The sequence below is a fragment of the Virgibacillus sp. W0181 genome, assembly GCF_051846915.1.
Taxonomy (GTDB): Bacteria; Bacillota; Bacilli; order Bacillales; family Amphibacillaceae; genus JBPYCR01.
The window spans coordinates 1-111,187 of the sequence record NZ_JBPYCR010000009.1; the positions used below are offsets into that span (position 1 = coordinate 1).

Here is a 111,187-nt window from a genome sequence, read left to right on the forward strand (position 1 = left end):
CCGGATGATAGTAGTTAGCTAAATTGCCTACTTCTGCCAAGAATGCGGCTATCGTGATATCGCCTATCCCCTTAATGTCCGTCATTTCCTTTACACCTGGAATGGTGCTAGTTAATCCTTCTATCATTTCCCACACATCACTAATTTTTTCCTGAAGGAGGGTGTACTGATCCATCAGTGTGTTGATTTTCATCCTTGCCATGGTTTTACCTTCCCGGATACCGATAGAATGACGGGCAACTTCTTTTAATTGTCGGATCTTTTTCAGTCCAACTCCTCTTTTAACCTTTTTACGGATTTCTGTAAGTATTGTCATTTCATCTGTTCCCATGATTTCATCCGGAAACATGCCCATTTTTAATACTTGTATCGATGATTGCCCTTCCCATTTTGCAAAGACTGTTGTATATTCTGGGAAATATCTGTCAATCCATTGGTGAACGCGTCCTTGAACTGCTTGAAGGTCCTTCATTAATTGGTCATACATATTCATACCTTCGCGGAGTTCCGCATAGATCCCTTCTGGTAGATCGGGGGCAGAGTAGCGCCCATCTTGGATTAAGCGTGAAATGACTCTGGCATCTTTTACATCATTTTTGGTTGGTGAATTATCATCCAACTCTTTTGACTTTTTAACATGTGCTGGGTTTACAACGACTACTTTAAGTCGCTTTTCCATTAGCCAGTAGGCTAATGGCAGCCAGTAATGGCCCGTTGGCTCCATACCGATAATAACATTAGATTTTTTGTGCTGGGCCGTTAATTCATCCATCCAATGAGTGAACGTTTGAAAACCCTCCATTGAGTTTTCAAGGTATAACGGTTTTCCGAATTGAACGCCACGAAAATCCTGCGCACGTGCAACATGAGTTTTCTTAGCGATGTCAACTCCGATAATTAATGTTTTATCTGTTAGTTGTAAGATCTTTTCATTTTGTTTATAATTCATGTTAGTCCTCCTTGGTTTTTTAAGGGTCCATTTTGCTGATCAGCTTCGGACACCTCGTATCATACCAAGGGGGATTTTTTTGTTCAACTCTCATTTTGCTTTATTACAGGAATGCTTTCTGACCTTTTCAAAAAAGAGCATCAAACTCAATTGAGTTTGATGCTCCATTTTATTCAACTTTATACTCCAAACTAAACTACTGCGGTGGAGAGGCTCTGAATGAATTTCCATTTCATGCTTCGTCAAGGCTTTTCACTTGCAAGCCAACTTGATCGAGAGCCAATGCTTTTATTTCAAGTGTTGCATGGTTTTCTTTCATTTGCTTTGCAATGAAATCGCCTTTTCCTTTTGGAACGAAGGAAATCATTGTTGGACCTGATCCGCTAATGACTGTTCCGTAAGCTCCCATTTCTCTGGCGGCTTGTTTGATTTGATTATACTCTGGTATTAATTTTGCACGGTATTGTTCATGGAACATATCTTTTTCCATCATTTGGCCGGCCAGTTCGTAGTCCTTTGACATAAGGGCTGCAATCATTAAGTTACTGATTCCGCTGGCACGTGTTGCATCCTTGATGGAGAAAGATTCAGGAAGCACTTTCCTCGCATCTTCCGTCTTCACTTCATAGTTAGGTATATAAATAACTAAATCCGTATCAATTGCAGGGAGCTTTTTGTATTTAACTTCGTCACCAATCATTACGGTGATTACAAAACCCCCGAACAGACAGGGAGCGACATTGTCTGGGTGTCCTTCGATATCGACCGCATACTGAAGTTTTTCCTCTGTAGATAAATTCAGTTCAAGCATCTGATTTGCAAGCTCAATTCCCGCAATAATTGCTGAAGCACTGCTTCCAAGCCCGCGGGCTAATGGAATTTCACTTTCTGCAATTACTTTACATGGAGGAAGGGTCTTGTCATACCAATCAGCAACTTTTTTCGCAACTTGATAAATATAATGCTCCGTAGCAATCGGGTTCGGAGGTAAAATTGGCGATTGATGCTGAAACTCCCATAAAAACTCCTGCTCAATGACGTGAAGTTTTAAATAATGGCTGACCGCGATCCCTGCTGAATCGAAACCTGGGCCAATATTGGCAGAGCTCGCGGGTACTGATATCATAAAATGGCTCATTGTCGCATAGACCCTTCAATGTAATCTGTGACAGCTTTTTCATCGTTTGGCAAGGAGACAGGATCTATTTCAAGTTCGTCCATTGCTGTTTGCGGGTCTTTAAGCCCGTTCCCTGTTAAGACAGCAACAACCTTACTTCCAGGTTTTATTGTTCCCTTCTTCACTTGCTGTAATAGTCCTGCGATGGAGGCACAAGAACCGGGCTCTGCAAAGACGCCTTCTTTACGTGCCAAGAGCTTGAATGCATGCAGGATTTCTTCGTCCGTAACAGATTTAATCAAACCGTTGGATTCATCCCGAGCGTTTGTTGCCAGTTGCCAGCTTGCAGGGTTTCCGATCCGAATAGCGGTTGCTACTGTTTCAGGTTCTGTAATCACCTTGTTATTGACAATTGCAGCGGCACCTTCCGCTTCAAAACCGTATATTTTTGGTAGACCTGTTTGTTTTTGGTCGTTGTATTCCTTAAATCCTTTCCAGTATGCACTAATATTTCCGGCGTTTCCTACTGGAATAACCAAATAATCCGGTGCTTTTCCACCCAATTGGTCACACACTTCAAAAGCGGCCGTTTTTTGCCCTTCCAGCCGATGTGGATTTACTGAGTTTACAAGCGTTACCGGTGACGTCTTACTAATGTTTTGCACCATTTTCAGTGCATCATCAAAGTTCCCGTCAATTTGTACAATTTCTGCGCCATACATAATTGCTTGGGCGAGCTTTCCAAGGGCAACTTTTCCTTTTGGAATAATAACGATTGCCCGCATGCCTGCTTTTGCTGCATAGGCAGCTGCAGAGGCAGAAGTATTTCCGGTCGATGCACAGATGACGGACTTGCTGCCATCTTCTGCCGCCTTAGCAACGGCCATAACCATCCCACGGTCTTTAAATGATCCGGTAGGGTTGGCTCCTTCCACTTTTCCGTATAATTCAATTCCAAGCTGTTCGGACAGATGTGCGAAATGAATTAGTGGTGTATTTCCTTCATGCAATGTAAGCATTGGTGTATTCTCTGTAACGGGTAAAAGGTCTTTGTAATGTTTAATTAAACCTTGCCAATTCATAATTATTTAGCATCTCCTTCAACGCGGAAAAAGCTTTCTACATTTTCTACAACATAGAGTTCTCTCAATTTTGCTAATGAATCTTTGAACTTAGCTAGTGATGTCTCGTGTGTCACAACGACGATTTCGGCCAATTCATCTTTATTACTTGGTTTTTGTAAGATACGTTCAAAACTAATACCCATTTGATGAAACAGCTCTGAAATGAGTGCGAAAGCGCCGACTTCATCTTTTACATGTAGTCGTAAATAAAACTGGCTGTAACGCTGATCCATCGGGGTTAATTCTTTTTGGAAGCGCGGCTTCACAAATTTTTTCCCGTTTACGCCTAATCGCATATTTTTAATTGCTTCCACGACATCAGACATAACCGCTGTTGCAGTTGGTAAACTTCCTGCACCCGGGCCATAGAACATCGTTTCTCCGACGGCCTCGCCATTGATATAAACAGCATTATACTCGTCTGTCACACTGGCAAGTGGATGTTTATTTGATAGAAATGTCGGTTGTACGCTCACTTCGATATGATGATCGTTTGTACGGTTGGCAAAGCCGATTAGCTTCATCGAATAGTCAAGCTGCTTTCCGTATTGTAAATCGGTTAGTGATAAGTTTGAAATGCCTTCTACTTCCACATCGTCCAGTTCAACATTCGTCAAGAATGACAGACGTGCTAATATAACCATTTTTCGCGCAGCATCGAGACCTTCCACATCAGCGGTTGGGTCTGCTTCAGCGAAGCCTAGTTCCTGTGCTTCTTTTAACGCATCCTCGTAACTTGTGCCGTCCACGTCCATTTTCGTTAAAATATAATTCGTCGTGCCGTTGACAATTCCCATCACCTGCTGGATTCTGTCCGATACAAGGCCATCAGATAATCCGCGCAACAATGGAATTCCACCGCCGACACTTGCTTCATAAAATAAATCACATTCATTTTCGTTAGCAGCAGCTTCAAGCTCAGGTCCATACAATGCGATTAAATCTTTATTCGCTGTAATGACATGTTTTTTTGCTTGAAACGCTTGTAATATATATTTGCGGGCTTCTTCAATTCCACCCATAACTTCTACAACGACATTAATATCAGGATCATTTAACACATCATCACAGTTTGTTGTTAGAATAGAGTGGTCAATATCGTAGCTGCGCGCCTTTTCCAAATTGCGAACAAGTACACTTTTGACACGCACACCACAACCAAGTTGGTGTTTAAGGTCATCTTGGTAATTTTCAATCAGTTGGGCTACTCCCGAACCTACTACTCCCAATCCTAATAAGCCGATAGATACTTCTTTTTCCACAATTAACACCTCTTTTTGTCCTTTGTATAAGTACATTTGCTTCCTATACATAGACATTATAAACCTTTTAGCGGTCGAATAGCAATCATATTTGATGAATTTCTTCAAAAAATGGATGGAAATATGTAGGAGCCGTGTATGTTTAAAACTTATTTGGCAGTTATAAAAAAGAATTCTCGATGATTGTATGGAAATACTATAAAAATCGGCTTAAGTTATATAACGACAATTTTTGATTTGAATTAGGCACAAATAATGATTATTCGTTGGACGTTCAATGAACAATGAAAGGGTGTATATAAAGAAGTAAAACCCATTCCAGTATAGAAGAATGGGTTTTACTAGACCTATTATGAACTTAGCTTGATTTTTTGGGAAATTTACTGCTATTAAGAAATGTTGAATGAGATTTACCGCGCTATGTTCTGTTCCAAAAGCGTTGTTTGGCGATAGCAGTGACAAAATCGTTGCCAAAATCAGGATTGTTTGCGGCAAAAACGACACCAGCCAAATTATTGTTTTCTGCTGTTTCAATATAGGAAGTCGCAGTAGTTGCAACACCTATTGGCTTATAACGTTTGTAAGCTTCATGAATGAACTCCATGATACTATTGTTAAAGTTCGCTTGATTTTCAGCATTTCCTCCCACAACATAGAAGGAATCATATAAGACAGGGTATTTTGTATGGAAAGTTTCTTCGACTTCTATTTTTGTTCCATCATTCCCTACTACAGTGCCTAGTTTTTGGCTAATAATATCTACAAATACCCCATACTGTTGTAGCACATTTAATGTGTTTCTAACTTCTTCGCCATTAAATCCATTGCCAATTAGCATGGCAACTTTTTGCGTATAGGCATAGTGCGGTGTATTAGCCTGACTGATTGCTGGTGAGCTTTCTGTCACAGAAACATTGGTACCTGTTGGACGATCTACGCCAATATTATCTGCTATAATACATGCCATCTCTTTATCAACATTAACCCACATCTCTACATTTTTTTGTCTAATATTTTTACTTTTTACATATCCAAGGTGATAGATAAATGTATCCACTAAGTCTTGTTTTTCTACAGATGATAAACTATTCCAAAAAAGTCTCGCCTGTGAAAAAAAGTCGAAGAAAGATTCACTTGGACGTTCTCTTGTAATGTGTCCTTCTACTTTTTGAGGATAGTGATCATATCCGCCTTCTTCAGGAGGGGTTTCTGCAGGAGTATCCCCGGCTAATGTATTTTTATGGTAGGTTACATAATCGGTATCAATTCGATATTTTGAATAGCTATCTCTCAGATTATAGTTTGTTTCTACGATCGGTTTGTTGACCGGTATTTCATTAATATTACCTGTGCCAAGTCGATGATAATCTGTATCTCTATATGCAAAAGATCTACCCTGTAAAACGGGATCATTTGTAAAGTCAATACCCGGAACATCAGTAGCAGGATCAAATGATGACTGTTCTTCCTCAGCAAAGAAATTATCAACGAGTCGATTCAATGTCAATTTCCCAATAATTTCAACGGGGATTAGTTCCTCTGGCCAGAGCTTTGTATCATCTAAAATATCAAAATCATACTTTAATTCATCCTCTTCAGCGATCAACTGCACACCTAATTCATATTCAGGATACGCACCCTTTTCAATTGCTTCTGTTATATCTCGGCGATGGAAGTCCGGATCTACTCCTCCTATAATATTTGCCTCATCAAGTAACAAAGAATGAACACCCAATTTAGGCTTCCACACAAATCTTACAAACGTCGATTTGCCATGTTCGTTAATAAAACGAAACGTATTGATTGGCCACCCTTCCATCATACGCCAGCTTCTAGGCCGACCTCTCATGGACATCAGCCACATCACCATATGTGCTGATTCTTCATTACTGACTACATAATCCCAAAAACGATCGTGAGCGACAGTGGCTTGTGGTATATCCGTAATTGGATTTGGCTTAACCGCATGTGTCACATCTGCAAATTTCATGGCATCTGCAAGAATAAAGACAGGAAATTGCAATGACAACGAATCGTAATTGCCATCTTCTGTATAAAACTTGACCGCAAAACCACGTATATCTACTGCGGTATCCTTCGATCCTTTACTTCCGATAAAATTGGAAAAACGTGTAAAAACAGGTGTCTTGGAGCCTGGTTCTTGTAAAAATTTAGCCACTGTATATTTTTTCATTGATTTATACAACTCAAAGTCCCCATATACTCCGAAACCTCTTGCATGCACGACTTTTTCAGGAATACGTTCCCGGCTGAAATGGGATTGTTTTCTGTAAAAATGAATGTCATGTAATAATAGTGGACCGCGTTTTCCAGCTCTTAATGTCCACCTATCATTGGAAATTTTGTATCCCGAATCACTCGTCATTTTCTCGCCTGGACCAGTATTTGATTCTTTATACGCATCCAATTGCTCTTGTTTACGATCATCAGTCCCGCTCTTATGGTGTCTTGATGATTTATCTTTATCCACGTAATCACCCTATCCTATAGCAAAATTTTGAGACCCATTTTATATCTATGCGTCCTGCCTAGGATTAGTGCCTAATAAAGAAAATAGTAAATAGTTGTAAGGATATTCACGATATTATAATAAAGGAAAAGGTAAGGACAAACAATTACAGAAACAGCCAAATTAAGCTAATTATTGGAATGGTTGGATGCTTATTCCGAGTCCTTTTGCTTTGCCTTTTGTTTGTATTGGTTTAATAGAACAATTAAATGATCGATTTCCTCTGGTGTTAATTGTTCGAGTCGCAGTACTTGTTTATGAATATAAGAAATCGTAGGGTGTTCTTGCGCTTCATCTTTTATAAAAAATGTTGTGATGGATCCTGTCAGCATTCCGATCATTCCAATACCGACAATCATTAATAACACTGCCACCATTCTACCGCTGATCGTATCGGGCGAAATGTCTCCATACCCGACGGTCGTCGTTGTGACGATGGCCCACCATAATCCATCGGCAAATGTGTCAATGTTCGGTTCTGTAAAAGTAACGACCGTACCGCCGCCAACTACAAGTAATGTAGCTACAATGAGCACACGATCCAAATTATTTGTTTTCAACAGCTGAAAAAATTTTGGCAGCAGATTTTTGGAAACAGCTAAAAGACGAATAACCCGAAACAACCTCACAATACGCGCCGTTTGAAATATAGCATCAAGCGGTATGGCAGCTATTATATCGAATGGATTCTTTCGTATATATAACCATTTGTCTTTCGCAACGAGAAGGCGGACAACAACATCAACAAAAAATAAAAACCAAACGATTTTATCAAGGATAATAAACCGGCTATTATCATAAAACAATAAAAAAACTGATATAAAAGCGAGAACTACAAGAATAATTTCGTAGGTTAAAGCTATTTTCGTTCTGTTTCGAGTGTTCATATGAAAGCTCCCCACTATTGAGAATAAGTAATAGTTTATCACTTATACGAGTGCTTGTCTTGATAGAAAAGACGAGAATTTTCATATGAAAAAACCTTCAAGAATCGCCGGTTGTTCATCGGTCGTTCTTGAAGGTAGACATTATATCCGTCTGGCCGTTTGTTGTATCGGATCCCAAACACCATTATAGGGAGGAGCATATGATAAATCCAAATCAAGCAGTTGGTCAACGGTCATTTTATTGTAAAGCGCGGTAGCAAGTACGTCGATTCGTTTATCAACACCGTTTCCTCCAATGATTTGTCCCCCAAGAATCTCTTTCGTTTGTTGCTGGTAGACAAGCTTAATCGTTAATGGTGTATGTCCCGGGTAATATCCGGCAATATCTTTTCCTTGATATGTTTGCGTATCATAGGAAAGTTGCAGAGCTTTTGCCTCTTTTTCCGACAGGCCCGTTCTTCCAACGGTTAAATCAAAAAATTTAATAATGGATGTTCCGACAATTCCGGAGAATGCTTTTCTTGTCCCTGTCATATTTGTGCCCGCAATTACGCCGTGTTTATTTGCTGTCGTACCAAGCGGGACGTAGTCATTCATTTGTTTTACAATATGGTAATGGGTAGCACAATCACCGGCAGCATAGATGTTTTTTACGTTTGTTTCCATATAAGCGTTTACAAGAACGGCCCCGTTACGGTTGGTTTGAATGCCCGTATCTGATAGAAAGTTTGTATTCGGTGCTACGCCAATTGCAACAAGCGCAAGATCGGCGGAGTACCTTCCTTTATCTGTAATTACTTCCTGAACGGTTTCATGGCCGGAAAATGCCTTTACCGATTCATTCAGCACGATTCGAACCCCTTTTGTTCTTGCCTTTTCATGGATAAGCTCTGCCATATCTTTATCAAATATCTTCGCCAATTGTTCTCCGCGTTGAATAATCGTTACATTTTTACCAATCTCTGCAAAGTTCTCGGCCGCTTCCAACCCAATGTATCCTCCGCCAACAATGACTACTTCATTGATTTCTTGTGTCAGATCTTTCAGAATGGCATTTGTATCCGGGATTGTTTTTAACAAGTGGACCCCGGGCAAGTCGCTTCCTTTCCAATCGGGGAATTTTGGATTTGCGCCAGTGGCAATTAATAAACGGTCATATGGAACAGTAAAAGTTACTTCCTTATCCCGATCATAACCTTCAACAATTTGCTTTTCAGGATCAATTTTTTTAACTTCCGTATTTATTTTTGCATCGACTCCATACTTGGTGCGAAATGTCTCTACGCTTCGAGCAATGACATCGTCCACGGACGGAACGACGCCGCTGATGACATACGGTAGTCCGCACTGACCATAAGAATAGTGTTCTCCTTGCTCGAGTACAGTGATATTTGCTTGATCATCCGAACGTACTATTTGCATTGCGGCACTCATTCCTGCTGCAACGCCACCAATGATAACGTACTCCATGATAATAAACGCTCCTTTTTTGATGGGGTGTTTAAAAAGCCACCATAGAGAAGCAATGCTTATCTTCTGGTGGCTTTTCGAATGCTTGAAGTAGATATGTGTTGTTGATTTTTTATAAGGTCAGAAAGTATAAAATTTTGTGCATAGCTGTCTAGCTTAAGCGCCCAACCCCTCGAGGTCTTAAGCAATAACTCTTCGTGGCAAAAACCGCCACTACGATTTCTTGCTTAAGCTTGTCGGGGCTGACCAGGGCGCTTGCGCTTTTATTATAATCGTACAATGTACAAATAATTATACATTAATTCATCTGTTCAACAAAGTATTGAGAGGCTATTATTCGTTTATGTAGAATTTACATAGGTAATCATTTAGCTCCCAATTAGCTCTTTTTCCCGTTCTTGTTGTTCACGCTCGGGTATTACATCATGGTGTTCAGTTTGTTTACGTTTTAACGGGAGTGGATAATCGACTTCAGAAAGTTCCTCTAATTTGCTTACGTGATTGTTTGGTTCTCTTAATGCCAAATGATCTTTGTTGAATTTCGAAGGTGAATCAATTCCACAGGATGCGCCAAGCATAAATAGACCTTCCCTCATTGTCCGCAAGTAATTTGCTGTTCGAAATCTTTTTTCTTGCACGACAACGCCTGCTTCCAAGTGAGGCAAGTGGGAAGTAATGCCAACCGGGCAAAGATTTGTATGGCATTTTCCGGCATTTATACAGCCAACGGTATTCATCGCAGCTCTTGCGACATAAATCAGGTCAGCTCCAAGAGATAAAGCGACGGCCATTTTATCAGCTGTTGCCAACATTCCTGAAGCGATAATTTTAACTTGATTACGTACACCGTAATTTTTTAATGTTTGATCTAGAATTTGAATACCTGAATAGATTGGCAATCCTAGTCCGTCTGCCATTTCTTGATATGTTGCGCCGGTTCCACCTTCTGCACCATCAATAGAAATAAAATCGGGTGCTTGCTCCGTTTTTTGTATATAGGAGGCTAACGTTTCAAAGGAATGGCTATCTCCTGCAACGACTTTAATCCCAACAGGTTTACCGGTAATATCCTGCCAGTGATTAACCCATTCGAATAAACCGTCCATATCAGAAAATAACGGGAAACGGTTAGGGCTTTCTACATCTTTCCCCATTTCGATACCTCTTATTTTGGCGATTTCCGGCGTAATTTTTTCTTTTGGTAATTTACCGCCCCGTACTTTTGCTCCTTGTGCGAGCTTTAATTCAATCGCTTTTACTTGAGGTTTCATGGCGTTTTCCAAAAATGTTTCTTCACAATAAGTTTCATTTTTTCTTGCGCCAAATAATCCAGAACCGATCTGGAATATTAAATTTGCTGTCTTTTCTTTTAATACCCCTTGCTGAACTAGCTGCTCAACGTGAAACATAACCCCCTTACCGAAACGGCTTTCCAAGTCGAAATGGGAACTGTTAGGATGTTCGATAAGATAATGGACGATTTTTTCGCTTAAATGGTCAAACAGGTGTTGCTCTTGGTCGATTACTTCGTATACACGCGATAGGTGATAGGGTGAAATACCACCTTCACCAGTATTCATAAAGCTTCCGCCACTGATGGCAACACCTTGAGCCATCGCTTTGACCGCGCTTTTCGATAGTGCACCATAACTCATAGCTGAAATTCCGATTAATCCTTTCACGTGGAAAGGCTTCTCTCTTTCTTGTCCGATTATTACTTCATTTTCTTTTGTTAAATACCAGGGTTTCAATGCTGTCTGGTTTCGTTTTTCTTTTCTGTTTGTTACGGATTCGTTCAAGATTTTATATGTATATGATTGAATGCGTGAATCGTTATTAACGTGAAGTTCATCGACGTTTAACGGAAACATTGAGTTGGATAGGTAAAAGCTCGTTTTGGTAAAATCTTTTTTTGAGCCAAATCCAATCACGGTATTTGCATATTTCCCGGCTTTCGCTATTGTTTCTTGTGTATCACGATCGATCGGCTTTCCTTCTTTATCATTCAAAAACCAGTATTGACGAAATTCAGGCCCAATCATTTCGAATATGTACCGGAGCCGCCCCAAGACAGGATGTGTCTTTAATATCGAGTGCTGATTCTGATACTTATCCTTAATAAACAAATAAACTAATAAAATTATAAATCCGTAAAATAGTACTAACGGTAGTAGTTCAAAAATAGACATAAAAATTGACAGTTTAATCACCTCAAAATCAATGATAACATCAATTTCGACAAAAATTACCTTATATGCCAAAAAAGCATAACATTAATGCCTTATAGGCATGAGTTAGATGATCGCTATTTAATTATGAAATGGTATACTTTCGTAATTACAAGAAAAGAGGCGAGTAATTTGTCAGCGATGGAACAATATTTGATGAAGGATTATAGAATGAGATTTATTTGATCCATGTATTTTATATAATAGGTGGAGAGGGGGAGAAGCATAGAAAAGATTTTAACCGGAGTAAAAATGGCCCACAGAGCTAAGCTTGGTAATGCTAGCCATATTCTATTAATCTACCTTATTAGTAGATACAGCTAACGAATTGCATCCAGATAGGCATTAAGAGTATATGTGCTTAATACGTTTGTAACGATCAGAGGAGCTGATGATGTGGTCGCTACAGCCCCTAGTGTGTCACTCAAGCAAGGAATTGCTTGTAGCAAAACTGCTTAATTATTTTCTGGATATGTTCTTCTAAGGAAAGCGACAGAATGCTCAATTAACTTTTTCAAAACGTCTACGTCGATATCTGCCATTTTATTAATATACACACAAGCTTTTCCCGTCGTATGCTTGCCAAATTCCTTTAACAAATCTTCCCGCACTGTATCCCCAGTTGCAAAATATAAGCTGATCTTTGCTTTGCGCGGAGAAAATCCAACAAGCGGTGCATCGCCTTCATGTCCGGAAGCGTATTTATAGTGATAAGATCCGAACCCAATAATGCTAGGCCCCCACATTTTCGCTTTATACCCGGTCGTTTCCGTAAAAATATCAAGCAACTTATAGGCATCTTCTCGTTTTCTTGGACTTTCCACCTGTTCAATAAATTCAATAACGCTGTTATCATTCTCTTTCGTTTTTAGCTCATACATTAAAATTCCTCCTTCATTTTGGCAGAAGCCTATGTTGTTGCAGGTCTGGCGTAATGTCGTCTGCCCTTCAAATACAACTTATTCACGTTCCTATTTATCTGATTTCATCTGGGCAATCGTTTTCCGAAGCAGCTGGCAAAACTTTTGTTCATCTTCCTCAGTAAAAGCTTTCGGACCTTTCGTTCGCTGTCCGCTTTTTCGGGCCTTGGCACTCATGTGGCGGGACATGAGCAGTCGGTCAATGTTTTCATGTGTGTAGATAAAACCTTTATGATGGATAGGGATGCAACCCTTTCCTAAACAGAGTGATGCTAGGCCATAATCTTGGGTGATGACAAGGTCGCCTTTTTTAGCAAGTTGGATAATACGAAAGTCAGCTATATCGGAGCCTTTATCTACATAGATTGTTTCCACATGTGCCGGTTGATCTTTATCGGAAAAATGGGCGAAATTTTTAACAAGGGTTACAGGAAGGTTTTCCTGTTCGGCAACGGTAATAATACTTTCTGTCACAGGACAGGCATCCGCATCAACGAATATTTTCAAGGATATCACCCCTTTTTTATTTTTGTATGATGTTTTTAATTTTAGTTGTCACGTAAATATCGTTCCAATAACCGATACCCATCTTTATGTTTATTTTTTAAATTCATCACGTATATTATATTACAGTAGTAATAGTAATGCACTGACTACCATGTATAGGGATAGGGGATTACCTATAAAATGATTTTGTACGATGGAAAGAAATCGATTTATATAAATTGCGTCATGGCTGGAAACAGAAATTTAAATGAAAACTTTAACGACATTAAGAAATGTGTATTCACGCGCGCTTCTTATTAGTGTATGCGTGATCCACATATCAACTGCCGGCTCCAATTCATCCAGACTCCACTCGTTCTTCCCGGCGTTTTCGACCTACCATATTAACGACAGCGACACTCGATATGGCGACCAAACCACCGAACATCGACAAAATGCTAGGTATTTCCCCAAGCCAGAACCAAGCGATGATAATGGCAAATGCTGGTTCTAGATACATCATGCTCATGACAGAGGCTGTGTTTCCCATGGATAAAGCAATGGCCCATGTTGCATAACAAATTGCTGCCGGAAATACACCAACATAGATAGCTGCGATGTTTGCTTCCAATGTAGCAGCTTGCATGTTTTCAAATAAGCCCGGTATAAATACGAGCATTGGCAACGTGCCTGCCCATGTAAAATACGCCGTTAGCTGAATTGGATGATATTTCACAAACAGCGGTTTTTGAAAAACGAAAAAGAATGAAGCAGAAATAGCTGCTAAAATAACGATATACATTCCTTTGGAAATAGTGAATTCCGCTCCAGATGAACCTATAGTAATGAGGATAATTCCGATAAAACCGATACCTAATCCAATCCAAGCAAACAATTCCATGCGTTCTTTTAAAATAAAAACAGCAATCAACGTTGTGAAAATAGGGGCCGCCCCGATAATCATGCTCGTTGTACCTGCAGAAACGGTTTGTTGTCCAAACGTGACAAAAATATGGTAAAGAGTAATCCCTACAAAACCAAGTGCAAAGATATGGAGTAAGTCTTTTTTATGAGGTAAATGAAACCGTTTTTTAGCCAACATGGCGTAAATTAAAAATACGACGGACGCAACAAGGAAACGAAGCAAAACGAGATGCCCTGAAGAAAAGCCACCAAGAATACTCGCCCGAATCCCGGCAAATCCTGATGACCAAACTATTATCGTTAAAAATGCGATTGTAAAAGTTCTTTTATCCATGCTGCCATCCCCCTTAATCGACTATAATATGACTTGAACGTATCATAGCCGTATACTGTTTGGCAACGTAAAATACTCTTAAACGTGGGAAAAGTCTGTTAAATACTGTTCTAATTCGTAATAAATAGAACAAGTGAAAAACTATATTTAATATGGCAAAATTAGAGTTTATTTTTTTAATAATATTTTATTAAAACAAAAACGAACTACTGTATATAAATGACATGAAGACTAAGCTTGAGTAGAAAAACTAGAAACTAGTTATTATAATACTGGAATGACAAAGGAAATAAGTAAGCCCTATTGTGGTTCTAATAAAGATCAATTGAAGGTGAGTAGATGAAAAGCGAATCCATAAATCATCATTTTCAAACAATTACTAACCAAAGAAATCACTTCTATCACAACAAGGAATTGGATTTTAACAATGCATGGGAAAGGCCCAAAGAGGGTAAATGGTCGATTGGTGAAACAGTATATCATCTCGTTTTATTGGCTAGAATGTTTCGACGTTTTTCGATCGTGTATATTCCGGTGATGAGGCCAGTCGCTCACTTACGGAGAGGCAAACCGTTTAAGAAAGAAATACATAATATATATGAGGAATTTAATCAAAAGAAAAAGAAACCGATGAATGCACCGTATTTTATTAAACCAGGCGCTAATTTGGAAGAGAAGTGGACGTTTTTGGAAGTGAGAAACCTGTTAGAATTGGAAACAAATAAGCTTTATCGCCTCGTCAATAACATTGAAGAAAGAGTTGCTGGACAAATATATTACCCCGATCCGATAGCCTACTATCCTAATCTCATTCAGGCCATTCATTTGCTCGGCATTCATGAGCAGCATCATTTTGATTTAATGAAAAAGTATTACAGCTCGTGAACTAGGACTTTTAAATAGATAATAGATATGCGTTATTATGTACGTGTAAGAAGAGATTACCGGCAATTACATTAAAAAACACCGCCCCAAAAATTGGGGTGGTGTATAGATGAATCATGTATTTTTATTTTCTTTTTTGGCTTCTCTCACTCGCTCACGTCTGAATCCTCCAGCAATGTCCGCTTGTTTAAAATCATTTGCATAGTGGACTTCCTGCGCATCTGCTAATTCTTTGTTGTTCGATGGTTGATATTGTGATCTAGCCATTACTTTATCATCCTTTTTCGAAAGTTTTTCTTTCTACTCTATACATAACCGTTATTAGACATGCTTTAAACATCCAAATTTTGGATATTTGTAAAAACCGGTCAACCTCAGTTAAACACATTTTATAAATTTCGACATTCTGACCACTTGCCGAATTACATAAATGTGGATATTCTGACGATCGAAAAAGTGTAAATTAGGAAGAAGCTCAGCTCCGACTTTTGATAATTTATCAGCACCACCCGTTATTTAGAAAAATCCTTTTTATTAGACTTGTTTCCTTTTCCTATTGCAATAATCGCTGCCCCTAATGCAAGAACGACAAAAAAAGCACCAATCGTTGCGTTGTTTTCCACGGATACTCGCTCAATGGCAATTCCGCCAATCATGGAACCAAAGGCAATTCCAAAATGAAGAGCTGAATTATTTAAACTCTGCTGGATAGCCGCGGTTTCCGGAGAGGATGAAATGAGATAGCTCTGCACAGCTGGTGTAATCGCCCAGCTCAACGTTCCCCAGATGATCATCACAATCAAAAAGATTGGAAGCGCGAATGTGGAATAAGGAATGATAAACATCGTTAAAGCAAAAGCTGCAATGACGATTAGCATGACGCGTATTGAACCAAATCGATCCGTGATTATTCCACCGAGCCCTCCGCCGGCTACTGCTGCGATACCGAAAATCAAATAAATGATACTGATCCATGAATCCCCGATGCCGACGATTTGTTTAAGAAAAGGTGTGAAATAAGCATATAAGATGATATGTCCTGCCAAAAATAAAAATGTTGTCAGTTGGGTAAAAAGTATTTTTCTGCTTCTCAATGTAGCTAGTTGTGCTTTTAATGGGATTGCTTTTTTTGAATCAATTGGTTTCATAAAGAAAAATACGAATAATATCATCAGTATAGTAAGTAGGCAAATAAGCGCGAATGGTGCGCGCCAGCCAAATGCATTGCCAAGCATTAATCCAATGGGGACACCTAATACAAGGGAACCACTGACCCCCATAACAACAATCCCAATAGCTCGTCCAACATATTTTTGCGGTACAATGCTTGAGGCGAGCGTAATGCTTAATACGACAAGCAGTGATCCGCTGGCGGTAGCGATAATTCGCGCGAGCAATAGGATCGCATATGATGTGCTGAAAAGAACGATCATATTTCCAATAAAAAACACGGTTAAAGCATATAATGTCAGTCGTTTTCGATCGACAGATGAAGTTACGACGAGCAATATCGGTGCAGAAATGGCAAAAACTAGTGAAAAAATTGAAATGAGCTGTCCTGCTTGACCAAGTGTTACTTGCAGATCGTTCGCAATTAAATCCAATATTCCTCCAATAATTAATTCGACCATTCCAACAACGAACGCAATGATAGTTAATAAATAAACACGTTTGTCCATAAGTTTTATCCTTTCAAGAAGTTCCTTATCCTATGCTACGTGATTGCTTAAAAAAAAGAAAGATATCGAATTATTGCTGCAGCTTTAGGCGTGGACATGACTCGTGTTACAAAATAATTTTCGACATATGCCAAATAGTGGTATCATTTAATATAAGATGAACACGAGCGATTGGAGAGGATATTTTGAACAGACGTCGAGGTATTAAACGGCATGAATCGTTAAAACCGTTATCACGACATCATATGGTCGGTCTTCATGTAGCTTTAAAGCTTAAACGAGCAGGAACGGAAGAAAGTCGGTTGACGATTGAAGAGATAATCAACGATGCCAAAGAATTTTGGATTCCTGATGGACAAACCCATTTTCGAGAAGAAGAAGAAATTTTGCTGCCGGCTTATGCGCAATATGCAAATATAAACCAGCCGGAAATTACCGAAATGCTTTTGGAGCATGTGCAAATACGAATGCATATGGACGTATTGCTTAGTGAAAAAGGAATGAATTCGGAAGAGATGCAGCATTTCGGTGTGCTGTTGGAAGGACATATTCGAAAAGAAGAACGAATTATTTTTCCGATGATTGAAAAATCTCTGCCTGAAGCGGTGTTGGTTAAGCTAGCTCCTTATTTACATTAAGTTCGTCCCATAATCAAATGTTTCTTAATGGGGTCTTAATGGGTATAGGGAAATAATAAGCATTTTACGCAGAGTGATGTGCAAATTTTCCGAATTGGGAGGAAAAAGTGATGCAAAGAACAGCGCGTAAAGAAACATCGATATCACAGAAACTGTATTTCTTATTGGAAAAGATCGGTACTAGTACACAAGTCATGGAAGGTACGCACTTATTTCATGAAGGCACACCTGCTGAATACATATATGTAGTTAAATCAGGGCTGATCCAAATTGGGAAAATGTCAAAAGAAGGCAAAGAATTAACGTTGCGCCTTTGTCAGACAGGGGCGCTCATAGGGGAGCTGACTCTGTTCAGTGAAAACGCTACCTACTTTCTAAATGCTAAAGCGTTAAAAACAAGTGTTGTTTATACTGTGAGTAAAACAGAGTTAGAACAGGAACTAATGGACGATAGCGAAATGGCAATTGAATATATGAAATGGTCCAGCGATCGTATGCGCGTGTTTCAATATAAAATACGTGATTTACTTTTGCATGGAAAGAAGGGGGCGTTGTATTCGACGCTCATTCGGTTAGCTAACAGTTATGGTACGGAACATTCGGATGGAATAAAGATCAATGTTGCACTGACAGACACGGAACTGGCGGCATTTGCCGCAGCTACGCGTGAAAGTGCAAACCGTATGATGATCGATTTGAGGAAGCGTAACGTCGTTTCAACGCTTAATTCCGGTAAAATCCTTATTAAAAATCTCCAATACCTCAGGGATCAAATCGGCTGTGAAGATTGCCCCCTCGTTATTTGTCATATTAATTGATGGAGCGCACCCGTGTGAAAATTGCGCTCCATTGATTTATTTGTCTGCTTTCAGGCAATTTTTTGCCTGTTTACATTCATTACCAGGCATGCCAAACTGAATACTGCCAGCAAGATAAAGCCAAGAAAGAAATGACCAGTCATATCTTTGACAATACCAAGCAAAATGGGTGGAAAAAAGCCTCCGAATCCACCTGCTGCCCCTACGATTCCTGTAACAGCCCCTGTATTTGAAGGAGATACGAGTGGCACAAGTTTGAAAATGATTCCATTGCCGAGACCTGAGAAGAAAGCAATCGCCAGACAAAATATAGTGAATAAAATTATGCTGCTATTGAAAAATGCCAGCAATACTGCACTAATCGTAATGCCGGAAAATACAAACGTGACAAGTGTTTTTGGATTCCATTTATCAGCGATGAATCCGCCAATTGGGCGGACGGCTGTAGCCAAAATAATAAAACCGGCTGCACGGCTCCCTGCATCAACAGATGTCAGAGCAAACAATTCCTGTAATAAGGTCGGTAAATAAATGCCGAAAGCCACAAATACTCCGAACGTTAAAAAATAGAACAAAGACAAGAGCCATGTTTGTTTTATTTTCAACGCTTCCAATGCGTCATTGAACGTTTTTGTGCCTGCTTGTTCACGGTCTTTCGTACTGAAATAAAAAATGATAGCCATGATCCCAATGGCGATTGCCAATATTCGAAATGCCCAAGAAATGCTGTAGGTGGCAACGATGAAAGGGATAATGAAGCCGGCAATGGCTGTTCCAATATTGCCGACCCCTGCTATCCCTAACACCACGCCTTGCTTTTCCTTAGCGTACCAGCCTGAAATATACGTGATCGCAATCGAAAAAGTGGAACCGGCGACCCCAATAAAGAAAACAAAAAATAGAAGAGTGACATATGAATTGGCATAACTAGCCCCAATTAAAGGAAAAATCAAGAATAGCATCGTCAATGTGTATACAAGACGTCCGCTATATTTATCCGATAATATGCCCATCGGTATCCGCATGAGAGAACCGAGAATGACGGGTGTCGATACTAGAATGCTCGTTTCTGTAGCATTTAAATTAAATTGTTCCTTTATTTCTTGAGCCATGGGTGAAAGAATTCCCCAAACGGTAAAAGCAACCATCATGGCGACAGTGGAAAAAACGAGTGCAGCTGTTTGCCCCTGTTTTTGAGCCATTCTTCCAACCTCCTTGTGCTTAGATTTAGTCAAAGCGGAGTAATATACTTCTAAGTTCCAAGTGTTTCATCTTTCTTTTTGCGATACCTGTTTCTAGATCGATATTGCTGTGGCGCACGTACCGGATATTTGACAGGCAGACTGTAAAAATGCACGAGATGGGTAAATGGTATCGATGCAAACAGTCCGAAAGCAAAGATGACATGCAGCTTAAACAAAAGTGGAACAGTGGTCATTAAGTCATATTTCGGCTGAAATATAAATAAGCTTCGGAACCATGGTCCGATCGTAGCCCGGTATTCATATGAAACGACGGTTAAATTGTAAACGATTGACATATAGGTTCCCGTACCGGCTACGACCAATAATGCAATGACCGAGAAAAAGTCAGCAAACGATGCATGGACTCGCACAGGATCAACAGTCATTTTGCGAATGAGGAGAATAACCAATCCTACAACAACCATTAAACCTGCAAAGCCACCGCCAGCAATAGCCCCTATATGATACATATGATCGGAAACGCCAAGCCAATGGTAAAATTCCATAGGAACGACCATTCCCATAAGGTGACCGATTAAAGCTAAAAGGATGCCCCAATGAAACAGTGGAGAACCGATGCGCAACCACCTTTTTTCGAAAAATTCCGTTGAAGGTGCTGCCCAGCTTATCTGTCCATACGCAAACCGATATAGCAGACCGATGATCATAATCAAACCTGTAATGTATGGGAAGATGACCCACCAAAAAATATCGGCCATTGTTATCACTCCTTGTCTTTTTAGGAAGTAGCAGCTCTTCCATGGATATATTATTTCTTCTGTTGAAATATGGCACATTACGTATATATATAGATTCTTCTGCGATGTATCAGCTTATCTGCGGATATATTGGCAAGCCTATGGATACACCGTTCATATCGGGATTATATAGGAACTTTTGTAAGATACTGCGCTTTTCCGAAATTTATCGGCGCCTCCCTGGCGAATATCAGCGCATTTCCAAGCTTTATCAGCGCCCCACCAAAAGTTACCGAACTTCTCAAAAATATACCACCAACGCCTTTTCGGGAAAACTGGCGTGGATTACTGATACATAATCGGGAAGGGGAGGTCTTCTAAATCGGCTTCTTCTCGATTGTTTTCCAAGTCGGCAACTTCTTGCTTTGTCGGTTTTGGAAACACGTGTGTGGTGAGTACACGGAGAAGACCGGTATATGGATTATTATCATCAATATTATTGAGCATGCGATGGATGGCGATTGCCAGCCTTTTGTACAGCCGAATATGCTCTGCAGATTCGGGTGCTACTGCCAAAAGTTCAAATAGCATTGGTATATAATCAGCTAATTCGCCTTCTTCGCGCTCGTATCCAGCTTGATTGATTGTTTTTTGAAGCTTGATTAGCGCAGCCCCGCGCTTGGGGCTGTCGCCAAATTCATGGGCCGTTAAGTAAAGGCCTAGCTTTGACTTTAAATCAAACGTTGATACATATAGTTCCTTCAAGTCCTTGGATGAAAAACTGAACAATGGTGCACAGGCCGCTTTAAGGTCATGTTTTGCGAGATCCGATTCCATTTCTTCTTCGATGCAAACCTCAATGTCGTGTACGAGCTCATCTAGCGCATCTGGCGGATAACTGAGCAAGCGGGAAGCGATAATTAAAATAGCTTGTTCTTGTTGTGCAGATGGAACTTCATTACTTATTATCGGTTCTTCGTTACTCATTAGCGCCAGCCCCTTTCATAAGCGAATGTGGCCGCTGCACCTTCACGTGGAGCAATGTTTTCTAAACTACATGCGCCTTGCTGGTAATACAAATCATCTTGTTCTTCCATTTCTCTGCGCCCCGTAGGAATAACGAACCGCTCGTTATATTTGGCCACTCCGAGCAGTCGCGCCATATCTTCAATTTCCTCAGGATTTGTGCCTGCCTCTTTAACGAGCTCACTTTGTTTGAATTCGTCAATGCCTCCGACCGTTTTGCCTCTCATATGGACACGCATGGCGGTTAATTTCAGTAAGACATGGCGGATGACTTCCGTATCACCGGCTGTTAGCAGACTTGCTAGGTATTCCATTGGAATCCGCATTTGATCGACTGCCGGGATGTATCCATCTGTGTCTAACTCGTCCTCATTCGTAATGTGGTTCATAATCGGACTGAGAGGTGGTACGTACCAGACCATCGGCATCGTACGATATTCCGGATGTAACGGAAGCGCGATTTTCCATTTGATCGCCATTTTATAAACAGGCGACTCCTGTGCCGCTTCGATCCAAGCATCTGTAATTCCGGCCTCTCGTGCTTTTTCCTGAATTTCAGGGTCGAACGGGTCAAGGAAACAACCGAGCTGTGCTTCGTACAAGTCCTGTGGATCCTCGACAGAAGCCGCCTCTTTCACTTTATCCGCATCATATAAAACTACGCCAATATAACGAATGCGGCCGACACAAGTTTCCGAGCAAATAGTTGGTAGACCGGCTTCTGTTCTTGGATAACAGAAATTACATTTTTCGGCTTTGTGCGTGTTCCAATTGTAATATACTTTATGGTATGGGCAGCCGCTCATACAGAAGCGCCAGCCACGGCATGCTTCCTGATCCACTAGTACAATGCCGTCTTCATCCCGTTTATACAAGGCGCCGGATGGGCAAGAAGCGACACATGATGGATTTAAGCAATGTTCGCAAATGCGCGGCAAATACATCATGAATGTTTTTTCATATTCCATGGAAATATGCTCTTGCAGTTCTTGCACGTTCGGATCTAGTGGAACGATTTCACTTCCACCCGCTAGGTCGTCATCCCAATTGGATCCCCATTCAGGTTTATCGATAAATTTCCCAGTGATTTGAGATTTTGGTCGTGCGACGGGAAGATTTTCTGATTTTGGACTATGAATTAAATTGTCGTAATCGTATGTCCAAGGTTCATAGTAATCATCCATGCTAGCCATGTCAGGATTGTAAAAAATGTTGGCCAGTTTCGAGATCGGACCTCCCGCTTTTAGTTTGAGTTTTCCATTTTTAAGCTCCCAACCGCCTTTATAGCGATCTGTATCTTCCCATTGTTTAGGATAGCCTGGGCCTGGTCTTGTTTCTACGTTGTTAAACCACATATATTCCGTACCAGGGCGATTTGTCCACGTATTTTTACATGTCACAGAACAGGTGTGACAACCAATACATTTATCCAGATGCATTACCATAGCGACTTGTGCCTTAATTCTCAAGCCAATCGACCTCCTTCAATTTTCTGATGACCGCAACGGTATCTCGTTGTTGACCAGTTGGGCCGTAATAATTAAAGCCGTAGCTCAGTTGCGAGTATCCCCCAATCATATGTGTCGGTTTCACGGTAATTCTTGTTACACTATTGTGGGTTCCACCTCGCTTTTTATTAATGACGGTTCCAGGAACGCCAAGTGTCCGGTCTTGGGCGTGGTACATGTACGCCAACCCTTTTGGAATACGGTAGGTGAGCACAACACGTGCCGAAATAACCCCATTCCGGTTATACACTTCAATCCAGTCGTTATCTTTCAGTCCAATGGACGCGCCGTCTTTTTCATTCATCCAAACGGTCTGCCACCCTCTAAATAATTGTGACATTGCAGTCGTGTCGGTAAACATCGTATGAATGCCCCACTTCTGGTGCGGGGTTAAATATCGGACTGTGATTGCATCCCCATTTGATTTGACACCTTTTTCGCCTGGCAAAAACGGGTCGTAATACAATGGCGGTAAATATAGTGGCAGTCCTTCACCGTAATCAAGCATCATTTCATGATCAAGATAAAAGCTTTGTCTGCCTGTCAAAGTTCTCCAAGGTAAATTGTATTCCGTATTTACTGTAAACGGAGAATAGCGGCGATTGTCTTTTTCCAGCCCACTCCAGACAGGTGTTGATATGGCATGTCTTGGTTGTGCGGTTAAATCATCCAACGTAAAGGAATCTTCTTCACGGCCTTGGGCAATATCGCTCAAGTCCTGTCCAGTATTTTTAGATAGTGATTTCCACCCTTCAACAGCCCGTTTCCCGTTCGTTGCACCGGACATAAGCAGAATTGCTTCAATTGCTTTTTTATCCGAATATAAGTCGGGGTTGCCTTTTCCAATACCTTCGCGTTTCGATATGCCAAGTCTTGATTCGAGCTCTTTGTAAACCGGTTCTCCATCAATTTGAACCCCTTTGGCTCCGTAACCTTTTTTAATTTCGGGTCCGATTGTAATCATTTTGTCATAGACGGTTGGAAAATCTCGTTTGACGATTTGAAAGTTCGGCATTGTTTTACCAGGAATCGCCTCGACTTCTCCTTTTCGCCAATCTTTAATTTCACCCATCGGTTGGGAAATTTCCCCTTTAGAGTCGTGACCGAGTGGGGTCATCATTAAGTCTTCAGACTCCGGTAGGTGTTTTTCAGCTAATTCGGAAAAAACTTTGGAAATTTCTCTGAACGTATTCCAATCACTTTTTGCTTGCCATGGTGGCGAAATAGCCGCATTGAACGGGTGCACGAACGGATGCAAATCCGTACTGCTAATATCGAATTTTTCATACCATGTAGCGGCAGGAAGAACGATGTCGGAAAAAAGTCCGGAACTTGTCATTCTGAAATCAATACTGACGAGTAAGTCGGTTTTTCCTTTCGGCGCTTCCTCCGTAACATTAACGTCTTCGGGCTGCCAGGAATTCTCTGTTTCTGATAAAATCTGATCTTCCCCGCCAATAAGGTGACGAGCAAAATATTCATGCCCTTTTCCACTGTCCCCAAGAAGATTTGAGCGCCAGTTAAAAAATACTCTTGGAAAGTTTTTCGGGTCATCGGGATTTTCGATTGCCCAGTCAATTTTTTCCTCTTTAATCTGGGATACTACATCATCGATGACTTCTTGATCCGTTTTGGCACCGCGTTTCCGAGCATTTTCCACAAGATCAAGTGAGTTTTGTGAAAACTGCGGAAATGATGGGAGCCAGCCAAGTCTTGCAGACAGCGCATTGACATCAGCAGGGTGCATTTTATTGTACGTACTGTTCCAGTTTGTCTGTTTATTAGCATCTGTTTCCGCTTCATAACGAAATTGATCGGTAGCAAAATAAAAATAAGATGTACCGTTTTGAAGACGTGGAGGTTTAATCCAGTCTCCAGCAAAAGCGACCTGTTGCCACCCTTCAAGTGGGCGAACTTTTTCCTGTCCGACATAATGAGCCCAGCCGCCGCCATTGACACCTTGTGAACCTGTAAGCAGAACAAGATTTAAAATGGAACGGTAAATTTGATCACTATGGAACCAATGGTTTGTACCGCCGCCCATTGCAATCATTGACTTACCGTTTGTGCGCGCAGCATTGTCGGCGAATTCTTTGGCGACTTTAATGACGTGATTTTTGTGTACGCCTGTAATACTTTCCTGCCAAGCAGGTGTATATGCTTTCGGGTCATCGTAATCAGACGGATAATCTCCTGGAAGGCCGCGAACAACCCCGGTGTGAGCCATCATCAGGTCATAAACGGTCGTAACTTTAAGCGTACGTCCATCTTTAGACTGAATATGTTTTACTGGCACGCCGCGTTCAAGGGTTCCGCCGTCTTCTTCTGAAAAGTATGGAAAGGTTACCATCGCGGTTTCATCAGATCCATGAATAAAGCTTAACTCCGGATCCATTTCCGTCCCATCCGGCTTTGTCAGCTCTAAATTCCAATTATTGTTTTCGTCCCACCGATGGCCTTGCGATCCATTTGGTATTTCCGGCTGTCCTGTTACCGCATCGATAATAACCGTCTTCCATTCCCCGAGCGCTTCATCATCATGCAAGTCGGTCGAACGTAAAAATCGTCCGGAACGGCAATCCGTCTCATTTTCATCGAGAATAACGAGAAAAGGAAGGTCCGTAAACCGTTTCACATAGTCAATGAAATAAGGGATTTCCTGATTAACGTAAAATTCTTGTAAAATAACATGGGTCATTGCCATCGCAAGGGCGCCGTCCGTTCCCGCCTTAGCAGGAAGCCAGATGTCGGCAAATTTCTCATATTCAGCGTAATCGGGGCTTACACCAACAACTTTTGTTCCGTTATATCTTGCTTCAACCATAAAATGAGCATCAGGTGTCCGTGTTTGCGGTAAGTTTGTTCCCCAGATGATGAAGTATTTAGCATTGTACCAGTCTGCACTTTCTGGAACATCGGTTTGCTCACCCCATACTTGTGGTGAGGCAGGAGGGAGGTCGGCATACCAATCGTAGAAACTGAGAATCGTTCCTCCAATTAAAGATAAGAAACGTGTACCGGCAGCATAACTTACCATGGACATTGCCGGAATCGGGCTGAACCCTACAACGCGATCCGGTCCGTATTTTTTAATTGTATGAATAGTGGCGGCAGCGATAATTTCACACACCTCTCGCCAACTGGCACGCACAAAACCGCCTTTCCCTCTGGCATTCACATATTGCTCCCGCTTTTCGGGGTTCGTCGCAATACTTTCCCATGCTTCCACAGGGTCCAATCCTTTTTCGCGCTCTGCTTTCCAAAGCTCATACAAATCACTGCGAATGTACGGGTATTTCACACGTATCGGGCTGTACGTATACCATGAAAAACTCGCGCCACGTGGACACCCACGCGGTTCATACTCAGGGAAGTCATCGCCGGTGGATGGATAATCGGTCTGTTGGGTTTCCGATGTAATGATTCCATCTTTCACATATATTTTCCAGCTGCATGAGCCAGTGCAATTGACTCCGTGTGTAGAACGCACAACTTTATCATGCTGCCATCTGCGACGATAGATATCTTCAGAATCCCTTGGGCGTGTGCTTTCTTCTGCCCAACCATCGTTGATTCGTTGGCCTTCTCGTAAATGTTTGAGTGATTCAAACAATTTATTCGTTTTTCGCACGCTTAATCATCCTCTCTATTCATTGATCCAACAGGGTTAAAACGTTCACCAACAATACGAAAACTGCCATCGCCGGCTTCCATTTCTTCTAAAAAGACGCCATAGGAAGGGGCGTTTGCTGCAACTAAAATAAGTCGGTCAAGTGTATCAATTTCATCCAGTTTGTAAATCTCTTCAATTACTTTGGGTGAAACGTCTCCAAATCGCATGCGCAAAATTGAAATTAAATCCTCTCTGTCTTGAACGAATTGGGCATCTTCTTCCATTGAAAACATGGTAAAGACCTCCTTTTGTTAAGTTATTTAAAAAGGTTAGAAAGTATAAATTTTGTGCATATCTGTCTAGCTTCGATGTACAAATTTTTTCGGTGGGACGAAAACGGAGCTACAGTCCCAGGATGTGGCGTTCTAAGCCTGCCAGCCCAGCCCCTCGAGGTCTTAAGCAATGCCTGAGGCTGACCAGGGCGCTTGCGCTTTTCTTATGTATATTAAGGTTTCATCATTTTAAAGTAATCGGCAACCATGACCTCTTTACATTCATCAGCTGCTTCTTGAATAAACGCATTAAGTTCTTCGCTGCGATTGTTTATTATTTCAAATGAAAAAAACGCTTCTTTCGATTGGGCATAATTTTCGCCGTATCGGAGCGTGATGGTCAGTCCCGAAGCTTCTTTTACTGCTAATGCTTCAATATCGTAAGAGTGGATGTTGTGACTGTCATTCAGTTTGTTAACGATGTATCGAAAAAGCTTTGGATCGATCACCCGTAAGCCTTTCGCCGTTTTTTGTTCTGTTTTATCAACCACTGAAATCCCTCCTTTATTTAAAGGTATGAATGCTTTCTTGTGTAGTTATCTTAACCTCGACGTAAAAAACTTTTCGGTAGGACGAGCATTTACACGCAAACGCGGTACATAGCGTTCTAAGCTTGTCAGCCCTAAAACGAACGTTAAACGAGCGATTGTGCTTTTATTAAAAGGTCAGAAAGTATGAAACTTTGGGTATAACTGCCTAGCTTAATCGCCCAGAAACTAGGCGACTTCCCGCAGCGCCTTACGATAAAGAAGACTTGCCTAAAGGCTTTAGACAGAGGCTTAGTCGCCCTTATGCCCTTGGGTGAAAGTTATCATCGATTCGCAAGGCAGAGGAAGACCAACTAAAAACGGGCTTTGCGCCCAACTCACGTATCCCCTTTTGCAGGGGCTGATTCCTTTATCTCGGGATGATTTGGAATGTTCGATTAAAACCGCCACTTTGCGTGGCAACATCGAACCACCAGCTTTGAGCTGGCGCAGTCGCTACGTTTCTAAGCGGGGGCGTTTGCGCTTTTATTATCAATGGTGTGGCAGGATACGTTCTTCTTCCCGGTTGTGAATAATGTCGACCAGAACCAATGACTGGAACCGTTGTAAAACAGCATCACTGAAACCGCCTTCATCAAGCATGTCCTTAATTTCATCGATAAGGATACGCAAAATATCATGATCCCGTGTGAGAGCAGTTATTTTATCCTTAAGCTCCGGTGATTCTTCAACTAAATCTTTATATAAACCGTTTTCTTCAGCAGTTGCATGTTGCAAGGTACGCGACTCCCAATGTTCGACAACGACATAGGCAGTCTCCAGTGCTTTTTCAAGTTCATTGTTCTTCAGAAGTGCCTCCAGAATGTCGTTTAGTTCAATTGCTTCATTGAGAGCAGCTTCATGGATGGCTGAATGACTGTCGATATGTTTCAATCCTGGACCTGACATGTGAAAGCCCCTTTCTATGCCATGTTTTATACTATTGTAAAAATTAATCATTTAAATAGCTATGACAAACATCACAATAATGGTGATTTATTATTCTCATTTGCGACAAAATATGCTTTTGTTCCTTTTTAAATTCAGTAATTTATTTCCACATACAGTACATCCTTCCAATAATTAAAGTTGTTTATTCTATGAATATAGTATTTGTTTTATTGAGAAATAAAAAACAATTTAGAAATTAGTAAAAGTAGGACGCTTCTGTGAGAACTTAATAAATGAAAAAACTAATTTTGTCCCCAGATAATAAGTTTTAAATCGCTACTGAAGCGTTCATTTAAGAAAAATATTTGTTTCTCTGATATACTGAAAGTAACCATAATGCAGGAGGAATCGTCAGTTGAGTAACGAAGCCAAGCTTGAAAAAGAAGCAATGCATATGTTGAAGTTAACAAGCCGGACTTTTTATATTCCAATTAGTTTATTAAAACCTTCATTAAGAAAAACAGTAGGCTCTGCTTATCTATGCATGCGAGCGGTTGATGAAATAGAAGATCATGAAACAATTGATCGGAGTGTAAAGGAAGCTCTGTTGCACTCAACAAGTGAATTGTTGCAAAAAGATACGTTCGATCATGCTGCATATGCAAAGTTGCTGTTGCCATATGAATCGTTATTGCCGGAAGTAACGCTGAGATTAGGGGATTGGCTTGAATTTTGTCCCTCCAGTATTGTTGGGAAAATAAAAGAATCAACGGCAGAGATGGCTTCAGGTATGGCGGATTGGGCTGCGAAAGGGTGGCAAATACAAACAAAGGAAGACTTGAACAATTATACGTATTATGTTGCAGGTTTAGTTGGAGTTATGCTGTCTGATATATGGCAATGGTACGATGGGACGCAAACAGATCGTGACTTAGCTATTGGGTACGGACGGGGGCTTCAGGCGGTCAATATTTTACGAAATCAATATGAAGATATGGAAGAGCGTGGTGTAAATTTTGTTCCGGAAGGTTGGACCCGGGACGATATGTTTCAGTTTGCCCAGGAAAATCTTGATCTAGCGGATGAATACATGAAAGACATTAAAACGAAAAACATTTTGCTGTTTTGCAGGATCCCACTAGCTTTAGCAAAACGAACATTAAAAGCAATGAAAAGTGGCAAAAAGAAAATGTCGCGGACGGAAGTTGAACAAGTAGTGGCTGATATTAAAGAGGAATAAAGCTGTAAATATTTCGAGAAAGCTTGTAATCGATACATTCACGTAAAGTAAATACAGTTAAAAAAAGAGTACTTTCCTTGTGGTAGGAAAGTACTTTTTGTTACTCCTAAACAATAAAGTACGCCAATATAGACAAACAGACAGATGTTATCGTCATGGCCAATAATGGCTTTAACGCTCGTGTACGTAGGGCGTGCAAACTAACATTTAATCCTAGCCCAACCATGGCGGCCGTTAATAACCATGCAGTAGCGGTCGACACACCATTCATTACACTGTCGGAAACTGGAATGGAATGGCCGAACACGTAACTGCCGAGCACACTTAATAAAATAAATCCGAGCAAAAACCAAGGGAAATCGATTTTTGCTTCTCCTTCATTAGATACTGATGCTTTTCTTTTCATCAAATAAATAAAAATAAAACATAGTGGTACGAGTAAAAAGACCCGCCCCAATTTTGCCAACAATGCAATGGCTAATGCTTCCTGTCCCGCAGGTTCAGCGGCAATGGCTACGTGGGCCAATTCATGCAGGCTAATTCCGGACCAGATCCCGTAATCGACCGGTATCATTGGTAAGATAGGCCGAAGAACAGTGTATATAATTGCGAAAACCGTACCCATAAGGGCAATAATCCCCACCCCAATCGCTGTATCCTCTTCTTTCGCCTTTACAATCGGTGCTACGGCAGCAATCGCTGCAGCTCCACAAACCCCTGTTCCAACTCCGAGCAAAAGAGAGATCATTGAATCGGCCTTTAGTACTTTTGCAATCCAGATAGTTGCTAAAATAGCAAAAATAATAACAACTGCATCTCGCAAAAGCAGGCTTAATCCATCATTTAACACAACATCAATATTCAATTTCAATCCATATAAAATAATGGCTAGTCGAAGCAGTTTTTTCGAGGAAAATGTAATTCCCGATTTGATTGCATCCGGATATCCGAACAATTGACGGTATACGATGGCAATAATGATCGCACTTGCTAATTGACCGATATGATTAAACCCAGGTACTTTTGCTAATAAAAAACCCAAAAATGCAATAAAAAATGTGAACAGTACGCCTGCCATCCATTTCAAAATAATTTGATCGTTGTGGTTATTTTGTACGTTACCTTGGGAAGCCACTCTGCTCCACCTCCTAAATAAATCATAGAACGAATATATCTATAAGAAAAATAATTTATTGTTATTATATCTATAAGCAAATTGATATAATGGAAAGGAAAGAAGGGATCAGCTATGATGGATAATCATTTACACGTATTTATAACGGTAGCCGAGAAGCAGAATTTTTCCCGTGCAGCAGAGTCACTTCATATGACACAACCGGCGGTGAGCCAATATATTCGAGCGTTTGAAAATCATATCGGTACACGCTTGCTGGAACGGACGAATAAATTTGTCCGCCTAAATAAAGCAGGTGAGATCGTCTATCATCACGGGAAAGAAATTGTAGGACTTTATACAAAAATGCAAACTCTAGTAGATGATTTAACAAACCATGCGCATGGAGCATTGTCGATTGGTGCGAGCTATACGTTCGGTGAATATGTCCTTCCCAAATTGCTTGCTCATATGCAAATGCAATATGCGGATATTATCCCTGAGGTTACGATCGGTAATACGACAACGATTGCCCATTTAGTATCTAACCATCAGCTTGATATTGGTATTGTAGAAGGGAAAGTCACTGAGAGCGGATTTATTGAGGAACCTTTTGCAGAGGATGAAATGGTTGTTGTTGCTCCAGCAAATCATTCATTGGCAAGGAAAGTACGAGTGGAAGGAAAAGAATTGGAAACTGAGCCGTGGATTGTTAGGGAAGCCGGATCCGGGACGCGGGAAGTGACAGATAAGATATTTCGAGTATTGAACATATCCCCAGGAAGAGTCTTGCATTTCAGCAGCACACAGCTGATCAAGGAAGCGGTTGAAGCAGGAATGGGACTAAGTGTCATGTCCAAATGGGCAATTCAAAGAGAACTAAAAACAGAAGCACTGAGAATAGTTCCTATAGAAAAGCTTCCGCTTAAAAGGCAGTTTTCCTTTATAAGAAAGTCGCCTTTTCAAACGAAAGCTCTAAAAGTATTTATGGATTTGTTGAGGGATAATCGTTTTAAACATTAACGGAATACCGTGGGTTACAATACATAATGCACAGTTGATTATAAACTGTGACGTAACTGCAAATAGTGACGGTCATTTATACTACATACCAAATTACAACAACTGCAATATTAATCACTATCTGAGGCAGTGATTTGAGAAATGTTAATCAGTTAGGATATTCATTCTGTTAACGGCACAAGCGCAAAATTTCTTTAATACCGATGACAATTAAAGCTAAGGAAAATAGAATAATCACAAGCCCGCCAATACTTGTAAATAGAGCTGCCATACCCGAACTTATTACTGATGAAGTTGGTAGGTTGGCTAAAGCGAAACCTGCGAGAATTGCAGCTAGAAAAATTATTGCCGTCTGGAACATAATCTTCCCCTCCTTCACTACATTATATGAAGTGAGGGGAAGAGTGATTGGATACGAGCATAAGCAGTTGAAAAAATAGGGAAATACCTTTTAATTAGGAACTAACTAAAAACATTGAAACGATTCGATTTTATCTAGATCAATTCCAAAGTATACCCACCGGTTGCCGGTCCAGCGATAACCGGAAATGGAATTTCTACCTACATAAACCGGATAAAACCAAAAAGCATCTCTTCGTAACCAGACATACGTATAACGATATAAACATCCGCGAATGGCACCAGGGTCAATAGCGAACGTTTGAAAGTCTTGTTGCTGCTGTACAGGTGTGAATCCGGGTGGCGGACCAGCTGGCGGTCCACTCATTTGACCAGTATTGGGATAGTTTGGTCCTTGATTCGGAAACGGATTGTCCTGAAAAGGCGGTGCTCCTGGAAAAGGCGCTCCCGGGCCGTCCGGGGGTTGATTATACGGCGGACGTGGGCCGAATAGTTGGTTCCCCATGTAATCCCACATTTGTCCCCCCAAATATCCAGGTAAATTGAACTGGCGAACTTCATTATCATTAGAACTGTCATAAGAGTAAGGGTACTCGTTATAATGCAAGTTTTCACCTCCTAAATAGCTTCTATATACTATATGGGTTTATGTATCATTTCGTACATAGGAAATAGCGATAGCGCAGTTTGGATTTGAAGATATGAACAAGCGGATATATGAAATACTAAATGTAAATGCATGTTGACTCTAACGTTACGTTAGCATTTTTGCGACTGAGGAAATTGAAGGTAAAAAAGTAGCTGATCTAGCTGGAATTAGCGTGCGAACTTGAACTATATGTTGGGATAGGTATTGGAAGCCAAAAAAGGATTGACTCGTGAATAAGCAAAAAAGTTTTTCGTTATCGTTTGGTCTGAAACCTGGCTATTGTAGAGTGTGAAAAAACTAAAACCGCAAACAATCCCTTTCTACACAGGGACTGTTTGCGGTTTACTTATAATTCATCTACAACTGCCTGTATATCTTGTGCCTTTGTAATTGCAGATATGGTACAGACACCATCTGCACCAGCAGTTATAACGGACGCTGCATTTTCCGCAGTAATGCCTCCAATCCCAACTATTGGCAGAAGCGGGAACATGGTTCGCAAAGTTTGAATCCACTTTGTACCAACGGCATCTTTGGCATCTGTCTTTGTTTTCGTTGCGAAGACCGGTCCTGCCCCAATATAATCAACCAGATGAATAGGGCTTTTGTGTACTTCACTCACATTCGCAACGGAAAGACCAATGATTTTATCGGGAAATCGCTTCCTGATCTTTGCGACATGACTATCGTCTTGCCCAACATGGATACCGTCAGCTTGAAGGAGGTTGGCCAGATCAGGGTCATCGTTAACAATAAATAAAACATCGTGATTGCGGCATTGATCGCGCAATTTTCTTCCAAGCTCAAGGCACTCGTTTCCATGCAACGCTTCAGCTCCTTTTTCTCGGAATTGAAATGCAGTTATTCCTCCTTGAATCGCTTCATTCAATACAGTCTCCGGATCAGTTATACAATTCTGACTCCCCATAATAAAATACTTTCGTAGTTGTCTTTTTAGCGTATTCATTGATTATCCAACAACGCTTTCACGTTCATTGATAAAGCATCAAGGAATACTGGTAAAAAAGTTCCCGCTCCATTAACTGCTTGCTGAGATGCAGCATATTCAGCAGCTAAACCATAAAAATGTAGGGCAGATACTACTTGGTCTTCCAGCTTGTCATCAGTCGTTAAACAAGCGGATAGAATAGAGCCGAGCAAACAACCTGCTCCGGTTATTTTTGTCAGCATTGGATGACCGGATTGATTCGTCAGTAATTTTTTTCCGGTATGGATCAAGTCTGTCTCTCCAGTTACAACGGCAACTGTTTCATACGTTTTTGCGACTTGCTCCACAATTTGTTGTACATTCCCTGTTCCAACAGAGTCGACCCCTTTTGTTTCCCATGGGATGTTAACGAGGTGGGCCATTTCTCCAGCATTCCCTTTAATAACGGTAGGGCGTACATGAGACAATATTTCTTTCAACGCATCTGTACGAAATGGAGTGGCCGCTGCGCCAACAGGGTCAAGTACAATAGGAACACCCTTTTGATTAGCGGATTTTCCTGCCTTAATCATACTTTGCAGTTCATCCGCTGTTAATGTTCCGATATTAATTAACACCCCATCAGCGATGGCGGCCATTGAAGCTGCTTCTTCTTTCGCTTTTGCCATGACAGGTGAACCCCCAAAGGCAAGCAACCCATTTGCAGTAAAATTCATTACAACTTGATTTGTTAAATGGTGAATTAATGGGTTGTTTTTACGGACGTTTTTAATAACGTGCTCTTTCATTGGTTTACCTCCATTCCTCGAGTGGCCCAATGGTTTGTCGGGCCGCTACCATGCCCAATGGCAAAAGATTGCTCGATAGCTGCAGTGACATAGCGTTTCGCTTTCTGCACAGCTTCATGCAATGTGAATCCATGACTCAAATATGCTGTAATTGCAGCGGATAGGGTACAGCCAGTCCCATGGGTATTGTTTGTATCAATTCGATTGGCAACATAACGTTTGATTTGTTTCCCATCAAATAAAATATCGACCGCATCTCCATCTAAATGACCGCCTTTTACGAGTGCGGCCCCGGCCCCGAAGTGTTTTACAATGGTAATCGCTGCTGCCTGCATTTCATCCTCTGTTTGAATCGAATGTTCTGTTATGGCTTCCGCTTCCGGAATGTTTGGTGTGACGATCGTTGTTAAAGGTAAAAGCTGATCTCGCAAATACAGACGGGCATCCATGGCAATTAACGGATCGCCGCTTGTTGTCACCATGACCGGATCCATAACATATGGTGCAGCTACTTGAGTTATTTTCCGTTTTACTATTTTCATCATATCAATATTTGCTATCATTCCGGTTTTAAAAGCATGAACCGGTATATCTTTCCAAACGGAGTTCAGCTGTTGTTCGATCATGGAAAGCGGGAGATGATGGACATCCTGAACACCAGTTGTATTTTGCGCTACGACAGAAGTGATGACGGACATGCCATAGCTTTTTAATTCTTGAAAGGTTTTTAAATCAGCTTGAATTCCAGCACCTCCGGTTGGATCGGTGCCTGCAATGGTCAGTGCGCATGGAACGTGCCCCATTATACACCCACCTTATTTTCCAATGGCCATACTTCACACGTATAAGCCATTTCCCAGAAACTCAGCTCAAGAAGACAGCTTTTCCGAAATGCATCTTTAATTCTAGCGATTTCATCTGTGTTTGCTTTCTCAGCAATTCCATCTAGTTGTTTGCGCATTTCCAGTTCGACAATACCCGGATCTGCATAAAAAGAAATCCACTCGTAAAATGGGTGATCCTCTTGGGGGTTGTATGTCCTTATCAACTCTTTTCCAATGGCGAAATAGGTCCACGGACATGGAAGCAGAGCGGCAACTAATTCTCCGAGACTACCATTATAAGCGTGATACATCATATGTTTTACATAATGATCGGCGGTTGGTGGTAATGGGTACCTTTGCAACTCATCATAGCCAATTCCAATTACATCACAAAAATTGTTATGGGGATGTGCTTCACTATTTAATACAAAATCTATTTGTTTATTAAAAAAAGCAATTTCCTCACGGGACGAGGCTTTCGAAATGGCCACCCCATACAAATGCATAAACGCAGTCAAATATTCGTAATCTGCTTTGACATAATGAATGAGAGCTTCCTTTGGAACATCTCCTTTCCCAATGCCCTGAACAAATGGGTGTTTAAAAATTGCCTCAAATACATCATTATTCTCTTCTCGTAATTGTTTGGTAAACGTCATAAAAATAGCCTCCTTGTAGTGTTTAATGGAAGCTGCAAGGGGGGGAGGAAAGTAGAATGAAAGAGGGAGTGTAAGTATTATTCCTTCAGCTACTTTCCTTCGCTGGTATTAACCAGATCAGGTTCAAAGGGACAAAGGATCATCTCCTTATCTCAGCGTTAGCACCCCTAGCAGTTTCGTCTTATTTTGCTACATACATTTGCTGGTGTAAACCTTCTGTTTGCTTTATCCGGGCAACAATAAACAAGCCAATAAGCGATCCGGATATACTACTAACGAGAAATGGCGGTAAAAAGAACAAAGCGCCGAAAGAAGTTCCAATAAGCAGCTTTGCGAACGGTACGGAAAAGAGGGCCCCAATAATCCCGGTTCCAACTATTTCGCCAAAAGCAGCCCAACTTTTTCTGCCCATATTCTTATACAAATAACCTGCGAAAAAGGCACCGATCATACCACCGGGAAAAGCTAATAACGACCCAAGTCCGAGCATATTTCGGAGGAGTCCGATCATAAAAGCAATCAGAACAGCTGGACCTGGTCCCAGCATGACAGCAGCAATTACATTAACCGCATGCTGAACAGGATATGCTTTTGCAACGCCCGCGGGAAACCAGAGCATTTGTGAACCTAAAGTGCCAATTGCGATAAAAACAGCCATTGTTGTAAGTAATCGTGTACGATTCAAACGGTAATTTCACCTCTTCTCGGTAATTTCAAACAAATTCCAGTTCGTTGAAAATGAAAAAATTCGAGTAATTGGATCTGTACTCTCAAGGTGCTCTTTCAAGGTTAAGGAAAAGATGATTGGTTATAGAAGAGGGCTCACTTGAGATCAGTTTGTGACAACTAGACATCTTTTTACATTTACGCAATCTATTGATATCACTTCTGAGCTTCAAGTCATCAGCAGCTATTATTAATAATGGTCAAAAACATAAAAAGCCGGATCCGTAAATAAGGACCCAGCTTGGAAGGAACGATCGTCGTATTGCATCGTAATTACTACTTCCCTCCGCTGGTATTAACCAGATCAGGTCCTTAGAGTCGAAAAGACACACTTTTCTCTCAGCCCATTAATAGGGCACCCCTAGTAGATTTCTATGGAATAATTTTGTTTGTATACTCACCATACCAAATACGCTGTCTTTTGTCATGCTTAATTTAGGAAAAAGAGTCTGGTAGATTTTTTTAGGAGATAATTTCACCATTAATATAGTATCTATGACCGTTTTAAGATAACAACTCATGGAGGGAATTGTCGTATCTATATTCATTTTTTAAAAGATAAGAATGTATATAATTTTGTGCATAGCTGTCTAGCTTCGACGTACAGGAAGTTCTAGTGCAAATCTTTTCGGTGGGGCGAGCATTTATGCGCAGTCCCAGGCGGAGCCACAGGACGTGGCGTTCTAAGCCTGCTAGCCCAGAAACTAGGCGACTTCCTGCAGCGCCTTGCGATAAAGAAGACTTGCCGATTGGCTTAGACAGAGGCTTAGTCGCCCTTATGCCCTTGGGTGAAAGTCATCATCGATTCGCAATGCTCATCGTGATTCCTTTATCTTAGTTGCTTCAGTCCAGTCGCTATGTTTCTAGGCAGGGCGCTTGCGCTTTTCTTTATATCAGCATAGGCTTCATTTTTTTATGTTAATACATTGCAATGCGATGTGCATCGTATTACAATAGTAGGAAATATGCGTTGGGGGTGTACCCGTGGACAAGGAAATGATGAAGGGAAGTATTGATCTTTTATTGCTCTCATTAATCGAACAACGTGATTTGTATGGTTATGAAATGACAAAAATTTTGAAAAAGATAAGTGATGATACGTATGAAATGAGTGAAGGGACTTTATACGCTTCATTAAAACGAATGGAACGGAAGCAATGGATTCAATCGTATTGGAAAGAACTCGATAAGGGCAGACGAAAATATTATTATATAACGGATGATGGAAAGCAAGAGCTCGTTAATAAACAAAAAAACTGGGAATGGATGAATACAATTGTCCGCAAAAGCTCTGAGGGTCTCGTATGAGTGTGAAATTAGATGCTTTCGTCCAAGCGATCAGCGCACAAATCGATGGAACCAAAACGGAGAAAGCAGAAATACACGAGGAAATCCGTGATCACCTGGAGCTTTCCGTTGAACATTGGGTGCAGGAAGGGTACAACAGAAAAGAGGCAGAGCAGTTAGCAATTGACCAATTTGGCGCGTCAAAAAAGATCGGCACAGAAATTCAAGAAGCGATGTTCCCTTATCGGAAATTATTATTGCTTGTGCTTGCAATCTCGTCGGTATGCTATTCCGTGCTTTTCTATGTCACTCAGCTGTTTGTGGAAGGTGACGCGCTCATTGTCTGGCTGGTCATTTCGATGGCATCGAGCTCCATACTTTTTTTATTCGCTTATCAGGCATTCCCTGCAATGGATCGTAAAAGGTGGTTGAACAGCACGCTTATCATTCATGTGTTCGTCTATCTTCTTGGTTTTTCAGGGGTACAGTCTAATCAATTTATTTCCGTAATATTTTCTTTTGTAGCTTTATTTATAGTTCTGCTCGGTATTGTACTCGTATACCGGACGACGATTGTTGATTTTTCGTATCAACAAAATGATAAAAAACAAGTCAAATATTTGCATGTTTATAATATAACAATAGGGATAGCTTTAACTGGGATTACGTTATTTTTTTTATGGGCATTTTTAGCCTTTTCCGAAGGTTGGTTGATCGGGTATATGTTTATTTTTATTCCACTTGTTTGTTGGATTGCAGCGTACATTGTTCAGATCCAATTAGGGAAAAGAAATAAAGTGAAAAGTGCCTATATTGTAGCAGCACTACCATTATTACTTGTCGTTAGTATTGTTATTATCTTTTATATTCCGCGATTTTCGTTTTAAGGAGCCTGTATATATGAATAAAAAAGGACTCATTTTCATTTTATCTTCGGTAGGATTTATAACTGTTATATTAGCTGTCGTAGGCCTTGTTTTTAATAAATCCGAATATGAGAAGCAGCAAGGACTTACTGAAATATATGATGTTTCATCGGATAATACGATTGCCTATGTAGTTTTTGACGAAGGGAAGCCAGGAATTTATATACATGGAAAGGAAAACCCGGTTGTCGAACTGGATAATAAAAAAATGATTGGAGATCTTACTTTTTCTCCGGATGGCAGTACACTCGCTTATGTTGTAAGTGACAAGATCATAGAAGAGGAACAAAAATTGCAAAGTGTTGTTTATTTATTAGATATGGACACATTTGAGACAGAAGAATTGTTTAATGATCCTTCATTACTGACGGAAATCACCTTTGATCCGAAGAACAAAGATAGCTTGTTTTATTTGCGGGCTGCAACATTTGAAAATTACTCACCAATTGCTCGCGCAAATCCCCACAGTGTCGATGTTTTCAGTTATGATCTGAACAAAGAAAAACGTACAAGGTATACTACGAAAGACAGCTACTCCATGAATTCTTTAACTGTTTCAAGTTTCGAAAATGCCGTTTACGTCCAATTGCAAGACGACACGAACACAAAATCAGCGGAGGATATTTTTGCAGCAAAGCAGCGCATTTATAAGATCCCGCTTGATCAACCAGAAAACATGGTGACTCAAAGTAATAAAAATAGAAAAGTAGACATTTTTGATTTTGCTATTGTGCCAAACAAACCGGAAATGATTTTTCAATCAATCAGTAATGCACAAGAAGGAGGTACTTACGAATACGAATTATATAATTACAATTGGGAAACAGAAGAAGAGAAACAGTTGACGAATTTAGGTGAGTATACGAGTCGTCCAGTTATCAGCCCAAAAGGGGAGGTCGTTTATTTCATCGTTGATAAACAGTTCGCTAAAAGCGAGTCTGACTATCGGTTGTACCGGATGGATAGAAACGGCGAGAATATTAAAGAAATAGAACTTGATTATTAATAGCTTTAAATAGATGGCAATTTCAATGATGAATAAACAATGATTCAGATTCAGGATGTTTTGTAAATAAAGTGGTCACAGGCGGATTTGGAGAGTATGTAAAGTTCACATCAAATTGTAAACAGCAATTTTAGATGTGCTTTTTTCTGAAATCATGTAAAATACAGACGAAACATCATGATTCTTTAGGAGGCTTTTACCATTGGGAGAAATTAAACAATTAGATCGATCTGATTACGAGGAAATTTTTGCGCTACAACAATTTGCTTTCCAATATGAATTATCCGAAGAAGCATTGGAAAAAAAGCAAGCGGAAACGGACAGACATACTATTTGGGGCTGGATCGTCGATGGTAAGCTTGCGGGAAAACTACATCTGATTCCACTTACTGCTTACATAAATGGCGTTGAGTATGCAATGGGTGGTGTTGCTTCCGTAGCAACTTGGCCTGAATACCGCAGGCAGGGGATAGCGAAGCATCTTTTGAGTAAAGCACTGCAACATATGAAGGAAAATGGACAAGTCGTTTCCTATTTACATCCTTTTTCCGTTGCATTTTATCGTAGGTACGGCTGGGAAATAGCGTTTGCCCAAAAACAATATACAATCCCAATTGCAAGCTTAAAAAGAAAATGGGAAGGATCCGGATATATTCGAAGTATGGACTCGAAATCAAATATAGATGTATTGCATTCGATTTACTCAACATATGCAAAGGAATTTAACGGCATGGTTGTACGTGATGAAAAGTGGTGGGAACAACGAGTGCTTAAAAACGATTCCGATCATACGGCAGTTGCATATAATTTGGAAGGGGTCCCGCAAGGATACATTATTTTTCAAGTGAAGAATGACGTTTTTACGGTTAAAGAAATGGCATACACGTGCTTGAACGGGTGGAAATTGATGTATGAGTTTATAGCAAATCATGACTCGATGGCCGCTGAAGTGAATATTACCGTACCTGAAGATGATAAGCTACCGTTGCTTGTTGATGAACCTACGTTTACACAAGAGGTAACCCCGTACTTTATGGTACGAATTGTAGATGTATTACCCTTTTTAAAACAATATCAATTTAATAATCTTCAACAACAGCTGGACACCGTTGTAAACCTTCATGTTGAAGACCGTTTTTTACCGGAGAATAGCGGAACATATCAACTACAATGGGAACAGAATGAAACGAGAGTGGACTATGCTCGCGGTCAAACGGATGGGCCGGGGATCAATTGCAACATTGAAGTCTTGTCGGCGATGTTAATGAACTACAAGCGGCCGACGGAATTTTTCGAAGCGGGATTGCTTGATGGCGATTTCGGGCAGGCCGAGCTTCTGGAAAAGCTCATTCCGGATAGACAAACATATTTTACAGACTTTTTTTAAAAAACGATAAAGTGCAATATTACGATGAATGGAATAAGTTTTCACTATGCGCTTAACGGTTAAAGTAAAGAGTGTCATACGATTTGTTATCTACTAAAAGGAGATTTAGCCCACTAGTTATCGTTAATCTGTTCTCAATGCTTCTTACTTAAACTATAACGATCGCTTAGAAAACTTATAAAATATGAAACTGAATCCAAATGGGTTCAGTTTTTTAATGTGCGTATTTTTAGGTTTAATTCTTTGTAATAAAGTTAAAAGAAAAGGTAAGTATCGAAAAATGGACAGAGGAGTTTTAGAAATATGGGTCATCCAGGGAAACAATCAAATAAACTAATTGATTATCGTATTTTTATACCAGCTATATTAATCATCATTGCAATCAGTATTCCGTTTACGGTTAAGGAAGGACAATCTCTGCAATTTTTAAACGGCATTTTTAATTGGATTGTGGAACATTTTAAATGGGGCTATATTTGGTATACGATCATTTTGGTCGGATTTGGCCTCTATTTTTCATTTTCCAAATATGGAAATGTTGTTTTGGGCGATCCGAGTGACAAGCCGCGTTTTAATTTGTTTGAATACGCATCAATTTTAATATCGATGGGGCTTGGATCCACTGTGATGCGAACAGGTATGCTCCAATGGGCATCTGTTGCAGAGTCGCCGCCAAATGGAGTTGAACCTTATTCGGTACAGGCACTTATGTGGGGAAATTCTTATAGTATGTTTATGTGGAGCCTACAAGTGTTTGCGATCTTTGTCATGGCTGCCCCTGCAATCGGCTATATTATTCATGTGCGCAAAAAGCCGCTCATGCGGATATCCGAAGCATGTAGAATCATTTTTGGAGACCGCTTTACAGACGGCCTTGGTGGTAAAGTTTTAGATGTTACTTTTCTCGTCAGTATTTTAGCAGGAGCTGGTGTTACATTAGGCCTTGGTGCACCAATTGTAACGTATAATATTGCAGAACTGATAGGTGTTGATGTTTCCTTTGGACTCACACTCATTGTGACTCTTATTTGGGTGGCATTATTCTCCATCAGTGCTTATCTAGGTATAGAAAAAGGAATTAAAAGGTTGAGCACGCTCAATATGTATTTGGCAGCTGCGTTCGCTATCTTCATTATGATTCTCGGTCCGGGTATCTTTATTTTGGACTACTTTACGAATACAGTTGGATTTTTGCTGTCTCATTATACAGATTTAGCATTTTATACTAACTCGCTAGATCTGAAGGGTAGTACTCATATTGAACGTCATCTAGTTTTTTGGTTTGCTTACAGTGCAACATGGGCGATGTTGCACAGCGTATTTGCAGCAAAAGTTTCCAAAGGGCGGACAATAAAAGAAATGATCCTGACCTATTTACTTGCCCCGACTCTTATTTCATGGGTGGCAACAGGTGTTTTGGGAGGATTGGGAGTTCATCGATATTTAACTGGTCAATTAAATATGAACGAAATCGTGGACGGCGATAAAATGTCCGCCATTCCTACAATCCTTCAGTCGTTACCACTACAGACTGTGGTTATTATTGTTTTCGTCATCATTGCGATGATTTTCTTGACGACAACGTTAGATTCCACCACCTATACAATCGCGTCATATACAGGTACAGAGAATATGAGTAAACGAGAGCCGTCTCGACTGCTTCGAATTATTGTAGCTGGTGTAATTACAGTGCTTGCACTCCTGCTCTTGCGAATTGGAGGGCTTGAACCGTTAGAAGTGCTTTCCGGAATAATGGGACTGCCAATTATTGTTATTCAATTTTTAACCATCTATGCAGCCAAAAAAATGATGGATGAAGATAAAGCATGGATCCATAATGTGCGAGGTGCACAAACTGCAGGTCATGAACAAAGCAAAAAGTCCTGAAAGCACAAGATTTACGATACCGCTGTCTGAATTAGAATTGATAGATATAACTAAGCATTCTATAAGGTTAGTATGAATTTGGAATACAATTTATTGACTAAAAAGGGTTGCACAACAAAATGAATAGTACAATATTAGTTTTTAAAGTGCTATGTTTTTTGTGCAATCTTTTTTATTGTTAGGAATCTAAACGGTTACAATTTTTTAACCTGAAAATTAAAGCATATCAATAAATCCTCGAATCATTTATAGTATTAAAGATAAGTATGAAAATACTTGTATTTAATGAGAGATCAGATTGATTTTACCATCTAAAATAGATCTTTTATCCTAAAAAAAACGTTGCATATTTAATTTAATAGTGCTATATTAATTTTAAAGGGATACGCTTTCATGTCATCCTTTTAATTATTTTTCTAAACGTTTACATTTAAAAGGTGACTGACTATGAAAACAAATCGAGTTAAACCAACTATAGAAGATGTTGCAAAACGTGCCGGCGTATCTGTAGCGACCGTCTCTAGAGTAATTAACACGCAAGGAGGCGTACGCAAGGAGACGGAGAAGAAGATTGTACAGGCTATCAAAGAGCTTAACTATGTCCGCAGTGCAGTCGCACGCAGCATGGTGCGTAAAGAAACAAAAACAATTGCCGTAATTATACCAGATATTTGTAACCCTTTCTTTTCCGAAGTAGTTGCTGGGATTGAGAGGAAAGCGATTGCAAAGGATTACTTTACTACACTTAGTAATTCAAATGATTCAAGAATAGTTGAACGTAAAATTGTTCAACACATACTGGAAAGAGGCGTAGATGGGGTTATTGTTACAACTGCCGATGAAAGCGGAGAACAACTCAAACCTTTGATTGACGCGAATATCCCTATAGTCGCAGTAGATCGGGTCATAAAAAAATTTGACGTTGATACTGTGATTATTGGAAACCGGGAAGGTGCTTATGAAGCAGTCCAGCATTTAATTACAGAGGGCCATGAAAAGATTGCGATTATACGAGGGCCACAAGATACTACACCTGGTCTTGAAAGATATAAAGGGTATATGCAAGCGTTGGAAGAACACGGGTTGGAAACGAAAGAAGAGTGGATTGGCGATGGGGACTTTAAAGAATATAGCGGATTTGAATTGACGAAAAGGTTCGCTCAATTGAAAAACCCTCCAACAGCCATTTTCTCCAGCAACAACTTAATGAGCATAGGCTCCCTTAAAGCGATGAAAGAATTAAATTGGATGTTGGGAGAAGAAGTTGCTTTTATCGGTTTTGATGATATAGAAATTGCAACATTTACGAGTCCACAAATTACGACCGTTTCACGACCGATGAGGCATTTGGGCGAAGTTTCGTTTCAATTGCTTTACGACCGGATGAAGGCGGGAAATGAATCATCCATGCAAAAAAGGCAATTTATTTTAACCCCCCATCTGAACATAAGAGAATCATGCAGGCGTATTCGCTAGAGAATAAAAAAGCATATAGGGTCTTAAGGAACCTTATGCTTTAAAAGTTAGTCTGAAAACGAACATAAAATCCGATTCAATTAGATGTTTTTAGCCATATTAAGAATGAATATATAGAAGGAATAAATCATTTAAATATTATCTAAACGTTTACATCAAAAGGAGGAACAACGATGAAAAAGAGAGGTATAATGCACCCAGGGTTAAACAAACTAATAGCAGAAACTGGACATACAGATGAGGTTGTCGTAACGGATGCCGGACTGCCATTGCCAGAAGAAGTGAACACACGAATAGATTTCGCGTTAAAAGAAGGGATGGTTCCTTTTCTAGAATTACTTGATACAGTGATTGATGAGCTTTCCGTAGAAAAAATCATTTTGGCAGAAGAAATTAAAACAGCCAGTCCGAAAATGCAACAAGAAATACTAAAACGGTTCGAAAACGTTGAAGTGGAATATATGCCGCATACAGACTTTAAAGCACGAACAAAATCCACGAGAGGATTTATTCGATCTGGTGAATTTACTCCTTATGCAAATGTCATTTTAGTCGGTGGCGTCGTCTACTAAGGAGCGCTGAATGGATGGAAAGGAGGAATGCGTAATGACAAGCCTGTTGGCATTAGATAATATACAAAAGTCATTCTCGGGAATAAAAGTACTTAAAGGAATAAATCTGTCCATAGATAAAGGCGAAATTGTTGCTTTACTTGGGGAGAATGGAGCAGGAAAATCAACGCTGATGAAAATTATTGCCGGGGTATATAGTCCGACGGCGGGTGACATTTATTTAAACGGTGAAAAAGTAACGATCCTTAATCCGAAGCATTCCCAAGAGCTGAAAATTAGTATTATACACCAAGAATTTAATTTGATTACCGACTTATCGATTGCAGAGAACATTTTTCTAGGGAGAGAGAAGAAAAAGATCAGTGGTGTTATCGATTGGAAAATGATGCGAGAAGAAACGAAAAAAGTGCTTGAAAAAGTTGGGATTACGCATTTATCACCGGATACACCAATCTCGGAATGTTCAGTTGCTGAACAGCAGTTGATTGAAATTGCTAAAGCACTTTCCTTCGATTCGGAAGTTTTGATCATGGACGAGCCGACTGCAACGCTGAATGATAAAGAAACACAAACGTTGTTAAACCTCATGGATACACTTCGTAAAAGTGGTCTGGGGATAATCTTCATCACCCACCGACTTGATGAAGTTGTTCAAGTTGCGGACCGTATTGTTGTTTTGCGGGATGGGGAGTACATTGGATCTAAAAACATTGAAGATGCATCGAAGGATACGATGGTTTCGATGATGGTCGGACGTGATATTGCTGACATGTTCCCAGAAAGAAACGAACCAAGTGATGAAGTAATTATGAATGTAAAAAACCTAACCGTCAAAAACAGCTTACATGATATTTCCTTTACGGTTCGGAAAGGAGAAGTATTGGGCGTTGCAGGGTTGTTAGGTTCAGGAAAGACTGAACTGTCCAAAGCCTTGTTCGGACTAATGAAAATCCAAAGTGGGTCCGTCAACTTCTTTGGTCAAAAGATAACAACGCCAAAACAAGCTATTGATGCAGGTATTTCACTAGTAACAGATGATCGTAAAGGGGAAGGACTTATTTTAGATCTGTCCGTTTATGAAAATTTGCTTCTTCCTTTCTATAGAAGAATTGCCAAAGCAGGTGTTTTAAATAAAGCCAAAATGGATGAAGCTGTAAAAAAATGGGTGAAAGCACTTCAAGTAAAAGTGCACCATCCATCCGTTGAAGTCGGTACATTAAGCGGCGGGAATCAACAAAAGGTTGTTCTTGGAAAATGGCTGCAAATGAATCCGAAATTGCTTGTATTAAACGAGCCTACCCGTGGGATTGATATAGGAGCTAAGACGGAAATTTATAAAATAATTAAAGATCTAACAGATGAGGGTATTTCGATCGTTTTAATATCATCTGAAATGCCCGAATTATTAGGTATGGCGCACCGAACAATTGTTTTGCATGAAGGCAAACTTACCGGTGAGTTAACAGCAGAAGAAGCAACACAGGAGAAAATTTTCAATTATGCTACAGGAGGTGAAACGGTTGGAAACTAATCAAGGTGCAGAACAAAAAAAGAAATGGATTCATATTGTCCTACTTCTTGATAAATACCGTGTTTTATTAATATTTGCATTATTACTTATCGTAGCTAGTTTCTTATCGGACGCTTTTTTAACGACAAGTAACTTATTTAATGTGTTTAGACAAGTTTCGATCATCGCCATTATGTCTGTCGGGATGACGTTAGTTATTTTAACAGCCGGGATTGACTTGTCAGTAGGCTCAGTGATGGCCTTCTCGGGGGCCGTGCTTGCAGGTGTGATAACAGCTGGTGCTTCTCTCCCGATTGCAATTATCGCATGTTTAGCAGTTGGTATCCTATTAGGTGCGTTTAATGGCTTTATTATAGCGAAAGGTAAAGTGCCGGCATTCATTGCCACGTTGGCCGTGATGGTTATTGCACGTGGAATGACGTTGGTTTTCACACAAGGGAACCCAATCGTTGTCAGTAATTCGAGTTTTCGCTTCATAGGGTCGGGAGACGTTTTTGGAATACCGTTTCCGATTGTCTTAATGTTGGTCATATTCATTTTTATGTACTGGGTGTTGAAGCATACAACATTTGGGCGTTACCTCTTTGCAATTGGTGGAAATGAAGAAGCATCACGTCTTGCCGGTATTTCCGTAGATCGTGTGAAAATTGCGGTCTATTCACTAGCAGGTTTATTCGCTTCTATTTCCGCATTAATATATACTTCCCGACTCATGTCCGCACAGCCTAATGCCGGTGCCGGGATGGAGTTGGATGCAATTGCGGCAGTAATCATTGGTGGTACGCGACTTTCAGGTGGAAAGGGCGGTGTTACAGGGACATTAATTGGTGCGTTGATTATGGGTGTGCTTGACAATATTCTGAACTTAACAAACGTATCACCGTTCTATCAGGATATTGCCAAAGGCTTAGTTATATTGGCAGCAGTTTTAATTGATAGTAAGTTAGCAAATCTTAAAAAATAACATTAATGGAGGTTGAATTGAATGAAAAAGTTTCTTAGTATGATTGGTCTTGTTTTACTTATTGCATTAGCAGCTTGTGGTGGAGGTAATGATAACGCCGAGAACAACTCAGGTGATAACGGCGATTCAGGTGAAGAATCGTCCGGCGATATGAAAATTGGTATAGCAGTAAACACATTAAATAACCCGTTCTTTGTTGATTTGAAAGAAGGGGCAGAAGCAACAGCGGAAGAAAATGGGATTGAACTTGTTGTAACAGACTCACAAGGTGATCCAGGAAAGCAAATGTCTGACGTAGAAAATTTGTTGCAGCAAAATATTGATTTACTAATTCTAAATCCGGTTGACAGTGATGCAGCAGGACAAGCAGCGCTTCTTGCCAATGATCAAGATGTTCCGGTTGTTACCGTTGACCGTCAAGCAACAGATGGAGAAATAGTAACACACGTTGGTTTTGACGCATTGAAATCCGGTGGAATTGCTGCGTCTTACTTGGAAGAACAACTCGGTGGAGAAGGTAAAGTAGTTGAAATTCAAGGGATCCTTGGTACAAACGTAGGGCGTGACCGTAGTCAAGGGTTCAATGATCATATGGACGGCGTCGATGGTATTGAAATTATTGCCAGTCAGTCTGCTAATTTCGACCGTGGTGAAGCATTATCTGTAATGGAAGATATTTTACAAGCAAACGATGAAATTGATGCTGTATACGCAGCAAATGATGAAATGGTCATGGGAGCTCTTTCTGCCATTGAATCAGCAGGACGCTTAGATGAAATTACAATTATCGGTACAGATGCAATTGACCCAGCACAGGAGGCAATTCGTGAAGGCCGCTTGGACGCTACAATTGCGGAACCACCTTTTTTCCTTGGGCGTGAAGCAGTAAACGCAGCAATTAAAACACTTGAAGGTGAAGAAGTGGAAGATATGATTACATTGGAAAATACACTCGTAACGGAAGATAATGTAGACGAAGTTAAAACGAGATAAGTAGGTGAATGTTGTGGCAAACATTATCGTAGTTGGGAGCTATGTGGTTGATTTAATGAGCCGCACTCCCCATATACCGACTGCCGGTGAAACCGTGTTAGGCGGCCCGTTCCGTATGGGCCCTGGCGGTAAAGGCGGAAATCAAGCCGTAGCCGCAGCAAGATTAGGTTCAGAGGTAACGATGGTAACAAAAGTCGGGGAAGATATTTTCGGAGATGAAGCTATTAAGAATTTCGAACAAGAAGGTATATCCTCAAAGTATATTACACGTCACCCCGACGAAGTAACAGGAACTGCCTTGATTGCGGTTGACGATCATAGTGAAAATATGATCGTCGTTGCACCTGGGGCTTGCGGAAAAATTACAAAAGCGGATGTTGAAAAAGCAAAAGCTGATTTTGAAACAGCTGATATTGTACTGCTCCAATTGGAAACATCCATGGAAGCAGTGGAAGCAACCGTGAATCTCGCACATTCCTTAGGGAAGCAGGTCGTATTAAACCCGGCTCCATACCAGGAAGTGACGAATGATCTATTATCAAAGGTAACATATGTCACTCCGAATGAAACGGAAGCAAGCCTTTTAACAGGGATTGAAGTAAATGATGAGGCGTCTGCACGAAAGGCATCTAAAATTCTGGTGGAAAAAGGTGTGAACAAAGTTATCATCACGCTTGGTAAGCAAGGGTGCTTTGTTTACGACGGGTCTGATGATGGGCGCTTTGTCCAAGCGTATCAAGTGAAAGCGGTGGACACAACGGGTGCTGGCGATGCATTTAATGGAGCTTTTGCAACATTTATTGCTGATGGTTTTTCATTAGATGAAGCAGTTGGCCGTGCAAACGCAGTTGGTGCACTATCGGTGACAAAAGTAGGTACAGCACCGGCAATGCCTTATAAAAATGAATTGGAAACATTTATATCGACACGTGAATAATTCGTAGTCACTGTTGCCCCTTTGGAGTATAAAAGTATACATTGCTTTGGATACTACAGAGGGGCTTCTTTAATAACGTAAATAAAGTATAAAAATTTGCCCATAGCTGTCTAGCTTCGACGTACAAATATTTCTGTGTGACGAGTATTCACGCGCAGTCCCAGGCGGCGCCACAAATCTTTTCGGTGGGACGAAAGCGAAGCTACAGTCCCAACTTCGAACCACCAGCTTTGAGCTGGCACAGTCGCTACGATTCTAGGCAGGGCGCTTGCGCTTTTATTTATTATTTTATAAAGGAAAACATTGATTAAAAGTAGTTAAAGAGGTAGAATATATACAAACGTTCAAATGCATTTGAACAAACGTTCACCGTACATGTGAAATGCGGTGTGTAAACAGTAAGACTGTGTAGGAGTTAGGTGGAGAAAAGATGGATCGTGTTATTAAAGCTGCAAAAATGTATTATCAATTGGAATATAGTCAGAAAGAAATTGCTGCAGAGCTTGGCATATCCCGACCATCTGTTTCAAGGCTTTTACAGGAAGCAAAAGATAAGGGCATTGTGCAAATTCGAATCATTGATACGATAGAAGATGAACAAAAACATGCTGAACAGCTTAAGGAATACTTTAACCTAAAAGAATGCATTATCGTAAACGTCCCCACAAATGAAGAAGAAATGATTAAAAAATATTTGGGATCAAAAACTGCTGAATATCTTTATCAAACAGTTCAAGACGGTGATGTGATAGGCTTGTCTTGGGGGACAACATTGTTTGAAGTAGCGAAAAACATGAGCAAAAAGCATGTGAAAGATGTAGAGGTCGTTCAATTAAATGGAGGCGTTTCTCATTCGGAGTCAAATACATATGCTGCGCAAATTTTAAATTATTTCGGAGAAGCTTTTCAAACATCACCGTATTTTCTTCCATTACCTGCAATTGTAGAAAGAGAAGAAATGAAGGACATCATTGTCGCTGATCGGCATATTTCCAGTGTGCTTGAGTTGGCTGAAAAAGCAAATATCGCTTTATTTACCGTCGGCGATAAACACGAAGATTCCACCTTAATTAAAGCGGGTTATTTTAATGAGCATGATTTAGACGTTTTAGAACAAAAACAAGCGGTTGGAGATATTTGCTCACGTTTTTTTAATCACAACGGGGAATTGTGCAGTGAAGAGCTGAACGCACGTACGATTGGCATTAGTCTTGATTTGTTAAGCGCAAAGGAAACATCAGTTTTAATCGCCGGCGGTTCTAAAAAACTGCAAAGTATTATTGGTGCATTGCAAGGGCAGTTTGCAAATGTTTTTATAACAGATCAATACACAGCAGAAGCGCTAGTGAAAAAACAGCTAGGATAAGAAGGGGAGGGTGAGATGGAACAACAACAATTGGCAAACATCGTAAAAGAAACAGTAATGGAAGTATTAATGCAACAAAATGGTCAAGTCAAACCAAATGAAGTTCCCATTGGCGTTTCCAATCGGCATGTACACCTTTCAGAAGCGGCTGTTGAACGGCTATTCGGGAAAGGGTACAAATTAACCGAATTCAAGGCACTGTCACAACCGGGACAATTTGCCTGTGAAGAAACGGTTACGGTAATTGGGCCAAAAGGAAAACTGAAAAACGTGCGAATACTTGGGCCTGCCAGAGGTGAAAGCCAAGTGGAGATATCCAGAAGTGACGGATTTGTTCTAGGAGTTAAAGCCCCCATTCGCAATTCAGGTGATATTGACGGAACGCCGGGATTCACACTGCAAGGACCAAAAGGGCAGCTGAAAGTAGATAAAGGGCTTATTTGCGCAGCTAGACATATTCATATGCATTCCGATGAAGCCGCAAGATTTGGATTGAAAGATAAGGACTATGTCGATGTTTATGTACCTGGAAAACGCAGCATGACTTTTCACGAAACATTAATTCGAGTATCGCCGAAATTTAAATTGGAAATGCATATTGATTTTGACGAAGCTAACGCAGCGTATATAAAAAATGGCCAAGCCGGTTTTATCGTGCGTTCAGGAGCTGATTAAAATGAAAGATTATGTAGCTTCGGTCGTCAGGCAAACGATCCATGAATATTTACAAAGCGACCACGGTTCTTTTGGAAAACATATTTTAGTATTGCTTCCCGAGAGTCCAGCTTCACTTAATAAGAATCAAGTGCACGAGCTGTCTATGAAGTATAATGTTACACTTGGAATAAGCGAAACTGACCGACAAACCGAGGTTCACAACATTCCCGTCATTGACATCTCACGCATTGGTCAAAATGAGCTGAAATTGTTAATGGAAGAAATTGATATTTTATATGTGCCAAATATAAGCCACGGGTTTTTAGCAAAGCTTTCGCTGTTGATTGATGATACAAAAACCATATGGGTTACGCTGCAAATGATATTGGAAGGAAAGCCCGTACTGCTTGGAGATGATCTCGTACGAAAGAGAAAAGGGAACATTTTTTTACCTAAACCATCTATTGAAAAGAAGGTTCAGCAGTACATGAAGCAATTAAGTAGTGATGGTGTTCACTTTTGTTCAACAACTCAAGTGGAAAAGAAATTGAGGGCTATGTTAACAAAAGAAGGGACCCAACGCCCGCTAGTTCTTGCTAAACATATGGAAGAATTGGCTAAAATGGGGGAGAAAGAAGCAATCCTCCCAGAAAGAAGTGTCGTCACTCCAATGGCGAAGGATGCAGCAAGGGAACTGGGAATTGCAATAAAAAAGGAAAAGAAGAAATGAGAGATGCTGAATGATTGTTGCCGAAGTTGTAGGAAGTGTTGTTGCAACATCCAAAGTAGAACAACTTACTGGAAAGAAAATGCTCGTCGTCCAGCCGCTCGATATGGAAACATTAAAGTCGGATGGAAAGCCACTCGTTAGTATTGACACCGTTGGCTCTGGTGTAGGTGAAATTGTTATGGTCGTTGGAGGAAGTTCAGCACGGCAGACAGACATAACAAAAGATACTCCTGTTGATTCAGCCATTGTGGGTGTCATTGACTATATCGAAATCGCAGGAACAACGACATTTCAAGCAAATAAAGGAAAGTAGGTGAAAATAATTGAATATAAGTGAAAAAGATATTCAAGCTTTGGTTGAAAAAGTCATTCAAAAAATCGATTCTCAAGTAACGGAGGTTGGCGAGCAAGCACAAACCGTTTCGTTAGGTAAAGGTGTCTTTGCAACCGTCAATGAAGCAGTGCAAGCTGCCAAAGTCGCAAACGAGAAAATGAAAGAGACTTCGCTTGAAACGCGCAAGCAAATGATTCAAGCCATGCGCGATACAAGTATGGAACATGCCGAAGAACTTGCAAAGATCGCTGTTGAAGAAACGGGTTTAGGCCGCGTGCAGGACAAAATCGCCAAAAACGTATTGGCTGCGGAAAAAACTCCAGGGACAGAAGATTTAAATAGTCAAACGTATACAGGTGATAAAGGATTAACACTTGTTGAGTATGCCCCATTGGGAATTTTCGGAGCAATTACGCCAACGACAAACCCGGGGGCGACAATCATTAACAATAGTATTTCACTCGTCGCTGCAGGTAATGTAGTCGTGTATAATCCACACCCAAGTGCAAAGCGTGTTTCTCTCAGAGCGATGCAGCTATTGAATGAAGCAATCGTAAATGCTGGAGGACCGGAAAACGTCCTTACAGCTGTGGCTGAGCCGACGATTGACACGAGCCAGGAAGTCATGAACCATGCCGATATTAATGCGCTGGTCGTTACTGGCGGGGGTGCGGTTGTCCAAGCGGCAATGAGCACCGGAAAGAAAGTAATCGCCGCAGGTCCAGGAAATCCGCCTGCTGTAGTGGATGAAACAGCAGATATTCCAAAAGCAGCCAAAGATATTGTTGTTGGAGCAAGTTTTGACAATAATATTTTATGTACAGCCGAAAAAGAAGTATTTGTCGTTGAGGAAGTAGCGAATAAATTAAAGGCAGAGATGGTAAAAAATCATGCTGTTGAGCTCAAGTCCTTTCAACTGGATAAGTTGCTGAAAGTCGTGCTCGTCGAAAAAAATGGTCGCTTCTATCCGAATAAGGATTATATTGGAAAGGATGCTTCCGTTTTATTAGAAGCTGCAGGACTTCCAGCAGACCCTTCTATTAAATTAATCATAACGGAGACAAGCTTCGACCATCCACTTGTCCAAAAAGAAATGTTGATGCCGATACTCCCGATTGTCAAAGTTCCTTGTGTGGACAAAGCGATCGATCTAGCCTATCAAGCTGAAAAGGGTAATCGCCATACCGCGATGATGCATTCGCAAAATATCGCCAACGTAACGAAAATGGCACAAAAAATTGAAGCTACTATATTTGTTACCAACGGCCCTTCTGTTGCCGGACTTGGTGTTGACAGTGAAGGATTTACAACGTTAACAATTGCGGGTCCAACAGGGGAAGGGTTAACGTCAGCAAAAACATTTACAAGACAACGTCGTTGTGTGCTCGTTGACGGACTACGAATTATTTAAGGAGTGACAAGAGTGAGCGAAAACCAAAAGGAAGAGAAAGTTCAAAAAGCAGCTCCTAAAGCAAAGAAATCAACAACAAAAGTAGCAAGCGAAATTAAAGGAGGAAGTAAAATGACAAAAGAAGCATTGGGTATGATTGAAACAAAAGGTTTAGTAGGTGCAATCGAAGCATCCGACGCCATGGTGAAAGCAGCAAATGTGGAATTAGTTGGGAAGGAATTGGTAGGTGGAGGCATTGTTACGGTAATGGTACGTGGTGATGTAGGCGCTGTAAAAGCAGCAACAGAAGCCGGTGCTGAAGCTTGTCAGCGTGTAGGTGAACTGATTTCTGTTCATGTCATCCCACGTCCAAACAGTGAAGTAGAATCCATTTTGCCGGTTTCCAAGTAGAATAAGGTACACATATGGAAAAACAAGTGGAAAGCATTGTTCGACAAGTCGTCGAGGATGTTTTAAGAAAAAAAGGATTTGCGAAAAACGAAAGACGACAGCTCGTTATTGCAAACTGGAAAATGAACATGACGCTTGAAAAGGCGGAAGTGTTTCTTGAACAACTCTGTGATAATGGTGAAAATAGAACGAATGATGTTGTCATTTGCCCACCCTATACATTACTTTATCCGATGAACAAATTACTGCAAAAGAGAAGCAAAACAATTGGGCTGGGTGCACAAAACCTTCATACTGCACACGAAGGAGCACATACTGGAGAAATATCCGCAGCAATGCTGAAAGAACTGGATTGCCAGTATGTGATTGTCGGTCATTCGGAAAGACGTGCTGCCGGTGAAACGGATGGAATGGTTCATGAAAAGATAAAACGGGCGTTGGAGATAGGATTAAATCCAGTCATATGTGTCGGTGAAACAATCGAACAAAGGGAACAGGGCTTTACCAATGAAGTGGTGAATCATCAACTCCTGCAAGCTTTGGAAGGGATAAACGACTTCTCAAAACTTATTATCGCTTATGAACCGGTATGGGCTATCGGAACCGGTCGATCGGCGTCACCTGACGAAGCTCAAACCGTTCATGAAGCCATTCGTCTAACATTAAGTGAAATTTGTGGCACGGATTCGGAGGCAATGCCCATTTTATATGGAGGTTCAGTAAAACCCGACAATGCAGGCATCTTATCAAACATGAAGGATATTGATGGCTTTCTTGTTGGTGGCGCAAGTTTAGTAGCTAATGATTTTCAGAAGATCGTTGGAACGCTTCGTAAGGGGATGGATAGTTGATGAAAAAAATTGCCATTGGAAGTGATCATGGTGGATTTGAACTAAAGGAAAAAATCAAAAAAGAGTTAACCGAAAAAGGGTATGAAATTGTTGATTATGGCTGTAATGAAGGAGAATCGGCTGACTATCCAGATATTGCCTTCCTCGTTGCAGAAAGTGTCGCAACTAATGACGATTACGTCGGAATTATTATAGACGGTGTCGGCATTGGAAGTGCGATGACTGCAAATAAAGTACCGGGAGTACGCTGTGCAGTTTGTTGGGATCTCTCCTCTGTTATTAACAGTAGAGATCATAATAATGCAAATGTCCTTTCAATCGGAGGTCAAACATTAGGCCCGGGACTCGCCGTGCAAATGGTTAACAAATGGTTGGAGACTGATTTTTCCGGAGGTCGCCATGATCGCAGAGTAACAAAGATGATGGAAATTGAAAGTCGTTTTATTGGACGAGGAAAGTAGGTCTTTGTTATGTATATCGGCAAAGTCGTAGGCAACGTCGTTTGTACACAGAAAGATGAAGGATTAAACGGGTTAAAATTAATGGTCGTCCAGCCGTTAAAAGATGACCTTACTCCAAAAGGAAAATTGCAAATTGCTATTGATACGCTGGGACAGGCAGGAAAAGATGATATTGTTTATTTAGCGAAAAGCGGCGAGTCGAGCTTACCGCTTAAAAAGCAAAAAGAACTCGTTCCATCAGACGCAGGGATTATGGGAATAATTGATTACTATCATATACAAGACCAAGGAGGAAACAAAGATGAATAACGCATTGGGAATGATTGAAACAAAAGGATTAGTAGGGGCAGTAGAAGCAGCAGACGCCATGATGAAAGCAGCAAATGTGGAACTAGTTGGGAAAGTTCAAGTCGGTGGTGGCCTTGTAACAGTAATGGTCCGTGGAGATGTTGGTGCTGTGAAAGCTGCGACAGAAGCAGGTGCTGAGGCAGCCGGACGTGTCGGTGAATTCTTATCTGTGCATGTGATCCCACGCCCACATCAAGAAGTCGAGAAAATGTTGCCTAAGCTATAATGAAGCTGGCTAAAGTAATCGGGAATGTCGTTTCTACCGTCAAGACCGAAAGCCATCACCGGTTAAAACTAATGATAGTCGAGCCTGTTGATCAGAACGGCCGAACGATTGCCGATTCATTTATTGCGGTCGACCGCGCACAGGCTGGGGCTGGGGATTATGTCCTGATTATGGAAGAAGGCGGGTCAGCCCGGAAAATATTGAACGATCCTGAAGGTGCGGTAGACGCCATTATCGTAGGTATTGTAGATAAAATTGAAGAAAGACCTGAATAAGGAAATTATACATCGGAGGTGAGTTCAGGTGAGTGTGGAAATGGAAAAATTAGTTGAACAAATTACAGCACAAGTAATGAATAAAATTTCAAGTAATAATGAAGCACAACCAAATGAAACGAAACCTGCTGTAAGTAAACCTGCAGCTTATCAAAATAAAATCATCACCGGAGCACAAATAGCCCGGATGATTGACCATACATTATTAAAACCTGAAGCTACGAAGGAACAAATTATAACATTGTGTGAGGAAGCGGTAGAATATCAATTTGCAACGGTTTGTATTAATCCTGGCTGGGTACCAACAGCGGCAAAAGAACTGGAAGGCACAAATGTAGGAATCACAACAGTTATTGGCTTTCCATTAGGTGCAACAAGTACATTTACCAAAATTTCTGAGACACGTGATGCAATAGCGTCCGGAGCAACGGAAGTTGATATGGTTATTAACATTGGGGCACTGAAATCAGGTGACCATGATACTGTGAAAAAAGACATTGAAGGTGTCGTTCTCGCCGCAGGTGGTCAGGCAGTCGTAAAAGTAATTATTGAAACCGGCTTTTTGACAGAAGAGGAAAAGAAAAAGGCTTGCATGCTTTCTAAAATGGCCGGAGCTGATTTTGTGAAAACGTCAACCGGATTCGGGCCAGGCTGTGCCACACCGGAAGACATCGCATTGATGAGAGAAACCGTTGGGCCAGACTTGGGCGTCAAAGCTTCTGCATGTGTCAGAGACCTTGATACAGCTAGAAGTATGATTGCAGCAGGAGCTACTCGAATTGGTGCAAGCTCTGGTAAAGAGATTGTTAAAGGCGGTAAAGGCAGCGGATATTAACGTATAGGCTGTCTCGAAGTGTCAAAAAAACCTCTATATTATTACAATCGAATAAAGTTACAAAAAGGTGGCATGGAAATATAAAATTTATTTTTGTGCCACCTTATTATATTTATTTTCGATAGTTAGATCAAAGGCTTTTCTTTTCTATGCGAGATGGATTAATTACGTTTGACCTTATCATCGTGCATATTTAAAAAGTATTTTCCTTTAAATCTTTAGCAACTGTTAGTGGAGCCTCTGTCGTCTCAATGACTTCCTGAACGGTAAATCCTTTGGCGACTTCTTCTAAGACAAGCCCGTTTTCTGTTACTCGGATAACTGCTCTTTCGGTAATGATTTTATTTACTACACCCATACCAGTCAGAGGAAGCGTGCATTTTCTTAGGATTTTCGCATCTTCATTTTTCGTTACGTGATCCATTATAACAATGACCTTCTTGGCGCCATTAACGAGATCCATTGCACCGCCCATGCCTTTAATCATTTTACCTGGAATCATCCAATTGGCAAGATCGCCAGTTTCTGACACTTCCATGCCTCCAAGGATGGCCACATCGATATGACCTCCGCGGATCATAGCGAATGATTCGGCATTATCGAAAAATGCTGCTCCCGGAATGGTAGTAACGGTTTCTTTTCCGGCATTTATCAAATCCGGATCAATTTCCGCTTCCGTGGGATATGGTCCAGTACCAAGCAAGCCATTTTCCGATTGAAGAATAACTTGCTTATTGTCGGATATATAATTTGCAACGAGTGTTGGCATGCCAATTCCTAAATTGACATACGAGCCATCCAGTATTTCTTTCTCGGCCCGACGTGCAATTTTTTCGCGATTAGCTACTTTCTTTACAGTCATTTTAACACCTCTTTCTAAAAGTAGTATGAAACTATTCGTTTTACCGAGTTAGTCTGATGTGAACAGAATCAAGCAGTTACAGTTCGTCTTTCAATTCGTTTTTCCTGATCTCCTTGAACGATTCTTTGTACATAAATACTCGGTGTATGGATGGTATTAGGATCCAGTTCTCCGGTTTCATGAATTTCTTCTGCCTCAGCAATCGTTATTTTCCCTGCAGCAGCAATAATTGGGTTAAAGTTTTGCGCTGTTTTGTTATAAATTAAATTGCCCATTTTATCCGCCTTCCACGCCCGTACAATGCTGAAGTCGGCGATTAGTGCTTCTTCCAATACGTATTCTTTGCCGTTGAAGTTACGAGTTTCTTTCCCCTCTGCAATCGGGGTTCCTACGCCGGCTGGGGTATAAAAGGCGGGAATCCCTGCACCACCTGCCCGGATTTTTTCGGCGAGCGTTCCTTGCGGAGTCAGTTCAACCTCGATAATGCCATCTATTACCTGTCGTTCAAAAGCTTTGTTTTCGCCTACATATGAGCCGATCATCTTTTTGACTTGTTTGTTTTTAAGCAATAAGCCAAGCCCCCAATCGTCAATGCCACAATTGTTGGAAATGATCGTTAAATCTTTTACATTTTTCTCAACAAGGGCGAGTATCGCATTTTCGGGAATTCCACATAGACCAAATCCTCCAACCATCAGGGTGGAACCGTCTTCGATATCTGCAACAGCTTCTTTGAACGTAGAATATACTTGTTTAATGATAAAAACCTCCTTTATACCAACTTGCTCTAGTCTGTTATAATTTTATAGATATATTATAGCGTGAATATATATTACCTTCTTTTTGTTGTAAAGATATGAAAAAACGATGATTCTCTTACTTAAATACGAGAATCATCGTTTGTTGAATAGAATCAAGAATGTTCGTCCGTTAGAACTGTTTTTGCGATCGCTTCATCCAATGCTTCGAATTCATCGAGATTAATTGTTTCATATAGCTCTTTTCGTGTTTGCATGTCCTCTATACCATTTTCTTGCGTGCCTTCCGTTTTGATTAATTGGAAAATCCGTTCATATGCTTTTGCGGCAACACGTAAGGAAGTAACGGGATAGATAACCATGGAGTAACCCATTTCTTCAAATTCGCCCGCTTTTATAAATGGCGTTTTTCCGAATTCGGTCATGTTTGCTAACAGAGGAACATCAACCTTTTCACTAAATAAGCGAAACTCCTCCTCTGTATGAAGTGCTTCGGGGAATATACCGTCTGCACCTGCTTCGATGTACAATTCGATTCGTTCAAAGGCGGCATCAATCCCTTCTACAGCCCTTGCATCGGTACGTGCGATAACGACAAGCGATGGGGCTGCTTTTTTGATCGCCTTTATTTTATGAGCCATTTCTTCTTTTGGAACGAGCTGTTTTCCATTTAAGTGCCCGCACTTTTTAGGTAGTTGTTGATCTTCAATTTGCACCGCCGCTACATTTGCTTCCACCATTTCCCGTGCGGTTCGGGCTACGTTCAGCACACCGCCAAATCCGGTGTCGATATCGACGAGAACAGGTAAATCAGTTGCTCGTACAAGATCTTTAGCTCGGTCGGCAATTTCTGTTGACGTAACAATGCCAAGGTCAGGTATTCCTTTGCTCGCTGTATATGCTCCACCGGATAAATAAAGCGCAGAAAATCCGGCGTTTTTTGCTGCAAGAGCCGCCATAGCATCATGAGCTCCGGGCATTTGTAATATTTGTTTTTCATTTATTAACTGTTTAAACCGATCTGCCAAAACTTCCTGAGAGGATGGTTGGTCAACGATCCAGGCCATGGATGAACCTCCTTCTAATCTTAGTTGTTATTTATGGGTATTCGGAAATAAGTGTGCGATATTAGCATTACTCATTTTTATTTTTCATGTTCCATATGATAATCCGAATACCCTTAATTTTTGCAAGCGTGAAAACTATAAAGGTTTTGTATTACTTTTGAACAAATAAATCGAGAAATTCGTTTACATTCATTGCATCTAAATTTTCTTGATCAGAAAAAGCAGCTTCAATCGTTTTTCGCTGTTTCATAGTATAGTGAACAGCTAAATTGTTAGCGAATTTTTCATCAATTTGTGGATATGCCTCATCTCTTCTGAAACGGTGACCGAGTGGATATTCACATTCAATCATTTCGGTTGCTGTACCATCCGTAAACTGAACTTGTACAGCATTGGCAATAGAACGTTTATCTGGATCTAAATAATCTTTTGTATATTGTTCATTTTCCGTAACGACCATCTTCTCCCTCAATTCATCAATTAACGGGTCAGCAGCAAATTCATGCTCATAATGCTCTGCGACGATATTTCCTTCCATTAAAGCGATGGCTGTAATGTACTGGAGACAATGGTCACGGTCAGCCGGATTATTTAATGGTCCTTTTTTATCAATAATTCGAATTGCTGATTCATGTGTTGAAATAACGATTTTATCGATTTCCTTCAATCGACCCTTTACTTGTGGATGCAATTGAATGGCCGCCTCCGCCGCTGTTTGTGCGTGGAATTCAGCTGGATAAGAAACTTTAAACAGAACATTTTCCATCACGTATGATGCCATCGGTCTGGCGAGCTTAACGGTTTGTTTATTAAACAAGACATCCTGAAAACCCCATTCTGGAGCGGTAAGAGCACTTGGATAACCCATTTCGCCTTTGACTGCGAGTAATCCCAGAAAGACTGCACGGCTCGTTGCATCTCCTGCTGCCCACGACTTCCTCGATCCGGTATTTGGTGCATGACGATATGTGCGTAAACTTGCATTGTCGATCCAGGCGTTAGAAAGAGCATTAATGATCTCTTCACGTCCACCACCGAGCATTTTTGTCGCTACTGCAGTGGAAGCAATTTTTACAAGTAACACATGGTCAAGGCCGACACGATTAAAGCTATTCTCTAACGCAAGGATGCCTTGTATTTCATGTGCTTTAATCATCATTTCCAGTACATCATGAACGGTTAGGGGATTCTTTCCTTGTGCTAAACGATGCTGGCTGACGTAATCGGCTACAGCTAAAATACTTCCTAAGTTATCAGAAGGATGTCCCCATTCTGCCGCGAGCCATGTATCATTATAATCAAGCCAGCGAATAATTGCCCCGATATCGAAAGCTGCTTTGACAGGATCGAGCACATGTGTCGTCCCAGGAACTCGCGCCCCGTTCGGAACGGATGTACCGGGAACGATAGGACCGAGAACTTTCGTGCATTCCGGATAACGAAGTGCTAAAATACCGCATCCTAAGGAATCTTTTAATACGTAGCGAGCGGTCGTATAAGCTTCCTCACTCGTAATTTCCTTGTTTAATACATAGTCGGCGATTTCCTCCAACAATTGATCGGCTGTATTTGTTTCTACCTGCAATATACTCTTCCTTTCCCCATATTGTTGTTTGTTATGTCGAATCATGCTACAATTTTTAGTTGGCGGGCGGAATTCAACTCCCCAGTTGATCTACTTATACTGCTCGCCGATATAATTGACACGTGGTCTGAAAAGTCGATTATTTGCATGCTGTTCCGTTATATGTGCACACAACCCTACAGTCCTAGCACTGAAGAAGATTGGTGTATACAATTCAATTGGAATGCCAAGCTTCCAATAAACCGGAGCTGCATAGTAATCTAAATTCGGATATAAGTTCTTTTCCTCCTTCATAATGTCTTCGCCTGCTTGACACATTTCAAGAAGTGTATAATCTCCTTCTTCTTCACACAACTCCTTTAATGATTCTTTCATAATCAATGCGCGAGGATCCATTTTTCGCATGTAGACACGATGGCCAAAACCCATAATTTTTTCTTTATGATGGAGCTTTTTCATAATGAGTTCTTCAAAGTCTTGTACGGATTCGGCTTCAAGCAACATATACATGACCGCTTCGTTTGCGCCACCATGCAAGTTACCTTTCAAGGATGCGACGGCTCCGGTTAAAGCACCGTACATATCAGAATTCGTCGACGCGATAACTCTTGCGGCAAAAGTGGAATTTGGCATCTCGTGTTCACTATATAGCAATAGGGAACGATCAAATATTTCACTTTCTTTTTCTGTTGGAACTTTCCCGGTTATCATGTATAAAAAATTAGCACTGTAAGATAAATCCTGACGTGGCGGTACTGGATCTTTTCCATTCAGGATGCGGTAGCTGTTAACGGTGATCGCAGGTATTTTGGCCAAAAATTCGTAGCCACGACTGTTGTTCGTTTCTTGAGACCGATCATCGAGTTTTTTGTCAAAGCCTGCAAGTCCGGAAATGCTCGTTCGTTGTCCGTCCATAGGATGTGTATCTTTCGGCAACATTTTTAACAGATCGTAAATGGTATTTGGGACGTCATAGTTTGTTTTTAATCGTTCTTCCAATTGCTTTTTTTCTTCTTGATCGGGTAAAGAACCTTCGAATAAAAGATGAACAATATCCAAGTAATCATTTGACTTTGATAATTCAATTAAGTCGTGACCTCGAATGACGATCTTCTCCAATTCCGTATCAAGTAATGAGATTGCCGTCTCAGACGCAATGACGCCATCCAGTCCAGGGGCAAATTTTGTTTCCGCTTTCATAGTATTCCTCCTCTAATGTAAGAACTTAGTTTTCTAAATCAATTTAATGCGTGTGGTAGGAAAGAAACATTTAATTATTTGTAATAATTCGAAGTAACACCTCCTGATCTTCATCTTTGCTTTTTCGGGAAATGTCTCTTTTACAATAAATGGTATGTATAATGATAGCATATCATTTGAATTTAAATATTTCAATAATTGCTAATGTTTGTGTTCCAGGAAAGTTGGATGAGACTAGATTTAAAATCATTAGCCATTAAAAATTGAAGATAACGTGAATAAACATCGTTTATAAAGTTTTAAGTCCTATCTTTGAAATTCAAATTTCAGTTAACTGGAATCAAAATACTTAATTAATAGTATTTACTTTTACAAAAAGAATGTTAAACTAATATGAAAACTGAATACTTGAAATTATTCCTTCGGGGTCGGGTGCAATTCCCAACCGACGGTGATGAAGCGTCTAGCTTCTTAGTCCGTGACCCGTGCGGCTCATTATGCCAAGCGGTGGACCTGGTGAAAGTCCGGGACCGACAGTTATAGTCTGGATGGGAGAAGGAATTTTGGATAGTCAAGCATCTAATAGTGGGCATTTATTAATGATACGGATAGTAGTATTTATTTTTAAACGTTCTGTTGTCCGGAGTGAAATGCGTAATAATACGTTTATTTCAAACATAAATGTCCATTGACTAGAAGTCTATTTATTTTGCTTGCTTATCTTAAAATTCGATCCTAACGCCTCTGAAGTGTATTCAGGGGCTTTTTATTATGCAAAAACAGAAAGGAGAGCTATGTTAAACGATCATTATTACATGAATTTTGCTTTGTCACTTGCGAACATGGCTTATGGGCAAACAAGTCCGAATCCTCCAGTTGGTGCAATTGTCGTTAGAAAAGGGGAGGTTTTAGGTTTTGGCGCTCATTTAAAGGCCGGAAATGCCCATGCGGAAGTGTATGCATTACAAATGGCTGGATCAAAAGCAATGGGAGCTACTTTATATGTAACATTGGAACCGTGCAGTCATTACGGTGAAACGGCTCCGTGTGTGGATCTGATTATCGAAATGGGTGTGCAAAGGGTTGTTGTTGCAATGGTCGACCCGAATGAAAGGGTAAAAGGTAAGGGGATAGTTGCCCTAGAAAAGGCAGGGATAGAAGTAGATGTTGGTGTTTCACACAAAGAAGCGCAGAAAATGAACGAAGCATTTTCTCATTTTGTAGAGACAAAAACACCTTTTGTCACTGTTAAAACAGCCACTAGCTTAGACGGTAAGACAGCAACAGTCACTGGGGAGAGCAAATGGATAACCGGGAAAGAGGCACGTCTAGATGTGCACCACCATCGGCACTTGCATGATGCCATCCTTGTGGGTGTTAATACAGTAATAGTTGATAATCCAAGTCTTACCACTCGTTTGCCAAACGGAGGAAAAAATGCGGTACGGGTCATTTTGGATACGCATTTGCGCACGCCAGTTCATGCAAAAGTTATTACAGATAAGGAGTCCGATACGTGGATTTTTACAGGTTGTCATGTGTCGGAAAAACAAAAGAAGATGTATGCAAAACACGAGCGTATACAAATCATCACATTGGAAACTGAAACGGTATCTATTAAAGAAGTACTGAAAATATTAGGGCAGAATGGGATCATGTCTTTATTTGTAGAAGGCGGTGCGGAAATTCATGGTTCATTTTTAAAAGAAAAGCGAATAAATCAGTTGATTGCTTATATTGCCCCAAAGCTGCTTGGCGGTAAAAAAGCAGCCCCTTCCATTGCTGGTGAAGGTTTTCAATCTATAGCGGATAGCTGGAATTTGAGTATCGACAATGTGGAAAGAGTTGGAGAGGATATTAAAATTACAGCTGTGCCTGAAAGGACGGATAGCGATGTTTACGGGGATTATTGAGGAAAAAGGAAACATAAAAACGATACAGAAAACATCTGAACAATCGATAACAATGACTATTGGGGCCGTGAAGGTTTTGGAAGATGTAACAATTGGGGACAGCATCGCTGTAAATGGGATTTGTTTAACGGTGACAACCTTTTCTTCCAATGACTTTCAAGTGGATGTAATGCCGGAAACAATTAAGTCGACATCTTTAAACGACCTGATAACAGGATCGGAAGTAAATTTAGAGCGCGCAATGAGGGCGGATAGTAGATTTGGCGGGCATTTTGTTTCTGGTCATATCGACGGTGTTGGTGAAGTGATGAGGAAGGAAAAGACGGCAAATGCTGTTTACTATGATATTAAAGTATCGACTGAATCTCTCGATCTTATTCTGGAAAAAGGCTCGATTGCAGTCGATGGCATTAGCTTTACCATATTTAATGTACGTTCGAATATAGTTACGATTTCGCTTATTCCTCATACCGTTGCAGAAACGACGCTCGGGCAAAAATCGGTAGGTGATATCGTGAATATTGAATACGATATGCTAGGGAAATATGTGCAGCACATGCTTCGTGCCCGACTATCCAATCAAACAAATGGAATTAACGAAGAACTTTTGAAAAACACCGGCTTCATTAATGAATGATGTGGAGTCGGAAAATGACGGAGGTGTTTGTATATGTTTCATACGATCGAGGAGGCAATGACCGATTTAAAAGCAGGTAAACCAATAATTGCAGTCGATGATGAGGATCGGGAAAATGAAGGAGATCTCGTCACATTATCAGAAAAAGTGACACCGGAAATAATCAATTTTATGATAACCCATGGAAAAGGGCTCGTATGTATGCCGATCACTAACGACCTAGCAGCGGAAATGAAGCTTCCAATGATGGAGCAGGAAAATACGGATCCATTCGACACTGCTTTTACTGTGAGTGTTGATTATAAAAATACAACAACTGGAATAAGTGCGAAGGAGCGCGCAGATACAATCAAGATGTTGATAGACACCAACGCAAAACCTGAACACTTTAGAAGGCCCGGCCATGTTTTCCCACTCATCGCAAAGAATGGTGGTGTATTGACTCGTTCCGGGCATACAGAAGCGGCAGTAGACTTGGCAAAACTTTGCGGTGCATTTCCTTCGGGAGTCATTTGTGAAATTATAAATGGGGATGGGACGATGGCACGCGTCCCCGATTTATTAAAGATGGCTATTGAATTTGATCTTAAAATAATTACGATTAAAGATTTGATGATGTATCGGAAAAAGCATGAACAGCACGTGAAACGGGAGGTTATGACTACTTTACCTACCGAATATGGTGCATTCAATATGGTAGGTTATACGAACGATATAGATGAAAAGGAACATATAGCACTTGTAAAAGGAAATATTAATTCCGAAAGCACGATCCTCACGCGAATTCATTCGGAATGTCTGACAGGCGATGTTTTTAGCTCATATCGTTGTGATTGTGGACCACAACTACATCAATCACTTGCCGAAATAGAAAAAGCAGGCCGTGGTGTTTTAATTTATATGCGTCAGGAAGGTCGGGGGATTGGGTTAATCAATAAATTACGTGCATACGAGTTACAGGATGAAGGCTTGGATACGGTAGAGGCAAATGAACAATTAGGGTTTTTATCGGATATGAGGGATTATTGGCTTAGTGCACAAATTTTAAAGGATTTAGGCATCCACCAAGTTAATTTAATGACGAATAATCCGGCTAAAATTACAGCATTAGAGTCATTTGGAATAAGGGTTAATAAACGCCTTCCGATCGAGGTGGAATTGCGAAATGAAAATAGAATGTATATGCATGCCAAATGTGAAAAAATGGGGCACCTGCTGAATTTTCATCAATAAGGAGAGGGATTATCATGGATAAAGTGATTCAGGGAAGTGTCATCGGGACAGACCTTAATATAGGGGTTGTTGTAAGCAGATTCAATGATTTCATTACAAGTAACTTATTGACAGGGGCAGTCGATGCATTAAAACGCCATGGCGTTAAAGAGGAGCAGGTGGATGTCGTATGGGTGCCAGGGGCATTTGAAATTCCATTGACAGCACAACGGTTGGCGAAAAAGGACTATGATGCAGTTATTGCCCTTGGTGCTGTTATTCGAGGGTCAACACCTCATTTTGATTATGTTTGTGGGGAAGTTTCTAAAGGGGTTTCCAGTGTATCGCTTCAATACGAAAAACCGATCATTTTTGGTGTATTGACAACCGATACGATAGAGCAAGCACTGGAACGTGCAGGTACAAAGACAGGAAATAAAGGGGCGGAATCAGCAGTTGCCGCCATTGAAATGGCTAATTTATTAAAGGAAATATGATTTGGATGTAAAAAGGTATAAATTCACATTTTAATTAAAACCACATTTAGGCTTATTGTTTGAGCAGGACGTCGTTGATATGGTAGATGAAAGCCAAAAAAAGCTTAGGAAAAAGTAATTAAGCGGAGTAAAGAGAGATAAACAAAAGAAGTGCAGAAGTTAAAGTGCCCGACTGGTGCAGGTTTTCCGTCTCCAAGTCGGGCGCATGTAGTTCTATATATCTTTCTCCAATTGTGCTTTTCTTTTTTCAAATCCGGGTTTTCCTAATAATGCAAACATATTTTCTTTATATGCTTCGACACCAGGCTGATCGAATGGGTTTACCCCTAATAAATAACCACTTAATGCACAGGCTTTTTCAAAGAAGTAGACAGCATAACCGAATGAATAAGCATCCAATTCCGGCAATTCAATGACTAGATTTGGAACGCCACCTTGTTTGTGAGCAAGCAGTGTACCTTGCAATGCTTTTTGGTTTATTTCATGAATTGTATTTCCTGATAAGTAATTTAGACCATCTTCATTCGTCTCTGATTTTTCCACCTTTATTTCCTTTTTCGGTTCACTTACAGATAAGATCGTTTGAAAAAGATCGCGACGCCCATCTTGAATATATTGTCCAAGTGAATGAAGGTCTGTAGTATTGTTTACAGAGGCAGGAAAGACCCCTTTTCCATCTTTTCCTTCACTTTCTCCAAATAGTTGTTTCCACCACTCAGCAAAATAGTGTAATTGTGGTTCATAGTTAACGAGTATTTCGATTGTTTTTCCCTTGTTATATAAAATATTTCGAATTGCTGCATACTGATAAGCCGGGTTATCTTCAAGCGTAGGATTTGATAATTCTTTTCTGGCTGCTTGAGCTCCTTGCATCATTTGATCAATGGAAATTCCACTGGAGGCAATCGGTAATAAACCAACCGCACTTAATACCGAATAGCGCCCACCAATATCATCAGGAATAACAAATGTTTCATAAATCTCCTGATCTGCAATTGATTTCAATGCTCCTTTTTCCTTGTCAGTTGTGACATAGATACGCTTGCTGGCTTCTACCTTTCCGTATTTTTTTTCAATCATTTCTTTAAAGATACGAAAGGCGATTGCAGGCTCTGTCGTTGTCCCGCTTTTGGAAATAACATTAATTGAAACATCTTTATTTTTGAGAATATCCATTAATTCGCTTATATATGTCGAGCTCAAATGATGACCAACAAATATGACTTCTGGTGCTTGTCGCTTTTTTTTGGAAAGATGATGGCTAAATGTATGTGTCAGCATTTCAATCGCTGCTCGAGCTCCCAAATAAGAGCCTCCTACGCCAATTACGAGCAATACATCTGAGTCATCTTGTATTTTTTTTGCGCACTCCTTTATGCGTGCAAATTCAGCTTGGTCATAGGCTACGGGCAGGTCGATCCAGCCTAAAAATTGATTCCCCAAACCTGTTTTGTTATGTAAGTGGTCATGTGCTGATTGAACAGCATCATTCCATTGCCGCAGTTCAGTTATGTCAAAGAAATCTGTTGCATAATCGTAATTCAGTGTAATGTGTGTGATCTTGAACTCCCCCTGTAAAATTGTATTGAAAAACAGTTTTATTACGGTGAAACATCCGTGTGATTTCTATCTCGACATACAGGTTAGTAATTGAAATCATTGCTTTAGTATTCATTCTAAATAAAGAAACAGAAAACGTCTACAGCAACACACTATACTGCAGACGTTTAGGTAATGATATACAGCGGATTTCATGTAGCGAAGGGGAGATGTAGAGTGTCAATGTTTGTTGAAAAAGCGCACGAATGTTTGAGAGGTTTTAATGCAAGTTGCGAAGCGTTCGATAAATTAATTCGCTTTCATCATATTGCTTGTCATTTGTTGTAAAATCCGGCGCATGAGTAATAATTCCTCGGGTAATATTCCTTCGAGCAGCTTCGTCTGTTGAGTCTCCCAAATCTTTGACACTGGTTCTTGTAGCTCCTTGCCTTTTTGTGTTAAAAATACATTTATGCTTCTGGCGTCATTTTCCGCTTGTTTGCGATAGACAATATTATTTTGTTCTAGTTTTCTTAACATATTGCTTAACGTGGATGCTTCACACCCAATTTGCTTTCTCAGTTCAGTTTGGGTAATCCCGTCTTCTTCCCATAAAACACATAATGCAGATTCTTGTCCTACGTGAAGATTAATATCACGAAATTTTTCGGCATACTTTCTTCGTGTTTGCTTATTTAATGTTTGCAATAATTCTCTTATTTCATTTTCAATCATGCTATACTTCTCCTGTTAATTGTTAGTAACATAATTATATCAATTGATGATGAGGTGGTCAAAACAGCCTGCCTTTTGTTTGATTATACTAGTCATATTTATCAAGTAATAGGATTGGTTGACATTATTATTTATGTGCGTTTTAATTAGTGTACTAAATATTATTTAATAGGAAAGACACGTGATTGATTTATACATATTTACCTAAAGAACACGGGAGGTTTTATAAATGAAGTTGTCGATACTCGATTTAGCAACGATTTATAATGATGAAACACCATCACAATCATTGCAAAACTCGACAGAACTAGTGAAGTTGGCAGACCGTTTAGGCTATACGAGGTATTGGTTTGCAGAACATCATAATGCAACGTTTCAAATGAGTACGTCCCCCGATTTGCTAAGCGCACATGCAGCAGCTCTAACGAAGAATATTCGTATTGGTTCTGGTGGAATTATGATACCGAACCATAGTCCTTTGAAAGTAGTTGAGAACTTTTCTATCCTTGAGGCATTACACCCGGGTCGGATTGATTTAGGAATGGGGAGGGCATCAGGTACAGACGGAATTACCAATGCAGCCTTAAGGAATAACCATGAACCGTTAACTGGAGAAGCGATGATGAATCAATTGATGGAGATCTTTGCATTTTTTAATCGCGAATTTCCAGAAGGTCATCCATATCAAAATATAAATGCATCGCCTGACCCATCGTTAAGACCAGAGATATTCATGCTTGGATCCAGTGATGGAGGTATGCAAATTGCTTCCCAATTAGGGGTAGGTTTTGCCTTTGCGGGTCAAATTAATCCTGATTGGGCGGTATCAATGTTAAAAAAATACCGTGAAAACTTTAATGCCTCACAATATTTGGCACAACCGTATAGTATGCTATCAATCATTGTCATTTGCGCTGATACAGATGAAGAGGCAGGAGACATAGCAGGACCTGCAGAGTTGCAGTGGGCACGGTGGATGACAGGGCAATATAAATATGGACCACCAACATTAGAGGAAGCTCGCGCACACAAGTATACAAAAGAAGAAACGTTAGCGCGTGAGCAAAACAAAAATAAGTTTATTATCGGTAGTGCCGAAAGTGTAAAAAAACAATTAGAACAAATAGCAAAGGAAGCAGAAGTAGATGAAATAATGGTCGCTAATATGATTACAGATAAAGAAGCACGTCATAAATCATATTCGTTGTTGGCAGAAGCATTTAATTTATCTGCAAGTGCAGAATCTATTTAAGAGAGTCATGCAAAATAATCTCGAGGATTTAAGAGAGGAATTTATTTATGAACATGATGAAAGCAATTGTAAAAAAAAGTGAAGCGGATGCGACGTTTTCTCAAGAAGAAGTACGCGTACCGAAAATTCAAGCGAACGAATTACTCGTTCGTATCTGTGCAATAGGTGTCGGTATTCATGATGGCTACTTCTTGCCTAAAGACATGCAATTCCCTTATCCGATTGGCATTGAAGCTGCAGGGATCATTGAGGAAGTGGGGACTCAAGCCGTCGGATTCTCCACTGGCCAACGGATCGCTTTCGTAAGCATGATGCAACCAAAAGGTGGAGTATGGGCTGAATATGCGGTTGTTTCTAAGGACGCCTTAATTTTAAATATTCCTGATGATATGAATTTCACTACGGCAGCAGCGATTCCGGTCGCCGGTAATACGGTTTTAAAAGCGTTTCATTACTTGCCTCTAGAACAAGGTGATTCTTTATTCATTGCTGGTGCATCTGGCGCTATAGGAACATTCGCAATTCAATTGGCGAAAAAGCGAGGAATTCAAGTTGCCAGTTCTGCGTCATTAAAAAACCATGACTATATGCGTTCACTTGGCGCCGACTTTACTGTCGATTATCAGGACCCTCAGTGGCAAAATCAAGTGCAGGAATGGAGGCCAGGTGGTGTAGATGCTGCTCTAGCTATACAACCAAACACTGGAATGACTAGCATAGAAGCGGTTAAAGACGGTGGTGTTGTCGTGCCAGTTTCAGATTATCAACTGAGTAGTGAGCGTAATATCTCTATACATCCCCTTGTTCACCAGGTTGACATTAAGCAAGAACTAACAACGCTAATGGAACAAATTAAAAAGAATGAAATACAACTAACCATCGAAAAAATCTATCCATTTGCTAATGCTCTAGATGCTCTACAAAAAACAACGACACGTCGCGCACGGGGAAAAGTAGTCATTGACCTAGAGGTACAGTAAAAGAATTGTAAGAATGACTTTAAAGTCGTTTATCTCGAACGCTTGAAAAAAGGAATTATGAAACTTGCTAGGTGCTTAACTATCAGGGTAGAACATAGAAGATTGTGGAATACCTGATATATCAGAAACCGGCTCATAATCAAGTTGCATCAGACAAGTAAGTGCCAGGTGCAGAGGTTATTCTGAATACTTCTGTACCTGGCACTTCATTAAAATTACTTTCGGAAAGTCTCAATGAAATTAAGCGTGTTTAAACCAAACAATTTTAATGCGCTTTTGGCTCCCTTCACGCCATGACCAGCTTGAAAGTGTTTGAAAACTGCCCCAAGAAGAACGATGTTTACTAAAACCGCACCAATTCTAACGAATATTTTTCCGAATACAGACATTAACAAAAATACGGAACCAATTAATTCTAAAAGTCCAGCAAATCTCATTGTGTTCCTTGACAAATTAAACCCTTCTTCAAACTGTTTAGCTGCTTTGTCGTCATTTTTCACTTTTGGCAAGCTGCTTTTTATTAATTTATTTGCTACATATCCATTAGAAACATGTTTTAACATTATACTCAACCACTCTTTCTATATTTATTATTCTATCTTTTGCAAGATGTATTAAAATATAACACTAATTAATAAGATAATACCTTTCAATTAAACGCATAAATGTAGACTGTGTCAGTTAACTAACTATGACCAGCATTTAAGTGCGCTTGAATGTTGTTTTACGTGGTCAAGCTGAGAGTTAATTGCGTTATTCAAAAGCTTTTCAACCACACCTTAAATCTGACAACTTCAACAAAACAAAAACGCCCATACATATTGATGTATAAGCGTTTATAATAATGGAGCATACCGGGCTTGAACCGGTGACCTCTTGCGTGCCACGCAAGCACTCTCCCAACTGAGCTAATGCCCCGCAAAAATGAACACAACTATTATTATAGTGCTTTTTTAATTTTTTTCAACTATAAAAGAATGATTTTGTGTGAAAAGGTGATATAATTTCGGTTAGCTGTTCGAAAAAATATGGTTAAGTTGTATTAGGTTTTTAATTACGCGAGCCTCCGAGAATGGAATGTACGCACAAATGCACAGCCTCGTGAAGTTAAAGCGCCGTTTAAAACCAAAAGGCCGTGGCAAAGATTTTTAAATAGGTCAGAAAGTATAGAATTTTGTGCATAGCTGTCTAGTGTAAGCGTCCAGCCCCTCAAGGTCTTAAGCAATAACTCTTCGCGGCAATAAACGCCACTACGATTTCTTGCTTAAGCTATGCCTGAGGCTGACCAGGGCGCTTACGCTTTTTTTGAAAAGTGTTGGACTTAACAGCATAGTAGAAAGAATAGGTGATAGAATGCGGTTGGGGAAGAGAAAGAAGTCATTGTTGATCACTTCCGGTTTATTTTTATTTTTATTTATCATTGTTGCGTTATTAGCCTCGGGCATGCAAGGGTTTTTAATAGATGAAAATATCGCCTATTGGATGGAGCAATATACAGCACCACTTTTTACGGAGGCAATGCATTTTATTTCATTGATCGGTTCAAGTGAAATGATCTTGCTCATTACTGTAGTGTTAGGCCTGATTTTTCTATGGAAACGACACTGGCGCCATTTTTTCTTCTTTTTTACGCTGTCGGTTGGGGCGGTTATTTTAAACTTTTTATTAAAAATGATGATCCAGAGGGAACGTCCGGGAGAAGAAGCAAGTTATATAGAAGTGTTTAATATTTCATTTGACATGCAGTCCTACAGTTTTCCAAGTGGGCATGCAATGCGTGCTACGATATTGTTTTTGTTTTTAATATACTTAGCAGTTCGTTATATTAATAGCTTAGCATTAAAAGTCGTTGCTTGCGTCATACTCACTGGACTGTTGGTAGCTGTTGCTGTAAGTCGTATTTATCTTGATGCTCATTTTGCTACAGATGTGATTGGTGCAATTATCATATCCCTGTCATGGTTTTTTATATGTCTATATTTCTTTTATATCCCAAAAACAAATAAATACCGGTTTTATTTACGATAAATAAAAATCCTTCATTACCTGTCAGGTTATGAAGGATTTAATGTTTATTGGCAAGCTTCTTTTCCTCTTAATAGGCTGAAGCCGGGGATATGGAGGCTAAGAAAGATGTTTATCGAAGGTCTGTTCCAGGAAAAAGTTATTTTCTTCTCGATAAATCTTCATTTAAACTCGCCTCCAGCTTCTTGAAATATATTGTGTAGGAAAACCAAAAAATCACATAGATTACAATGAAAATGATAATGCTGATTAAAATGGGTTGAACCTTTAATGGAATCCACCCAATAAATAGGGCAATGGAAAAATAACAGGCAATGGACAAGCTGAAATGAATGATTGTCTTCTTTAACGGGCTCCAATTGTCATGTTCAAATATAAAAGAAGCAACCCCAAAGAAAATACCGAGAATGAAACTGGCGAGCATGGATTTCCAAATAACGGGTATATTCGTATTTAAGTTGTTGATCATGGCAATCGTTAAAAAGATAAATGTAAATATACCGCCATAAGCAATGCCGAGCATACTTCTTTTTATAACTTCAATAGTCGTAAACATTAGTCCATCCCTCCCGTTGCCAACTTTTCTTTTATAGGAGCCACATATTTTCTTGTAATATACTCTTTATTTTCACTTTGAAAGAAAACGCACAGATTTCCATTGAACGATAGCTCGAATCGTTGAATTTGATTAATGTTTCCGATGACTGATTTTGAAAAACGCATAAAGTCATGTCCTGCCAAAGCCTCTTCTACTTCGTATAACTTCATTTTAATTTCTAGCCGCTTATTACCCATCACGGCAAAGACTTTTCTGTTTTCTGCATAAATATAGTCTATTTTCGATGGATCAAGCAATACCGTTTGCTCATCGGAAATACCAAAGAGCCGCTGCGGTTTTCGTTTTTTAATCATGGAGACGATATCTTCCAGTTCTTTTGTCCATTCCTTAGCTTGAATGGTGATGGACGTATCCTCGTGTCTGTCATCAATATCAATGTTTACTTTCACTCTAATCCCCCCACTGTGGGTAGCGCTAATTTTTCGCTAGTTTTAAAAAATGTGGATAGCGAACAAATGCTGTAATAAATCCTATTATACCGAATGCAAACAGGATGGAAATAGCTAAGGCAAAATCGGAATACTGGATTGTACCTGTCATTGTGTTGGTAAAAGCCTGATGTGCCCAGTATTGTGGCAAAAATTTACTTATTGTTTTTATGATTTCCGGCATCATGTCAATAGGCATCCATAGTCCTCCGATTACGGCACCGCCGAGCGCAATCACTTGTGTAACAGCAATTCCCATATTATCGGTCTTGGCGATAAGTGCGAGCGCCATTCCAAGCCCGGTCACCGTAAACGTTAAAAAGATGGCTAGTATGACTAATAATAACGGTTCACGGAGCGGAACATCATAAACGAGTTTACCAAACAGCAGTAAAACAGTGATCTGGATTAAAACAATGATCATGTAAGGAATCCATTTTCCGAGTAAATATTGAAACGGTGAAAGTGGCGTGCTTGCAAGTCTTGCAGTCATCCCGTTATCACGGTCTTTTATAAATGTAGAAACCATGGTGATCATAATAAAGAACACGAACATGACCGCATATCCTGGGATAATGGAAACAATCATTTGTTCCTGAATTGTTTTTTCTACTCCTGAAGTTAACACGGATATAAATAAAACGGTAAAAATAATTGGTAAAATAAAAGTCCAAAAATAAATGCCGCGATCTTGCATCGTTTTTAATAGCTCAAGTTTTAAAATGGCCAACATTTTCTTTCACTCCTTTGTATATTTCAGATGAGTCATGAGAGGCGGTTTTATGCAATTGACTACTCACGCAGCGTACGACTTGTTAGTGAGAAAAATACATCTTCCATTCGCGGTTGAACAAGTTCAATTTTTTTCAATGGGGAAGCTTGCTTTCTACAGTTCACCAGAATTTTTTCCATCGCCAGTAATGGATTTCTTGTCATAATTAAAAAGCCATCTTGTTTTCGGTGTATATTCCCGACTGATTCAAGCAATTTTTCATCAATGCGTTGCCCTTCAACGTAAACGGACGGAGTAGCGTACTTGATGAGCAGTTCATCGACAGGTCCACTTTCAACGATCTTACCATGGTCAATAAATGCGACTTCATCACATACTTTTTCAATTTCTTCCATATAATGACTTGCGTATATTACCGTACGTCCTTCCTGCTTTAGCTTCTCAATCATATCGAAAATATATTGTCTCGATTGTGGGTCGATTCCTACAGTTGGTTCATCCATAATGATAACTTCCGGCTCATTCATAAGTGCACAGCCGATATTTAAACGGCGTTTCATTCCACCCGAAAAAGTGGAAACTTTATTATTTCCTCGTTCTGCTAATCCAATATAAGCAAGAACCGTTTCTGCGCGTTGTTTTAAATGGAATTTTCTTAGCCCATATAAACGCCCGAAGAAATATAGATTTTGTAAGGCAGTTAAACTTTGTTCCAAGCAAATTTCTTGAGGAACATAGCCGATTTTTTGTTTTATTTGCTGTAGTTTCTTTTGATGAAATTTCATTGTTCCACCATCACTTTGGATAATGGAAGTGATGATTTTTAATAGAGTTGATTTTCCTGCGCCATTCGGACCTGCCAGCCCAAAGCAGATACCTGCAGGAATGGATAGGGACACTCCATCTAATGCGGTCTCTTTTCCGTATTTTTTCGAGACATTGTCTATATGCAACATACAATGCAACCTCCTTCATCGAATAACTTCATTATGGATGAAGAAGAGTTTTTTTAATTCGTAATGTACATAACATGATTGATATTTGGAATAAGATGATGGAAATGGGGGATATGTTTAAAAAGGAAAAAAGCAGCAAGGGCAATAATGCCTTGCCGCCAGAATTACATATCATGCGAAGCGTCTTTTTTCTGACGAGAATGGTTTTTGTTTTTCACTTTATGAGATCCACTGAGTGGTTCTCCGTACGGTTGTTTTGGACTTTGTGGCAAGTCCGGATCTTTTTTTTGCTTCGGTCCTTTCGGTTTTCCTCCCATTGTTACTCACCCCCTAACAAGAGTGTTATCTTAATCATGAATCATATGTGGCAAATTGTTTAAAGGTTCGTTCGTTTTCAATCAGCCCACAGGCACCACATTGGATGCGGTATTTTGGTCCATTATAGGCCATGTGGAAGGGATTCATGTTATCTGATGTAAATTCATCCGTAATCGCACCAGTTTGGGGGTCAAGCTTAACCGGGCGATTGACTTGTTCAATCATATTGAATCTTGTCCGGTTTGTTTTGCAGTTCGGACAACGATAGGCATTGGACATGAAGAACACCTCCTTCATGTAGTATTCCACCATTTTTAGGTGATTATGAAAAAGAGTGTCAGCATTGCACACATAAATAAAAAACGATACTATAAAATAAATGCCTGTAAACGTTTTTAATTGGAGGGATATGGATGACAAGTAAAATTAAAGTAGGAATTGTAGGTTATGGCAATTTGGGGAGAGGAGCTGAAGCTTCGATCAGTCAGCAACCGGACATGGAGCTTGTTGCTGTGTTTTCAAGACGTGGAGCAGTTGACACACTTGATCCGAATGTAGCGTCTTTACATATTGATGAAGCGAAAAATTTTCAAGATAAAATTGATGTGATGATCTTGTGCGGTGGATCAGCAACTGATTTGCCGGAACAAACACCTGAGTTTGCCGCTATGTTTAATACGGTAGACAGTTATGATACACATGCAAAGATACCAGAATTTTTCGCCTCCGTTGATCCAGTGGCAAAGAAGAGTGGTAAAACGAGTGTTATTTCGGTCGGTTGGGATCCGGGGCTGTTTTCTGTAAATCGGGTCATGGCAGAAGCTGTGTTACCAAAAGGGGAAACGTATACCTTTTGGGGGAAAGGATTGAGTCAGGGACATTCCGACGCAGTTCGCCGAGTGGAAGGTGTGAAGGCAGGTGTGCAATATACACTTCCTTCAGATGAAGTAATCGAAAAAGTACGCAACGGTGAAAACCCGAAAGCATCTAAAAGTGAAAGGCATAAGCGAGAATGTTTCATCGTTGCGGAAGACGGGGCAAGCAAAGAGCAGATTGAAAAAACGATTAAAACGATGCCGAATTATTTTGACGAATATGAGACGACTGTAAACTTTATTACAGAGGAAGAGCTTAAAAAAGACCATGCTGCCATGCCGCATGGCGGATTTATCATCCATAGCGGGCAAACAGGTGAAGGTACTAATCAAATTTATGAGTTCAGCTTAAATCTGAATAGTAACCCGGCATTTACTTCTAGTGTCCTAGTTGCTTATGCTCGAGCTGCTCATCGGTTGAATAAGGAAGGCCAGACAGGTGCAAAGACTTGCTACGATATAGGTCCTGGCTATTTGCATCCAAAATCTGCAGCGGAGTTAATGAAAGATTATTTATAATAGATAGTGCAAATCTATACTTCATGGGAAAGAACCGGCGATTACCGGTTCTTTTTATCGTTAGTTTGCTTTTGTAGCATTGGTTAGAAGCAAAGGATCGCGCGTCGCTCAGTAAGCACCGCGCATCAAACAATGAGCATCGCGCGTCAAGTGGTAAGCACCGCGCATCAAACAATGAGTATCGCGCGTCAAGTGGTGAGTACCGCGCATCAAACAATGAGTATCGCGCGTCAAGCATTGAGCACCACGCATCAAACAGAAAACCATTCGCTAGACAATTAATAACAAGCCTCACAATTTAAATTAATCTAGCGAGTGTGCCATTTACAGAAATGAATAACTCGCCCATGATAAGGCATGTTATTTTTCTGACAAAACCAATCCGTCCACACCATCGCCACCTCCATCACCTATTGCTCATACACAATTTCCCCAGTTCGGCTCGTATCATATCCAAGAGAAGCAAGTTTCGCTTGGAAAGCTTTTGATTGCAACATATTTAATATGTCAGGAACGAATGTGTTGTTTTTTGTTTTCTCCATTACTAAGTCATAACTTTCCGTAATTAACGGAATGAAATCAATTGGCACTGTTTTTGCTACTTGTTCAATACCTACTCCCACATCCGCATCTCCGCTTGCTATCATGCCAGCGATAGCCATATGGCTAGTTCGTTCATTTCCATAACCGTTAATTTGAGTCCGTTCTATTTGGTTGATGCGCAGTTGTTCATCAAGCAGTACACGAGCACCCGCACCGGCTTCACGATTAATGACCTTGATAGAGGCTCGGATTAAATCATTCCAATTTTGTATGTTTTTTGGATTGCCTTTTGCAACATATAAACCGGCTTGTCTCGCAATTAGATTGACAATAATAAATGATTTGCTTACAAGCAATTTCCGGACATATGCGACATTATATTCGCCAGTATCCCCGTCAAGCAGATGGGTACTTACAACATCGGCGTTTCCTTTATATAATTCGATAAGGCTATCAAGGCTGCCTGCATGAGAGCGTAAGAAACGGTAATTCTCCAATTTCTCATCCATTTCCCTTGCTAATATATCGAGGCTGTTGTCTTGGCCACTAATAATAATCGTTCGAGTTTCGGACGCACTCACTGCCCCTAATCGGGAACCTGCACGAGATTTTTTTCCTTTCGATTTATACTCTTCCAATTCATTGGCGTCAACGCGAATTTGCCGACCAACCCGATAGGAAGGGAGTTCTCCTTTTTTAATTAAGTCATATACGGTAAGTTTAGACACTTTTAAAATAGTTGCCACTTCTTCCGTCGTTAGGGGTTCGTTTTGTGACATGTTGTAAGCCTCCAGCGATACTCATTTAATTCCATGTTAACATTTACAAAAATATTTTCTCTAGCTATAATTAGTTATATTTAATTATAACTAAACATAACTAAATATAGCAAAGCTGGTGTTGGATATGAATAAGAAGATAGTAATTGTGTTGGTTGTTACCGTGTTAGTTACAGTTGCTTGTAACCAAGTGGATCAATCAAAAGATTCAAACAACGCTTCAGGAGCTGAACCTATTGCAATCACTGTATCTGCTGCTGCTAGTTTGGCGGATGTGATGAAGGAAGTAAAAGAAACGTATGAAAACGATCATGCAGTGGATATTACCTTAAACTTTGCTGGATCAGGAAAACTAGCACAACAAATTGAGCAAGGTGCGCCAGCAGATGTGTTTATAACGGCTAATGAACGTTGGATGGATACGCTTGCTGAAAAGAGTTTGATTAATACGGATTCACGACGAGAAATTACAGGGAATCAATTAGTTTTGATCGGAAGGAAAGAAGCTTCGCTGCCAATCCAAACCGTGCCAGATATCGATACGGATAAGATTGATCAGATTGCGGTAGGCAATCCGAAGAGCGTTCCGGCTGGACAATATGCACAAGAAGCATTGAAAAATATGGACTTGTGGGAAAAGCTGAAAGATAAATATGTTCTGGCTAAAGATGTGCGTCAAGTGTTGACCTACACAGAAACAGGAAATACAGACATAGGATTCGTCTATAAAAGCGATGCACTCATTTCAGATAACGTAACGATTTTAGCTGAGGTCGATGCAACGTTACATAAAAAGATTATTTATTCTGGTGCAGTAGTTTCTGATAGCGAAAGTAAGGAAGAGGCGGAAGCGTTTCTTGCATTTTTGCTTTCTGAATCGGCTCAAGGCACTCTACATAAGTATGGTTTTGACAAATAATGCGGCGGCAGGTGATCGATGGTGGATGAAGTTAGTCTCTCTCCGCTGTTTCTATCTTTAAAAACAGCTGGTATTGCAACGATATGCACATTCATAGCAGGGGTGTTATTCGCCCGGTTCATTTCTAGAAATACCTTCCCCGGTAAAAGTGTTGTCGAAGCGGTCATTATGCTACCGCTCGTTCTTCCGCCCACTGTTGTAGGCTTTGGCCTGCTCTATTTATTTGGGAAGCAAGGGATTATTGGAAAGTTATTGTTGCAGTACTTTGATTTTCAAGTTGTTTTCACATGGTACGGAGCTATTATCGCTGCAATTGTCGTGTCCTTTCCGTTAATGTATCAAAGTGCTTCAGCAGCGTTTCAGCAGTATGATCGAAATACGGAAAATGCTGCTTTAACAATGGGTGCTTCCAGATGGAAGGTGTTCTGGACGATATCCTTTCCTCTTGCTTGGCCTGGTTTGCTTGCGGGGTTAGTGCTGGCTTTTGCCAGAGCACTCGGTGAGTTTGGAGCAACATTAATGATCGCTGGTTACATCCCTAACGTGACTGATACGATTCCGTTGGCTATTTATTTTGCGGTTGAATCTGGTGATATGGTGACGGCGAAATTTTGGGTGGTTAGTATTGTAGTGCTTGGGTTTACTGCAATTTTATGGCTAAATTGGTGGAGCGCGAAAAATATGATGAAACATGCCAATAAATAAAAGAACTGCGGGAGATGGATTTTGATGCTCACTGTAAACATATCCAAAAAAATGCCCCATTTTACATTAGACGTTCGATTTCACGCGGGGGATGAAATTATTGCGTTGGTTGGGCCGTCAGGATCGGGAAAGACGACGATTTTAAACAGTATTGCCGGCTTGACCGCATTGGATCAAGGGAACATTCAACTAAACGATAGCGTGTTTGTAAAAAATGCAAAATCGCTCGTTCCGGTACAGAAACGGAATATCGGTTATCTGTTTCAGGATTACGCGCTATTTCCACATAAAACCGTGTGGGGGAATGTTTCGTACGGCATGCGCAATCAAAAATTAGGTGAACGAATAGTCCATGAATTGCGTATTGAAAATTTAATAAAAAAGTATCCCCATGAAATATCTGGTGGTGAAAAACAACGAGTAGCGCTTGCTAGGGCGCTTGCAACCGAACCAAGATTACTTTTATTGGACGAACCCTTTTCTGCCCTTGATGACATTACACGAATGAAAGCTCATGAAGAATTATTGTATTTACGTAAACGTTGGGGAATACCGATACTTCTCGTTACTCATAATATTGAAGAAGCGAACAAACTTGCAGATCGTATCATTTATGTACAGGATGGAAAATTGGTGACATCGGCTGAATTGAAAGAAAATACACAAACACCATCTAGATTATAGTTACTGAAAGTGAGAAAGAAAACAATTATTGTGCATAAATACTCTGGATTATCGAAAACTGATAATAGAAGAAGGGCTTTCTTGACGCAGCTGTTTATATGGGGTAACAAGATAGCTCAAAAAGTAAATTCCATACTATTGTGAAGGAGAATGTACAATGAGTGCACATAAACAACCTTGTAAAGCGTGTGACGGAGCCGGTATGCTTGCAGATGATGAAGGATGGCAGTACGAATGCAGTGTTTGCCATGGAAAGGGGATCCGTTCTAATACAACACCAACAAGAATAATGTCTGTTGATCAAAATAATCGCTTGCTCGATTAAAATAGAAAACGCGAAAACGATATATTTCCGGATGGGTAATATATCGTATTTTTTCGTCCAACCAACTATGTGGTAATTAATGTAATAAATGTGTCGTTTTTGTGAAAATGCGCTGTTATTCACACTGTAATGTTGTAAGCGCAACCATATAGAAGGTGTTTTTTAAATTATGAAATTGTTTTAAAGTTGTGCTGCTGACATATTGACTCTTCTGTTAAATCGTTGTATGATTGTCGTCAATATTAATTATTAAATAATTGAGTTAAATATATATAGAAAGGAGTGCTGACGCTGAGCAATCAGTTAATTTTTCTAAATGGTCAATTCGTAAATAAAAACGATGCTGTCATCTCTGTTTTTGACCACGGCTTTTTGTATGGAGACGGCGTTTTTGAAGGTATTCGCGTCTATAGTGGCAATATTTTTAAGCTTGATGAACATATAGATCGATTATATGAATCAGCCCATTCAATTATGTTGGATATTCCATACACTAAGGAGGAGCTTAAACAAATTATTGTTAAAACTGTTTGCAAAAATGAGTTATCCAGCGCCTATATTCGCGTAGTCATCTCTAGAGGTGCTGGCGATTTAGGATTGGATCCCAGAAATTGCCCGATGCCAACCGTACTTGTTATAGCGGAAGCACTCGCGATTTACTCTAGCGAATTGTATGAAAATGGGCTCAAGGTGGCATCAGTGGCAAATCGCAGAAGTCGTCCAGATGTTTTAAATCCACAGATTAAGTCTTTGAATTATTTAAATAATATATTAGTGAAGCTTGCTTCTGTTCAAGCGGATGCAGATGAAGCATTGATTTTAAATGATCAAGGTTATGTCACAGAAGGTTCTGCCGACAATATCTTCATTGTAAAGAATGGAAAAATCTCAACGCCCCCTGTATACTTAGGAGCATTAGAAGGTATCACGCGAAACGTTATTATTGAAGTTTCTGAGGAGCTCGGGTACGAACTCGAAGAAAAACCGTTTACGCTTCACGATGTCTATGTAGCTGATGAAGTGTTTTTAACCGGTACAGCTGCTGAAGTAATACCTGTAGTGGTAGTAGATAATAGGAAAATTGGTGACGGAAAACCAGGTGACACGACAAAGCACCTGTTAGAAGCATTCCGTAAGTTGGTTTTGACGGACGGTGTTCAATGTTATCCGGAAAACAAGAAATCAATTGAAGTAAGTTAAAAACATTTCATAATAGCTGTTGATTATTTATAAAGAATGTAATAAAATTGGTTATACTGTATACTATAGATGTAAGATACTTTTAACGCAGAATTGTTGGAAAATAAAAATTAAAATGCCATATATATTTATAAACTAAATATGATAGAACTCTATGACGGGACAAAAGGAATAATTAGTCGTGTAATTACAGAGATCTAGGGTTGCTGGAAGCCTAGAATTACATTTTATTCCGACATCATCTCTGAGTGCTAAGTTGAACGGAAAACATCCTAATATGCTTAGCCGGGTGCAGTTATGTGCACCTGTTATCAAAGCGGGCTGTAAGTAAAGCCTCATAAGGTAGTATTCGCAAGGATGCTATGAACAACCTGGGTGGTACCGTGAAAAGATAACTCTTTTCTCCCCAAAAATTCTGCAAATATGCGGGTTTAGGGAAGAAAAGGGTTTTTTTGTATTTTTCTCACAGGAGAAGAGTTCGCTGGAGTTTATGATAATTGTTTTTGATAAATCCAAAACAGTACTATATATCCTTTAAGGAGGAGTGGATCAGAAATGAGAATGAAACTAGAAGTTGAAAAGGAGCCTATGCCAAAGACTATGAAACAGCCGATGACAGGTGCGGACCTTTTAGTGCAATTACTTGTTGAAGCCAATGTTGATACAATATTTGGTTATCCGGGTGGGGCAGTCTTACCGATTTATGATGCACTCTACCGCAACGATGAAGCTTCGTTCAAGCATATATTGTCCCGTCACGAACAAGGGTCAATATTTGCCGCAGAAGGGTATGCAAGGGTAACAGGTAAACCGGGAGTTGTATTGGCTACATCTGGACCCGGGGCAACCAATTTAATTACCGGTATTACAGATGCCATGATCGATTCTTTGCCACTTGTTATTTTTACAGGCCAAGTTGCAAACAAAGTGATCGGTACGGATGCCTTTCAGGAATCGGATGTGCTAGGAATCACAACACCGATTACAAAATATAATTATCAAGTGAAAAATCTTGAAGATTTGCCGAGAATTGTGAGTGAAGCATTTCATATTGCATCAACCGGAAGACCAGGGCCAGTTGTCATTGATATTCCAAAAAACATTTCCGAAGAGGTTTCCGGGAAATCGTTTAAAAAAGATTTTTATCTACCTGGGTATCAACCAACAACCAAGCCGAATCCATTACAAATCATTAAGCTTTCTGAAGCATTGAGTAAGGCGAAAAAACCGCTTGTGCTTGCAGGCGCCGGCGTAGTATTTTCAAAAGCCTCTGAAGAGTTGCAGCAATTTGTAGAAAAGTATGAATTGCCAATCACAAATACGTTGCTCGGCTTGGGAAGCTTCCCGGGGTCTAGCCCGCTTTCGTTGGGAATGGGCGGGATGCATGGTACGTATGCTGCAAATATGGCTCTATATGAATGTGATTTGCTTATAAATATCGGTGCGAGATTTGATGACCGACTAACAGGTGATTTGCAGCACTTTGCGCCGAATGCAAAAGTAGCTCATATAGATATCGATCCGGCAGAAATCGGCAAAAACGTTGCAACAGCCATACCTGTTGTTTCCGATGCGAAGGAAGCGTTGAAGGCTTTATTAAACACAAGTGTTGATATGCCGGATCACCAAGAATGGAAAGCTCATTTGCAAAAAAATCAAGAAAACTATCCGCTATGGCATGAGAGACCTGAAGAGTTGATTGCTCCGCAGTGGGTATTGCAAGAGATTCATAAAATTACGAACGGGGAAGCCATCGTTACAACGGATGTGGGTCAGCATCAAATGTGGACAGCACAATATTATAAATTTGATAAGCCGAATCGCTGGGTAACCTCCGGTGGTCTTGGATCAATGGGTTTTGGTTTTCCATCAGCGATAGGAGCCCAGTTTGGTGCACCGGATGATCTCGTAATATCCATATCCGGGGACGGCGGGTTTCAAATGAATTTGCAAGAATTGATGATTGTTAAAGAGTGGAACTTGCCAATTAAAATAATTATTCTTAATAACCAAGCACTTGGTATGGTTAGACAATGGCAGGAAAGCTTTTACGAGGAAAGATATTCCGAATCCTTGCTTGATATGAATCCTGATTTTGTTAAACTGGCTGAAAGCTATGGTATTCGTGGTGTGAAAGTTGACAAAGAAGAGGATGTTCCTTCTGTTTTGAACGATATTTTCTCGTATGAAGGGCCAGTTGTTGTCGATTGTCGCATTGTTAAGAAAGAGAAAGTTTATCCTATGATTGCTCCTGGTAAAGGAATTCACGAGATGATAGGAGTGACGAAATGAAGCGAATCATAACTGCTACTGTTCAAGATCGCAGCGGCGTTCTCAATCGAATTACGGGAATGCTGCAGCGAAGACAATTTAATATTGAAAGTATTTCAGTTGGTAAAACGGAAGCAACAGGAATTTCCAAAATGACGCTCGTTGTTGAAGTAAGTGATCACCAGAAGACAGAACAATTAACGAAGCAGTTGAACAAACAAATTGATGTTCTTAAAGTTTCTGATATTACCGATAAGGCAATGGTCGCACGGGAATTAGCTTTAATCAAAGTAGCCAGCAATCCGCAATTAAGTGCTGAAATCCAAGGAATCATTTCACCATTCCGTGCAACCGTCATCGATATTAGCAAAGACAGCTTGGCTATCCAAGTAACTGGGAAGCCGGATAAAGTAGATGCACTGATTACGCTTCTACGGCCATATGGTATTAAAGAAATTGCAAGAACCGGAGTTACAGCCTTTTTAAGAGGACATCAACCGCAGATAACAGAGATAAATTCCTACTCTGTTTAAAATAAAATAATATATAAACCAATCATGGAAGAAGAAAGGGAGTATACAAATGTCAAAAGTATTATACGAGAAAGATATTAACAAAGAGGTATTACAAGGAAAGAAAATAGCAATTATCGGTTACGGTTCCCAAGGGCATGCACATGCGCTTAACCTTCGTGAAAGCGGGCATGATGTTGTTGTTGGACTACGCCCTGGTAAATCACAGCAGAAAGCGGAAGAAGACGGGTTTGAAGTAGTATCTGTTGCAGAGGCTACTAGCCAGGCAGATGTAGTAATGATCCTATTACCGGATGAGTTACAAACACAAGTTTACAATGAAAGCATTAAAGATAACTTAAAAGAGGGCAGTGCAATTGCGTTTGCTCATGGATTTAATATTCACTTTTCACAAGTTGTACCCCCGGCAAATGTCGATGTTTTCCTTGTCGCGCCAAAAGGTCCTGGTCACTTGGTGCGCAGAACATATGAAGATGGCGCAGGTGTTCCAGCTCTATACGGAATTTTCCAGGACTTCACCGGAAATGCTAAAGACCTTTCTTTAGCGTATGCAGAAGGAATTGGTGCAGCAAGAGCAGGAGTTTTAGCAACATCATTCCAGGAAGAAACAGAAACAGATCTATTTGGAGAACAGGCCGTTCTATGCGGTGGGCTTACAAGCCTTGTGAAAATGGGCTTTGAAACATTGACGGAAGCAGGATATCAGCCGGAAGTTGCCTATTTTGAGTGCTTGCATGAAATTAAATTGATCGTTGATTTAATGTACGAAGGCGGACTGGAAAACATGCGTTATTCTATCTCGGATACAGCACAGTGGGGTGACTTTGTATCAGGCCCGCGCGTAATTAACGAAGAAACAAGAGAGCGCATGAGAGAAGTACTAAAAGATGTTCAATCCGGTGCGTTTGCAAAAGACTGGATCTTGGAAAATCAGGCAAACAGACCACGTTATAATGCAATTAACGCAAAAGAAAATGAGCATCAAATTACAAAAGTAGGTAAAGAACTACGCGAATTAATGCCTTTTGTGAAAAATCCATTGAAATAAAACAAAAGGGAGTGAATATAAAATGACGAAAATTAATATCTTTGATACGACATTAAGAGATGGAGAGCAATCACCGGGCGTTAATTTAAATCGCCTGGAAAAGCTGGAAATAGCAAAACAACTAGAAAGCTTTGGAGTAGATAGAATGGAGGCGGGCTTCCCCGCTTCTTCCAAAGGTGATTTTGAAGCGGTAAAAATGATTGCTGATACAATCAAAGATACGTCTGTAACAGGCTTGGCTCGAACAGTAAAATCGGATATTGATGCTGCATGGGAGGCACTGAAAGGTGCTGAGGAGCCATGTGTGCATATCTTCCTTGCTACTTCACCTATTCACATGACTTATAAGCTTAAAAAGTCACCTGAAGAAGTAATTAAGATTGCAGTAGACATGGTAACATATGCGAGTGAAAAGTTTTCACAGGTGCAATGGTCTGCTGAAGATGCTTCACGATCCGATTTGGACTTTTTGGCGCAAATTACAGAAAAAGTGATTGACGCAGGCGCGACGGTTATTAACTTGCCGGACACTGTCGGGTATGCGACACCGGAAGAATATGGATATATGTTTAAGTTTATGAAAGAAAATGTTCCGAATATTGATAAGGCGATCCTTTCATGTCATTGCCATAACGATTTGGGGCTAGCAACAGCAAACTCCATAGCTGCGGTGGCAAATGGGGCAACACAAGTGGAAGGAACAATTAACGGTATTGGAGAGCGTGCAGGAAATGTTGCTTTAGAAGAACTTGCTGTCGCACTTAATATCCGTTCCGATCAATATGCTTACACAACCGGTCTGAAGTTAGATGAAATTAAACGGACGAGTGACCTTGTTTCTAAATTAACGGGAATGCATATTCAAGCGAATAAAGCAATCGTCGGAAGAAATGCTTTTGCACATGAATCAGGAATCCATCAGGATGGGGTGTTGAAGCATGCATCTACGTATGAAATCATCACTCCTGAAATGATTGGACTTAAATCGAATACACTCTTTTTAGGGAAGCATTCCGGACGTCATGCTTTTGCTGACAAAGTAAAGGAACTCGGCTTTACCTTATCAGATGAGAAGATAAAAGAAGCTTTCGGTATGTTTAAATTATTAACCGATAGAAAAAAGGAAGTAACGGATGATGATCTGTTCACCATTTTAACGGAGATTCAGACAGATCATTCTGCGGTAGAAAAATATAAGTTGGAAACATTCCAGGTTCAATACGGAAACTCTAACATACCTACTGCCACTGTTTCTTTGAAAACTCCTGAGAATAAGATTGTCCAAAAGGCCTGTACAGGTAGCGGAAGCGTCGAAGCTTTATATGAAACACTTGATGCAATTATTACTGAAGATCTTGAACTGGTAGACTATCAAATTAGTTCAATTGGACGTGGAAAAGATGCATTGGCTGAAGCACACATCCAATTAATTGTAAATGAAGAGCATATGAATGGTAGAGGTTCTGCTCAGGATGTCATTGAAGCATCTGCAAATGCCTTTTTAAACGCTGTGAATCGCTATATAATTCAAAAGCAGGCGACGGAAAGACAAAAAGCAAAATAACTTGATAAAAGCGATATCCACTTAGTTTTCAATGGATAAAAGAATGAATGCTTTGGCCTTTGCTATCTATTATGTGGCTGGGCCAAAGTTTTTCCATTCTATTTGAAGTGCGTGTTCAAAAAGTGCCGAATTAGAAGCAAGAAGGTCGAGGCGGCGTAGTTTCAAGCATAAGGAATCTTCCTTGAATCCGCATCCCACGTAGGGAAAGTGTTCTTCTTTTCCAAGGAGTGGAATGTATGCATTTAGATACATGAGCACAAGTAATGCTACCTTGAATTCACTTCGCACGAAGGAAAAGTACTTTTTTCCAAGGAGCGGAGAAACAAGCCAATGAAGAGATTCGCCGCTAGTAATTTGGTGACTTTTGAACAATCTCTTGAACGGAATAGTTATAGATTAATTGATATAGGTGGGGAAAATATGAGTAAGCAAATCATGCTGCTTCCGGGAGATGGAATTGGTCAAGAAATCATCGGTTCAGCAAAAATGGTTCTAAATACAATTGCAGAAAAGTACAATATTACATTTACTTTTAACCAGCACTCCATTGGTGGCGCTGCATATGAGGAACATGGTACACCACTAGCTGACGAAACGGTTGAAGCTTGTTTGCAATCTGATGCTATCTTACTTGGTGCGGTTGGCGGTAAGAAATGGGATTCGCTTCCTCCGCACCTTCGTCCAGAACAAGGGCTTTTGAAGATAAGAAAAGCACTCGGTCTATTCGCGAATATCCGTCCAATTAAAGGTTTTGCACCATTACTACACGCTTCGCCATTAAAGGAAGAGGTTATTCACGGCAGTGATATTCTGATTATTCGCGAATTGACAGGTGGTCTATATTTTGGCAAGCCAAGCGAACGTCGGGAAGATGGTAATGCCGCGGTTGATACACTATATTACCACCGGGCAGAAATTGAACGTATTGTAGAAAAGGCATTTGAAAGTGCTATGATCAGAAGTAAGCATATAACTTCGATAGATAAAGCAAATGTACTAGAGTCTAGTCGGATGTGGCGTGAAATTGTTGACGAAAAAAGTAAAGCATATCCAGAAGTAACTGTTGAGCATATGCTGGTGGATGCCGCAGCAATGAAATTGGTTACCAATCCAACAAGTTTTGATGTCATGGTCACAGAAAATTTATTTGGCGACATACTAAGTGACGAAGCATCTGTATTAACAGGATCCATCGGAATGCTGCCTTCTGCAAGTTTATCTGAAGGTATTGGCCTGTTTGAGCCTGTTCATGGATCTGCACCGGATATAGCCGGTAAGGGGATTGCTAATCCGCTCGGTATGATTTTATCCGCTGCATTGATGTTGCGCTACTCCTTTGATTTAGATGAAGAAGCAACAGAAATTGAAACAGCTGTAAGCAAAACATTGGAAGCTGGTTATCATACAGCTGATCTTGATATAAAAAATGGTACAAAAGTTGGGACGGCAGAAATGACGGAACTTGTCGTACAACAGATCAAACAGTAAAAACTTTTGAATAATGGGGGTGTCAAAAATGGGAAAACCAGAAACAGTCATTGAGAAGGTTTGGAATAAACACGTGGTGCATCAAGAAGAGGGCAAGCCGGATCTCATTTATATTGATTTGCATTTGATCCATGAAGTGACTTCTCCGCAGGCATTTGAAGGTCTGCGTTTAAAAAATCGCAAAGTCCGAAGACCTGATCTGACATTTGCTACAATGGACCACAACGTACCTACGAAAGACAGAGAAACTGTGGCAGATGAAGTCGCTAAAATTCAAATGGAGACGCTGCGAGAAAACTGCGAAGAAAATAACATTCCATTGGCGGATATGTTTCATCCCGATCAGGGGATTGTTCATATTATCGGACCGCAGCTTGGCTTAACTCAACCTGGTAAAACAATTGTTTGTGGAGATAGTCACACATCAACACACGGTGCTTTTGGCGCGATCGCTTTCGGTATTGGAACAAGTGAAGTAGAACACGTCTTTGCGACACAGTCACTATGGCAAGATAAACCAAAAACGTTAAATATAAAAGTAGAAGGTGACTTGGCACTAGGTGCAACTGCAAAAGACTTGATTCTTGCAGTTATTGCAAAATATGGTGTAAGAATGGGTACAGGGTATATTATTGAATATACAGGTGATGCTATTCGAAAAATGTCTATGGAAGAACGAATGACAATTTGTAATATGTCCATTGAGGCAGGTGCTCGGGCAGGATTAATTAGTCCAGATGAGACGACGGTCGAATATTTAAGGCACCGGAGACATGTTCCAAAAGGAGAAGAATTTGATCAATTAGCTGCTGAATGGCTTGCATTGGCAACCGATGAGGGCGCTGTATACGATAAAGAATTGACTATTGATGCAACGACAATTGAGCCACAAGTTACTTGGGGGACAAATCCAGGAATGGGTGCTCCGGTCAGTGGTTCAACGCCAAAGCTTTCGGAAGTAGAAAATAGAGAAGATATTGCACGAGCGCTCGAATATATGGGATTAGAAGAAAATCAGCCAATTAGCTCGATCGAAATTGATCACGTATTTATAGGATCGTGTACTAACGCTCGTCTAAGTGATTTGCGGAAGGCAGCGGCTATAGTAAAAGGTGAAAAAGTAAAAGATACCGTTCGTGCTATCATCGTACCTGGATCTTTTCTTGTAAAAACGCATGCGGAAAAAGAAGGACTTGATACAATTTTTAAAGAGGCAGGTTTTGAATGGCGCGATGCCGGGTGCAGTATGTGCCTAGGAATGAATGATGATATTGTCCCGCCGGGCGGTCGTTGTGCCTCCACATCAAATAGGAATTTTGAAGGCAGACAGGGCAACGGTGCACGAACACACCTGGTAAGCCCAGAAATGGCTGCTATAGCAGCGATTAAAGGACATTTCGTTGACGTCAGACAATATGCCGGAGCTTTAAATTAGGAGGAGATCTGTCATGGAAGCTATTCAAAAACATACGGGTCTTGTATACCCGCTGAATCGGTCAAACGTTGATACAGATCAAATTATACCTAAACAATTTTTAAAGCGAATTGAGCGTACAGGGTTTGGGCAGTTTGTATTTTATCATTGGCGTTTTGACGATAATGGAAATAAACGATCCGATTTCTCAATGAATGATAAAAAGTATGAAAATGCATCTGTTTTGTTAGCAGGTGAAAACTTTGGCTGTGGATCGTCACGAGAGCATGCTCCGTGGGCATTGTTGGATTATGGGTTCCGTGTAATTATTGCGCCGACATTCGCTGATATTTTTTATAATAATTCCTTGAAAAATGGAATTATTCTAATCACAATGGAAGAAAATCAAATAAAGCAGTGGATGAAGCAGGCGGAAACGGGTGAACTTCACCTAACTGTTGATTTAGAAAAGCAAACAATTACGGATGGAAATAACACTGAATTCAACTTTGACATTCCCGAGTATCATAAAAATAAATTGATTAATGGCTGGGATGATATTGCATTGACTTTACAATATCAAGAACAGATTGCCGCTTATGAAGCAGCTACACAAAATTAATGACAGAGTGGAACCTGAGGAGCGTGGGATAATTGGGGATTTATTAACAGGTGAAAAAGTATATCAGGCGTTGGAACGATTAACGCCGATTGTTCACCGGACACCATTAATAACATCAGAGACGACGAATCGAATTGTCGGTAAAAAAGTGTATTTTAAAATGGAAAATCAGCAGAAAACAGGTGCCTTTAAATTTAGAGGGGCAACGTTTAAACTGATGCAATTAACAGATGACCAATTAAAACGTGGTGTGATTACCGCATCGGCCGGTAACCATGCTCAAGGTGTTGCTTATGCCTCTACCAAGCTTGATGCACAGGCGACGATTTTTATGCCTGAAACGACACCATATGCAAAAGTAGAAGCAACCAAAAACTATGGGGCGGAAGTTGTGCTTGTAGGCGACTCTTTTCAGGAGGCATTTGAAGCTTCTATGGAAAAACAAGCGCAAACGGGTGCTACTTATGTACATCCATTTGATGATTATGATGTGATGGCCGGGCAAGGAACAGTTGCAATGGAAATGCTGCGGCAAGAAGATCGGATTGATACGTTTATTGTACCTATTGGCGGCGGTGGACTGATCAGCGGGATTGCTGCTGCAGCCAAGCATGTAAATCGCAATATCCGAGTGATTGGGGTGCAAGCGAGTGGTGCCCCGGCTATGTATAATTTGTATCATAATATAAAGGGAGATTTACCCCTGCACGTGGATACAATTGCGGAAGGAATCGCCGTAAAAAAACCGGGAACATTAACTACACCATTCATTAAAAAATATGTAGATGACATTGTTACGGTAACTGATGAGGAAATTGCTACAGCAATATTGTATATGCTTGAGCGGAATAAAACATTGATGGAAGGGGCCGGTGCTGCGGCACTCGCAGCGTTATTCTCCAATTCCGATAAAATTAAGTCGAGACATTGCGGTATTGTTGTTAGTGGGGGAAACATTGATATTAGCTCCATTCCAAAGATTCAACGACTTGCGACAAATAACAAATCATAGTTACCGAATCAAAAGTAAAACGAAAGCTAAATCTATAGTAGTGTGTGTTCAAAAAGTGCCGAACGAGAAGCAAGAGGGTCGAGTCGGTTTAAAAAACCAAGTAACAAACGAATTCGCCGCTAATCATTTGGTAACTTTTTGAGCATCCCCTTACAGATAGCTTTCGTTTTTTTGTGTTTTCAACTTACCTCTTTGCACTTTCATCTGCTCTTTTTCGGCGCTCTTGTGCTATTTTATCGGATTGGTCTGCTAATTCCTCGGAGAATTCAATATCTATGCCATCAGAAGCTTGGTTTTCCGGTGTTTGTGTAAGAAATCGTTTTCCTCGTGATTTCTTATGTTCATCCCTTCCCATTTGACTATCACCCCAATCTAAACAGGATTACCTGTTTAGTATGCAGCAACGATATTGAAATAATGAATGGTACTTTTAGGAAAGGTGAATGCTTGTGTTGCTCTAAATAAGAAAAGCGCAACACCCTGGGACTGCGTTTAAATGCTCGTCCCACTGAAAAGAATTGTACGTCGAAGCTAGACAGCTATGCACAAAATTTATACTTTCTCCTTATAAAAAAGGCAAAAGGGAAGTTAACCTCCGCTTTTGCCTTTTTTGACTAATTAATGTTTTCTTCGGGTGATTCTTTAGGATTATCGTCATCCAATTCCTCTTCGGAAGGGGAGATTGAAGAGTCATCTTCCATTGGCTGCTCGTTGATGTTGTCATCTTCCCATATGTTCGGTTCTCTAGTTATACCGTGCTCTCTCAAATAGCTGCTGCCATCACCATAAAAGTATTCCGATCGGTCAACAGGTTCCCAATCCTCGTTTGGTGTATAAAAGCGCAGTAAGTCTCCTTGAAGTACTTTATCAGAAAGTTCAAGTTCATGCTGAATAGTTTCTTCCATTTCTTGCATTTCTTCTGTAGGTTCAAGCTCTTCTCCTGTGTCCGTATCATAGTAAGCATCTCTTATCATACTGAACTCAGGGGTAATAAAGTCACCATTTCGGAATGCAACAAAATCTTTATGCCCTTCAGAGAAAAGATCTGTTCCAAATTGAATGTAGTCCTGTGCTTTAATGCCTAATAAATGGAGTAAGGTAGGCATGACATCAATTTGACCGGCATATTCATCCACTGTTCCTTTTCCTTGTACTCCAGGAACTTTAATCATAAAAGGAACACGCTGTAATTGTGCATTTTTAAACGGTGTTATCTCTTCACCGGTGATCTCGGCCATTGCTCGATTATGGTTGTCAGATATACCGTAATGATCCCCATAAATCATAATAACGGAATCCTCATATAGTCCCGACTCTTTTAAATCCGCAAAAAACTGTTCAAGTGATTCATCCAAATAACGTGCTGTTTGAAAATAACGGTCAACTGATCCGTCCCCTGTTTCAGCTGGCTCAATAGTTGTATCTTCCTCGTCCATTAAATACGGATGGTGGTGTGTCAACGTTAATAAGTGTGCATAAAACGGTTGATCAATCGATTCAAGCAACGGCATGGATTCATCGAAGAATGGTTTATCTTTCAATCCATAGTTAATTACTTGTCCTTCACTCATATCATAATACGTATCATCAAAAAAATGATCGATGGCAAAGTTTTTGTAAATTTCATCCCGGTTCCAAAACGACTTACCGTCACCATGAAAAACGGCGTTTGTATAATCTTGCTGCTGTTTTAGAATTGCCGGCAACGATTGATACGTATTACCTGCCTTTGTAACGAATGCTGCACCTTGTGGCAGACCATACAAGGAATTATCGAGAATAAATTCGGCATCGGCAGTCTTTCCTTGCTCTGTTTGATGGAAGAAGTTTTCGTAATACGTAAAGTCTTTTGATTGATCATTTACCAATGAATTTAAAAATGGGGTAACTTCTTCTCCATGTAATTCATAATCAATCAAAAATGACTGGAATGACTCCAGATGAATTTTAATAATATTTTTTCCTTCCGCAACTCCGAAAAGTTCTTCATTAGGTTCTGCATATTTGTTTTTAGTGTAGTTTTCCACTTCTGTTACGTCACTGCTATCTGCCAACACACGTTGCGTGGAAGATTTTAAGTTTTGAATTGCATCATAGATTGTAAAATTGTAAGCACCTAAATATTTCACAATATAGTTGCGGTCAAAGGTTCTTTTCAATAGCTGTGGACGATCTACTTCAGCTAAACCTAGATTAATAGAAAAAACGACTGCACCAGCAATTATAATTAAAGCGGGTTTCTTAAAACTCATTCGCTCCATAGACCAGCTACCTTTACTCCACATATAAAGAGTAATTAGTACAACGATATCGAAAATATAAACGATGTCCGTCCATGTTGCCAAACTTGCTATACTGCCACCCAAACTTCCAAAATTACCTGTCTGAGTAAGAACAGGAAGCGTAATAAAATCACTATTGAAACGGTAAAACACGACGTTGGCATATAGTAGAAGACTCATTAATACGTCTATAACGATAATATAGATACCAACTCTTTTTCCTCTGGCAAATAACGCAATACCAAGGAAAATTAAAGCGGAACTAACCGGATTTATTAATAATAGGAAATGTTGCATCGTATTTTGAATATCTAAATTAAATTCTGTTAAATACGTAAAATAGGATTTAAGCCATATTAGAATGGTTGCAATAGCAAAAAAGCCCATTTTTGAAGAAATAAAATTCTTCATTATTTTCACCTCAGTTTATTCTATAGTCAGATTTATACTGACCGACTACTAATAATAACAAATGAATGGTTTAAAAGCAATATTGTTCACAATGTTTTCGGAATTTGTGGACACTCATTCATTACCCATAACCTCAATATATTAAACGTTCTTATGTTTTATGAGAAAATATCTTTACAGATTAATTAAAATGAAAAAGTTTGAGTAACTTATGAAAGACAAGATATTTAGCAGAGGTGAGTGTGAAGGTAAATAAGAAAAGCGCAAGCGCCCTGCCTAGAAACGTAGCGGCTGGACTGAAGCAACTAAGATAAAGGAATCACGATGAGCATCGCGAATCGATGATGACTTATGGCAAGGCGCTGCAGGAAGTCGCCTAGTTTCTGGGCGCTTAACCTAGACAGCTATGCACAAATTATATACATTCTTATCCTTGAATATAGGTCACCATTTTAATGGTGACCTTTGAATGTACTGTTCTACTTAATGAGGCATGGTGCCCTGAATCGGTGCAAAGCTGTTTGTATAATTTTGCATGTCCTGCTGCATTAATTGCGGTACCTGGTAATATTGGTTCTTGTTTTGATAAAGAAACACTTCATATCCCATTTCAATAAGGTTAGGGATGCTATCCTGAAATACGCGGCGCAATACCGGATTTGTCGCTTCCAATGCTGTCATCGTAAATCCGGAGGCCAATGCCTTCATCTGTCCCAGCATAAAGCTGGAAATACACTCGTCGTTCAGCTCACTTACCGATTGACTCGGTTTTTTGGGAGCGGATGGTTGCATGCCAAAAATCACATCATTACTTTGTTCCATCTTATACGTTTGTGTATCGACTGCGGGGTCTTGACCCGTCTTTAGCGTATTGACAGCTGTATTGTACAATTGCGTCAAAAATGTACGATGGCGTTGCAGCATACTCATTAGTTGTTGGTCTTGAATATGTTCTTCATACAATAAATAATGTTCAAGTGTACCTACAACGGAGCCCATTGCTTCATGTACATCGAAGAGTTCATGACCGCCAAAATTCATTTGTGGCTGCATTTGGTTGGAATTTTGCATTCCTTGCTGTTGTTGATTTTGATTTTGCATAAAAAAACCTCCTTTTGATTAGTCCGTGTTATTTTGAACTGAATAAATATAAATATACATCTAATTCATGGGATGTACTCGCATTGATAATCCCGGTACGTTTCCTAACGTAGTGTGTTAAAATAACAATAGATAATGACGGTAAGGTAAAAACATCAAATGTTTAAGAACGAAATATGATTTATTACCATGTTTCTATAACATGCGTAGTTATTTCTACATTACTAAGACAATAAAAGGGGGATCATGAATGAAAAAAATACCGGTTTTCGCTATTTTTTGTTTCGTTATATTATGGATAACAGCTTGCAGCTCGAATGACTCCGGTTCAAGCGACGAAGCCAGCCAAAATTCTGCCAACAGTTCTTCTGAAATAGGCGTGGAAATGAAGGAGGAAATGGATCATTCGTCTGAGGAACAAGCAACTGAAGATGCTGCAAAAAATACGGCGGAGCAATCGGAAGTAGAATCTGAAGTAACGCAAACGGATCGAATGATCATTCATCAAGCGCAGTTACACGTTGAGGTAAAAAGTGTTGAACAAGCGCGCGGCAATATAGAAAAAAAGGTTAATGCGTATGGTGGTTATATTGTAGAAGCAAATGTGTATCGAGGCCAAGATGATGAAGTAAGCGGACATATGACTGTACGAATTCCGGAGAAACATTTTCAAGCATTTTTAAATGATGCTGAAGAAGAAGCGGCCGAAGTTTTGGAACGAAGTGTAACCGGACAAGATGTTACGGAGCAGTATGTTGATCTGGAATCTAGGCTTAAATCGAAACGGGCCGTGGAGGAAAGACTGCTTGAGTTAATGGAAGGTGCTGAAAAAACAGAAGATTTACTAAAGATTTCTTCAGAATTAGCAGATGTTCAAGAAGAAATTGAAGTTATTGTCGGGAAGATGAATTACCTTGAAAATCAAACAGATTACTCTACCGTGAACATTGAGCTGTACGAAAATCAAGTTAAGATTCCAAATGTTGATGGTGAGAAGCTGGATACATGGGAAAAGACTAAGAAACAGCTAGCAACAAGTAGTAACTTTATACTGGCAGCAGGGTCCGGCCTCATAATATTTATAGTTGGTAATTTGCCGGTCATCCTTATTGTATTGCTCATTGGAGCGGGGGTTATTGTATTTGTGAAACGAAAGAAAAAAGGGGATAAGTAAAAGTAAAATACAAGGAGCTCTTATTCTGGCTCCTTGTTAAGTTTAAATAGGAAGAAGGTATTTTCCAAACGCATCATATAAGATTAACGTGATGTTACGTCATCTTCCGTTTTCATAAAGGTTAAAAGAACAAAGAAAACGAAACTGAGCAGCAAGATTGTGCCACCGACGATGAAAAAGATTGTTGGTAAAGCACCTTCCATGCCAAAAGGTCGTAAATAATAAAACCACATGCCAACTGTTAATCCGATTGCGCCAATAATAGCTGACCAGACATGTAGCTTGACGATTACTGTTTTGGCAGGTGTAAATACTTTATAATAGACCGCCCAGGCAAAAAGGGTTAACCACCCAACCACTAGAATATGTGCGTGAACTGTTTTAAATTGTAAGCTCCCCGCGCCCGCCATATGGGACCCTAGAAATGCCCCCAATAAAGCAAAAAGTGCGGAAAAGCGCAATAATATTTTACTGTAATAATTCATGAATATCTCTCCCATTCTGTTCTATGTTTAAAAGTAGTTCTTGAATTTATTATAGTTGATGAATATGAACATATGATGAATAAATGATTACAATGCTATTTATGAACAGTATAACTCTTTTCCGAAATTGTTTCAGCCTTTCCCGGCGACACGGAAAAGAAATGCGGATTGTAGCGAAACATATCCTGTAAAAATATATGAAACAGTCAATATGCTCTTAATGAGAGGTGGTCTGATCCCATGGATGAATTACGTAAATCAGGTCATTGGATTGCGGGTCTGCAATGGCTCTTTTTTATTTTCGCCAATATAGTTATCATTCCAATTACTGTTGGTGAAGCCTATCAGCTTTCACAGGAAACGATTGTAACGATGTTGCAACTAGCTTTTATGGTAACAGGGTTGGCTTGTCTGGCACAAGCATTTCTAGGTCATAAACGCCCTGTTGTTGAAGGACAATCCGGCTTATGGTGGGGCATTATTTTAACGCTCGTTGTTACAACATCAGCTCAAGGGATGCCTTTGGAAGAACTGGGCGGTAGCTTGGCGGTTGGTATTTTGATTTCCGCTTTTTTGACTGTACTTATTGGAGTAACAGGATTGGGACCAAAGCTTGCAAAACTTTTTAACCCGAGTGTAATGGGCGTTTTTATGTTTTTATTCGGCTGCACATTAATACAAATATTTTTAAAAGGGATGCTCGGGATACCTTTTGGTCATGTTGAGGAACCAACAAGCATCGATGTTTCCGTGTCCTTATTATCTATTCTGATTGCACTACTCGTTATAGGTTTTTCTATAAAATTTCCGGCCAAGGTGAGAAGTTACGCGTTGCTTATAGGAATTGTCATCGGTTGGGCAGCGTATACCCTTATTTTCGGGTCAACCCCGTCAGTTGGACAATCGTCCTTTGACCTGACATTTTTTCCCCTCGGGACACCGACATGGAATAGTGGAGTTATTGTGACGGTTGTACTTGCCGGGCTACTTAATACGGCAAATACATTTGGAGCATTAAAAGGGACGGACCCGCTCATGGGAGAAGTAACAACAAAAAAGCAATATACTGTATCTTTTACGATAACGGGCATATTTACTGGATTAGCAGGCTTGTTTGGGCTTGTCCCATATGCACCGTATGTATCTTCAATCGGATTTTTAAGGCAGACAAATATTTATGACAGACTCCCTTTTATTTTAGGTAGCTCGATGTTTTTTCTTATGGGGGCCATCGCGCCTATAGGACAGTTTTTTTCAACATTGCCCTTAAGTATTGGCAGTGCTGTATTGTTTGTCGCGTACTTACAGTTGTTCAAATCTTCTTGGGATTTCTTTACACAAGTGACGTTCAATACAACAAATGTATATCGAGTAGCGATCCCGTTATTTACCGGAATTATGATCATGACGTTTCCGGCAGTATATTTTGAATCATTGCCGCGTATTATCCAACCTTTTAGTAGCAGCGGATTGCTTGTAGGCATCATTTTGTCACTATTTTTGGAAAATCTGCTGAATTGGGATCGCATTGGATACAGTATAAAAACGAGACGGTGAGTTTCAAGCGCTCACAATGTGGCTATATCTACTAAACTCGTACTATTTTTTTAGTAGATAAAAAAGTATAAAAACTATCCTACTGCATAAGAGCGTCTAAGGCTTTCGCCATCAAGTCTTGGAGATAAGTCAAGATTTCTAAAAAAACAGTTGACATCCTTGGTGTATGAACCATATAATACATACAGGTAGTGTGTTGCGTGGGTAATACACTGCCTTAAATATACTTTAAGTGTACTATCCTTTTAATACAGAAGGTGTTATGAAGATAAGAGGACGGGAGTTGAAATAATCCATGCAGCTGAAGTTTAACAATCGCGATCCGGTTTACGTACAGGTTGTCAGGTATTTTAAAGAACAAATGGCAAGCGGGATGCTTGCGTCTGGACAAGAAATACCGTCACGTAGAGAACTTGCCAATAAGCTGAAAATTAATCCTAATACAGCGCAACGGGCGTATAAAGAAATGGAGGAAGCAGGTTTGATTTTTACGGAGGGGAACTTGCCAAGTAAAATTACGAAAGATGAACATAAGATTAATTCTATCCGCAATGAACTGTTAATGGATGCGGTTGATACATTTGTTCAGTCAGTACGTCCGATTAATGTGTCTGTTAATGAATTGGTTCAGCTGGTTACCGATAAATACAGAAAAGAAATAGGGGAGTAGGAGGGAGATTTGCCATGATTGAAGTAAATGGAATAACAAAAAAATACGGACGAAAAAAAGTGCTGACCGGTGCGTCATTTACAGCTAGTAAAGGGGAAATTACATGTTTGATTGGTGTGAATGGGGTTGGAAAAACGACCATCTTAAATGCGATTATGGGTTTAACTCCGGTTCAAAGTGGTGAGATCTTGATTGACGGTAAAAAGCTGACCAAGCATACATATAATAAAATCACCTTTATTCCCGATGCTATTACGATGTTGCCGCAAATGCGGATTTCGGATGCGATGGCGTTTATGGATGACTTTTATACGACGTGGAATGAAGAGCGAGCAATGGAATTATTAAGATTTTTCCGTTTGCAGCAACATGAACGAATTTCAGAATTATCAAAGGGAAATACAGCAAAAGTGAATCTGCTCCTAGGACTAGCGTTGGATGTTGATTATGTACTTATGGATGAACCATTTTCCGGAATAGATATTTTCAGCAGAGAACAAATAGCCAATGTATTTACTAGTCATTTAATTGAAGAACGGGGCGTTATTATTACAACGCATGAAATAAGCGATATTGAACATTTAATCGACAAAGCTGTTTTATTGGATAATGGGATGATTTTAAGAGAATTTAATGCGGAAGAAGTCCGGGAAAAAGAAGGAAAATCGGTCATTGATGTCATGAGGGAGGTATATCAAAGGTGAATTATTTAAAACTTTTAAATTTCGAGGTCAATCGAATTGCTAACATATTTGCCGGACTTTTGCTGTTAACGGTCGTTTTCCAGTTTGTCGGTCAAATTTGGATAACAAATAGTTATTTAAGTGAAGCGAAGGATCTAATTCAGTATAGTGGAATGTCACAGGCCACATTTATTGAGCAATACGGCCGAATTGATATGTTTCAAATCGTCCAGTCGCTTTGGTTTGTTGCACCAATTGCCATTGCCGCGGGAGCATTGATGTTTTATATATTTTTAATCTGGTATCGGGACTGGTTCGGTAAAAACACGTTCGTTTATCGTTTGCTTATGTTGCCAACTTCCAGAGTAAATGTATTATTAGCAAAACTATCGACTATTATGATTGCAGTGCTCGGGCTTGTTTCTTTTCAATACATTTTATTAATCATCCAAAGCACAGTCTTGAAATGGATGGTACCAAGAGATTTTCGGGTAGATTTAACAGTTCCAGAAATCGTGGGTAATTTAGAATACCTTTCGATTATTATGCCGGAATCATTCACTCAGTTTCTTTTACATTATGGTGCTGGATTAACTTTTCTTATGATTTGTTTTACCATCGTTTTACTAGAACGAAGCTTTCGGGTGAAAGGAGCCATCATGGGTGTCGGATATGGAATTGTTTCGCTCGGTCTATTTCTTCTTCCTTATCTCATTTTACTTTTCGTTGTGGAGAAAGATATTTTATATCCAGCAGAGCATCTATTCATTCAAATTGGTATTGGTGCTATTGTTTTGGCGGTTTCTACGTGGCTTAGTTCGTATTTAATTAAAAATAAGGTTACGGTGTAAAGGAGGCGATGAAAATGACTAAATATTGGAAGCTGATTACGATTTCGACAGTGATTATATTTTCGATTGCTGCATTATATATCCAATCTGCACTGGCTTCTAAAGAATTTCCACAGTTTGTTATAAAAACAGACGAAGGCGATGAATCGATAATTGACGATTTAGTCCTATCGGGTGATTATATGGGATATTCTCAAGGCGAGCCATTGCGCATCGATACAAATGGAACAAACTATTTACGGGATCAATCTTTCTTTAATCAACTAGGCAAGCGGTATGGCCAGATGGAAACAGAGTTATTACAAAATAAGTATAAATCCTTTATGAGAGGGAAAGAGTCGTGGGAAGGAGTATTATCCAATGAAGCTACATATCTCGCCTATGCGAATATTCCTTACGGCTATTACAGATCCGGCAGCCAACAGTTTGAGATCGCTGTTTTAAATAAGGAGACGGATAAAACTATCTCCTTTGAACATGCGATCCCAAACGTAGGTGATTATTATTACTTTTCCGTAATGCACGTACAATTGGTTGATAATAAGTTACTCGTCATTACGGAAAATGGACCTCCGGAAGGTAATTCCAGTGAACTTCATCTGTATACGTTTAATTTAGATGAACAAGTGTTGATAAGTGATGATGTCATCACAACGTATCAACATCCGGTTGATAATATGGGTTATACTGATATGGTTGCATTACCGAATGATTCTATGGAAAATAATACCTTTGCTATTGCGCATCAAAAGTATAAGGAGTCTGATGTTCCAACAAAATATGGTGCACATGAAATAGTTGAACAGGAAGTAATCATTTATGATCCAATAGCAAAATCAAAGCAAGCGATAGAAAAAATTGAAACGGACATAGATATGGGAGAATTAATCGCTTATAGTGGAAAACAATTATACTTTCAACAAGTCGATGGAAAAGGATCTCTTCGTATTGCGGAGTATGATATGGAAGAAAGTAAACTGAAAAATAACTTTATGTCTCTTCCAGGGATAACCACTACGGAATATATGATGGGTGAGTTCAACATCAAAGTCCATGATGGACATTTATATGCAATCACACCATTTAAAGATAATGAAAATAAATCCTTTGTTATGGTCGGATCGATGGATACGGGTGAAATTGTCTATAAAGGGGAAATTGTTACAAAAGGTATCAATTCCTTAGGGGAGGAAAGGTTTCTGTCTATTCACGACTTTAGCTGGAAATAAATCAAAAAGGAAATGGCTGATCACGCTTTATGCTGATCAGCCATATTTCTGTAAATTTTATCTATACGCTCATCCAGTTTTTGCATATGAACAATTCGCGCTTCCCGAATATATTCTTTGCCACCTACAAATAGAAGCAAGACAGGAACCGTGAAAATAGAAAAACGACCAGCTACAGCTTCTACTTCAGACGCATCAATATGAGCGGCTTGAATTTTTGGGTAATTTTCTAATAATTGCTCTACTTGAGGTAGCAAGCTATGACATACACTGCAATTTGGTCTGGAAATATAGAGAAAAGCAAGCGTTTGTTTTTGGATGAATTCATCCGCCATTTCTAGTGAAGTAAGCTTTTTAAAAATCGACAATTAAACATGCCTCCTTACGGTTCATTTTATCATGTCTATGAACAGGGATGCATGTTTAATGTTTAACAGATTAAACAGCTAAACCTGCATAAATAATATGCAGGTTTAGCCATGTCAAATGGAAAATTCACTTCCCGGAAGCTGAAGAATATTTGGTTATGCCGACATAGGAGTACATGAGTCAAGACAAGCAATGCCGCTGAAACTATTTAAATCTACCGTAATACATACACCAGTTGCACGAATGGCGCGGCGGCTATTGCCAGGGAAGAAATCACACGCTTCATCACCTCTATCTATAGCTGCACCACCCTCTGTAACTGCTCTCATTAATTCAAGCTGGACACAGCATCCGTCATCTCCTTCTACAAACTTTTTAGCCTTAAAAATCGGTGTTTCGAAACAATCAAAATACGTACCGGAAGCTCCTCCACCTAAAGGTAGCTTACGAACTCCACTTGCAATAAACGTGCTACAGTCACCTTTACAATAAAGCATGAACGGAATCGTATCATTTCCATTGTTATTTCCATTTACTGTTGGTGATAGAAGCTCACGAATCGACTCTTCACACCCAGTAGAACAGCAACCATTTCCATTGTTATTAGATACCTCATCTTGTGCTGCGACAATTTCTCTTACAATCCCGCAAACACATTGACTATTTTCACAACTCATATAAAAACATCTCCTTTTTTTGTTATCTTCATGATGCACTATTACTGTATGTAAACAGACAGATAAAGAATGTTTACTAGTCTAGTTCTATTAAAAATGATCAAATCGTCTTGATTGAGTAAAAAATGTATGCTTACCCTAGTGGATGCGCCAACCCGAATTAACTTTGGCGACATAGATTAATATATATCTATACAAAACAACGGTATAGATTCCTTCCACAACCCATTCAAAGATAGAAAGCCAGCTGCACGAGAGCTAGGCTTTCTATCTTTGTTTTTGTATTAAAAGACAATAATTTGAGAGTAGCATTATTTGCGATTCACTATTACATAAGTACTAGACAACTTTCACCATTTCCCGGGAAATAATGACAAACTATTATACTTTCATAACTGCTTCGGTTTTAATCGTTTAAAGCCCTCTTGTGTCGAATTCTTGAACTAGAGATAGAACAAATCAAAAGGTATTGTAAAAGGAGAAAAGCAGGATTGCGTATACAGCCGGTAACTTGTCTGTCATGCATAAAAAAAATAAACGAAATTAGGGGATGCAAAAGGAATAGAAGATGCAAGGGTATTATTTAATCCCAGTAAAGTTAAAGTGAATTTTAAAGAGAAGATATACAAGGAATCATTAAGTAACTCGATTATCCGGTTTTATCCAATAAAGTAAGCTGACTGCGGGGAGCTGTAACAAACAATTGTAGTTGATGTTCAAAGAATTGGTTTGTAATTAACGAATGAAGTGGAATATTTTCATGTAAAAAAGGTCCATGATCTATATGCACCAATAAGAGATAAAAAATAGTTTCTGGAGAACGTAATTGATTGGGTAGAAATAAAATTATACTTGATCAAACGATTGATCAATATGCAATTATAGAAGAAAAGAACAGAAACATAGAAGCATTCATAAGGATTAATAAACAGCTTTCAGATAATATTGGAGTAGTTGATGAAGTCCGAAAATAAGCTGTAGATGCTATTATCTCTGAGTAACAGTGTATGGAGTTTAACACTTGTAATTCTTGAAGTGAACTGAGATTTATATTAAGTAAGAAGAGCAACTAACAAGAGGTAAGTTGCTCTTCCATATTGCCTAACAACTGCAGATAGTTTAGCTCAACTAAAAAGTGCCGTATGAGCCTCTGTAAATCAACCTTCAGTGTGTGACGGGCTATTAGCTGAAACAGAAACGGTCATAACGGTATGGCTGGATCCACCTTCCACTGTTGCGCGAAATACGGATTCAAGTCCGGTAAATATGTCATTTGTCTCTCCACGTAGCCGAGTGGAATAATGGGCGTGCGATACATCGACAAATTGCTTCATTGCTTCGATCTGGTCATAAATAATGTCCATATAATTTCCACCGCCGAGTGGATATAGTGAAAATTTAGCTGCTGCAAATTGTTTAATGTCTTGAACCGAAGCGGCATTCAAAGGGTGATCGTCCTCTGCCATATACACATCACCTGCCGAATCACCGGGACATCCAAATGAATACGTTGCTTGAAAAGAAACGTGTTCCCCTGTTGTGGCTGCTTCGAGAAAAATGGCTTTCGTCACATCGAATACATGAATCATTTTTCCCCGCACCGTTGTCGTTACATCGTCTGTTTCCATCCATACTTTGGATGTGTCCGCTTTTTTTAATGCGTCTAAAATGATCGCTACAAAGTTATTACTCATTGGTGATACAGTAAAACTTGCACCGGCAATTTTATGCGTCCCACATGCTTCATTTGCCATAAAAATTCCTCCTTATTGACAGCTTATTAAAGGGAGAACTCCCTTTTTGAAAAATGTTTCTATAACAAAAAAACTGAACCCTTTTCGAGTGCAGTCTTTAATAAAGATTGATTGTTATGACTGCACTTTCCCACGCTGGTATTATCCAGTTCGGGTAGTAAGGGTCAGAAACGAAGTTCCTCTCAGCCATCCTCTGACAGCTCCCCTAGTGCTAAAAAATTATAATGTTTGTATAGGTTCATTCTATCTGAACGTTTGTATCATGTAAAGGATTCCCCTTGTTCTTGTGTTAGTTCAACAAAAAATAATCAGCCCATCAACAAATGTACGGTTGATGAGCTGATTGGTCAGGCTTCTATATCGATTGTTGTGAGACGTGTTCGGATATATCCTTTTTGTTTTTTTCTTTACCGTTCATCAGTCGCATGGAATTTAATACGACGAGCAATGTTGCTCCGACATCTGCGATTATTGCAAGCCAAAGGGTAAGCCACCCCGGAATGACGAGTAGGAGCGCAATGATTTTAACGCCAAGTGCAAAGCCGATGTTTTGTTTAATGATATGCAACGCTTTACGGCTTAATGAAATGGTATAAGGAAGTTTTTCCAAATCATCTGCCATCAAGGCAATATCAGCTGTTTCGAGCGCCGTATCTGTACCTGCACCGCCCATGGCAATCCCTACACTTGAAGTGGCAAGTGCTGGCGCATCATTCACACCGTCACCAACCATGGCAACATTTCCGTGACTAGCCTGCAACTCTTTAATTGTATCTAGCTTATCCTCTGGCAGGAGGTCCGCTCTCGTTTCCGATATTCCTAATTCTTTGCCAATCGCCACAGCTGTTGTTTTGTTATCACCGGTTAGCATCACGGTTTTCTTGATACCAAGCTGCAGGAGTTGCTTCATAATGGAAAAGCTGCTATTTCTGATTTTATCAGCTACAGCTATCAATCCATAAATGTCGCTATTCGTTCCAAGTACCATCACTGTTTTTCCTGCTGCTTGTAGTTCGTCAATTTGCTGTTTAATTTCTACCGGTAGCTTACTGATTTCTTCAAATAATGCCGGATTTCCAATGAAAAATTCTTCACCACTGATAACGGCTTTTGCACCTTTGCCTGTAATTGATTGAAAATTCTCCGCTTCCATTTCTTTAGCTTTCTCCCGTTTTGCTTTCTGAATAATCGCAGAAGCAAGCGGGTGTTGGGAGTACGCTTCTATTGATCTAGAAATGCTTAATATCTCGCTTTCCGTAAAGGATCCCACCGGAACAATGTCTGTTACTTCTGGTTTTCCTTCTGTTAATGTTCCTGTCTTATCAAAAGCAATGACATTTAAGCGTCCGGTTTCTTCTAAGTGAATACCGCCTTTGATTAAAATACCATTGCGAGCCGCGTTTCCGATAGCGGTGACGATAGCAACAGGTGTGGATATAACAAGAGCACAAGGGCAGCCAACAACAAGGACAGCCAATCCGAGATATACCCACTCTGACCAACTTGCACTTGCGATAAGTGGAGGCAAGATGGCAACCAATAGAGCAATTATCATAATGGCCGGTGTATAGTATTTCGCAAATTTATCGACAAACTGTTGCGAAGGCGCGCGCTCTGCTTGCGCTTCCTCAACTAAATGAATGATTTTCGCGATTGTAGTATCTTCCACACGCTTTGTGACACGGACTTCCAAATAACCTTCTTGATTAATGGTCCCAGCAAACACTTCGTCCCCAAAAGTTTTATGAACTGGAATGGATTCACCGGTAATTGCTGCCTGATTAAGCGATGATTCACCTTTAACCACTTCACCATCCATGGCCGCTTTTTCTCCGGGTTTGATTACCATAATGTCATTGATTCGTACATCCTCCACATTAACTTCTTCGTTTACATTTCCGTGTTTAATTGTTGCTTTATTCGGTGCAATGTTTATTAAAGAGCTGATCGATTGTCTCGCTTTATTGATGGAGTAACTTTCCAACGCCTCACTTAATGCGAATAGGAATACAACAATAGCACCTTCGCCCCACTCGCCGATAATAGCTGCTCCAATAACAGCAATCGTCATTAATGTTTTCATATCGAATTCCAGTTTTGCGAGGTTTTTGAATCCGACTTTAAATAAGTCATATCCGCCAATTAAAATAGCCAATGCAAATGTGCCGATTGTAAAAGGAGCCTTTGCGCCAAGCTGAAAATAAAAAAGGTAACCAACGATAATGAAGAGTAGAGAAATCATCGTTAAAATATTTTCGCGTTTTTTCCAAAAAGGTTCCTTTTTCTCCGGTTGCTGCTGACGATCCGGCAACACTTTAATCCCATCGAAAGCCCCTGCTTTTTCTAATTGTTCGATGGTTGCTTCTCCGTTTATCTTAAGCTTAGAAGCGCCAAAGTTAACTTGGACATCTTCTACTGTGTTAATAGATCGAATGTTTTTTTCGAATTTAGCTGCACAATTCATGCACGATAGGCCTTGCAGTCGGTATATATGAGCGTTACTTGCCATGCTGATCCTCCTTTGCGTGCACCATTGCAATATAAACAAGTTGACGAACGTGATCATCGTCGAGTGAATAGAAGACCAATTTTCCTTCTTTCCGGTACTTGGCCAGCTTCATCGTACGTAATAATCGCAAATGGTGAGAAGCAGTGGCAGTAGTGGAACCGATAATGTTTGCCACATCACATACACATAGTTCTTTTGCAAGTGTTAAAGCATATGCAATTTTTAAACGAGTAGGGTCGGATAATGCTTTAAATATAGAATCAACCCCTGAAACCTCTTCTATTTTCGGTTGAATCCGATTTACTTTTTCTTCATCGTAACAAAATGTATCACATGTATTTTCGGATGTTAGGACATTCATATTTTTAACCAAGGCAGTCACCTCATTATAATGTTCGTTTGAATGTTGATTAAGTACATTGTATAATATGGAAAATTTCTTTGTCAATCAAATGATCAAATATATGTTTGAATGTGTGAATGTCCTGGTAAATTTGTTGAATGTATTATTAATTGTTTGTTTAATGTAGAATATTTATAATGAATAAGAACGAATCGTGGATAAAAAAAGGACAAGGAGATTTTAGATGAAAAGAATACTGGTGATCGTCTTTATAATCATTCTCATTATCATTGCAGCAGGTTCATTAATACAAAAAGAAACGAATCCGAGTGCGGACACACGCATCATTTTGGAACATACGTATAAAACGTATATTGCGCCGCCTTGTTTTGAACAGTCGGAAGCGACCAATAATATTGCTGACTCTGACCTGGATGAAGCGAGATCCTTGGATTATAAAGCGGATAGTACATGTACAGAAGAAGCGCTGAACGGGCATAAAGAAGCTTTGTTCGTCAGTTTACTGAAGGATATTGGTTTGCTTAATAAAAAATGGGACACGTGGTAAAAAGGTAACGGATTCAGTTTTAGGTGAGAAAATATCAATTAGTACGCAATTTAGGGATGCAAATCACATACGATTTTGCATCTCTTTTATTGCAGTTATTTCTTATCGAAAATACCATATAAATTAACATTACAAATTGAAGAAGTACATAAATTTTTGTCGCTTTTTAATTCATATACCAATCTCATCGTAAAAAAGCCTATGACTCATACCGTTATTTGGGTGTTATTTTTTAAATGATTAAAGTTTATTATTTATTATGAATTCCATTCAAAGATGCTGAAATGTTTATGTTAAAATAAGCGTAATAATTATTGTTAAGCAAACGGGCCAATTTATTGTTGAATAGTATGGCCTACAAGGTTGAGCAACAACCACTAAAATAAACTGGAGGTTTGAAAAAATATGGAACAAGTAGGGACCCTTTACTTTTTCTGTAGGAAAATGGGTGCAGGAAAATCAACTAAATCAAAAAAAATTGCAATAGATAAAAATGCAGTACTATTATCTGAGGATGAATGGCTTTCTTCTCTTTATCCCAATCAAATCGAATCATTTGAGGACTTTCTGAAATTTTCGGCGCAGATCAAACCCTTGGTGAGAAAGCATGTCCAAAATATATTAAGTGTCGGTACAGATGTAGTGATGGATTTTCCTGCTAACACTCAAAAGCAGCGTAAGTGGTTTTTGGATATGGTGTCCGATGTTAATGCAAGTCATCAATTGATTTTCCTTAATCTAACTAACGAGCAATGCTTGCGTCAAATTGCACAAAGGCGTAACGAACAACCCGAAAGAGCAGATTTTGATACGGAAGCGGTGTTTACCCATGTTACTAATTTTTTTGAAGCACCAGTAGCCTCCGAGGGATTAAATATTTTAGAGTTTAGTGGAAGAGAGTAACAAGGAGTTCAACACAACATTGTCATACATTTCAACAAAAGAGCGCGTTTATTGAATAAAAACATTTGCGTAAATGCTTAAAGGAGGTTTAATAATGACAACCAATTGGTATGGGGTTTTTCCTTTTTTTATAGGCTTTTTAATTCTTGGTTTCTTTGTATTTGACAATTCAATTTCACCCTTTATTTTTGGAATTTCTGGAGCGACAATAGGTTGGATATTATACACAAATAAAATTCCAGAAAAGTGTCAGAAATATGATTAAATTTGCTTCAGAATCGGGCGCTATTCTTGAACAAGGTTATGTGCCCTGTGCTGCAGAGTCGCACCATTTAACGGAATAAATGAGGTGTCTATGTAATGGTTTTGATAATACCCTTGCTTACAGTATTATTTATGATTTTACTATTTTGTTTTTTATTATACTTAATGTATGACATTATACGGAAACCAAAAAAACCTTATTCGTGGGTTCTATTGACTTCAATTCTTGCCATATTTACTTTTATGATATGGGTATCTCTTGAATACT

112 protein-coding genes, 1 tRNA gene and 4 riboswitches are annotated in these 111,187 nt (G+C 39.9%); of the genes, 59 read left to right on the plus strand and 54 right to left on the minus strand.

The genetic code is table 11. From position 1 onward, the window contains the following. From ACLIBG_RS05540 to ACLIBG_RS05590, 11 genes are all read right to left on the minus strand, one after another. The coding region (locus ACLIBG_RS05540; RefSeq protein WP_439311761.1) for an IS110 family transposase at positions 1-949 on the minus strand (949 nt) is incomplete at its 3' end. Positions 950-1,181: 232 nt separating this feature from the next. After that, on the minus strand, positions 1,182-2,087 hold the full coding sequence (thrB, locus tag ACLIBG_RS05545) for a homoserine kinase (RefSeq protein ID WP_439311762.1): 906 nt from the start codon (positions 2,085-2,087) through the stop codon (positions 1,182-1,184). Further along, positions 2,084-3,148 carry a threonine synthase gene (thrC, locus tag ACLIBG_RS05550; RefSeq protein WP_439311763.1) on the minus strand — a complete coding sequence of 355 codons (1,065 nt, stop codon included), beginning with the start codon at positions 3,146-3,148 and terminating at the stop codon, positions 2,084-2,086. The genes thrB and thrC overlap by 4 nt, the downstream gene beginning before the upstream one ends. Before the next feature lie 2 nt (positions 3,149-3,150). Then, on the minus strand, positions 3,151-4,452 hold the full coding sequence (locus tag ACLIBG_RS05555) for a homoserine dehydrogenase (protein ID WP_439311764.1): 1,302 nt from the start codon (positions 4,450-4,452) through the stop codon (positions 3,151-3,153). 418 nt (positions 4,453-4,870) lie between these two features. Beyond that, positions 4,871-6,943, minus strand: coding sequence for a catalase (locus ACLIBG_RS05560; RefSeq protein WP_439311765.1), 2,073 nt, complete (start codon positions 6,941-6,943; stop codon positions 4,871-4,873). Positions 6,944-7,134: 191 nt separating this feature from the next. After that, positions 7,135-7,869: a potassium channel family protein gene (locus tag ACLIBG_RS05565; protein WP_439311766.1), complete on the minus strand. Its 735-nt coding sequence runs from the start codon at positions 7,867-7,869 to the stop codon at positions 7,135-7,137. A gap of 141 nt (positions 7,870-8,010) precedes the next feature. Further along, positions 8,011-9,339, minus strand: coding sequence for a CoA-disulfide reductase (locus ACLIBG_RS05570; RefSeq protein ID WP_439311767.1), 1,329 nt, complete (start codon positions 9,337-9,339; stop codon positions 8,011-8,013). Between the two features lie 368 nt (positions 9,340-9,707). After that, positions 9,708-11,600, minus strand: coding sequence for a glutamate synthase-related protein (locus tag ACLIBG_RS05575; protein WP_439311768.1), 1,893 nt, complete (start codon positions 11,598-11,600; stop codon positions 9,708-9,710). A gap of 422 nt (positions 11,601-12,022) precedes the next feature. Then, positions 12,023-12,448 carry a DUF1801 domain-containing protein gene (locus ACLIBG_RS05580; RefSeq protein ID WP_439311769.1) on the minus strand — a complete coding sequence of 142 codons (426 nt, stop codon included), beginning with the start codon at positions 12,446-12,448 and terminating at the stop codon, positions 12,023-12,025. A 90-nt stretch (positions 12,449-12,538) separates the two neighbouring features. Beyond that, positions 12,539-12,994 (minus strand): YaiI/YqxD family protein, encoded by a 456-nt coding sequence (locus tag ACLIBG_RS05585; protein ID WP_439311770.1) that lies wholly within the window; start codon positions 12,992-12,994, stop codon positions 12,539-12,541. Between the two features lie 337 nt (positions 12,995-13,331). Beyond that, a complete protein-coding gene (locus tag ACLIBG_RS05590; protein WP_439311771.1) occupies positions 13,332-14,231 on the minus strand; it encodes a DMT family transporter in 900 nt (299 codons plus the stop codon). Positions 14,232-14,570: 339 nt separating this feature from the next. Between ACLIBG_RS05590 and ACLIBG_RS05595 the strand changes: the two genes are divergently transcribed. Next, a complete protein-coding gene (locus ACLIBG_RS05595) occupies positions 14,571-15,116 on the plus strand; it encodes a DinB family protein (RefSeq protein WP_439311772.1) in 546 nt (181 codons plus the stop codon). Positions 15,117-15,230: 114 nt separating this feature from the next. Here the strand turns inward: ACLIBG_RS05595 and ACLIBG_RS05600 are convergent, their stop codons facing one another. Together ACLIBG_RS05600 and ACLIBG_RS05605 are read right to left on the minus strand one after the other, a co-directional pair. Beyond that, positions 15,231-15,383, minus strand: coding sequence for a YfhE family protein (locus tag ACLIBG_RS05600; RefSeq protein ID WP_439311773.1), 153 nt, complete (start codon positions 15,381-15,383; stop codon positions 15,231-15,233). 245 nt (positions 15,384-15,628) lie between these two features. After that, positions 15,629-16,795 (minus strand): MFS transporter, encoded by a 1,167-nt coding sequence (locus ACLIBG_RS05605; RefSeq protein WP_439311774.1) that lies wholly within the window; start codon positions 16,793-16,795, stop codon positions 15,629-15,631. Positions 16,796-16,980: 185 nt separating this feature from the next. On the opposite strand from ACLIBG_RS05605, the gene ACLIBG_RS05610 reads away from it, so the two are divergent. Both ACLIBG_RS05610 and ACLIBG_RS05615 read left to right on the plus strand, forming a co-directional pair. After that, positions 16,981-17,433 (plus strand): hemerythrin domain-containing protein, encoded by a 453-nt coding sequence (locus tag ACLIBG_RS05610; RefSeq protein ID WP_439311775.1) that lies wholly within the window; start codon positions 16,981-16,983, stop codon positions 17,431-17,433. Positions 17,434-17,543: 110 nt separating this feature from the next. Then, positions 17,544-18,251 (plus strand): Crp/Fnr family transcriptional regulator, encoded by a 708-nt coding sequence (locus tag ACLIBG_RS05615; protein WP_439311776.1) that lies wholly within the window; start codon positions 17,544-17,546, stop codon positions 18,249-18,251. Positions 18,252-18,301: 50 nt separating this feature from the next. On the opposite strand, the gene ACLIBG_RS05620 is transcribed toward ACLIBG_RS05615, so the two are convergent. The 8 genes from ACLIBG_RS05620 to ACLIBG_RS05655 form a co-directional block, all read right to left on the minus strand. Continuing rightward, on the minus strand, positions 18,302-19,453 hold the full coding sequence (locus tag ACLIBG_RS05620; RefSeq protein WP_439311777.1) for an MFS transporter: 1,152 nt from the start codon (positions 19,451-19,453) through the stop codon (positions 18,302-18,304). A 50-nt stretch (positions 19,454-19,503) separates the two neighbouring features. After that, on the minus strand, positions 19,504-20,214 hold the full coding sequence (gene narI, locus ACLIBG_RS05625) for a respiratory nitrate reductase subunit gamma (protein ID WP_439311778.1): 711 nt from the start codon (positions 20,212-20,214) through the stop codon (positions 19,504-19,506). Positions 20,215-20,538: 324 nt separating this feature from the next. Continuing rightward, entirely contained in the window at positions 20,539-21,180 is a 642-nt protein-coding gene (gene narJ / locus ACLIBG_RS05630) for a nitrate reductase molybdenum cofactor assembly chaperone (RefSeq protein WP_439311779.1), read from the minus strand. Further along, complete coding sequence (gene narH, locus ACLIBG_RS05635; protein ID WP_439311780.1) at positions 21,180-22,688, minus strand: nitrate reductase subunit beta; 1,509 nt, start codon at positions 22,686-22,688, stop codon at positions 21,180-21,182. The genes narJ and narH overlap by 1 nt, the downstream gene beginning before the upstream one ends. After that, positions 22,678-26,358 (minus strand): nitrate reductase subunit alpha, encoded by a 3,681-nt coding sequence (locus ACLIBG_RS05640; RefSeq protein WP_439311781.1) that lies wholly within the window; start codon positions 26,356-26,358, stop codon positions 22,678-22,680. The genes narH and ACLIBG_RS05640 overlap by 11 nt, the downstream gene beginning before the upstream one ends. Positions 26,359-26,360: 2 nt before the next feature. Beyond that, positions 26,361-26,633: a hypothetical protein gene (locus ACLIBG_RS05645; RefSeq protein WP_439311782.1), complete on the minus strand. Its 273-nt coding sequence runs from the start codon at positions 26,631-26,633 to the stop codon at positions 26,361-26,363. Between the two features lie 212 nt (positions 26,634-26,845). Beyond that, positions 26,846-27,163 (minus strand): hypothetical protein, encoded by a 318-nt coding sequence (locus tag ACLIBG_RS05650; protein WP_439311783.1) that lies wholly within the window; start codon positions 27,161-27,163, stop codon positions 26,846-26,848. Positions 27,164-27,691: 528 nt separating this feature from the next. Then, a complete protein-coding gene (locus ACLIBG_RS05655; RefSeq protein ID WP_439311784.1) occupies positions 27,692-28,108 on the minus strand; it encodes a hemerythrin domain-containing protein in 417 nt (138 codons plus the stop codon). A 397-nt stretch (positions 28,109-28,505) separates the two neighbouring features. Here ACLIBG_RS05655 and ACLIBG_RS05660 point away from each other — a divergent pair, with 397 nt between their 5' ends. After that, positions 28,506-29,330, plus strand: a complete 825-nt coding sequence (locus ACLIBG_RS05660; RefSeq protein WP_439311785.1) for a squalene/phytoene synthase family protein — start codon at positions 28,506-28,508, stop codon at positions 29,328-29,330. A 106-nt stretch (positions 29,331-29,436) separates the two neighbouring features. Here the strand turns inward: ACLIBG_RS05660 and ACLIBG_RS05665 are convergent, their stop codons facing one another. After that, positions 29,437-30,408, minus strand: coding sequence for a YeiH family protein (locus ACLIBG_RS05665; RefSeq protein WP_439311862.1), 972 nt, complete (start codon positions 30,406-30,408; stop codon positions 29,437-29,439). A gap of 174 nt (positions 30,409-30,582) precedes the next feature. On the opposite strand from ACLIBG_RS05665, the gene ACLIBG_RS05670 reads away from it, so the two are divergent. Further along, complete coding sequence (locus ACLIBG_RS05670) at positions 30,583-31,467, plus strand: LysR family transcriptional regulator (RefSeq protein WP_439311863.1); 885 nt, start codon at positions 30,583-30,585, stop codon at positions 31,465-31,467. Positions 31,468-31,636: 169 nt separating this feature from the next. Here the strand turns inward: ACLIBG_RS05670 and ACLIBG_RS05675 are convergent, their stop codons facing one another. From ACLIBG_RS05675 to thiW, 7 genes are all read right to left on the minus strand, one after another. Continuing rightward, positions 31,637-31,828, minus strand: coding sequence for a hypothetical protein (locus ACLIBG_RS05675; protein ID WP_439311786.1), 192 nt, complete (start codon positions 31,826-31,828; stop codon positions 31,637-31,639). Between the two features lie 105 nt (positions 31,829-31,933). Further along, the gene (locus ACLIBG_RS05680) at positions 31,934-32,434 is read right to left on the minus strand and encodes a hypothetical protein (protein WP_439311787.1); all 501 of its coding nucleotides are present in this window, start codon (positions 32,432-32,434) and stop codon (positions 31,934-31,936) included. Between the two features lie 388 nt (positions 32,435-32,822). After that, a complete protein-coding gene (thiE, locus tag ACLIBG_RS05685; RefSeq protein ID WP_439311788.1) occupies positions 32,823-33,443 on the minus strand; it encodes a thiamine phosphate synthase in 621 nt (206 codons plus the stop codon). Further along, positions 33,440-34,213, minus strand: a complete 774-nt coding sequence (gene thiM / locus ACLIBG_RS05690; protein WP_439311789.1) for a hydroxyethylthiazole kinase — start codon at positions 34,211-34,213, stop codon at positions 33,440-33,442. The genes thiE and thiM overlap by 4 nt, the downstream gene beginning before the upstream one ends. Then, positions 34,210-35,016 carry a bifunctional hydroxymethylpyrimidine kinase/phosphomethylpyrimidine kinase gene (gene thiD, locus ACLIBG_RS05695; protein ID WP_439311790.1) on the minus strand — a complete coding sequence of 269 codons (807 nt, stop codon included), beginning with the start codon at positions 35,014-35,016 and terminating at the stop codon, positions 34,210-34,212. Before thiD ends, thiM begins: the two co-directional genes overlap by 4 nt. After that, the gene (gene tenA, locus ACLIBG_RS05700) at positions 35,016-35,696 is read right to left on the minus strand and encodes a thiaminase II (RefSeq protein WP_439311791.1); all 681 of its coding nucleotides are present in this window, start codon (positions 35,694-35,696) and stop codon (positions 35,016-35,018) included. The genes thiD and tenA overlap by 1 nt, the downstream gene beginning before the upstream one ends. Positions 35,697-35,773: 77 nt before the next feature. After that, a riboswitch (TPP riboswitch) is annotated at positions 35,774-35,875 on the minus strand. Positions 35,876-35,877: 2 nt separating this feature from the next. Beyond that, entirely contained in the window at positions 35,878-36,381 is a 504-nt protein-coding gene (gene thiW, locus ACLIBG_RS05705) for an energy coupling factor transporter S component ThiW (protein ID WP_439311792.1), read from the minus strand. Positions 36,382-36,686: 305 nt separating this feature from the next. Further along, positions 36,687-36,795, minus strand: a riboswitch (TPP riboswitch). A 611-nt stretch (positions 36,796-37,406) separates the two neighbouring features. Between thiW and ACLIBG_RS05710 the strand changes: the two genes are divergently transcribed. The 23 genes from ACLIBG_RS05710 to deoC all read left to right on the plus strand — a co-directional run bounded on the left by ACLIBG_RS05710 (position 37,407) and on the right by deoC (position 57,272). After that, on the plus strand, positions 37,407-37,730 hold the full coding sequence (locus tag ACLIBG_RS05710; RefSeq protein ID WP_439311793.1) for a PadR family transcriptional regulator: 324 nt from the start codon (positions 37,407-37,409) through the stop codon (positions 37,728-37,730). Next, positions 37,727-38,596 carry a permease prefix domain 1-containing protein gene (locus ACLIBG_RS05715; RefSeq protein ID WP_439311794.1) on the plus strand — a complete coding sequence of 290 codons (870 nt, stop codon included), beginning with the start codon at positions 37,727-37,729 and terminating at the stop codon, positions 38,594-38,596. The genes ACLIBG_RS05710 and ACLIBG_RS05715 overlap by 4 nt, the downstream gene beginning before the upstream one ends. Before the next feature lie 13 nt (positions 38,597-38,609). Then, on the plus strand, positions 38,610-39,641 hold the full coding sequence (locus tag ACLIBG_RS05720; protein ID WP_439311795.1) for a hypothetical protein: 1,032 nt from the start codon (positions 38,610-38,612) through the stop codon (positions 39,639-39,641). A 202-nt stretch (positions 39,642-39,843) separates the two neighbouring features. After that, complete coding sequence (locus ACLIBG_RS05725) at positions 39,844-41,028, plus strand: GNAT family N-acetyltransferase (RefSeq protein WP_439311796.1); 1,185 nt, start codon at positions 39,844-39,846, stop codon at positions 41,026-41,028. 303 nt (positions 41,029-41,331) lie between these two features. Continuing rightward, on the plus strand, positions 41,332-42,915 hold the full coding sequence (locus tag ACLIBG_RS05730) for a BCCT family transporter (protein ID WP_439311797.1): 1,584 nt from the start codon (positions 41,332-41,334) through the stop codon (positions 42,913-42,915). A gap of 447 nt (positions 42,916-43,362) precedes the next feature. Then, positions 43,363-44,391, plus strand: coding sequence for a LacI family DNA-binding transcriptional regulator (locus ACLIBG_RS05735; protein WP_439311798.1), 1,029 nt, complete (start codon positions 43,363-43,365; stop codon positions 44,389-44,391). A 173-nt stretch (positions 44,392-44,564) separates the two neighbouring features. Beyond that, on the plus strand, positions 44,565-44,963 hold the full coding sequence (gene rbsD / locus ACLIBG_RS05740) for a D-ribose pyranase (protein WP_439311799.1): 399 nt from the start codon (positions 44,565-44,567) through the stop codon (positions 44,961-44,963). Between the two features lie 34 nt (positions 44,964-44,997). Then, entirely contained in the window at positions 44,998-46,494 is a 1,497-nt protein-coding gene (locus ACLIBG_RS05745; protein ID WP_439311800.1) for a sugar ABC transporter ATP-binding protein, read from the plus strand. After that, positions 46,484-47,458: an ABC transporter permease gene (locus tag ACLIBG_RS05750; protein ID WP_439311801.1), complete on the plus strand. Its 975-nt coding sequence runs from the start codon at positions 46,484-46,486 to the stop codon at positions 47,456-47,458. The genes ACLIBG_RS05745 and ACLIBG_RS05750 overlap by 11 nt, the downstream gene beginning before the upstream one ends. Before the next feature lie 21 nt (positions 47,459-47,479). Then, positions 47,480-48,451, plus strand: a complete 972-nt coding sequence (locus ACLIBG_RS05755) for a substrate-binding domain-containing protein (protein ID WP_439311802.1) — start codon at positions 47,480-47,482, stop codon at positions 48,449-48,451. A gap of 13 nt (positions 48,452-48,464) precedes the next feature. After that, positions 48,465-49,388 carry a ribokinase gene (gene rbsK / locus ACLIBG_RS05760; RefSeq protein WP_439311803.1) on the plus strand — a complete coding sequence of 308 codons (924 nt, stop codon included), beginning with the start codon at positions 48,465-48,467 and terminating at the stop codon, positions 49,386-49,388. A 430-nt stretch (positions 49,389-49,818) separates the two neighbouring features. Next, on the plus strand, positions 49,819-50,754 hold the full coding sequence (locus ACLIBG_RS05765; RefSeq protein ID WP_439311804.1) for a sugar-binding transcriptional regulator: 936 nt from the start codon (positions 49,819-49,821) through the stop codon (positions 50,752-50,754). Positions 50,755-50,823: 69 nt separating this feature from the next. Beyond that, positions 50,824-51,429 carry a phosphate propanoyltransferase gene (locus ACLIBG_RS05770; protein ID WP_439311864.1) on the plus strand — a complete coding sequence of 202 codons (606 nt, stop codon included), beginning with the start codon at positions 50,824-50,826 and terminating at the stop codon, positions 51,427-51,429. Between the two features lies 1 nt (position 51,430). Next, complete coding sequence (locus ACLIBG_RS05775) at positions 51,431-52,141, plus strand: hypothetical protein (RefSeq protein WP_439311805.1); 711 nt, start codon at positions 51,431-51,433, stop codon at positions 52,139-52,141. 10 nt (positions 52,142-52,151) lie between these two features. Then, positions 52,152-52,454 carry a EutN/CcmL family microcompartment protein gene (locus ACLIBG_RS05780; protein ID WP_439311806.1) on the plus strand — a complete coding sequence of 101 codons (303 nt, stop codon included), beginning with the start codon at positions 52,152-52,154 and terminating at the stop codon, positions 52,452-52,454. A 10-nt stretch (positions 52,455-52,464) separates the two neighbouring features. Then, positions 52,465-53,886 (plus strand): aldehyde dehydrogenase family protein, encoded by a 1,422-nt coding sequence (locus ACLIBG_RS05785; RefSeq protein WP_439311807.1) that lies wholly within the window; start codon positions 52,465-52,467, stop codon positions 53,884-53,886. A gap of 111 nt (positions 53,887-53,997) precedes the next feature. Next, positions 53,998-54,276, plus strand: coding sequence for a BMC domain-containing protein (locus tag ACLIBG_RS05790; protein ID WP_439311865.1), 279 nt, complete (start codon positions 53,998-54,000; stop codon positions 54,274-54,276). 14 nt (positions 54,277-54,290) lie between these two features. Beyond that, complete coding sequence (tpiA, locus tag ACLIBG_RS05795) at positions 54,291-55,127, plus strand: triose-phosphate isomerase (RefSeq protein WP_439311808.1); 837 nt, start codon at positions 54,291-54,293, stop codon at positions 55,125-55,127. Then, on the plus strand, positions 55,127-55,588 hold the full coding sequence (gene rpiB, locus ACLIBG_RS05800; RefSeq protein WP_439311809.1) for a ribose 5-phosphate isomerase B: 462 nt from the start codon (positions 55,127-55,129) through the stop codon (positions 55,586-55,588). The genes tpiA and rpiB overlap by 1 nt, the downstream gene beginning before the upstream one ends. 9 nt (positions 55,589-55,597) lie before the next feature. Beyond that, complete coding sequence (locus ACLIBG_RS05805) at positions 55,598-55,897, plus strand: EutN/CcmL family microcompartment protein (protein ID WP_439311810.1); 300 nt, start codon at positions 55,598-55,600, stop codon at positions 55,895-55,897. Then, entirely contained in the window at positions 55,890-56,162 is a 273-nt protein-coding gene (locus tag ACLIBG_RS05810; protein ID WP_439311811.1) for a BMC domain-containing protein, read from the plus strand. Before ACLIBG_RS05805 ends, ACLIBG_RS05810 begins: the two co-directional genes overlap by 8 nt. After that, entirely contained in the window at positions 56,162-56,437 is a 276-nt protein-coding gene (locus ACLIBG_RS05815; RefSeq protein ID WP_439311812.1) for a EutN/CcmL family microcompartment protein, read from the plus strand. The genes ACLIBG_RS05810 and ACLIBG_RS05815 overlap by 1 nt, the downstream gene beginning before the upstream one ends. 187 nt (positions 56,438-56,624) lie before the next feature. Continuing rightward, a complete protein-coding gene (gene deoC / locus ACLIBG_RS05820; RefSeq protein WP_439311866.1) occupies positions 56,625-57,272 on the plus strand; it encodes a deoxyribose-phosphate aldolase in 648 nt (215 codons plus the stop codon). Positions 57,273-57,465: 193 nt separating this feature from the next. Here the strand turns inward: deoC and ACLIBG_RS05825 are convergent, their stop codons facing one another. From ACLIBG_RS05825 to mmgD, 5 genes are all read right to left on the minus strand, one after another. Next, entirely contained in the window at positions 57,466-58,134 is a 669-nt protein-coding gene (locus ACLIBG_RS05825) for a 3-oxoacid CoA-transferase subunit B (RefSeq protein ID WP_439311813.1), read from the minus strand. Between the two features lie 68 nt (positions 58,135-58,202). Continuing rightward, positions 58,203-58,892, minus strand: coding sequence for a CoA transferase subunit A (locus ACLIBG_RS05830; protein ID WP_439311867.1), 690 nt, complete (start codon positions 58,890-58,892; stop codon positions 58,203-58,205). A gap of 155 nt (positions 58,893-59,047) precedes the next feature. Then, complete coding sequence (prpB, locus tag ACLIBG_RS05835) at positions 59,048-59,959, minus strand: methylisocitrate lyase (protein WP_439311814.1); 912 nt, start codon at positions 59,957-59,959, stop codon at positions 59,048-59,050. A gap of 151 nt (positions 59,960-60,110) precedes the next feature. After that, positions 60,111-61,589: a bifunctional 2-methylcitrate dehydratase/aconitate hydratase gene (locus ACLIBG_RS05840; RefSeq protein WP_439311815.1), complete on the minus strand. Its 1,479-nt coding sequence runs from the start codon at positions 61,587-61,589 to the stop codon at positions 60,111-60,113. Between the two features lie 45 nt (positions 61,590-61,634). Further along, the gene (gene mmgD / locus ACLIBG_RS05845; RefSeq protein WP_439311816.1) at positions 61,635-62,744 is read right to left on the minus strand and encodes a citrate synthase; all 1,110 of its coding nucleotides are present in this window, start codon (positions 62,742-62,744) and stop codon (positions 61,635-61,637) included. Positions 62,745-63,158: 414 nt separating this feature from the next. Further along, positions 63,159-63,308, plus strand: a riboswitch (FMN riboswitch). 230 nt (positions 63,309-63,538) lie between these two features. On the opposite strand from mmgD, the gene ribD reads away from it, so the two are divergent. Genes ribD through ribH form a run of 4 tightly spaced genes read left to right on the plus strand, consistent with a single transcriptional unit; the run spans position 63,539 to position 67,003 of the window. Next, complete coding sequence (gene ribD, locus ACLIBG_RS05850) at positions 63,539-64,657, plus strand: bifunctional diaminohydroxyphosphoribosylaminopyrimidine deaminase/5-amino-6-(5-phosphoribosylamino)uracil reductase RibD (protein ID WP_439311817.1); 1,119 nt, start codon at positions 63,539-63,541, stop codon at positions 64,655-64,657. Then, on the plus strand, positions 64,638-65,294 hold the full coding sequence (gene ribE, locus ACLIBG_RS05855) for a riboflavin synthase (RefSeq protein WP_439311818.1): 657 nt from the start codon (positions 64,638-64,640) through the stop codon (positions 65,292-65,294). The genes ribD and ribE overlap by 20 nt, the downstream gene beginning before the upstream one ends. Before the next feature lie 33 nt (positions 65,295-65,327). Then, complete coding sequence (locus ACLIBG_RS05860; RefSeq protein ID WP_439311819.1) at positions 65,328-66,527, plus strand: bifunctional 3,4-dihydroxy-2-butanone-4-phosphate synthase/GTP cyclohydrolase II; 1,200 nt, start codon at positions 65,328-65,330, stop codon at positions 66,525-66,527. A 14-nt stretch (positions 66,528-66,541) separates the two neighbouring features. After that, complete coding sequence (gene ribH / locus ACLIBG_RS05865; protein WP_439311820.1) at positions 66,542-67,003, plus strand: 6,7-dimethyl-8-ribityllumazine synthase; 462 nt, start codon at positions 66,542-66,544, stop codon at positions 67,001-67,003. Positions 67,004-67,216: 213 nt separating this feature from the next. On the opposite strand, the gene ACLIBG_RS05870 is transcribed toward ribH, so the two are convergent. Together ACLIBG_RS05870 and ACLIBG_RS05875 are read right to left on the minus strand one after the other, a co-directional pair. After that, positions 67,217-68,563 carry a glucose-6-phosphate isomerase gene (locus ACLIBG_RS05870; RefSeq protein ID WP_439311868.1) on the minus strand — a complete coding sequence of 449 codons (1,347 nt, stop codon included), beginning with the start codon at positions 68,561-68,563 and terminating at the stop codon, positions 67,217-67,219. Between the two features lie 288 nt (positions 68,564-68,851). Beyond that, complete coding sequence (locus ACLIBG_RS05875; protein ID WP_439311821.1) at positions 68,852-69,277, minus strand: MarR family winged helix-turn-helix transcriptional regulator; 426 nt, start codon at positions 69,275-69,277, stop codon at positions 68,852-68,854. 229 nt (positions 69,278-69,506) lie between these two features. On the opposite strand from ACLIBG_RS05875, the gene ACLIBG_RS05880 reads away from it, so the two are divergent. Next, positions 69,507-70,529: an LLM class flavin-dependent oxidoreductase gene (locus ACLIBG_RS05880; protein ID WP_439311822.1), complete on the plus strand. Its 1,023-nt coding sequence runs from the start codon at positions 69,507-69,509 to the stop codon at positions 70,527-70,529. Positions 70,530-70,576: 47 nt separating this feature from the next. Continuing rightward, the gene (locus ACLIBG_RS05885; protein ID WP_439311823.1) at positions 70,577-71,509 is read left to right on the plus strand and encodes an NADP-dependent oxidoreductase; all 933 of its coding nucleotides are present in this window, start codon (positions 70,577-70,579) and stop codon (positions 71,507-71,509) included. A 215-nt stretch (positions 71,510-71,724) separates the two neighbouring features. Here ACLIBG_RS05885 and ACLIBG_RS05890 read toward each other — a convergent pair whose 3' ends face one another. Together ACLIBG_RS05890 and ACLIBG_RS05895 are read right to left on the minus strand one after the other, a co-directional pair. Continuing rightward, positions 71,725-72,075 carry a hypothetical protein gene (locus ACLIBG_RS05890; RefSeq protein WP_439311869.1) on the minus strand — a complete coding sequence of 117 codons (351 nt, stop codon included), beginning with the start codon at positions 72,073-72,075 and terminating at the stop codon, positions 71,725-71,727. 279 nt (positions 72,076-72,354) lie between these two features. Then, positions 72,355-72,427: transfer RNA gene (locus ACLIBG_RS05895), tRNA-Ala, on the minus strand. A gap of 441 nt (positions 72,428-72,868) precedes the next feature. On the opposite strand from ACLIBG_RS05895, the gene ACLIBG_RS05900 reads away from it, so the two are divergent. Then, positions 72,869-73,537 carry a phosphatase PAP2 family protein gene (locus tag ACLIBG_RS05900; protein ID WP_439311824.1) on the plus strand — a complete coding sequence of 223 codons (669 nt, stop codon included), beginning with the start codon at positions 72,869-72,871 and terminating at the stop codon, positions 73,535-73,537. Between the two features lie 136 nt (positions 73,538-73,673). On the opposite strand, the gene ACLIBG_RS05905 is transcribed toward ACLIBG_RS05900, so the two are convergent. The 6 genes from ACLIBG_RS05905 to ACLIBG_RS05930 all read right to left on the minus strand — a co-directional run bounded on the left by ACLIBG_RS05905 (position 73,674) and on the right by ACLIBG_RS05930 (position 76,867). Next, entirely contained in the window at positions 73,674-74,090 is a 417-nt protein-coding gene (locus tag ACLIBG_RS05905) for a DUF3021 domain-containing protein (RefSeq protein ID WP_439311825.1), read from the minus strand. After that, on the minus strand, positions 74,090-74,542 hold the full coding sequence (locus ACLIBG_RS05910; RefSeq protein WP_439311826.1) for a LytTR family DNA-binding domain-containing protein: 453 nt from the start codon (positions 74,540-74,542) through the stop codon (positions 74,090-74,092). The genes ACLIBG_RS05905 and ACLIBG_RS05910 overlap by 1 nt, the downstream gene beginning before the upstream one ends. 25 nt (positions 74,543-74,567) lie before the next feature. Next, the gene (locus ACLIBG_RS05915) at positions 74,568-75,314 is read right to left on the minus strand and encodes an ABC transporter permease (RefSeq protein ID WP_439311827.1); all 747 of its coding nucleotides are present in this window, start codon (positions 75,312-75,314) and stop codon (positions 74,568-74,570) included. Positions 75,315-75,373: 59 nt separating this feature from the next. After that, the gene (locus tag ACLIBG_RS05920; RefSeq protein ID WP_439311828.1) at positions 75,374-76,270 is read right to left on the minus strand and encodes an ABC transporter ATP-binding protein; all 897 of its coding nucleotides are present in this window, start codon (positions 76,268-76,270) and stop codon (positions 75,374-75,376) included. Between the two features lie 164 nt (positions 76,271-76,434). Then, positions 76,435-76,587 carry a small acid-soluble spore protein P gene (locus ACLIBG_RS05925; protein ID WP_439311829.1) on the minus strand — a complete coding sequence of 51 codons (153 nt, stop codon included), beginning with the start codon at positions 76,585-76,587 and terminating at the stop codon, positions 76,435-76,437. A 34-nt stretch (positions 76,588-76,621) separates the two neighbouring features. Further along, positions 76,622-76,867: a DNA alkylation repair protein gene (locus ACLIBG_RS05930; RefSeq protein ID WP_439311830.1), complete on the minus strand. Its 246-nt coding sequence runs from the start codon at positions 76,865-76,867 to the stop codon at positions 76,622-76,624. 134 nt (positions 76,868-77,001) lie between these two features. On the opposite strand from ACLIBG_RS05930, the gene ACLIBG_RS05935 reads away from it, so the two are divergent. Continuing rightward, positions 77,002-77,982 (plus strand): diaminopimelate dehydrogenase, encoded by a 981-nt coding sequence (locus ACLIBG_RS05935; RefSeq protein WP_439311831.1) that lies wholly within the window; start codon positions 77,002-77,004, stop codon positions 77,980-77,982. Positions 77,983-78,392: 410 nt separating this feature from the next. On the opposite strand, the gene ACLIBG_RS05940 is transcribed toward ACLIBG_RS05935, so the two are convergent. Continuing rightward, positions 78,393-79,304: a substrate-binding domain-containing protein gene (locus ACLIBG_RS05940; protein WP_439311832.1), complete on the minus strand. Its 912-nt coding sequence runs from the start codon at positions 79,302-79,304 to the stop codon at positions 78,393-78,395. A gap of 127 nt (positions 79,305-79,431) precedes the next feature. Between ACLIBG_RS05940 and modA the strand changes: the two genes are divergently transcribed. From modA to ilvA, 13 genes are all read left to right on the plus strand, one after another. Then, entirely contained in the window at positions 79,432-80,223 is a 792-nt protein-coding gene (modA, locus tag ACLIBG_RS05945) for a molybdate ABC transporter substrate-binding protein (RefSeq protein WP_439311833.1), read from the plus strand. 18 nt (positions 80,224-80,241) lie between these two features. Further along, positions 80,242-80,928, plus strand: coding sequence for a molybdate ABC transporter permease subunit (gene modB, locus ACLIBG_RS05950; protein WP_439311834.1), 687 nt, complete (start codon positions 80,242-80,244; stop codon positions 80,926-80,928). Between the two features lie 24 nt (positions 80,929-80,952). Next, positions 80,953-81,612, plus strand: a complete 660-nt coding sequence (locus ACLIBG_RS05955) for an ATP-binding cassette domain-containing protein (protein WP_439311835.1) — start codon at positions 80,953-80,955, stop codon at positions 81,610-81,612. A 157-nt stretch (positions 81,613-81,769) separates the two neighbouring features. Further along, positions 81,770-81,937, plus strand: coding sequence for a hypothetical protein (locus ACLIBG_RS05960; RefSeq protein ID WP_439311836.1), 168 nt, complete (start codon positions 81,770-81,772; stop codon positions 81,935-81,937). A gap of 291 nt (positions 81,938-82,228) precedes the next feature. After that, positions 82,229-83,137 carry a branched-chain-amino-acid transaminase gene (gene ilvE / locus ACLIBG_RS05965; protein WP_439311870.1) on the plus strand — a complete coding sequence of 303 codons (909 nt, stop codon included), beginning with the start codon at positions 82,229-82,231 and terminating at the stop codon, positions 83,135-83,137. Positions 83,138-83,692: 555 nt separating this feature from the next. Then, the gene (gene ilvB, locus ACLIBG_RS05970) at positions 83,693-85,429 is read left to right on the plus strand and encodes a biosynthetic-type acetolactate synthase large subunit (protein WP_439311837.1); all 1,737 of its coding nucleotides are present in this window, start codon (positions 83,693-83,695) and stop codon (positions 85,427-85,429) included. Further along, on the plus strand, positions 85,426-85,941 hold the full coding sequence (gene ilvN, locus ACLIBG_RS05975; RefSeq protein WP_439311838.1) for an acetolactate synthase small subunit: 516 nt from the start codon (positions 85,426-85,428) through the stop codon (positions 85,939-85,941). The genes ilvB and ilvN overlap by 4 nt, the downstream gene beginning before the upstream one ends. Positions 85,942-85,990: 49 nt before the next feature. After that, positions 85,991-86,989: a ketol-acid reductoisomerase gene (gene ilvC, locus ACLIBG_RS05980; protein WP_439311839.1), complete on the plus strand. Its 999-nt coding sequence runs from the start codon at positions 85,991-85,993 to the stop codon at positions 86,987-86,989. A gap of 22 nt (positions 86,990-87,011) precedes the next feature. After that, positions 87,012-88,553 carry a 2-isopropylmalate synthase gene (locus tag ACLIBG_RS05985; RefSeq protein WP_439311840.1) on the plus strand — a complete coding sequence of 514 codons (1,542 nt, stop codon included), beginning with the start codon at positions 87,012-87,014 and terminating at the stop codon, positions 88,551-88,553. 420 nt (positions 88,554-88,973) lie between these two features. Further along, the gene (gene leuB / locus ACLIBG_RS05990; protein WP_439311841.1) at positions 88,974-90,041 is read left to right on the plus strand and encodes a 3-isopropylmalate dehydrogenase; all 1,068 of its coding nucleotides are present in this window, start codon (positions 88,974-88,976) and stop codon (positions 90,039-90,041) included. A 28-nt stretch (positions 90,042-90,069) separates the two neighbouring features. Beyond that, entirely contained in the window at positions 90,070-91,476 is a 1,407-nt protein-coding gene (gene leuC, locus ACLIBG_RS05995; RefSeq protein WP_439311842.1) for a 3-isopropylmalate dehydratase large subunit, read from the plus strand. 13 nt (positions 91,477-91,489) lie between these two features. Next, positions 91,490-92,077: a 3-isopropylmalate dehydratase small subunit gene (leuD, locus tag ACLIBG_RS06000; RefSeq protein ID WP_439311843.1), complete on the plus strand. Its 588-nt coding sequence runs from the start codon at positions 91,490-91,492 to the stop codon at positions 92,075-92,077. Further along, a complete protein-coding gene (gene ilvA, locus ACLIBG_RS06005) occupies positions 92,055-93,089 on the plus strand; it encodes a threonine ammonia-lyase (RefSeq protein WP_439311844.1) in 1,035 nt (344 codons plus the stop codon). Before leuD ends, ilvA begins: the two co-directional genes overlap by 23 nt. 184 nt (positions 93,090-93,273) lie before the next feature. On the opposite strand, the gene ACLIBG_RS06010 is transcribed toward ilvA, so the two are convergent. From ACLIBG_RS06010 to ACLIBG_RS06020, 3 genes are all read right to left on the minus strand, one after another. Continuing rightward, the gene (locus tag ACLIBG_RS06010; RefSeq protein WP_439311845.1) at positions 93,274-93,444 is read right to left on the minus strand and encodes a YfhD family protein; all 171 of its coding nucleotides are present in this window, start codon (positions 93,442-93,444) and stop codon (positions 93,274-93,276) included. A 259-nt stretch (positions 93,445-93,703) separates the two neighbouring features. Beyond that, positions 93,704-95,782 carry an LTA synthase family protein gene (locus ACLIBG_RS06015; RefSeq protein ID WP_439311846.1) on the minus strand — a complete coding sequence of 693 codons (2,079 nt, stop codon included), beginning with the start codon at positions 95,780-95,782 and terminating at the stop codon, positions 93,704-93,706. A gap of 483 nt (positions 95,783-96,265) precedes the next feature. After that, positions 96,266-96,883: a spore coat protein gene (locus ACLIBG_RS06020; protein ID WP_439311847.1), complete on the minus strand. Its 618-nt coding sequence runs from the start codon at positions 96,881-96,883 to the stop codon at positions 96,266-96,268. A gap of 250 nt (positions 96,884-97,133) precedes the next feature. Between ACLIBG_RS06020 and ACLIBG_RS06025 the strand changes: the two genes are divergently transcribed. Then, positions 97,134-98,057, plus strand: a complete 924-nt coding sequence (locus ACLIBG_RS06025; protein ID WP_439311848.1) for a DUF4349 domain-containing protein — start codon at positions 97,134-97,136, stop codon at positions 98,055-98,057. An 83-nt stretch (positions 98,058-98,140) separates the two neighbouring features. Here the strand turns inward: ACLIBG_RS06025 and ACLIBG_RS06030 are convergent, their stop codons facing one another. Continuing rightward, positions 98,141-98,542 (minus strand): hypothetical protein, encoded by a 402-nt coding sequence (locus ACLIBG_RS06030; protein WP_439311849.1) that lies wholly within the window; start codon positions 98,540-98,542, stop codon positions 98,141-98,143. A 240-nt stretch (positions 98,543-98,782) separates the two neighbouring features. Between ACLIBG_RS06030 and ACLIBG_RS06035 the strand changes: the two genes are divergently transcribed. From ACLIBG_RS06035 to ACLIBG_RS06055, 5 genes are all read left to right on the plus strand, one after another. After that, on the plus strand, positions 98,783-100,099 hold the full coding sequence (locus ACLIBG_RS06035; protein WP_439311850.1) for a uracil/xanthine transporter: 1,317 nt from the start codon (positions 98,783-98,785) through the stop codon (positions 100,097-100,099). A gap of 295 nt (positions 100,100-100,394) precedes the next feature. Next, complete coding sequence (locus ACLIBG_RS06040) at positions 100,395-100,769, plus strand: GntR family transcriptional regulator (protein WP_439311851.1); 375 nt, start codon at positions 100,395-100,397, stop codon at positions 100,767-100,769. 14 nt (positions 100,770-100,783) lie between these two features. Beyond that, positions 100,784-101,473, plus strand: coding sequence for an ATP-binding cassette domain-containing protein (locus ACLIBG_RS06045; protein WP_439311852.1), 690 nt, complete (start codon positions 100,784-100,786; stop codon positions 101,471-101,473). Continuing rightward, the gene (locus ACLIBG_RS06050; protein ID WP_439311853.1) at positions 101,470-102,303 is read left to right on the plus strand and encodes a hypothetical protein; all 834 of its coding nucleotides are present in this window, start codon (positions 101,470-101,472) and stop codon (positions 102,301-102,303) included. The genes ACLIBG_RS06045 and ACLIBG_RS06050 overlap by 4 nt, the downstream gene beginning before the upstream one ends. Positions 102,304-102,317: 14 nt before the next feature. After that, entirely contained in the window at positions 102,318-103,532 is a 1,215-nt protein-coding gene (locus ACLIBG_RS06055; RefSeq protein ID WP_439311854.1) for a hypothetical protein, read from the plus strand. 20 nt (positions 103,533-103,552) lie between these two features. Here ACLIBG_RS06055 and ACLIBG_RS06060 read toward each other — a convergent pair whose 3' ends face one another. Continuing rightward, complete coding sequence (locus ACLIBG_RS06060) at positions 103,553-103,867, minus strand: thioredoxin family protein (protein WP_439311871.1); 315 nt, start codon at positions 103,865-103,867, stop codon at positions 103,553-103,555. A gap of 189 nt (positions 103,868-104,056) precedes the next feature. Continuing rightward, positions 104,057-104,578 carry a CotY/CotZ family spore coat protein gene (locus ACLIBG_RS06065; protein WP_439311855.1) on the minus strand — a complete coding sequence of 174 codons (522 nt, stop codon included), beginning with the start codon at positions 104,576-104,578 and terminating at the stop codon, positions 104,057-104,059. Between the two features lie 830 nt (positions 104,579-105,408). Between ACLIBG_RS06065 and ACLIBG_RS06070 the strand changes: the two genes are divergently transcribed. Continuing rightward, a complete protein-coding gene (locus tag ACLIBG_RS06070; protein WP_439311856.1) occupies positions 105,409-105,552 on the plus strand; it encodes a hypothetical protein in 144 nt (47 codons plus the stop codon). A 183-nt stretch (positions 105,553-105,735) separates the two neighbouring features. Here the strand turns inward: ACLIBG_RS06070 and ACLIBG_RS06075 are convergent, their stop codons facing one another. From ACLIBG_RS06075 to ACLIBG_RS06085, 3 genes are all read right to left on the minus strand, one after another. After that, the gene (locus tag ACLIBG_RS06075; RefSeq protein WP_439311857.1) at positions 105,736-106,332 is read right to left on the minus strand and encodes a YkoF family thiamine/hydroxymethylpyrimidine-binding protein; all 597 of its coding nucleotides are present in this window, start codon (positions 106,330-106,332) and stop codon (positions 105,736-105,738) included. Positions 106,333-106,442: 110 nt separating this feature from the next. Further along, a riboswitch (TPP riboswitch) is annotated at positions 106,443-106,549 on the minus strand. Positions 106,550-106,687: 138 nt separating this feature from the next. Next, positions 106,688-108,841: a heavy metal translocating P-type ATPase gene (locus tag ACLIBG_RS06080; RefSeq protein WP_439311858.1), complete on the minus strand. Its 2,154-nt coding sequence runs from the start codon at positions 108,839-108,841 to the stop codon at positions 106,688-106,690. Continuing rightward, the gene (locus ACLIBG_RS06085; RefSeq protein ID WP_439311872.1) at positions 108,831-109,202 is read right to left on the minus strand and encodes an ArsR/SmtB family transcription factor; all 372 of its coding nucleotides are present in this window, start codon (positions 109,200-109,202) and stop codon (positions 108,831-108,833) included. The genes ACLIBG_RS06080 and ACLIBG_RS06085 overlap by 11 nt, the downstream gene beginning before the upstream one ends. Positions 109,203-109,428: 226 nt before the next feature. On the opposite strand from ACLIBG_RS06085, the gene ACLIBG_RS06090 reads away from it, so the two are divergent. The 3 genes from ACLIBG_RS06090 to ACLIBG_RS06100 all read left to right on the plus strand — a co-directional run bounded on the left by ACLIBG_RS06090 (position 109,429) and on the right by ACLIBG_RS06100 (position 110,920). Continuing rightward, positions 109,429-109,752 carry a hypothetical protein gene (locus ACLIBG_RS06090; protein ID WP_439311859.1) on the plus strand — a complete coding sequence of 108 codons (324 nt, stop codon included), beginning with the start codon at positions 109,429-109,431 and terminating at the stop codon, positions 109,750-109,752. A gap of 405 nt (positions 109,753-110,157) precedes the next feature. Next, on the plus strand, positions 110,158-110,655 hold the full coding sequence (locus ACLIBG_RS06095) for an AAA family ATPase (protein WP_439311860.1): 498 nt from the start codon (positions 110,158-110,160) through the stop codon (positions 110,653-110,655). Between the two features lie 94 nt (positions 110,656-110,749). Further along, positions 110,750-110,920 carry a hypothetical protein gene (locus tag ACLIBG_RS06100; RefSeq protein ID WP_439311861.1) on the plus strand — a complete coding sequence of 57 codons (171 nt, stop codon included), beginning with the start codon at positions 110,750-110,752 and terminating at the stop codon, positions 110,918-110,920. Positions 110,921-111,187: the final 267 nt, after the last annotated feature.

Excerpts from the sequence above, each read along its gene's own strand:
- ribD (WP_439311817.1), top strand. The coding sequence starts at position 63,539 with ATGTTAAACGATCATTATTACATGAATTTTGCTTTGTCACTTGCGAAC.
- ACLIBG_RS05940 (WP_439311832.1), bottom strand. The coding sequence starts at position 79,304 with ATGTCACAAAACGAACCCCTAACGACGGAAGAAGTGGCAACTATTTTA.
- ACLIBG_RS05920 (WP_439311828.1), bottom strand. The coding sequence starts at position 76,270 with ATGTTGCATATAGACAATGTCTCGAAAAAATACGGAAAAGAGACCGCA.
- ACLIBG_RS05840 (WP_439311815.1), bottom strand. The coding sequence starts at position 61,589 with ATGATTCGACATAACAAACAACAATATGGGGAAAGGAAGAGTATATTG.
- ACLIBG_RS06010 (WP_439311845.1), bottom strand. The coding sequence starts at position 93,444 with ATGGGAAGGGATGAACATAAGAAATCACGAGGAAAACGATTTCTTACA.
- ACLIBG_RS05930 (WP_439311830.1), bottom strand. The coding sequence starts at position 76,867 with ATGTCCAATGCCTATCGTTGTCCGAACTGCAAAACAAACCGGACAAGA.
- ACLIBG_RS05675 (WP_439311786.1), bottom strand. The coding sequence starts at position 31,828 with ATGTTCCAGACGGCAATAATTTTTCTAGCTGCAATTCTCGCAGGTTTC.
- ACLIBG_RS06095 (WP_439311860.1), top strand. The coding sequence starts at position 110,158 with ATGGAACAAGTAGGGACCCTTTACTTTTTCTGTAGGAAAATGGGTGCA.
- leuB (WP_439311841.1), top strand. The coding sequence starts at position 88,974 with ATGAGTAAGCAAATCATGCTGCTTCCGGGAGATGGAATTGGTCAAGAA.
- ilvC (WP_439311839.1), top strand. The coding sequence starts at position 85,991 with ATGTCAAAAGTATTATACGAGAAAGATATTAACAAAGAGGTATTACAA.
- ACLIBG_RS05880 (WP_439311822.1), top strand. The coding sequence starts at position 69,507 with ATGAAGTTGTCGATACTCGATTTAGCAACGATTTATAATGATGAAACA.
- ACLIBG_RS05825 (WP_439311813.1), bottom strand. The coding sequence starts at position 58,134 with ATGACTGTAAAGAAAGTAGCTAATCGCGAAAAAATTGCACGTCGGGCC.
- deoC (WP_439311866.1), top strand. The coding sequence starts at position 56,625 with ATGATTGACCATACATTATTAAAACCTGAAGCTACGAAGGAACAAATT.
- ACLIBG_RS05905 (WP_439311825.1), bottom strand. The coding sequence starts at position 74,090 with ATGTTTACGACTATTGAAGTTATAAAAAGAAGTATGCTCGGCATTGCT.
- ribE (WP_439311818.1), top strand. The coding sequence starts at position 64,638 with ATGTTTACGGGGATTATTGAGGAAAAAGGAAACATAAAAACGATACAG.
- tenA (WP_439311791.1), bottom strand. The coding sequence starts at position 35,696 with ATGACGTTTACCAAACAATTACGAGAAGAGAATAATGATGTATTTGAG.
- ACLIBG_RS05595 (WP_439311772.1), top strand. The coding sequence starts at position 14,571 with ATGAAAAGCGAATCCATAAATCATCATTTTCAAACAATTACTAACCAA.
- ACLIBG_RS05925 (WP_439311829.1), bottom strand. The coding sequence starts at position 76,587 with ATGGGAGGAAAACCGAAAGGACCGAAGCAAAAAAAAGATCCGGACTTG.
- ACLIBG_RS05730 (WP_439311797.1), top strand. The coding sequence starts at position 41,332 with ATGGGTCATCCAGGGAAACAATCAAATAAACTAATTGATTATCGTATT.
- ACLIBG_RS05935 (WP_439311831.1), top strand. The coding sequence starts at position 77,002 with ATGACAAGTAAAATTAAAGTAGGAATTGTAGGTTATGGCAATTTGGGG.
- ACLIBG_RS06080 (WP_439311858.1), bottom strand. The coding sequence starts at position 108,841 with ATGGCAAGTAACGCTCATATATACCGACTGCAAGGCCTATCGTGCATG.
- ACLIBG_RS05615 (WP_439311776.1), top strand. The coding sequence starts at position 17,544 with ATGCAAAGAACAGCGCGTAAAGAAACATCGATATCACAGAAACTGTAT.
- ACLIBG_RS05985 (WP_439311840.1), top strand. The coding sequence starts at position 87,012 with ATGACGAAAATTAATATCTTTGATACGACATTAAGAGATGGAGAGCAA.
- tpiA (WP_439311808.1), top strand. The coding sequence starts at position 54,291 with ATGGAAAAACAAGTGGAAAGCATTGTTCGACAAGTCGTCGAGGATGTT.
- narI (WP_439311778.1), bottom strand. The coding sequence starts at position 20,214 with ATGGCCGATATTTTTTGGTGGGTCATCTTCCCATACATTACAGGTTTG.
- ACLIBG_RS06030 (WP_439311849.1), bottom strand. The coding sequence starts at position 98,542 with ATGAATTATTACAGTAAAATATTATTGCGCTTTTCCGCACTTTTTGCT.
- ilvN (WP_439311838.1), top strand. The coding sequence starts at position 85,426 with ATGAAGCGAATCATAACTGCTACTGTTCAAGATCGCAGCGGCGTTCTC.
- ACLIBG_RS05860 (WP_439311819.1), top strand. The coding sequence starts at position 65,328 with ATGTTTCATACGATCGAGGAGGCAATGACCGATTTAAAAGCAGGTAAA.
- ACLIBG_RS05815 (WP_439311812.1), top strand. The coding sequence starts at position 56,162 with ATGAAGCTGGCTAAAGTAATCGGGAATGTCGTTTCTACCGTCAAGACC.
- ACLIBG_RS06060 (WP_439311871.1), bottom strand. The coding sequence starts at position 103,867 with ATGGCGGATGAATTCATCCAAAAACAAACGCTTGCTTTTCTCTATATT.
- ACLIBG_RS05810 (WP_439311811.1), top strand. The coding sequence starts at position 55,890 with ATGAATAACGCATTGGGAATGATTGAAACAAAAGGATTAGTAGGGGCA.
- ACLIBG_RS05655 (WP_439311784.1), bottom strand. The coding sequence starts at position 28,108 with ATGTCAGGTCCAGGATTGAAACATATCGACAGTCATTCAGCCATCCAT.
- ACLIBG_RS06075 (WP_439311857.1), bottom strand. The coding sequence starts at position 106,332 with ATGGCAAATGAAGCATGTGGGACGCATAAAATTGCCGGTGCAAGTTTT.
- narJ (WP_439311779.1), bottom strand. The coding sequence starts at position 21,180 with ATGAGTAACGAAGAACCGATAATAAGTAATGAAGTTCCATCTGCACAA.
- ACLIBG_RS05570 (WP_439311767.1), bottom strand. The coding sequence starts at position 9,339 with ATGGAGTACGTTATCATTGGTGGCGTTGCAGCAGGAATGAGTGCCGCA.
- ACLIBG_RS05605 (WP_439311774.1), bottom strand. The coding sequence starts at position 16,795 with ATGGACAAACGTGTTTATTTATTAACTATCATTGCGTTCGTTGTTGGA.
- ACLIBG_RS06085 (WP_439311872.1), bottom strand. The coding sequence starts at position 109,202 with ATGAATGTCCTAACATCCGAAAATACATGTGATACATTTTGTTACGAT.
- ACLIBG_RS06015 (WP_439311846.1), bottom strand. The coding sequence starts at position 95,782 with ATGAAGAATTTTATTTCTTCAAAAATGGGCTTTTTTGCTATTGCAACC.
- ACLIBG_RS05790 (WP_439311865.1), top strand. The coding sequence starts at position 53,998 with ATGACAAAAGAAGCATTGGGTATGATTGAAACAAAAGGTTTAGTAGGT.
- rbsD (WP_439311799.1), top strand. The coding sequence starts at position 44,565 with ATGAAAAAGAGAGGTATAATGCACCCAGGGTTAAACAAACTAATAGCA.
- thrC (WP_439311763.1), bottom strand. The coding sequence starts at position 3,148 with ATGAATTGGCAAGGTTTAATTAAACATTACAAAGACCTTTTACCCGTT.
- prpB (WP_439311814.1), bottom strand. The coding sequence starts at position 59,959 with ATGGCCTGGATCGTTGACCAACCATCCTCTCAGGAAGTTTTGGCAGAT.
- ACLIBG_RS05580 (WP_439311769.1), bottom strand. The coding sequence starts at position 12,448 with ATGTATGAGCTAAAAACGAAAGAGAATGATAACAGCGTTATTGAATTT.
- ACLIBG_RS05670 (WP_439311863.1), top strand. The coding sequence starts at position 30,583 with ATGGATAATCATTTACACGTATTTATAACGGTAGCCGAGAAGCAGAAT.
- ACLIBG_RS05775 (WP_439311805.1), top strand. The coding sequence starts at position 51,431 with ATGAAAGATTATGTAGCTTCGGTCGTCAGGCAAACGATCCATGAATAT.
- ACLIBG_RS05600 (WP_439311773.1), bottom strand. The coding sequence starts at position 15,383 with ATGGCTAGATCACAATATCAACCATCGAACAACAAAGAATTAGCAGAT.
- ACLIBG_RS05645 (WP_439311782.1), bottom strand. The coding sequence starts at position 26,633 with ATGTTTTCAATGGAAGAAGATGCCCAATTCGTTCAAGACAGAGAGGAT.
- ACLIBG_RS05735 (WP_439311798.1), top strand. The coding sequence starts at position 43,363 with ATGAAAACAAATCGAGTTAAACCAACTATAGAAGATGTTGCAAAACGT.
- thiE (WP_439311788.1), bottom strand. The coding sequence starts at position 33,443 with ATGAATACGCTAAAAAGACAACTACGAAAGTATTTTATTATGGGGAGT.
- ACLIBG_RS06025 (WP_439311848.1), top strand. The coding sequence starts at position 97,134 with ATGAAAAAAATACCGGTTTTCGCTATTTTTTGTTTCGTTATATTATGG.
- ACLIBG_RS06100 (WP_439311861.1), top strand. The coding sequence starts at position 110,750 with ATGACAACCAATTGGTATGGGGTTTTTCCTTTTTTTATAGGCTTTTTA.
- ACLIBG_RS05665 (WP_439311862.1), bottom strand. The coding sequence starts at position 30,408 with ATGGCAGGCGTACTGTTCACATTTTTTATTGCATTTTTGGGTTTTTTA.
- ACLIBG_RS05805 (WP_439311810.1), top strand. The coding sequence starts at position 55,598 with ATGTATATCGGCAAAGTCGTAGGCAACGTCGTTTGTACACAGAAAGAT.
- ACLIBG_RS05960 (WP_439311836.1), top strand. The coding sequence starts at position 81,770 with ATGAGTGCACATAAACAACCTTGTAAAGCGTGTGACGGAGCCGGTATG.
- thrB (WP_439311762.1), bottom strand. The coding sequence starts at position 2,087 with ATGAGCCATTTTATGATATCAGTACCCGCGAGCTCTGCCAATATTGGC.
- modA (WP_439311833.1), top strand. The coding sequence starts at position 79,432 with ATGAATAAGAAGATAGTAATTGTGTTGGTTGTTACCGTGTTAGTTACA.
- ACLIBG_RS06045 (WP_439311852.1), top strand. The coding sequence starts at position 100,784 with ATGATTGAAGTAAATGGAATAACAAAAAAATACGGACGAAAAAAAGTG.
- ribH (WP_439311820.1), top strand. The coding sequence starts at position 66,542 with ATGGATAAAGTGATTCAGGGAAGTGTCATCGGGACAGACCTTAATATA.
- leuD (WP_439311843.1), top strand. The coding sequence starts at position 91,490 with ATGGAAGCTATTCAAAAACATACGGGTCTTGTATACCCGCTGAATCGG.
- ACLIBG_RS05755 (WP_439311802.1), top strand. The coding sequence starts at position 47,480 with ATGAAAAAGTTTCTTAGTATGATTGGTCTTGTTTTACTTATTGCATTA.
- ACLIBG_RS05770 (WP_439311864.1), top strand. The coding sequence starts at position 50,824 with ATGCAACAAAATGGTCAAGTCAAACCAAATGAAGTTCCCATTGGCGTT.
- leuC (WP_439311842.1), top strand. The coding sequence starts at position 90,070 with ATGGGAAAACCAGAAACAGTCATTGAGAAGGTTTGGAATAAACACGTG.
- thiM (WP_439311789.1), bottom strand. The coding sequence starts at position 34,213 with ATGAAAGAGCACGTTATTAAAAACGTCCGTAAAAACAACCCATTAATT.
- ACLIBG_RS06065 (WP_439311855.1), bottom strand. The coding sequence starts at position 104,578 with ATGAGTTGTGAAAATAGTCAATGTGTTTGCGGGATTGTAAGAGAAATT.
- ACLIBG_RS05565 (WP_439311766.1), bottom strand. The coding sequence starts at position 7,869 with ATGAACACTCGAAACAGAACGAAAATAGCTTTAACCTACGAAATTATT.
- rpiB (WP_439311809.1), top strand. The coding sequence starts at position 55,127 with ATGAAAAAAATTGCCATTGGAAGTGATCATGGTGGATTTGAACTAAAG.
- ACLIBG_RS05875 (WP_439311821.1), bottom strand. The coding sequence starts at position 69,277 with ATGATTGAAAATGAAATAAGAGAATTATTGCAAACATTAAATAAGCAA.
- ACLIBG_RS05720 (WP_439311795.1), top strand. The coding sequence starts at position 38,610 with ATGAATAAAAAAGGACTCATTTTCATTTTATCTTCGGTAGGATTTATA.
- ACLIBG_RS05885 (WP_439311823.1), top strand. The coding sequence starts at position 70,577 with ATGAACATGATGAAAGCAATTGTAAAAAAAAGTGAAGCGGATGCGACG.
- ACLIBG_RS06020 (WP_439311847.1), bottom strand. The coding sequence starts at position 96,883 with ATGCAAAATCAAAATCAACAACAGCAAGGAATGCAAAATTCCAACCAA.
- ACLIBG_RS05745 (WP_439311800.1), top strand. The coding sequence starts at position 44,998 with ATGACAAGCCTGTTGGCATTAGATAATATACAAAAGTCATTCTCGGGA.
- modB (WP_439311834.1), top strand. The coding sequence starts at position 80,242 with ATGGTGGATGAAGTTAGTCTCTCTCCGCTGTTTCTATCTTTAAAAACA.
- ilvA (WP_439311844.1), top strand. The coding sequence starts at position 92,055 with ATGAAGCAGCTACACAAAATTAATGACAGAGTGGAACCTGAGGAGCGT.
- thiD (WP_439311790.1), bottom strand. The coding sequence starts at position 35,016 with ATGGGGCACGTTCCATGCGCACTGACCATTGCAGGCACCGATCCAACC.
- ACLIBG_RS06055 (WP_439311854.1), top strand. The coding sequence starts at position 102,318 with ATGACTAAATATTGGAAGCTGATTACGATTTCGACAGTGATTATATTT.
- ilvB (WP_439311837.1), top strand. The coding sequence starts at position 83,693 with ATGAGAATGAAACTAGAAGTTGAAAAGGAGCCTATGCCAAAGACTATG.
- ACLIBG_RS05915 (WP_439311827.1), bottom strand. The coding sequence starts at position 75,314 with ATGTTGGCCATTTTAAAACTTGAGCTATTAAAAACGATGCAAGATCGC.
- mmgD (WP_439311816.1), bottom strand. The coding sequence starts at position 62,744 with ATGAAAGCGGAAACAAAATTTGCCCCTGGACTGGATGGCGTCATTGCG.
- ACLIBG_RS05620 (WP_439311777.1), bottom strand. The coding sequence starts at position 19,453 with ATGGCTCAAAAACAGGGGCAAACAGCTGCACTCGTTTTTTCCACTGTC.
- ACLIBG_RS05780 (WP_439311806.1), top strand. The coding sequence starts at position 52,152 with ATGATTGTTGCCGAAGTTGTAGGAAGTGTTGTTGCAACATCCAAAGTA.
- ACLIBG_RS06090 (WP_439311859.1), top strand. The coding sequence starts at position 109,429 with ATGAAAAGAATACTGGTGATCGTCTTTATAATCATTCTCATTATCATT.
- ACLIBG_RS06035 (WP_439311850.1), top strand. The coding sequence starts at position 98,783 with ATGGATGAATTACGTAAATCAGGTCATTGGATTGCGGGTCTGCAATGG.
- ACLIBG_RS05590 (WP_439311771.1), bottom strand. The coding sequence starts at position 14,231 with ATGGATAAAAGAACTTTTACAATCGCATTTTTAACGATAATAGTTTGG.
- ACLIBG_RS05765 (WP_439311804.1), top strand. The coding sequence starts at position 49,819 with ATGGATCGTGTTATTAAAGCTGCAAAAATGTATTATCAATTGGAATAT.
- ACLIBG_RS06040 (WP_439311851.1), top strand. The coding sequence starts at position 100,395 with ATGCAGCTGAAGTTTAACAATCGCGATCCGGTTTACGTACAGGTTGTC.
- ACLIBG_RS05955 (WP_439311835.1), top strand. The coding sequence starts at position 80,953 with ATGCTCACTGTAAACATATCCAAAAAAATGCCCCATTTTACATTAGAC.
- ACLIBG_RS05715 (WP_439311794.1), top strand. The coding sequence starts at position 37,727 with ATGAGTGTGAAATTAGATGCTTTCGTCCAAGCGATCAGCGCACAAATC.